This window comes from Halomonas sp. ISL-56, from assembly GCF_018612805.1.
GTDB lineage: Bacteria > Pseudomonadota > Gammaproteobacteria > Pseudomonadales > Halomonadaceae > Vreelandella.
Genome location: NZ_JAGGRO010000008.1, coordinates 1 through 115,106 on the forward strand (window position 1 = coordinate 1; position 115,106 = coordinate 115,106).

Consider the following 115,106-nt stretch of genomic DNA (forward strand, 5'->3'; position numbering starts at 1 on the left):
CTACCAGTTAGACGACTTCCCAGAAGAGCCCATGACGTTAAACTTGGGTGCAGATAATCGCGTGGCATGGCTGACCACAAAAGGAGTAAGTGAGCCCATCCGTTTTAATAATGTTTTACAAGAGGGGCGTTTAAGTTATGTCAGCCTCTACTTCATCCGCCGTGATGGCCAGTGGGAAATCTGCCGATGAAACCCGTTGCCCGTAAAGGCGACCTGCATCGCTGCCCCATCTCCGGCCGCGGCACCACGGAAATCATCTCCGGTTCGCCCTCTCAGGTAGAGGGCCAGCCCGTGGCTCGGGTGGGTGATAAGACTGGCTGCGGCGCCACCATTATCGAAGGCTCCAGCCACTCCAACCATGATGGAAAGCCCACGGCTTACCTGGGCTGCAAAACGGATCATGGAGGCGAGATTATTACTGCGTCGAGCAGTGCCAAGGTTCAGCCGTAGCGCTTATGCGGAATGATAGAGTTACAAGGAGAGATGTCTTGAAAGGAGTCGTTAGTCGATTAGTGGTAGGCACACCATTGGGCAGCTATAGCGCTTTGGTTCTCGCTGGGCTCGCCATTGCGTGCTTGTTATGCCTATCGACCAGTGCCATGGCACAGCCTATTGAACGCGAATACTGGGTTAATATTCACACCGAAGGCGCAGCGTGGGTCTTGCGTATTAATGATTTGAATGTACAGTCGCATAGCTTTATTGAACAGTACTCTATTTCATATCCGATTAGTACTAGTCTGAAAGAAGGTCAAAACACGGTGTCATTTATTTTTGCGCCACTTATTGAAGATGACACAGGGTATCTCGCAAAAGATGAACAAACAGGCGAATACGCTCAGGCACCCAAAGAGGACTTCTGGGTTGATATCTCGATTGAAGCCATTAATAAACGTACTCAAGAAAAGGAGCGTATCAATACTCTGCAATTACGCTATGACATGGAGGAAGGAGAGCTCGTAGCCTCTCCTCAAACCCCTGTCAATATGAGTGGTGAAACGGTGCACCAAACTGAGCATCTGCGTACAAGAGGGGAGTTTGTAGTAAGTTCGCCGAGCCAACTCCTATCTACTAGTGGCCAAAGCGTAGAGGCTGAGCGTGTGGATATGAGTTTTCGCGTTCTGGATTCTATCCCCAATTTCCATTGGGTCGATGATGCCACGCGACTAGAAGATACGCCGCGACTACGGCACGAGCTACGTCAAGCCTATCAGAGTTTATATCGTTTGTTTGAGGAGGGCGATAGCGATCTAATTTTACGAGAAGGCGAGGCGATGTGGGATCGAGCAGGGCTATTGGTGGCCGGTGGGAAGAATGCAAGAGAATATATCTCTTCGCTTCCGGTAGGGTCACAGCTTGTTGGGCTTAGCGATGAACCCAGCGGACTGCAATTACTTCCTCTCATGCTGGCCGATGACCCCGCTGACGACAGCCTGGAATTTATGGGAGATGGGCGTTTAGTACGTATTTTACCTACCCCAATTCGTTGGTCATATTCGGATGATTCTGAGCGAAGCCACAAATTACCTGTCGTGTTTTATCGCACAGCATCAGGTGAGTGGCGTCTCGCAACGGTTGCTTCATGAAACCCGTTGCCCGCAAAGGCGACCTACACCGCTGCCCCATTCCCGGCCACGGCACCACGGAGATTGTCACCGGTTCGCCCTCTCAGGTAGAGGGCCAGCCCGTGGCGCGGGTGAGTGACAAAACCGGCTGCGGCGCCACCATTATTGAAGGTTCCGCCTGATGGTAAACCCACGGCTTACCTGGGCTGCAAGACCGACCACGGTGGCGAGATCATTACCGCGTCGAACAGTGCCAAGGTGGAGCCTTGAAGGATCGTGTCAGTTTATGGAGTTGCAAAAGGCATATCACAGCATGAGAAAATGGATAGCTTACTGTTGGCTTGTTGCGCTGACGCTGATTAGTGCGCCAGCCATGGCACAGGAAACCGAGTATCTGTTTGGCGTTCGCTGGAGCGTTAATGGCTTAGCGTCATCAGTCGACATACAAGATGTTATGCTCGATTTTAAAGGGGTGCCGAGCGAGCAGAACACAATGTTGCCCATTACCCAGTATGTCCGTAATGGACGCAATGCTCTTCAGTTTTACGCCTGGCCAGTTCCCTCTGCTGAACCATTTGAAGAGCAGCATGAACTTCGCCTTTCCGTAGAGTATTGGGAGCCTGGTGAAAATCCTAATATTGATGCTAAAACAGCGTTTGAAGTGGTGATGATGCCCGGCGCAGAAGACGCCAAGCCTGAGATCGTGTCAACAAATCCAGCCGCCCCCATGCAGCCGCGAGAAAGCGATATTAGCTGGGATCAAGACTACTTTAAATTAACCGTCCCCTTCAACAACCGCCAACCGATGCCTACCTGGTGCTGGGAAGAGGGCGATGTACTAAACGACAATGACGCCACCCGTGCTAGCCTAACCCGCGAATATCGTCGGCTACATACGCTGTTTGCCGCAGGCGATAACGATGCCCTATTAGCGGCCGCATCGACCAGGACACAAGAGCTTGCTCTGGCCTCGGGAACCCCGGAAGCCTACGTGCGGGATCGGTTTAGCTACAATCTGTACTTTGATAATCCTGATATCTACCAGTTAGATAGCTTCCCTGAAGAGCCGATGACGCTCAACCTGGGAGCAGATAACCGTGTGGCTTGGTTAACAACACAAGGAGTCAGTGTTCCCATTGTGTTTAGTCACGTTGGAACCGAACACGGCGCTTCGTTTGTCAGACCTTACTTCATCCGCCGCGATGGCCAGTGGGAAATCTGTCGATGAAACCCATCGCACGCAAAAGCGACCTCCACCGCTGCCTGATTCCCGGCCACGGCACCACGGAAATTATCACCGGTTCGCCCTCTCAAGTAGAGGGCCAGCCCGTGGCGCGGGTGGGTGATAAAACCGGCTGTGGCGCCACCATTATTGTAGGCTCCAGCCACTCCAATCACGATGGTAGGCCCACCGCCTACCTGGGCTGCAAAACGGATCATGGTGGTGAGATTATTACTGCGTCTAGCAGTGCCAAGGTGGAGCCTTGAAGGATCGTGTCAGTTTATGGAGTTGCAAAAGGCATATCACAGCATGAGAAAATGGATAGCTTACTGTTGGCTTGTTGCGCTGACGCTGATTAGTGCACCAGCCATGGCACAGGAAACCGAGTATCAGTTTGGCGTTCGCTGGAGCGTTAATGGGTTGGCCTCTTCGATAGATATACAAGATATTATGCTAAATTTTTCCGGTACACCGAGTAACCTTGATACACGGTTGCCTGCCTCCCAATACATAAAGAATGGCAAGAATACCGTCAAGTTATATACATGGCCGCTTGAGTATGAGGCTGATCATGAGCTGCGCGTATCACTGCTGTATTGGGAGCCCGGTCAAAATCCTAACACTGAAGCCAGCACCGCCTTTGAAGTAGTTATGATGCCTGGCGTGGAAGACGCCAAGCCTGAGATAGTGTCAACAGACCCTGATGCTCCTTTGCAGCCACTGCAAAATGACATTCGCTTTAGTCGTGATGAAGACAACGATACGCTCGAAGTTAACTTCAATAACCGCCAGCCGATGCCTACCTGGTGCTGGGAAGAAGGCGATGTACTAAACGACAATGACGCCACCCGGGATAGCCTGACTCGCGAATACCGCCGACTGCATGCGTTGTTTGCCGCAGGCGATAACGATGCCCTATTAGCGGCTGCATCGACCAGGACAAAAGAGCTTGCTCTGGCCTCGGGCACCCCGGAAGCCTACGTGCGGGATCGGTTTAGCTACAATATGTACTTTGATAATCCTGATATCTACCAGTTAGATAGCTTCCCTGAAGAACCGATGACGCTCAACCTGGGAGCAGATAACCGTGTGGCTTGGTTAACAACACAAGGGGTCAGTGTTCCTATTGTGTTTAGTCACGTTGGAACCGAACACGGCGCTTCGTTTGTCAGATCTTACTTCATCCGCCGCGATGGTCAGTGGGAAATCTGCCGATGAAACCCGTTGCCCGTAAAGGCGACCTACACCGTTGCCCCATTCCCGGCCACGGCACCACGGAAATTATCACCGGTTCGCCCTCTCAGGTAGAGGGCCAGCCCGTGGCGCGGGTGGGTGATAAAACCGGCTGCGGCGCCACCATTATTGAAGGCTCCAGCCACGATGGCAAGCCAACCGCCTATTTGGGCTGTAAAACCGATCATGGTGGCGAGATTATTACCGCGTCGAACAGTGCCAAGGTGGAGCCTTGAAGGATCGTGTCAGTTTATGGAGTTGCAAAAGGCATATCACAGCATGAGAAAATGGATAGCTTACTGTTGGCTTGTTGCGCTGACGCTGATCAGTGCACCAGCCATGGCACAGGAAACCGAGTATCAGTTTGGCGTTCGCTGGAGCGTTAATGGTTTGGCCACCGGCACCCATATACAAAACATTTTGTTAGACTTTAAAGGTGTGCCTAGTGCACAGAATACAATGCTGCCAGTAACGGAGTATGTCCGTAATGGTCGCAATGCCCTTCAGTTTTACGCATGGCCTGTGCCTTTCGCGGAGGAACATGAAATTCGTCTCTCCATGGAGTATTGGAAGCCCGGTGAAAATCCCAACACTGATGCCAAAACTGCGTTTGAAGTGGTGGTAATGCCTGGAGTGGAAGGCGCCAAGCCCGAAGTCGTCTCAATAGACCAGGCCGCCCCCGTGCAGCCGCGAGAAAGTGAGATTCGCTGGGTCGACCACGTTGGCCATTTTAGATTGCATGTGCCGTTTAACAACCGTCAACCGATGCCCACCTGGTGCTGGGAAGAGGGTGATGTACTAAACAACAATGATGCCACCCGGGATAGCCTGACTCGCGAATACCGCAGACTGCATGCGCTGTTTGCGGCGGGCGATAACGATGCCTTGCTAGCGGCCGCGTCGACAAGGACACAAGAGCTTGCCCTGGCCTCGGGTACGCCGGAAGAGTACGTGCGCCACCGGTTCAGTTACACCATGTACTTCGATAATCCTGATCTCTACCAGTTAGACGACTTCCCCGAAGAGCCCATGACGTTAAACTTGGGTGCAGATAATCGCGTGGCATGGCTGACCACAAAAGGAGTAAGTGAACCCATCCGTTTTAATAATATTTCACAGGAAGGTCGTGCTAACTACGTAAGTCTCTACTTCATTCGCCGCGATGGTCAGTGGGAAATCTGTCGATGAAACCCGTTGCACGCAAAGGCGACCTGCACCGCTGCCCCATTCCCGGCCACGGCACCACGGAAATCATCTCCGGTTCGCCCTCTCAAGTAGAGGGCCAGCCCGTGGCCCGGGTGGGTGACAAAACCGGCTGCGGCGCCACCATTATCGAAGGCTCCAGCCACTCCAACCATGATGGTAAGCCCACGGCCTACCTGGGCTGCAAAACCGATCATGGTGGTGAGATTATTACCGCGTCTAGCAGTGCCAAGGTGGAGCCTTGAAGGATCGTGTCAGTTTATGGAGTTGCAAAAGGCATATCACAGCATGAGAAAATGGATAGCTTACTGTTGGCTTGTTGCGCTGACGCTGATCAGTGCACCAACCATGGCACAGGAAACCGAGTATCAGTTTGGCGTTCGCTGGAGCGTTAATGGCTTAGCGTCATCAGTCGACATACAAGACGTTATGCTCGATTTTAAAGGGGTGCCGAGCGAGCAGAACACAATGCTGCCCATTACCCAGTATGTCCGTAATGGACGCAATGCCCTTCAGTTTTATGCTTGGCCAGTTCCCTCTGCTGAGCCATTTGATAAGCAGCACGAACTTCGCCTTTCCGTAGAGTCTTGGGAGCCCGGTGAAAATCCTAACATTGATGCTAAAACAGCGTTTGAAGTTGTGATGATGCCCGGCGCAGAAGACGCCAAGCCTGAGATCGTGTCAATAGATCAGGCCGCCCCTGTTCAGCCGCGAGAAAGCGATATTAGCTGGGATCAAGACTACTTTAAGTTAACCGTCCCCTTCAATAACCGCCAATCGATGCCTACCTGGTGCTGGGAAGAAGGTGATGTACTAAACGACAATGACGCCACCCGTGCTAGCCTAACCCGCGAATATCGTCGGCTACATACGCTGTTTGCCGCAGGCGATAACGATGCCCTGTTAGCGGCCGCATCGACCAGGACAAAAGAGCTTGCTCTGGCCTCGGGCACCCCAGAAGACTACGTTCGGGATAGGTTTAGCTACAATCTGTACTTCGATAACCCGGATCTCTACCAGTTAGACGACTTCCCAGAAGAGCCCATGACGTTAAACTTGGGTGCAGATAATCGCGTGGCATGGCTGACCACAAAAGGAGTAAGTGAGCCCATCCGTTTTAATAATGTTTTACAAGAGGGGCGTTTAAGTTATGTCAGCCTCTACTTCATCCGCCGTGATGGCCAGTGGGAAATTTGCCGATGAAGCCTGTTGCCCGCAAAGGCGACCTGCACCGCTGCCCCATTCCCGGCCACGGCACCACGAAAATTGTCACCGGTTCGCCCTCTCATGTAGAGGGCCAGCCCGTGGCGCGGGTGGGTGATAAAACCGGCTGCGGCGCCACCATTATCGAAGGCTCCAGCCACTCCAACCATGATGGTAAGCCCACCGCCTACCTGGGGTGTAAAACGGATCACGGTGGCGAGATTATTACCGCATCAAGCAATGCCAAGGTTCAGCCGTAGCGCTTAGGCGAAATGACAGTTGTGGAAGGAGATAGGGATTGAACGGAGTCGTTGGGCGGTTAGTGATAGGCACCTCATTTGGGAAATATAGTGCTTTGGTTATCGCTTGGCTTGCCATCGTTTGCTTGGTCAGCCTATCGGCCAGCGCCATAGCACAGCCAATTGATCGCCAGTACTGGGTAAATATTCATACCCAAGGTGCCGCGTGGACGTTAAGAATTAATGACTTATATGTACAGTCTCATAGCACGACAGAGCAGTACTCTATCTCGTATCCCATTAGCGTTAATTTGAAAGAAGGGGCCAATACGGTTTCATTTATTTATGCGCCGATACTTGGAGATGAGACCACAGGGGAGTCAAAGCGTGACCCTGAAACAGGCGAGTTAATGCAGGGGCCTAAATCGACGTTTTGGGTCAACGTCACCATTGAGGCTATTAACACCCGCACTCAAGAGAAGGAAGGTGTCCATACACTGCAACTGCGCTACGACATGGAGTCGGGTGAGTTGGTAGATTTCCCCAGAAACCCTGCCAACGTTATTGGTGAAACGATACACCAGAGCGAACACCTGCGTACCCGCGGTGAGTTCCAGGTAAACTCACCAGATCGTCTGGTAGTTAGTAATGGGGAAGGCATAGAGGCTGAACGGGTTGATATGAGCTTCCGCTTGCTGGATACCATTCCCGATTTTCACTGGGTGAATGATGCCACGCCGCTGCGAGACACCCCAAGGCTACGCCACGAGTTACGCCAAGCCTATGAGCGTTTGCATAGCTTGTACGAAGATGGTGATAGCGACGCTATTTTGCGTGCATTTGAGCCTGTTTGGGATCGCGCGGGGCTATTAATGGCAGGGGGGAAAAACGCCAGAGAATACACTGCCTCGCTCCCGATTGCTTCGCAGCTTGCAGGTTTGCGCCAAGAACCTAACGGCCCGCAGTTGCAGCCTTTACGCCTTGCCGAAGATCCTACTGGCGACAGTTTAGAGTTTATGGGCAACGGGCGCTTAGTCCGCATCTTACCCAGCCCGCTCCACTGGTCGTACCCAAATCAGCCTAATAAAGAAGGCCATACCGTACCTGTTGTGTTTTATCGAACGGCATCTGGTGAGTGGCGTATCGCGACGGTGTCTGCATGAAACCCGTTGCCCGCAAAGGCGACCTGCACCGCTGCCCGATTCCCGGCCACGGCACCACGGAAATCGTCTCCGGTTCGCCCTCTCAAGTAGAGGGCCAGCCTGTGGCGCGGGTAGGCGACAAAACCGGCTGCGGCGCCACCATTATCGAAGGTTCCAGCCACTCCAACCATGATGGTAGGCCCACGGCTTATCTAGGGTGTAAAACTGATCACGGCGGCGAGATTATTACCGCGTCGAGCAGTGCCAAGGTTCAGCCGTAGCGCTTATGCGGAGCGATGGAGTTACAAGGAGAGATATCTTGAAAGGAGTCGTTAGTCGGTTAGTGGTAGGCGTACCATTCGGTAGCTATAGCGCTTGGGTTGTCGCAAGGCTCGCCATCGTGTGCCTGCTTAGCCTATCGTCCAGCGCCATGGCGCTGCCAATTGATCGCCAGTACTGGGTAAATATTCATACCCAAGGTGCCGCGTGGACGTTAAGAATTAATGATTTATATGTAAAGTCTCATAGGTCGACTGAGTACTACTCCATCTCATATCCCATTAGCGTTAATTTAAAAGAAGGCGCCAATACGGTTTCCTTTATTTATGCGCCGTTGCTTGAGGACGAAGCAGGCAATTTATTACAGGATGCTGAAACGGGCGAGTTAACGCAGGGGCCTAAAGAAAATTTCTTTGTCAACGTCACCATTGAGGCTATTAACACACAGACCCAAGCGAAGGAGGGGATTCATACGTTGCAGCTACGCTACGATATGGAGACGGGCGAGTTGATAGATTTCCCCAAAAACCCTGCCAACGTTATCGGCGAGACGACACATCAGAGCGAACACTTGCGTACTCGTGGGGAGTTTCAGGTGAGCTCACCGGATCGTCTAGTGGTTGGTAATGGGGAGAGCATAGAGGCTGAACGGGTCGATATGAACTTCCGCTTGCTGGATACCATTCCCGATTTTCACTGGGTGAATGATGCGACGCCACTGCAAGATACCCCACGGCTACGCCATGAGTTACGCCAAGCTTATGAGCGTTTGCATCGCCTATATGAAGAAGGTAATACCGACGCCATCTTACGTGAAGGTGAACCTGTTTGGGATCGCGCTGGGTTACTAATGGCAGGGGGCAAAAGTGCACGTGAATACATTGCTTCTCTTCCTTTCGCTTCCCAAACAATAGGTATGCGCCAAGAGCCTGATGGGCCGCAGCTAGAGCCGTTGCGTCTCGCCGCTAGCCCTGCCGATGATAGTTTGGAGTTTATGGGCGACGGGCGCTTAGTTCGCATTTTACCCAGCCCTCTTCGTTGGTCATACCCAAACCAAGCTAATCAAAAAAGCGATGTCTTGCCAGTGGTTTTCTACCGCACGGCATCTGGCGAGTGGCGTATCGCGACGGTGTCCGCATGAAACCCGTTGCACGCAAAGGCGACCTGCATCGCTGTCCCATCCCTGGCCACGGCACCACGGAAATTGTCTCCGGTTCGCCCTCTCAGGTAGAGGGCCAGCCCGTGGCGCGGGTAAGCGATAAAACCGGCTGCGAAATTATGGATAGGTATAAGTTCATTCAAGACAATACTTTTAATTTTTCTGACTCCTAGTGTCCAGGTATCTTTTCCTAGCAACTATTGCTAATAACGAAAAATGTTATGCTTGGTAATGGTTTTATGGGGGCTTGGGAGTATGTTTTTCTTGGTTTTATTTAAGGTGGATGTGTTAGAGATATGAAAAAATTGATAGCGACTCTTTGTGTAGTATCTATTGGAGCCTTGTTGGTTTATTTTTTTATAAATGAAGAAGATTCACAGGCCAGAATTGATCATATCGTATTAGCGGCGTATTCTCCTGAAGACAATAAAACAAAAGATAGGAATGTCGCCCTTACCCAAAATGTCAGAGAACGTTTCAACTTCGATAAAAACGAAGATGTTATCTGGCAGCGTTCTTTTATTTCAAGAAACGGCAGAAGATATGCTATTCAGACACAGACAGTTTCCAGAGATAAAGATGGAAGGCCAACAGAAATTCTAACTGTCGATGACAGAACCGAAGAGCAAACGGGCCGCTATGTTTTTAACTATCACGGCTCTTCAAAAGATATAGTGATCGAACATTATGATGCACATGATAGATTAAGTGCTACTGAGACCGAGCAATATGATTCCAGAGGAAACCTTATCTTCCGTGAGATAAGGCAGGCAGATTCTGGCCAAACGAAGAAAACTAGCATTGAATATGGCGCTGATGACTTACCTGAAAAAGAGACTCATTACAAACCGGATGGTTCAATCGATTGGGTGTGGATGTTCAAATATGACGAATCTAAGAATGTAATAGAAGAGAGAATGGAAGTTTATAGTACTGAGAATGACCGAGAGATCTATATTTCGGTCTCCGAGTATGACGAATTTAATAATGTTGTCTCTGAGACCCGGTTGAATGAGGACGAAGAGATATTAGAAAAGATTTTTTTTGAATATGTATATGACGAGCATGGCAATTGGATTACAAAAAAACGACATTCCGTAGCAGAGTATTCTATAAACGAAAACCTTATTCCTGGCAATCTTGAGTATGTCTGGGAGCGTCGAATTGAATACTCTGGAAGCCTCGCAGCAGAAATGCATGAGGCTGGCTGTATCTTTCTTGATGATACTTTGAAAATTTGCCCAGATGGAAAATTGGAGTCTCTTCGTCAGTATACTTATAGCCATATTCGCACACGTGTCACTATGCCTGTGGAAGACAATGATTTCATGCGTGAAAGAGCTTATGGTGTTGGTATCGAGATTGTATCTGATGAGCCTTGCTATTTCGGATGTCTGGAGCGTCAAACATCTTCTTTTATTGAAAGTTATCTTGCTGATGTACCCTCTTTTAGCCTGTATGATTCTGAAGAAATTTCACTTGGCAATCATGGAGGTAGCCTTATTCTATTTGGGAATGATGAATCTAAAACCAATTTAAGAGCTGCGGTCGAAGCTGTTTTTTTGACGCAAATAAACGGCCGATTTGTTTCATTTAATGCGCTATATATATTTAATACCCACGAAGTTCGTGAGGAAGAAGTAGTGGGTGAGTTAAAGAGAGCCATTGAATTAAACCTGGAGAGTGTGACTGAAATTTAAAAAGCATTAACATCAACGATATGGTAATGATGAGATATGGTTATAATGGTTAGCTTAGTCTTGAAAGCTGCTTAACCTTTTAAGAGCCAATGTCTGGATGTGAAAGCCTAGGCTTTGTCTGAAAAGTCGGCGAGCGAAGGCCAGACAAGGCAAAAATTGGCGAAAAGGCGGAGTTTACGTGGTGTAAATGAGTACTTTGAGCCGATTTTTAACGCAGTATGGTCGAGCGCAGCTAGTTTTCAGACAGAGCCTAAGGTGGAATAACTTGACTATGGCATGGATATAGTTGGCAGGAATGAATTAACGTTATGATACAGCTCAATAACACTTATGGTGAACTATGAAGCAATGGATTGTTGTCCCTTTTTTATTGGTGATACTGACAGGAAAGGTGCTGGCCGACACTTCGGCAATGCCGCGCTCAGGCGTATATGCCGTGAGCTCTATAGAGCCTTTAGAAGCTAGCCCTGTGGTAGATATGATTCTGCCCGACATCGAAGAGAGTATGGAGCGCGCCTGGATTAGATATGAGCGCCAAACGGGGCATGCAGATATCTATATGGAAGGGCAGGAAGAGCCTCTGCAGTTTAATTTTGATTTCGAGGGGCGGTTGGCGACTAGCCCGGATCAGCCTTCTGCGGAACTCCAGTCGAGTTCGCCCGAGCAGTTTCTGTTAATTAATGGCACGCCGTTTGAAATCGCATTCACCTTTCAGCGGATAGACGAGGATGGGTCGGAATTTGCTGCTCTGCAATCTGCCCGAGAGGAATTTCTGGAGAGTAAACAGTCGTTTGCTGAAGAGCGAGCAACAGGTCTATCTGAGCTTTTCGACGTCGAGCCCCTCTCGATAAATGCGTCTGATCCGGTGGATTGGAGTTTGCCCTATATATTTGATAGGCCAGTTGAATGGAATGTTACAGACATCACGTTTTCCAGTACAGACACAATGGCTTCGGAAGGACTGATTCTCTCTACCAGTTTGGGGGCTCCAGGGCTGGTGATAGGCCAGTTATTAACAGATGCGGACACCTTTCGTGAAAGTGTTATATCACCTGACGATAGTCAGGAAACGATTCATCTAGAGGCACCAAAACGATCACTGACTATCATCATGGATCAGAATGGCAATCTTGGGCTTCTTGGGTTTGTGCCAAGTGGTCAAGATGAAACGAGCTTCTGGGCTGTCGAGCCCGATAGCTTTTGGGATCAGCGAGATATCCAGACGCTCATTGCCATGTTTTATACCATACGGAAGCGAGACTCCCTAGAAGAAAGCCTCTCGTTTACTGATCCTGACACTTGGCCGGACTATCGTCTAACTGAGGAAAGTGAGCAGAGACTAAAGAATCGCATCGAAGACATATTTTCCTTGGAGGGGCTGTTGGGACTTATGGGCGGGCAGGTGAGGGCCACCTTGTTTGATGATGACCGCCGCCGTAGTTATCCAGATTTCCGTCTTACCCTTGTTGACGCAGAGCCCGAACCGTTATCACCAATACCGCCTCTCTTAGCCCTGGGGAACCCGGATGAAGGTCAAATATCGCTGTGGGAGGATGGTCCTAGCACCCAATGTACAGCATCCCTGTCTTTGCCTATCCTCTCACGTGAAAGGGAGACGGTGGCCTATCTACGTATTGCCGAATACGTAAATTATCATAGCTACCAAGGCCCGGATTATTCGCAATATGAGTATTGCATTACTGCCTGGAGTGCCCTTCAGACCTTTAAGAGTACATTGGAAGATGACCTTGTCACGGATCTGCCTACATTGGCCCGCGTACTTGGGAGCTCCGAAGGTGCCTATTTAAGAGATGGCTATTTGGTGGTCGTTCAAAAGGTCGGTGATGATCAGTTGAGGGGGCTACTATCCCCGCAAGGTGAGACTATTCTTCCGCCCCAGTATAAGAAGATAGATATTCACTCCGATCGAATTGTGGCTGAAGACTCGCGTGGAAAATGGGAGTTTTCAAGAGAAGGGGAAATGTTGGTTGAACCGTGAGAGTTAGGCGAATGCTTTTGTAGATGCCTGTGTTACGCGTCATGGTCAACAATATGGCATCGTCTCGGCTGAAGGTGACCTTGTACATAGCCGGTCAGCAGAGAGATAAGCATGGGTGGGGCACCCACTTCACATGGCATCACGGTTGCCCCACCATCAACCTGGGCAGTAAAACGGGTTGTCGTGTTAAACAGTGCCAAGGTGGCGCCTTAATGCATTGCATCAGTTTATCGAGACGCCAAAGGTAGATAGCAGCATGAGAAAATGGATAGCTTACTGTTGGCTTGTTGCGCTGACGCTGATAAGTGCACCAGCCATGGCACAGGAAACCGAGTATCAGTTTGGCGTTCGTTGGAGCGTGAATGGTTTAGCCACCGGCACGCACATCCAAGATATCCTGCTCGACTTCAAAGGTGTGCCTAGTGCGCAGAATACGATGCTGCCAGTCACTCAGTACGTTCGTAATGGACGTAACGAAGTTCAATTTTACGCTTGGCCAGTGCCTTTTGCGGAGGGGCATGAAATACGACTGTCTATGGAGTATTGGGAGCCCGATCAAAATCCTAACACGGAGGCTAAGACTGCCTTTGAAATCATGATTAAACCGGGGGCAGAGGATGCAGAGCCTGAAGTTGTATCAAGAGACCCTAACGCCCCCCTGCAACCAGTAGAGAGTGATATTCTCTGGGTGGATCATGTTGGCCACTTTAGGTTGCATGTGCCCTTCCAAAACCGCCAGCAGATGCCCACATGGTGTTGGGAAGAGGGCGATGTTTTGCAAGACAATGACACGACCCGAGATAGCCTAACCCGCGAATATCGTCGGCTACATACGCTGTTTGCCGCAGGCGATAACGATGCCCTATTAGCGGCCGCGTCGACAAGGACAGCAGAGCTCGCCCTGGCCTCGGATACCCCGGAAGAGTACGTGCGCCACCGATTCAGCTACGACATGTACTTCGATAATCCTGATGTTTACCAATTAGATGACTTCCCCGAAGAGCCTATGACGTTAAACCTAGGGGCAGATAACCGTGTGGCGTGGCTAACAACGAAGGGAGTAAATGTCCCCATTGCATTTAGTCACGTTGGAACCGAACACGGCGCTTCGTTTGTCAGACCTTACTTTATCCGCCGCGACGGCCAGTGGGAAATCTGCCGATGAAACCCGTTGCCCGTAAAGGCGACCTACACCGTTGCCCCATTCCCGGCCACGGCACCACGGAAATCATCTCCGGTTCGCCCTCTCAGGTAGAGGGCCAGCCCGTGGCTCGGGTGGGTGATAAAACCGGCTGCGGCGCCACTATTATCGAAGGCTCCAGCCACTCCAATCATGATGGCAGGCCTACAGCTTACTTGGGCTGCAAAACCGATCATGGTGGCGAGATTATTACCGCGTCGAGTAGTGCCAAGGTGGAGCCTTGAAGGATCGTGTCAGTTTATGGAGTTGCAAAAGGCATATCACAGCATGAAGAAATGGATAACTTACTGTTGGCTTGTTGCGCTGACGCTGATTAGTGCACCAGCCATGGCACAGGAAACCGAGTATCAGTTTGGCATTCGCTGGAGCGTTAATGGATTGGAATCATCCCTCTACATACAGGGCATTATGCTCGATTTTACCGGCGTCCCCAGTAATTTTGATCGTCGCCAACCGATTAGCGAATATATCAAAAACGGTAGCAACGCCATTGATTTACGCACATGGCGATACGAATATGATCCCGAGCATGAGGTGCGTGTCTCATTACTGTATTGGGAACCCGGCCAGAACCCTAACACCGAGGCCAGTACTGCGTTTGAAGTGGTGATGATGCCTGGTGTGGAAGATGCCAAACCTGAGATTGTCTCGACAGACCCGGCCGCCCCTTTGCAGCCTAGGGAAAGCGAGATCCGCTTTAAGAGTAATGAAGACTTTGACACAGTACATATCTCTTTTAACAATCGCCAACCCACACCCACCTGGTGCTGGGAAGAGGGCGATGTACTGCGCGACAATGACGCCACACGGAATAGCCTGACTCGCGAATACCGCCGACTGCATGCGCTGTTTGCGGCAGGCGATAACGATGCCTTGCTAGCGGCCGCGTCGACAAGGACACAAGAACTCGCCCTGGCCTCGGGCACCCCGGAAGAATACGTGCGCCACCGGTTCAGCTACACCATGTACTTCGATAACCCGGATGTTTATCAACTCAGAGACTTCCCCGAAGAACCGTTGACGCTCAAACTAGCGGCAGATAACCGTGTGGCGTGGCTAACAACGAAGGGAGTAAATGTCCCCATTGCATTTAGTCACGTTGGAACCGAACACGGCACTTCGTTTGTCAGACCTTACTTTATCCGCCGCGACGGTCAGTGGGAAATCTGCCGATGAAGCCCGTTGCCCGTAAAGGCGACCTCCACCGTTGCCCCATCCCTGGCCACGGCACCACAGAAATTGTCACCGGCTGGCCCTCTAAAGTAGAGGGCCAGCCGGTGGCGCGGGTGGGTGATAAGACCGGCTGTGGCGCCACCATTATTGAAGGCTCCAGCCATTCCAACCACGATGGCAAGCCCACGGCTTACCTGGGCTGCAAAACCGATCATGGTGGCGAGATTATTACCGCGTCGAACAGTGCCAAGGTGGAGCCTTGAAGGATCGTGTCAGTTTATGGAGTTGCAAAAGGCATATCACAGCATGAAGAAATGGATAACTTACTGTTGGCTTGTTGCGCTGACGCTGATTAGTGCACCAGCCATGGCACAGGAAACCGAGTATCAGTTTGGCGTTCGCTGGAGCGTGAATGGCTTTGCGTCAGCCCTCCATATACAGGGCATTATGTTGGATTTTACCGGGGTTGCCAGCAATTTTGATCGCCGCCAACCGATTACTGAATATACCAAAACCGATAATAATACGATTGAGCTATACACATGGATAGATGAATATCGGGCCGAAGATAAAATAAAGGTGTCGTTACTTTATTGGGAACTCGGCCAGAACCCCAGCACCGAGGCCAGCACTGCGTTTGAAGTGGTGATGATGCCAGGCGTGAAAGACGCACAGCCCGAGATTGTCTCGACAGACCCGGCCGCCCCCTTACAACCTCGGGAAAGTGACATTGGTTTTACCAGTAATGGACGCTATGAAACATTACATATCTCCTTTACCAACCGCCAGCCGATGCCCACATGGTGCTGGGAAAAGGGCGATGTACTGCGCGACAACGATGCCACCCGCGATAGCCTAGCCCGCGAATACCGTCGGCTACATACGCTGTTTGCCGCAGGCGATAACGATGCCCTGTTAGCCGCCGCGTCGACAAGGACAGCAGAGCTCGCCCTGGCCTCGGATACGCCGGAAGACTATGTGCGTCATCGGTTCAGCTACGACATGTACTTTGATAACCCGGATGTTTATCAGTTAGATGACTTACCCGATCAACCAATGACACTGAACCTAGCTGCAGGTAATCGTGTAGCCTGGTTAACTGAGGAAGGCGTCAATCAACCACTGCGTTTTAATAATATTACGCAAGAAGGTCGTTCGGCATTTATTAGTATCTATTTCATCCGCCGCGATGGCCAGTGGGAAATCTGTCGATGAAACCCGTTGCCCGTAAAGGCGACCTACACCGTTGCCCCATTCCCGGCCACGGCACCACGGAAATTGTCACTGGTTCGCCCTCTCAAGTAGAGGGCCAGCCCGTGGCGCGGGTGGGTGATAAAACCGGCTGCGGCGCCACCATTATCGAAGGCTCCAGCCACTCCAACCACGATGGTAAGCCCACGGCCTACCTGGGCTGTAAAACGGATCATGGTGGCGAGATTATTACGGCGTCGAGCAGTGCCAAGGTGGAAACGTAGCATCACTGGGGAAACTATTCGATGCCGAGACCGAGCAGCGTATTGCGTAAACGACTTGGTTCGAACCTGCTGTGAAATAGTAAAGCCCCCTGCTGGTTTCAGCAGGGGGCCTTTTTTACAGTTGTCTAAAGGTTTTAGCTGCAGGTATCACTTGCAGATAAGCCGTAACTCGCCATTGAGCGCCTTGATGATCGAATAGCACATTAGCAACATCACAATCGAGAACGGAATAGCGGTGGCGGTGACCCCTGCCTGAAGCGCGGTCAGGCCACCACCAATAAGCAGCACAATCGCGATGAGACCCTCGACCACTGCCCAGAACATCCGCTGTGGCCGCGGTGCGTCGATTTTACCACCGGCGGTGATGGTATCGATGACCAGGGAGCCGGAATCCGAGGAAGTGACAAAGAAGATCAGCGCCAACACGATGCCCAGGGTCGACATCAGGCCCGTCAGCGGTAGTTCGTTCAGCATGCCGAACAGCGAAAGCTCGGGTCTGTAGTTGTCGATGACATACTCTTTAACCAGGCTGCCCGCTGGGTCAGCGTAGAGCTGTTCAAGAGCGGTCGAGCCAAAGACGCCCATCCAGATAAAGATAAACAGACTGGGCACCAGCAAAACGCAGAGGATAAATTCACGCACCGTGCGGCCCCGGGATACCCGAGCGATAAACATCCCCACGAAAGGTGCCCAGCTAATCCACCAAGCCCAGTAGAAAATCGTCCAGGACTGGCGGTAGGCATCGTCCTCACGACCGAAGGGCGCGGATAGAGGAATAAAGTCCGTGACATAGGTGGTAAGCCCCGACCAGAAACCCGTCATGGCCAATAAGGTAGGGCCAGCGAAGAGCACAAAAAAGAAGAACAGAACGGCCAGGATCATATTGATCTCGGAAAGCTTCTTCAAACCACCTTCAAGACCGCGCCAGACCGAGACTAGCGCCACCGCCGTTACCAGAATGATGACGATGACCTGGGTCAAGGTGCTGACTTCCAGGCCGAAGACAAAGTTCATCCCCGCATTGGCCTGCTGGGCACCGAGCCCAAGGGACGTTGCCAGCCCAAAAAGGGTGGAAAACACCGCCAGGATATCGATTACATGGCCCCACCAGCCCCAGACGCGCTCACCGAGAATGGGAAAGAAGGCCGAGCGAATCGAGAAGGGTAGGCCCTTGTTATAGGTAAACAGGCCCAACGCTAACGCCATGACGATATACACCGCCCAGCCATGGATACCCCAGTGGAGATAGGTACCCGCCAGGCCCATGGCGCTGGCGTCATCAATCGCCGCTGGGTTTAGCTCACCGTCAGCACCAAACGGCGACTCGACGCCCAAGGGCAGCGAAACATTGGCGTGGTAAACCGGTTCGAGTACGCCGAAGAAGAGCAGGCCGATGCCGATGCCTGCGGTGAACAGCATAGCGAACCAGGAGAGATAACTGTGATCCGGACGGGCATCAGCCCCGCCCAGCCTAACTGAGCCATAGGGCAGAACCACCAGCGCTAAGCAGAACAGAATAAAGAAATCGACCAGAATCATGAAATACCAGTCCAACGTGCCCGTAGAGAAAGCGACAATGGACTGAAAAGCGCTCCCCGCACGCTCTGGAAACAGCAGGGTGAGGACGATGAAAATGGCCGAGGCAAGTGCTGATACCACAAAGACGCGATTGTGGATGTCGAAACCGATGGGGCCAAACTGCCCCTTGATATTGTCTTGACCGACGACATAGTCGGTCTGCATATCGCTGGCTATTGGGAGCGAGTCAGAATCATGGGGGGTGCTCATAAACAGTTTCTCCGCACTGGAGGATGTTATGCCAAACTCCCATCATGAGGACAAACAGCGTTGAATCGCAAATTGTGGTCGAAAACAGACTTGGCGCCGTCGCGCCTACTTCATTCGCGGCTCTGTGGGGTCTTATCTTTGTCGAGACGCTTGATTTGCCGCCACAAGTCTTGGCGCAGGTCGGCGATCCTGGGCTGCTCATCGGCAGTGAAGGGCACCGGACGGCAGAGCCGCTGGGCGCGTAACCCAAGACGCGCGCTAAGCAGCCCTGTGGCGAGGCCTTGGCCTGCGCGTGCGGAGAGGCGACTGGCTAAATCCAGCGAGAGCATATCCATACTGGCGTCGGTGGCCAGTTCGCTGGCTCCGGCAAAGGCCATATTATGCAGCACATTGCGAAATAACCGCAGGCGGCTGGCGTAGCCGAGCTCGAGCCCGTAAAGACGGCAGAGCCGATCGACCATTGCCAAGCTACGCCAGGCCACCAGCGCCATATCCACCAGCGTTAGCGGGCTGATCGCGACCATGATGGCGGTTTCACCGGACATGCGGGTAATTAGGCGCTGGGCCTCGCGGTCACGCGGCGCTAGCAAGTGATAACGCAGCAGCGTCTGGATCTCCTCCCCGCTATGGTGGGGTTGGCTGGCGCGTTGAAAGGCCAGCCAGTGCGGGTCATCGTCGGCGAGTTTGAGCTGGCGCCTTAGCTGCTCGGCCATGGCGTGGGCCTGCTTGGGTGAGCGCAGCGGCAGTTCGGCAAGGTCGCCGCGCAGTTTGTCGTGGCGTTTCAGGCGACGCAAACGGCCCAGCTCTTTGAGCAATGAGATTCCTCCTAGACCGATCAAACTGATTCCGAATGCCTGCCAAGCCATAGTCAACCACTGGGATTGGGCCAATGCATCGGGTATGCCTGTTACCAGTTCTGCAGTGCCCAAACCGGCGCCTCCCACCAGGGCGAATATAAGCCCCCAGCGGCGTTTACGCGGCGCACCTAAACTGGCAGCGGGCAGGGCTTTGTCTTCTGGCAGGGGCGCTAGTGGATGGTGCTCGCTGGCGCCCGCAAAGGCTTCGCGCTGGCGAAGAGGTGTTTCTACGTCAGCGACCTCTTCGGGCTTTTCATTCAGATTAAAATTGCGCCGCGGCTGTGGGGTGGTCATGTCAGTTTGTCTCCAATCAGCCAGTCGATGGCGGCGTCCATGCGGATATGATCCAGCGCTTCTGAGGTGGTTGGCATCGGGCGAAATCCGGGGAAGTCAAAGCCCTGCTGTTGCCAGAAATCGGCAGCGGGCAGCCGGGCGGGCACATCGCCGGGATAAACCAGCACCTCTTCGCCCTCTAGTGTGGTGCCACGTAGCGCGGGTGAGCGCTTACCCTCATGGGTCACCTCACGGGCTTCGGTAGCGCGAATCGCTGCCAGCGAGAGGGCTTTAACCGGCACGTTGGCAAAGCGCAGGTCTTTAAGTGGCTCTGCCAGCAGCGCTTCAAGCAACTGCACCAGATGGCCGTGTTGGTCGGGGGTTACATGATCCGCTTTGGTGGCGGCAATCGCCAGCCGGTCAATTTTGGGCGCGAACAGGCGCGTAAGCAGGCTGCGCTTGCCGTAGTCGAAGCTGTGCATTAACTGTCGCAGTGCTCGTGAAAGGTCTTCAAAGCGCTCAGGCCCGGCATTGAGCGCGCCAAGTACATCCACCAGTACAATCTGGCGGTCAAAGCGGCGGAAGTGGTCGCGATAGAAAGGTTTGACCACCTGCTGCTGGTAGTAGCGAAAGCGCGCCGCTAGAGTGGCGTAGAGGCTATTGGCGGGCAGGGCCTCCAGCGCTTCTCGAGAGGTATTGGCTCGAGACGCATTAAGCTGGGGCAGCGGGAAAAACTGCAGTACCGGCGCGCCTTCCAGTTCTCCCGGCAGCAAAAAACGCCCCGGTTGGAGGTCGGAAAACCCCGCCTGCTTGGCGCGGCGCAGGCCTTGAGCGTACTCCTCGGCCAGAGCAGCAAGTTGGGCCTCATCCGCTTCGTCAGCCGGATCGAGCTGCTCCACCGCTGCCAACCACTCGCTAAACAGGCTGCGGCGCTGTTCGCCTGCGTATAGCGCCTGAGCTTGGCTCCAGCTGTAAAAGTCGTGCTGCAATAGCGGCAGGTCGAGCAGCCACTCCCCTGGGTAGTCGAATAGATCCAGGGTTAGGTGAGCAATTTCCGGTGTTAACCAGCCGCTGCGGGCAGGGCGGTAGCGTAGCTGTAAGCGTAACTCGCTGATGCCGCGGGTGGGCTCCGGCCAGCGCGGCGGCGTATCGCGTAGTGCGGCCATGCCAGGATCGTAGGGAAAACGCGGCACGCCTAAGTCGGGCTGGTTAAGCCGCTGGGCACCGAGCAGGCGGCCTTCCCGGGCAGCGGGCAGCAAGTCGAGCCGCGCCTCAACGCCAGCGTGACGCAATTGATTGACCAGCGAGGTCAAAAAAGCGGTTTTGCCTGCTTGGGAGAGGCCCGTTACCGCTAAGCGCAGCTGGCGATCCCTTCCGCGCTCCAACAAATTGCTTAGTTCGCGACTTAACGGCTGGCGCATCCTTTCAATCCCTTTGTGGCTCTTGCCTAGTCTTTATTGGCTAAACATTAATACCAATTGCGAAAGCATCGGCAGGGTGGCAATTAAAAAACCAACCCCCGCCAGGGTGTAGCCGGGCCAGCGCCGAGTCATCTTCTGCGCCAGGGTCAGGCCAGCCAAACACACCACCATACCGATTAAATTAAACGCCAGGGTGGCGGCTTCTAGCCATTGTTGCGGATCCATCGGGTCTCCCTAGCTCATCAAACGTAATGAGTGCATGGTAACAAAGCGTTAATGAACCGAAGATTAACCGCGGCTGAGGGTGGTACCTAACAGGTGCTGTGCTCCGGGTACCAGCCAGACCGGGTCTAGGCGCGTATTGGCCGCTTCAACGCAAATAAACTGACGCGCTACCTCGGCAGGTGTGTCGCTGGGCAGGTCGTTATTGGGGTGCCACACCACCGTGGAGTCGCTCGACTGCTTACCGATGCGCAGGGTACGCTCGCCATCGTTGAGCAGCACCGCTTCATTGGTGTGGTAAATGCGGTCAACGGCGCCTTGAACGGCCAGCGTGCCTTGCTGTTCACTCTCAGCAAAATCGCGCAGTTTGTCGAGGTAGCGTGCACCGGAAAGCCCTTCCAGGCGGCACTGATGGGTATCGGCAACGGCTAGGTAGGTGTGCAGCGCGCCGCTGGTTTTGATCGGCGTTTCGCCGATGTTTTCGCTAATCAGCTCAACGTTTAAGCGCTGTGCGTTGGCTTGTACCACCAAGCGGGCGGTGAGCAGTGTATGCAGAGGCTGCGCTGGAGAGAGGTGCAGTTCAATTCCCTCGGCGTGCTCATCAACGGCATCCAAACGCCAGTCGGCGTGGCGGGCAAGGCCATGGAAAGGGCCGTCGTGATTAGGGCTCTCGTCGGCAAAGCGCTCGTCGGCGAACCACGGCCAGCAGAGTGGTATACCACCCCGGATAGCGCCAGGCAGCGCCTGGGGCGTCGGGGTCAGCCATAGCCAATCGGTATCCCCCGCAGGGCAGAAGTGCAGCACTTGAGCGCCCTGGAGGCTAATCACCAGCTCGCCCCACGGCATATTGAAAAGCACTACGTCGCGGCCTTCCCACTGAGCCGTTTGCTGTCCTTGAGTGCTTTTAATCAGTTGGTTTAGCGAGCTGGGGATCATGAATTTTCCTTTAAGAGTAACTAAGCATCGATACCTAGGGGCACCGAAAAGTAACGCCATGTGCTATGGTAGAACAAGCGTGACTGGTAGGTAAAACGCCTATCAACATACGTAGCTAAAACCCGTCATTGAAATAGTAAGGAGACTATATGGGCTTTATTGCATGGTTAATCATTGGTGGTTTGGCTGGTTGGATTGCTGGCAACATCATGCGTGGCGGCGGTTTCGGCGTCCTGGGTAATATCGGCGTCGGTATTGTGGGGGCGCTTGTCGGTGGGTTTTTGTTCAGCCTTTTAGGCCTCTCTGCGGGTGGTTTCATCGGATCGCTGGTGACCGCGACCGTGGGGGCAGTAGTGCTCCTTTGGGTGATAAGCAAAGTAAAACAATCTTAGCGATTGAGTAGCTAACCGCATGACACCGCCCGGCCTTGTGCCGGGCGGTGTCGTTTTATGCCTGCCTCTGCCCAGGGCTATCGGTGTTAGCGCCACTTTCCGTTACACTAGGCAGCTTTACTCCGGCTTTTTGCTGGTGACATTGTGCTTTTTCGAGGTGCCTCTTGATCGACGCGTTAAATGCCTGGTGGGCCCAACAGCTGGTGCTGTGTGATTGGGCGTTTACTCCTCATCCGTTGGCGGTCGATGCAGGCGCGGCGGAACAGCGGCTGCTGGAACTGGGCATTACCAGCCGGGGCGAGCTGGCCGAGCAGTTGTTCCATGGCCTGGGTGCGCCCGCAGGCAGTGCCGACCGTTTGCTAGGTGCTCTAGAGTGGGCCGCGCTGGCGGGGGCGGCGGGCTGGTTAGAGGCTGATCAAGCCCGCCATTGGGCGCATCATCTAACCCGTCGCATCACCAGCGATTACAGCGATCTACGCGCCTGGCTAGCGGATCTACGCCGTGCGTTAGGCGCACGGGGTTGGGAAGTGGGGGCCAACGACCGTTTTATCGACGCCTGTCAGGCGCTGGCCAAGCTTGAAACCGATGGCGAGGGTATTACCTGGGAGGCTCTCGAAAATGCCCTGGCTAAGCTGCCGGCTCCCGCCCCGCTATGGCCCCAACAGCCTGAAGCGCAGAGCTGGCGACTATGCGCGCTTTTTCGGCCGATTATTGTCTATCCCGCTAGTCAAACCGATTGGCCCGAGGCTACCGAGTGGCTTGCTCATGTGTGGGATGTCCATGACCGTGACGCGCTTATTGGCGTGATGCTATGGCTAGGCGCTCAAGGCGAGCGCCAGCGCTGGGATATCGAAGCCCGTGAGCTATTAAGTATGGACAATGCCCAGCGCATGGAGTGGCAGCGTAGTGTGGTAGAAGAGTCGCCCTATGCGCCGGTGCTGAATAAATTCGTCACCCAAGGCGAGCCCCTGGAGTGGGCGGCCTGGGATTGGCTGCGGATTGTTGAACTCGCCTGGGCCGGCGCCTGCTCTGGCTTGCTTAGCCAGGAAGAGGCTGATGACTTAGCGGGGCATGCCGCCGATTTGATCAGTCGCCGCTATCACGATTGGTACGCGGTGCTGAACGCCTACGGGCGCGGGCAGAGTCTTTTTGACGGCATTGATCGGCGGGGAAAAACACCCAGCGAGCGGCATCGGTTACTGCTGCACAGCGGCCATAGCCCTTGGAAGCGCTCGCCGCGGGAGCTGTTAGACGAGCCCGCGCTCAAAGCGTCTCAAACGCGCATTCGTCAATGGCGCAACACCCCCCATCACTGGCTGTTGGCGCTGGCCAGCGTACGTGAGCCGGATGCCATGCTGCGCCAGATAGACCCCTCCGCGGCGCTACCGGAAGAGCAGCGTGCCGACGCGGCGCTGTATTTGCAGGAGTCACTTGGCCTACATGCCGATGAAGGCGCTCATGCAATGGCGCGCTACTGGCTGCCCGCCCAGGCGCACCACCTTAATCAGCTGGCAGCTGACGCTGTGCACGGTGTTTTGCCCCCTTCGCAAAGCTGGTTTGGTCAGCCGACCCCGGAAGAGCTTAAACAGCGCAATGCGGTTAAAGGGGTCAGTCGCCATGCGGCGACTATCCATATGGCCGAAAAATTCGCCTTTTATCTGCATATGTCCCTCGACAGCGGTTTATTCGATCGCGCGCCGTTAATGGCGCATGCCAGCGCATTGCGAAGCTGCCTGTGCCGTTTTTACCCCAATGCCAAGCGGCTGTTAGACGCTTGGTTCGCTTGGGAGAGCTGTCTGCCCGAACCTGAACACGCCTCGCTGGTGAATGAAATTATTTGGCATATTGAAGATCCGGGCAGCCTCTTTCACTGGCTGGATTGGCGTCACGATGCCTGGTGCGAGCCGGGCAGTCGCCCTACGTTGAGCCACTTTACTGCCATGTCATTGGTGGGACCGTTAAATAGTGCGGTGTGGAGTGAGCCCCAGCCCGAGAGCGCCCGCGAGTGCGCCGAGATTCGCGAGTGGGTGGAGAGCCACTACCACTTGAGCAATGCTGGCGATATGCAGGATTTTTTGAGTTACATGCTCGAATCGGGGGATCGCCAGGAATATCAGATTAACTATGCGCCCTATACGCTCAACACTGAGCGCTTAAGCGCTGAGATCGCCATTCTTGAATCCGGCGACTGTGCTGAAGATGAGCGCCACCATCTGCTTCGCTTACGCCGTGTGCGTGACAACGAAGACGGCTGTAATGAGGTGGATATGGCGGCCTGGGATATTGCCCAACTGGTCGATCTGGCCATTGCCGCCCGGCAGCTTGGCTGGCTGGATAGCGCGGCCTTTGCCAAGGTATTGGATCGTGCTTACCAATTGGCGGCGGATCATTATGCCGGGTGGCAGGAGTATGCTATGGGAATGTACGCTGGCTTTTCTTTTTTTATGGGCGAAACTCCGGAGCGGGAAAGCTTTTTAGCCGGTTTCCGTCAGGCGCTGGTGGCTTGGGTATGCGGTGCGCCGGTCTTGGCTGGCCCATGGGTAAGTTTGGATTTTCCGGGCAATAAACCACGCCATTTTGCGCCACTGCATATTGATACTCTGCCCGGCGATCAGCGCACGTTACATTGATGCTCGCCAAACATATGATAACTAGCTTATAGTCGTGCATAGAAAAATGAGTTTTTTCATACCATCCTCTTATTAATGTCACGAGGTTAATCGCATGGTTGCGTTCCCACGCCCCGCTGTGACCGCTGTCCGTGTTGTAAGTGTTTGTTTTATAGTTACATTGGTTGCTGGCTGTGCAGGTTCTGCGCGACAGAGCAATATGCAGGCCCCTGAGAATTACTTCTCGATGACGTTACCGGGAATGGGGGCGAACCCGCAAATGTCTCCGGTTGATCCTATCGATGCGCATCTGCGCAGTTTGCAAGTACCGCCGCCAACAGTGATTCGCGAGGCGCTGTTGGCTCAACATCAGCGCTGGGCAGGAACGCCTTACCGAATTGGTGGCACCTCAGAGAGAGGCATCGACTGTTCGGCCCTGGTTCGCAATGTTTACCGTGACACCTTTAATTTAGAGCTTCCGCGCTCCACCCGTGGCCAAGTACACGAGGGACGCTCGATCGACCGCCAAGAGCTGCAGGCGGGCGATCTGGTGTTCTTCCGCCCGCCGGGTCGCTATAACCATGTGGGGATCTATGTGGGCGATGGTTATTTTCTCCACGCCTCGACCTCAAAAGGGGTGATTATTTCCAGCCTGGATAATAGTTACTGGCAGCGCTACTACTGGCAGTCACGTCGCGCGCTGGAGCCAACGCATCTGGCCCAGCTGGGCGGCAACGTTTTCCAGTAGCCGGACGTTTCTTACTCTAGGAATGGCATGATTGAAGCCAAAACGCGCGCCTGGTGGCGCGCCACCTTGGCGCTTTGCCTTGGCTCATTTCTTGTTTTTATCAATTTATACGCACCGCAGCCGCTGCTGCCAGGGTTAAAGGAGACCTATCAGGTCTCTACCTTAGGCGTCAGTCTGCTGATGTCAGCGTCGACTCTCTCCTTAGCTATTGCGCTGTTGGTCTTCGGCCCCCTTTCGGATGCTATTGGCCGCGAAGGTATCATGCGTATCACACTGCTGTTAGCAGGCGGCTGTTCGATTGCCTTGGCCTTTGCCCCCACCTTTGAAAGCTTGCTGCTGCTACGCCTGGTGCAGGGCTTTGTGCTGGGCGGTCTGCCAGCAGTGGCGATCGCTTGGATGGGCGATGAGTTTGACAAGCCTGCGCTGTTAAGCGCCGTAGGGCTCTATATTGGCGCCAATTCCCTCGGTGGCATTAGCGGACGTATTGTCGGCGGTAGCGCCGCTGAAATAGGCGGCCCCACCGCGGCATTCCTAGCTGTAGGCCTTATGACGCTTGTCGGCTGTGTGCTATTTTGGCGCCTGTTGCCCAATAGCCGTGCCTTTATTCCCCAGCGCTTCGAGCTGCGCAAAGCAGTAAGCGATTTAGTCACTCATTTACGCAACCCGGTGCTGCTCGCCGCTTACTGCTTAGGGGGTATCAACTTCCTGATTTTTATTAATCAATACAGCTATATCACCTTTCGGTTGGCGGCAGCGCCGTATCAATTAGCCGCCAGCGGTCTGGGGCTGATTTTTTTGACCTATCTCGGCGGTACCTTCGGTTCGATGATTTCTGGGCGGCTGGCTGGGCGGTTTTCTCCCGCAGCATGCATGATGGTGGGGGTAGTGACGTTAATGCTGGGCACGGCGATTACGTTAGCGGACTCGCTGGTGCTGATTATCATCGGCTTAACCGTCAATGCCTTCGGCTTTTTCCTGGCCCATTCGTTGGCCTCCAGCTGGGTAGGCCGTTATGCCCAGGGCGCCCGGGGCAGCGCCTCGGCGCTTTACTTGGTATTTTACTATGTGGGGGCCAGTTTGGGCGGCTTCTGGCTGGAACCTTTCTGGCAATGGGCCGGTTGGTTGGGCGTCACCATAGGCTCGTGGCTGCTGCTAAGTATCACGCTAATGATTGCTTTAGGCCTATGGCGTTTTGAGCGTCGTCAAACTATTAGCTAGATGCTCGTCAATTGACCATCGCTTAAGTGCAAGCGCTGTGGGCAAAGCCGTTCCAGCAGGGCGCTGTCGTGACTAATCACCAGCACGCCAAGCTGGCGCTGTTCCGCCTCTCGTTTTAACGCCTGCCAAAGCTCAAGCTGGGTAATCGGGTCGAGCATGGTGGAGATCTCATCAGCGACCAGAAAGCGCACCTCCGGGGCGAGTGCCCGCAACACGCATACCCGCTGTAACTCTCCCCCCGATAGTGATTGTGGAAAGCGCGATAGCCAGCTTGGCTGCACGCCAAACGCTTGGCACTGGGCGTCGGAAGGTGTCCAGGCTTCCCGCAGTATTTTGCCTACCCGCCAGCGTGGGTTGACCGCCAGCTCCGGCGATTGTGGCAGCCACTGCACGGGCTGCACGCCGCTTTTCGGTAGCGCCGCGCCATCCAGCGTGACAGCGCCCGTTTGAGGCGCTAAATAGCCCGCTAGCAGTTTGCCCAGCGTTGATTTACCTGCCCCAGAGTCGCCGCTTAGCCCTAGCCATTGACCCGCGTTCAGCGTCAGTGAAAGAGCCCGCAGCAATGGCGCGCTGTTAGCAAACTGAAAACGAAGTTGGTGCGCTTTAAGCAACGTCTGCCTCCTGTTGCAGCTGTGGCGTCCGGCTTGTCTCGCTGGTCGAAAAGTGATTATCCGGTAGCGCCTGCCACAATGCCTTTGAATAATCATGGGTTAGCGAGTCGCCGGTGCCTTGAAAAGCATTGACAGGCGCGGTTTCAACCCGCTTGCCGGTACGCATAATGGTGACGCGGTCAGCAATCGGTAGGGCGTGGCGCAGGTCGTGAGTGATTAACATCACCGTTTTGCCTTGGTCGGCCAGCCCGCGCAGAGCTGCTAACACACGCTGGCGCTGGTGTGGGTCAAGACCCACGCTGGGTTCGTCTGCAATCACCAGCTTGGCTTGGCTGACATGGGCCATGGCCGTCAACACACGGCGTGCCATCCCGCCGGAAAGCTCATGGGCATAGGCCTGCTGTGCACGGGCGTCTAGCTGATAGTGGTCGAGGGCTTGTTGGGAAGAGCGCCAAGCGTGGGCTGATGATTGGCCTGCGCGCTGGGCCGCCCAGGCCACCTGGCGTTGCGTACGCACCAGCGGGTCTAAGGCGCTTAGCGATTGGGGAATCAGCGCCAGCTCTCGGCCGCGAAGCTGGCGTTGGCGAATGTCATCGAGTGGTTTTCCTTGGTAGTAAAGCTGCCCATTCAAACGCGCGGGTGTCGGTAGTAAACCCATAATCGCATAGGCCAACAGACTTTTTCCGGCACCGGAGGCGCCCACCACTGCATGTACCTCTCCAGGGGAAAGCGTTAGTGAAAATGCATCCAGGCAGGTGGCCCAGTCGCGCTTCCACCAGGAGGCATACAAAGGCAGCTGTAGCGATAATTGATCAATCGTTAACACGGTAGGCCTCCTATCAATAGTTTTTACAGCTAGCGGTTTTCTGAAAAGTGCTAAAGCGCACTGCGCAAGCGGCTGGAAAGGCGCTCGAAACCCAGCACCATCAGTAACAGCCCCAAGCCGGGAAATACCCCCAGCCACCAGTAGCCGCCGCTTAGGTAACGCATGGCGTCGGCCAGCAGCACGCCAATAGCGGGCTGGCTGGGGCTTAGGCCAAAGCCCAAAAAGGTCAAGGCGGCTTCGTGGAGAATCGCATGGGGAAATAACAGTAGCGCGCCGACCAAACAGTGAGGAAGCAAATGGGGGAGCAGGTGGCCATGGAGCACAAACCAGCGCGATTTACCCAGCGCACGAGAAATGCGCACATAAGGCGCTTGACGCAGTTGCAACAGCTCGGCGCGCAGCACCCGGGCCAAACTCGGCCAGTGGGTGACAGCCACGGCAATAATCACTGCTTGGGTGCCGCCGCCCAGGGCAAAGGCGATTAGCATCAATAAAATCAGGTGGGGCACGTTGAGCAACGTATCAATCAGCAGGCTTACCAACGCATCCAGGCGCGCTGACAGCGTGGCCAGCGTTGCCAGGCTCAATGCAATCAGCGTGCTCAGTAGTGCCGCCAAGCAGCCCACCCAAAAGCTTAACGCCAGCCCTGCCAACGTGCGCGCCCACAGTTCCCGGCCTAGTGCGTCGGTACCCAGCCAGTGGTCAACGCTCGGCGGGGCCAGCCGAGCGTCAAACTGCATCTGCTGGGCTGCATCACCTAATAGCCACTGGCTAGCGACCAGCCCCGCGACCAGCAGAACGGCGACGCCCAGGCTGAAGGCGGCACGCAGGCGCGGTTGAGTATTCCGGTTTGTTAGGGTGAGTCTCATAGGTTCCCCTGCTTAATGCGGGGGTCTATGACACCATAGAGCGTATCGGCGATCATATTGCCGACGCTGACAAACAGTGCGGTAAAGAGGGCAATGCCCAGCAGCAGTGGAACATCACTACGCAGACCGGCCGCCACTGTGGCTTGGCCTAGTCCTGGGTAGGCAAATACCTGCTCGATCAATATGGAGCCGCCAAACAGCTCGCCCAGCGAGGCAAACGCCAGGGTAATCGCCGGTAAGCTGGCGTGGCGAAGACCGTGGCGCCAGGCCACATCGAGGCGGCTGGCGCCCTGGGCGAAGGCGTGGATAGCAACGTCTGAGCGCATTAGCTCAAGCATACGGGCGCGGGTGTGCAAAGTGATATTGGCAATGCCCAGCAGAGCCAGGGTGGCGATCGGCAGCACGAGATGGTGAAGGCGTGTAGCAAGAGTGACATCTTGGCTTAAGGTGCCCGCTGGGCCAGCGCAGCAGGTGGGTGTCCAGCCTAGCGTTACTGAAAAGAGCAGCACAGCAAGTATCGCCAGCCAGAAGGCGGGGGTGGAGGCGGTCAGGTAGGCATAGGTGCTAATAACTTTATCCAGCCTGGAGCCCTCTTTGGCGCCGGCTACAACGCCAAGGCTAAATCCCAGTAGCGCCGAAAGTAGCCAAGCGCTGCTTAATAGTGCAATCGAGCGCTGAAAGCGCTGACCAATCACCTCGCTAACCGGCTGGTTATACACATGGCTCCAGCCTAAATCTCCGGCCGCTAATTGCCGCAGCCAGTGGCCAAACTGGACAGCAGGAGACTCATCAAACCCCCAGCGCTGGGCGATTAATTCGCGCTGCTCAGGGCTAACCTGGGCCATCTGAGGGCCTAGGTAGGCATCGATTGGATCGATAGGCGAGGCCATCATTAGCCCAAACGAGACCAGTGCCACGCACAGCAGCACCAGGCTCAGGCGTGACAGCCGCATGGCGAGAAGCACTATTCCTCGCACGTCCAACGCCACTCAAGCAGGTTAGCAGTGATCGGCCAGCCGTGGCCGTGGGGCGCTACGCCCAGCTCGCCAACGTCCAAGCAGCTATCGGCAAAGTAGACGTGCTCAAGATTGACCAGCCAGGCCCAGCTAGTTTCGCCGCGCAGGCCATAGCCGGTCGTGCCATCCCACTGGGCGGCTTGCCAGTACTGATTGGCTTGCTCGGGGCTGTCAGCCGCCTGGGCGGCGTCAAGGTGGGCATCAACTTCCGGGTTGGCGTAAAAGCCGCTGTTATAGAAGCCATAGCCCGCATGCTGGCTATGGAAAAGGTAGTAAATTTCCTGAGGACTGTGGCTGCCATAGCCGAACATGATGGCGTCCTGGTGCAGCGCTTCACGCTGGATTTCGTCCCAGTGGCGGCCGGTGGGCTGCATCTCAATACCCAGGGGGCGCACCATTTCGGCGCTGACTTCCGCGAGCAGCTGCCGGGTGGTATCGCTGGCGGGGTAGGTAAGTCGAAAGCTAGCGGGCAGGCCCTCTTTATAGCGCAGGCCATCGTCGTGCAACGCCCAGCCTGCGGCATCCAGTATCTCTCCAGCACGGGCCAGGTCGGGCGCGTCGACATGTTCTTCGTCATCGCTCCAGGCTAGGCCATCGGCAGGGCCGAACGCGGGGCGGCCGAATCCATGTAGCGCTACCTCGACCAGCGTATCGCGGTCGACGGCAAGGTTGATGGCTTGGCGGATGGCAAGGTCGGCGGTCACATCGTTGCCAATCGGTGCCCCTGATTCAGCGTGCTCGCCATTGGCAGGCTGCATGGGGAACAGAATGCCACGGTTATCGACGCTTTCCATGATGACCCGCTGCATATGCGCCGGTACATTGGCCGCCAGCGCTGGCGGCACCGTGGCGATATCAACCTGGCCAGCATGGGCGGCACTTAGCGTGGCGTCTTCACCGGTAAATCGAAATACTAGCCGTTCAAAGGCGGGCGTCGGGCCGTAGAAGTAAGGATTACGTTCAACAATCAACTGCTCGCCTTCCTGCCACTCGACCAGTTGATAGGGGCCGGAACCCAGGGGCTGGCGGCCATACTGCTCGCTATAGCCGTTGTCACGTTCGGCGCTCGGCACAATCCCCAGCGTCATTAGCTGATCAACAAAGGTGATATGAGGGGCGCGGAGATGAAGCGTGACGGTATACTCATCCACGGCTTGCGCATGATCCAGAGCACTTAGGTCGGCACGCCCACCTGCCTTGGCCGCTGCGTTGAAGGTATAGGCCACGTCTGCAGCGGTCAGCGGCGTGCCGTCGGCAAAACGGGCATCGCCGCGCAGGGTGAGTGTCCATGTTAGACGATCTTCAGAAAGTGACCACTGGGTAGCCAATTCAGGCTGTGGCGTAAGGTCTCTGCCCCGGGAGAGCAGCGTCGACTGGAACAGCGGATTGCCGTATTGTCCCCAGCCCAGTAGCGGGTCAAAGCCCTGCTCGGGCTCGCCGCCAATGGCGAGCACTAACTGCTCTTTTGCCTGCACGGCGCTCGTGGCCACTGAACAACCGAGGGCTAAGCAACTAAGTGCAATACCCAGTAAGATAGGCCGAGGTAATCCAGGCATCGCTTTATCCTTGCTGTCATTAGTATGATCTTTTATCAATAACATCATACTAGCGGCATGGGCGACACATGAAAAGTGAATCAATTGAGGGGGCGTGAATGCAGCGTGTAACGGTAACGCTTGATGAGGAGCTGCTGGCGGAGGTAGATACGCTGATGCATGAGCGCGGCTATCAGAATCGCTCAGAGGCAATTCGCGATTTGACCCGCAGTGGTTTAAAGCAGGTAAGGGAAGAGGCCGCACCGGATTCGCCCTGCATGGGCGCGCTGGTGTATGTTTATGATCATGCCGCCCGCGAGCTCTCCAAGCGTTTAACGCGCCACTCCCATGACCATCATGACCTGACGCTGTCGACCCTGCATGTGCATATCAATCACGACAGCTGCCTGGAAGTGGCGCTGCTCAAAGGCCAGGGGCGGGCGCTCAAACAGTTTGCCGCCGAAGTAACGTCGTCGCGAAGCGTGCGCCACGGGCAGCTTGTGCTGATACCCGATGAGTAGACAGGTTTGTTGTCAGGCATAAAAAAGGGCGACCCGATTGGGTCACCCTTTTTGCAACGGTTACGCGAGCGTCTTAGTGCTCAACGCCGCCTTCGCCGTGCACGTGGCCGTGCTCAACTTCTTCAGCGCTGGCTTCACGTACTTCAGCGATCTCAACATCAAAGTTGAGCTGCTGACCTGCCAGCGGGTGGTTGCCATCAACCACAACCGTATCGCCTTCGACTTTCTTGACGGTAACCATCAGCGGGCCGCCTTGGGTCTGGGCTTGGAACTGCATGCCCGGCTCAATGCTTTCAACGCCTTGGAACGCATCGCGCGGTACTTCTTGCATCAGCTGCTCTTGCAGCTCGCCATAACCTTCTTCAGGGGATACGGCAACGTTCAGCTTATCGCCTGCTGCACGGCCTTCCAGCTCTTTCTCAAGGCCTGGAATGATATTGCCGGCGCCGTGGAGGTAGGTAAGCGGCTCGCGGCCTTCGGAACTGTCTAGCACTTCACCTGCATCGTTGGTCAGGGTGTAGTGAAACGCGACAACCGAGTTTTGCGCAATTTGCATGGAATAACCTTTCGGTGAGTGCATGTTCCAATATGGTAACGCGTGTGGGCTGGCTTGTCAGGGGGTAGCGGCGCTTTTTCCTACTCACCACTTTCGGCGGTATTGCGCACCAGGGTGTCCAGGGATACCCTACGACCATCACTTTTTCCTTTACCCAATCACTTTTGGAGCATGCAATGACGATCTTGATTATTTGGCTTATCGCTTTCTGCCTGATTGCCTACTTTGCGAATCAGCGCTGGAACAGCGGCTTCAGCCAGGGGTTAGATAAGGTGTTGCCTGGTTTTTTGAAAACGCATGGCGATAACCGTTATCTATGGGTGATTACGTTGGCAGTGTTGGGCGCGACAACGTTAGTGAAGCCGGTTGATATGCTGCTGGTGGTTATTCTGCTGGCGCTTATTGGATGGGCAGTCATGGCGCTGGTGAACTGGGCGGGCAGCAAAGTTCACTGACTTCGCCGATAGTTACAAAACGGTCAAAAATAGCCATTAAAAAAGCCCGGCCATCTAATGTGATGGCCGGGCTTTTTTGATGTGATCAAGCGCTATTCATTAACGCTGCTTAAATCAATAAGGCGCAACGCTTACGCTACCACCACTACCGATCAGGCGAACACGCTGACCGGCTTGGAATTGGCGGTCTGCGCGCTGAACGACAACGATATCAGAGCCGTCGTCACGACGAATTTCCATCTCCAGCGCGTTGACGCGGTTAGTCGCATCTTCAGCGGCCGTACCTGCCACCGCACCACCGAGTGCACCAGCAACCGTTGCCAATTGACGACCAGAGCCACCACCGACTTGGTTGCCCAGAAGGCCACCAATGATCGCGCCACCACCACTGCCTAAAAGGCCGCCTGCACGGCTTTCTGCCTGAATCTGTACCGGACGAACCGCCACGATGGTGCCATAAGTGACGCTTTGGCTCGTTTTAGCCTGGTTACCGCTATAGACATCGCCAGAGTAGCCGGATGTGTTGGCGCAGCCAGCTAGGGTGAGAATGCTTAGTGCGGCAACGGGTAAAAGAAGACGTTTCATTAAAACCTCCAGGGTGTCTATGTTGATAACTGTCGCCCACATAGCTGTCATTCAGAGAACGGTTTGAGGAGCGATTGCAGTTATAGAACAGTGTTCGTTAAAGATAGCCGATGCTAATGGCTTTGACCAGCGATCGTTTAAAAAGATCAAAGCTGAGCAAGCTGTAGCCCAAAAATAGCTTAATCGAGAGTCTAACAGTGTATTAAGAAAACAGTGTGCAAATACCGCTAGACAAGTAAAAACAGGAGGCCTGAAGGCCTCCTGTTGTAGGGTTTGCATGGTGAGTTAAGGGGTTAAAACCTGCTCATTAGCCAAACTGATTCATGGTGTTGTCTTTGCCACCGGCTTTGAGCGCAGCATCGCCGTGGAAGAACTCTTTGTGGTCATCACCAATATTGGAACCCGCCATATCCTGGTGACGAACCGTGGCGATTCCCTGGCGGATTTCCTGGCGTTGTACGCCTTTTACGTAAGCCAGCATGCCTTCGTCGCCGAAGTAGCCTTTCGCCAGATTGTCGGTAGACAGGGCGACGGTATGGTAAGTCGGCAGAGTGATCAAGTGGTGGAAGATGCCCGCTTCGCGTGATGAGTCGCGCTGGAAGTTACGCGTCCACTCGTCAGCTAACTGACCTAGTTCGGTGTTGTCGTACTCGGCGCTCATCAACTTGTCGCGCTGGTAAGCTGACACATTTTTTCCCTCTTCCTGCCAGGCATCGAACACCTGCTGGCGGAAGTTCAGCGTCCAGTTGAACGACGGTGAGTTGTTGTAGACGAGTTTGGCATCCGGCACTACTTCACGAATCCGGTTAACCATGCTGGCGATCTGGCCAACGTGGGGCTTCTCGGTTTCAATCCACAGCAAGTCGGCACCGTTTTGCAGGCTGGTGATACAGTCGAGAATCACGCGGTCTTCGCCAGTGCCGGGTTTGAACTGGTAGAGGCCAGAGGCGAGGCGCTTGGGTTTCATCAGCTTGCCGTTCTGCTTGATGACAACGTCGCCGTTGTTGATATCGGCAGCGTTCTCAATCACATCGCCGTCCAGGAAGCTGTTGTACTGATCGCCTAGATCGCCTGGTTCATTGGTGACGGCAATTTTTTGCGTCAAACCAGCGCCGAGAGAGTCGGTGCGCGCTACGATTACGCCATCTTCAATACCAAGTTCTAAAAAGGCGTAACGTACGGCGTTGATTTTGGCTAAAAAGTCTTCATGAGGTACGGTAACTTTACCGTCCTGGTGACCGCACTGCTTTTCATCAGAGACTTGGTTTTCCAGCTGGATACAGCAGGCGCCCGCTTGAATAAACTTCTTGGCCAGCAGGTAGGTGGCTTCTGCGTTACCAAAGCCCGCATCGATATCGGCAATGATGGGGACGATATGGGTTTCATAGTTATCGATTTTGCTGATCAGTTCCTTCTGTTTGCCGCTGTCGCCCGCCTCTTTGGCTTCATCCAGGGCGCGGAACAGGTGATTGAGTTCCCATGCATCGGCTTGTTTTAGGAAGGTGTAGAGCTCTTCGATCAGATCCGCGACGGACGTTTTTTCGTGCATTGACTGGTCGGGCAGCGGGCCGAACTCGGAGCGCAGCGCGGCCACCATCCAGCCTGACAGGTAGAGGTAGCTACGTTTGGTGGTGCCAAAGTGCTTTTTGATCGAGATAAGCTTCTGCTGACCGATAAAGCCGTGCCAGCAGCCCAGTGACTGGGTGTACTGGGCGGTATCAGCATCGTAAGCGGCCATATCTTCGCGCATGACTTTGGCGGTGTAGCGAGCAATGTCCAGGCCGGTGTGGAAACGGTTTTGAGCGCGCATACGGGCAGCGTACTCAGGTTTGATGGCTTCCCATTTGCCGCCTTGTGCTTCGCGTAGCTGGGCCATGGCTTTGATATCGTCGAGCAGTCCTGTCATGAGCTTACCCTCTTTGGTCTTGATGATGTTTCGCAAATTAGCACTTACTTATGCTGCACCTGCGAAGTTGTATTCAGCATCATTGAATTTCGCGTTACTGTCACTAAGTCAATCGTCTCTAGGTCGATCGTCTCTAAGCCAATCGTCTGGGGTGCTAGCTTAGAGACATCAGTGCTAGAGGCATCTGATACAGCATTGCGGGCTTAAAGCATTCGCCATAACGCTGCAATGCAACAACTATCTACTAGGATCGCTCATTCAACAATTGACACTTGGGGGCACAGTGGGTTGTAACCCGACTACAGAGGGATAATAAAGCGGTAGGTTTGTGTAGTGGTTTTTCGTCAGGAGGGCGTCAAGTGAGCATAAAAAAGCACTGCCGAAGCAGTGCTAGAGATCAAACAAGAGGATCTATTCCGCGAGCGAAAGCGTCATTTCTCGATGGGGGATGCCCGCATCGAGAAACTCTTCGCCGTGGGCGACGAAGCCTAGCCGCTCATAAAACGTCAGGGCATGCACCTGAGCGCTAAGTGCCACCTGGGCGTGACCTGCATGGCGAGCCGCTTCAATAGCGGCCTGCATCAGCAGTACGCCAATGCCGGTGCCACGGGCATCAGCCAGCACCGCAACACGACCAATATGGGCATCGGGCAGCAGGCGTGCGGTGCCTACCGGCTGCCCGTCGAGGAGTGCTAGAAAGTGCTGGCACTCAGGATCCAGGCCATCCCACTCCTCTTCCTGGGGCACGTTTTGTTCGTCAATAAACACTCTACGGCGGATCTCGCTGGCCGCCTGTCCAAGCGTTTCCCAGTCACCCGTGCTTATGTGGGTAATCGCCATCAATACTCCTCGTCGTCACCTTCATCGCCCATAAAGCCCAGGCTCCCGGTATTGACCAACTGTGTGATGAGCGCAGCAGCACCGTCAAGTTCGAGGTCTTCAGCATAAAGCGGGGTAGAGTCGGCAAGGCGTTTAGCCAACTCAGCCGAGCAAGCGTGGCCATCGCCATCGACAAATAGCGTGGTGCCGCTGACGTCGCTGCGCCAAGCAAAGCGTGAGCCAGGCATATGATAGAGCGGATCGCCATCTTGTAGCTGAGCAACAAGCGCCACTTCGGTCATTGGTGCTTCAAGCGGTACCACTTGGTCGACATATTTTGGTTGCGTCATCACCCGGCCAAACCACTGGGCGACTTGGGTCGGGTTATCCAGCGTCGACATAATCAGCTGACGCATCCGCTCTACCGCAGCGTCGTCCAGTTCACCTGGCTGCAGGGCAGGCGCCATGCCCGCATCGCTGTAACGCTGAGAGGCAGGGAGCTGTTCGCCGAGGTAGTCCGCATATGAGGTGATCGCCTCATCGGCGGAGGGCGCACGAAAGCCCACCGAAATGGTCATGCAGTCGTCGCTCTGGCTGACGCCGTGATGCGCCCAGCCAGGGGGAAGATAAAGCATATCGCCGGGGTCAAGCACCCAATCTGAGTCTGACTCTACGGTAAATTCCTTCAGTATACGTAGATCGATACCCTGAATGATTGGCGCATCTTCCGTTAATTTGCCGCCCAACTGCCAGCGACGGTGACCGCTGGCTTGGAGTAGGAAAACGTCGTATTGATCGATGTGCGCGCCCACATTGCCGCCAGGAGGCGCGTAGCTGATCATTACGTCATCGAGCCGCCAGCGGGGAAGGAAGTCAAACTCATCCATCAGTGCTGCCACCGCGGGCACATAGTGGTCAACCGCTTGCACCAGTAGGCTCCAGTTATTTTCTGGCAGCCGTTCGAAGGTGGCTTCATCGAAGGGGCCGTGGGAGACCTGCCAGGGGCCATCCGGGCCTTCTTCTTCGACCAGGCGCGCTTCTACGCCAGGCTCGCAGGCAAGACCCGCCAGCTCATCGGCTTCAATGGGGCTGATGAAGTCGGGTATTGCGCCACGAATCAGCAGCGGCTTTTGCTGCCAATAATTGGCCAGAAAGTCTGCGGCGGTAAGGTCGCCTAGCAGGGTTAACGGCTTATCGTGATGGTTCATGGCATTCCCTGGCGTTAGTAAGTTAGCGTTATATGGCGCGTTATAAAGATGTCGCTATAAACATGTCGTTATAAACAGTTTAATTGTTGCGTCAATGCTTCGGCCTGGGCCTGGGCATTACCAATATAGTTGGCTGGCGAGAGCGCCTTCAACTCGGTTTTGACTTCGCCAGGCAGCTCTAACGTATCAATAAACGCCGCAAAGCCCGCTTGGTCAATACGTTTGCCACGGGTCAACTGTTTAAGTTTTTCGTAGGGCTTTTCGATGCCGTAGCGGCGCATCACCGTTTGGATGGGCTCGGCGAGCACTTCCCAGCTGTTATCCAGGTCAGCGTCTAAACGCTCGGGATTGGCTTCCAGCTTGCTGATGCCTTTTAGGCTGGCATGGTAAGCAATCAGACCATACGCCAAGCCTACGCCCAGATTACGCAGCACAGTGGAGTCAGTGAGGTCACGCTGCCAGCGCGAGATGGGCAGCTTTTGGGCGAGATGGCTAAGAACTGCATTCGCCAGGCCCAGGTTACCCTCGGAGTTTTCAAAGTCGATCGGATTAACTTTGTGTGGCATGGTCGAGGAGCCAATTTCGCCCTCAACTGTGCGCTGTTTGAAGTAACCCAAGGAGATATAGCCCCATACGTCGCGATCGAAGTCGATCAGGATCGTATTGAAGCGGCAAATGGCGTCAAACAGTTCGGCGATATAGTCGTGGGGCTCGATCTGGGTGGTGTAAGGGTTGAACGTTAGCCCTAAGCCTTCTATAAAGGTGCGCGCGTTAGCTTCCCAGTCAATCTGTGGGTAGGTGGTCAGATGGGCGTTGTAATTGCCCACTGCGCCGTTGATTTTGCCCAGCACTTCTACCGCTTCAATCTGCTTGAGCTGGCGCTTTAGGCGGTAGGCCACATTGGCCATCTCTTTGCCCAGCGTGGTAGGTGTCGCCGTTTGGCCATGAGTACGCGATAGCATCGGCTGGGCGGCATGGGCAATCGCCAGTTTGGCTATTTCGTCGGCGACCTCGTGCATGGTGGGCAGCATGGCGTTTAGGCCATCGCTTAGCATCACGCCGTAAGAGAGGTTGTTGATATCTTCGCTGGTGCAGGCGAAGTGAATGAACTCGGTGACCGCATGCAGCTCGGCTTGATCGGCAATTTTCTCTTTGAGGAAATACTCCACCGCTTTGACGTCGTGGTTGGTGGTGCGCTCGATCTCTTTTATGCGCTCGGCATCGCTGATCGAAAATTCACGAATCAACTGCTCTAGAAACGCGGTCGCTTCAGCGGACAGTCTCGGCACTTCGATAATTTGTGCGTGCTCAGCCAGGCGCTGTAGCCAGCGAACTTCCACAATCACACGAGCGCGGATCAAGCCAAATTCACTGAAGTGTTCGCGCAGGGCGGCGGCTTTAGTGGCGTAGCGGCCGTCAACGGGAGAGAGGGCGGTTAAAGCGGAGAGTTGCATGGCATCGTTTCCAGGAGGTTCGAAAGAAAAATTAGTCGAGAGCAGGTTGATCGATTAAATAGTGGCTTAACTGAGGCTGTCCAGCGCCCGGCGTAGTGCTTTGCGCTGGAATACCAGCTTCCAACGCCGCCCGCCTTGCTGGTGCCATAACAGGCCAAAGCGAATGCCGGCCATTAAGCAGGCGCGCACGCGCTCGGGCATCATGCGGCTCTGCAGTAGCGAAGGGTCGCCCTGCACTACAATACGGGTTTTAAACGTGGAGATAGTCTCCTGGTACGCTTCCCCTAGGCTGGCGACCACGTTTTCATGGGTGGCGCCGAAGTGTTCGGCCTGACCCTGAATGCGGGTTAGCTTTTGGCCCAGCGAGTCCATCATGTCGTTATTGGTGCGCAGTTTGTTCATCAGCATTAACAGCGAAAAGCCGTAACGCAGCACCACCGGATTCGCCTGCTTACGTCCCACCAGGGCTTCTAACGTATCCAGACCGCGGCGGAGGTTATTGGGGTGCCCGCCATAAATAGCTTCAAAGCTCTCCGGGTTGGTATCCACGGTGGCTTCAATCAGCGTTTCCCAGGCGCGTGGGTCGACTTGCCCAGTGCGAGCGAGTTCGTCAACCAGACTGGCGGCTTGAAACACGCCCGCCAACGCGAGCGCTTGGCGGGCGGACGGGGAGTCGGGGGCTCGATGAATCGGGGTGGTGGGATTCATGCAGCGGCCTCCGCGGCTTTCTTCCAGGTTGCGCGAATAACACCGCCACCTAAGCAAATGTCGCCATCATAAAGTACCAGCGATTGGCCTGGGGTAACCGCCCACTGCGGGTCGTCGAAGGTGACTTCTACGCCGCCGTCGGGTAGCACGCGCATTTCGCAGCCGCAGTCGCTTTGCCGATAGCGCGTTTTGGCGGTAAAACGGCCCTGCTGAACCGGCGGCTCGCCTGCCACCCAATCCATCGCCTCTGTGGCCAATGTATCGGAGTAAAGCAGTTGATCGTGCTTACCCTGCACCGCGATCAGTACATTACGATCAAGATCTTTCGCCGCCACGTACCAGGGCTCTTCTGAATAGTTGGCCAGCCCGCCAATGCCTAGACCCTGGCGCTGGCCCAGGGTGTAGTACATCAGCCCCATATGCTGGCCAATCACGTCGCCATCCGGCGTTTCAATGCTGCCGGGCTGAGCGGGCAGATACTGCTGAAGGAAGTCGCGAAAGCGCCGCTCGCCGATAAAGCAGATCCCGGTGGAGTCTTTTTTCTTGGCGGTAATCAGCCCGTGCTGCTCGGCCAGTGCGCGCACTGCAGGTTTTTCCAGCTCGCCCACGGGGAACAGGGTGCGTGCAATGGCGGCTTCCGGCACCGCATGCAGAAAGTAGCTTTGGTCTTTGTTGCCATCCAGCCCTTTAAGCAGCCGTGGGCGACTTTCGCTCATGCCTTGGCGGACACGCCCTTGACGAACATAGTGACCGGTCGCAATTTTGTCGGCACCGAGCATTTCGGCGTACTCAAGGAACACCTTAAATTTGATTTCCCGGTTACATAGAATATCTGGGTTGGGTGTACGGCCCGCTTTGTATTCTGCTAAAAAGTGCTCAAAGACGTTGTCCCAGTACTCCGCGGCAAAATTAGCGGTGTGTAGTTTAATGCCGAGCTTTTCGCAGACCGCCTCGGCGTCGGCGAGGTCTTCTTTAGCGGTGCAGTATTCAGTGCCGTCGTCTTCATCCCAGTTTTTCATAAACAAACCTTCCACCTCATAACCTTGCTGCATAAGGAGAAGGGCAGAAACGGACGAGTCGACGCCACCGGACATGCCGACGATCACTTTGCCGTTAGTGGAGGGCTCTACAGTGGTTGAGCCATTGCTGGTTGGCTGGGTATTGGATGACATCAGCATCCTCAGTAGGAAATAGTGTGCAAAAGGTGGTTTGCTAATAAGCGTTGTGCAATTGGGCGAGGATTATACACGATGGGGGGTGACGGCTTCGAGTGCTTCACTCGCGAATCACCGCCAGCGGATAACTCGTTCCGTTGAGCGCATCCTCAATACGTTTGAGCACTAGCGGGCTGCGTAGACGTGACTGGTGATCCAAGGCGCGTATTTGCTCAAGTGTGAGCCAGTGGGTGGCGAAAATATCGGGGTCAAGGGCGAGGTCGAGCTTATTGAGCGGCTCGGCAACAAAGCCGTGGCTATGAAATGTCTGCCCTGCGTCGCTATGAAATACATATAGGCCCAGATAACCGGTGAGCGATACCCGCCAGGCGGTCTCTTCCTGAACCTCGCGCAAAATCGCCGCGATGGGCCCTTCGCCGGGTTCGATATGCCCCGCGGGCTGGTTAAACACGCTCCGCGGGCCGCCGCGCTGCTCTTCTACTATTAAAAAGCGTTCACCCTGCTGGATTACGCAGGCTGCGGTGCTGCGAATATGGCTCATGAGGGTTTCCTACGTTTTGAAGTGGGGCGTGCTCGTTGATCTTTTTGCTGGGCTGTTCGCTGAGTTTTTCGCTGGCGCGGGGGCGTATTGGCGGCGCGGGGCGCATGCAAGGTTTCTTTGCGCCATTCGCCTGGGGCTAAGCCATCCAGCCGCCAGGGGCCAATTGCCACACGAATTAAGCGCAAAGTAGGAAAGCCGACGTGGGCCGTCATCCGGCGTACCTGGCGGTTACGGCCTTCGCTGATGGTGAGCTCCAGCCAGCTAGTCGACGGGTGGCGTTTGGGGTCGATGGCCGGTTGGCGTGGTGCAATCGTCGAGGGATCTATTCGACGCGCCTTGGCTGGCTGTGTTGGGCCATCTTTCAGGGTAACTCCCTGACGCAGCGCTTTAAGCGCTGCGTCATTAATATCGCCTTCCACCTGGGCCCAGTATATTTTTGGCTGCTTATGAGACGGGTGAGAAATGCGGTGAATCAACTCACCGTCATCGCTGAGCAGCAGCAGGCCTTCAGAGTCGTAATCAAGGCGTCCTGCGGCATAGACCCCAGGCACAGCAATGACATCCGCTAAGGTGGCACGCGCCTGTTTATCGGTAAATTGAGAGAGCATGCGGTAGGGTTTATGCAGTAGATATAAAGTGCTCATAATCTCTTTAGGGGGTTGGCCTTGATTTGTCGACAATCTCACATGTGATTAAAATGCAGCGCTGGTATACTTTTAACATCTGTTTCAACAACCAGCTCAACAGCTCGTTCAACCACCAGCTCAACGGCTGTTTTAGCGACTGTTTCAAAAACCGTCTCAACCACCAACGATTGATAATTGAGAAAGCCACACAACTAGAAAGTCAGGAAAAGCCCAATAAAACGGCCCCGCCTGCTTCGCGGCATGGTCTCTCGTTGTATAAGTCGCGTTGCTCAGGGTCTTTATAATCACAGCGATAGAAAAAAGAGGTTAACGCAAAATGTCTAAAACGCCGAAGATCATTTACACGCTCACCGACGAGGCGCCTGCGCTCGCAACATACTCTTTGCTACCGATTATTGATGCCTTCACAGACGCTGCTGGTATCGAAGTTGAAACCCGGGATATTTCCCTGGCGGCTCGCGTTCTGTCTTTATTCCCCGATTACTTGACTGAAGATCAGCGCATTGAGGATCACTTGGCTGAATTGGGTGCACTGGCCAAGGTTCCGGAAGCCAATATCATCAAGTTGCCGAATATCAGCGCTTCCATGCCGCAGCTTCGGGCAGTGATCAAGGAACTGCAAGAGCAGGGCTACCCGCTACCGGAATATCCTGACGAGCCAAGCAACGACGAAGAGAAAGATATCAAAGCGCGCTACGACAAAGTCAAAGGCAGCGCGGTTAACCCCGTATTGCGTGAAGGGAACTCTGACCGTCGTGCGCCGAAGGCCGTCAAAGAGTACGCGCGCAAATACCCTCACTCAATGGGTGAGTGGAGCCAGGCCTCGCGTAGCCACGTTTCCCATATGCATAAAGGCGATTTCTACGACGGTGAGAAGTCGATAACGCTGGATCGTGCACGCAATGTGAAGATGGAACTGACCACCAAGAGTGGCGAGACCAAGGTGCTCAAATCGAATATCCCGCTACTCGAAGGCGAGATCATCGACAGTATGTTCATGAGCAAAAAAGCCTTGTGTGAATTCTACGAGCGGGAAATAGAGGATGCGCGTGAATCTGGCGTCATGTTCTCGTTGCACGTCAAAGCGACAATGATGAAGGTCTCGCACCCGATTGTGTTTGGCCACTGTATCAAGATTTTTTACAAAGATGCCTTTGAGAAACACGGTGAATTGTTCAAAGAACTCGGTGTCGACGTCAATAATGGCATCGCCAATCTTTACGAAAAGATAGAGACGTTGTCAGAATCACAGCGTGATGAAATCATCAGTGATCTGCATGCCTGCCATGAAAAGCGCCCAGAGTTGGCGATGGTCGATTCAGCGCGTGGTATCACCAACTTCCACTCGCCCAGCGATGTGATTGTGGATGCTTCGATGCCGGCGATGATTCGTGCCGGGGGCAAGATGTACGGCGGCGACGGTCGTCTTAAGGACGTCAAGGCCGTTATGCCTGAGTCCACGTTCGCGCGAATTTATCAGGAAATGATCAATTTCTGTAAATGGCACGGTGCTTTTGATCCGGCGACGATGGGCACCGTACCCAACGTTGGCTTGATGGCGCAAAAAGCCGAAGAGTATGGCTCCCACGATAAGACCTTCGAGATTTCGGAAGACGGTGTGGCCGACATCATCGATCTGGATACGGGTGAAGTGCTGTTAACCCAAAACGTGGAGCAGGGCGATATCTGGCGGATGTGCCAAGTTAAAGATGCGCCGATTCGCGACTGGGTGAAGTTGGCGGTAGAGCGTTGCCGTGATTCGGGTATGCCGACGGTATTCTGGCTCGACCCTTACCGTCCCCATGAGAACGAGTTGATCAAAAAGGTCAAAACGTATCTCAAAGATCACGACACTGATGGGCTCGAAATCCATATCATGTCCCAGGTTCGGGCAATGCGTTACACGCTAGAGCGTGTGATTCGCGGTCTCGATACGATTTCGGTGACGGGCAATATCCTGCGCGACTATCTGACGGATTTGTTCCCGATTCTTGAGCTGGGCACCAGTGCCAAGATGCTCTCTATCGTTCCCCTGATGGATGGCGGCGGTCTGTTTGAAACCGGTGCTGGTGGTTCTGCGCCCAAGCACGTTCAGCAACTGCTGGAAGAGAATCACCTGCGCTGGGACAGCCTTGGCGAGTTCCTAGCGCTGGTAGCCTCTTTGGAGCACCTGGCTAAACGCTTTGGTAACGACCGTGCTAAGCTGCTGGCGAAAGCGCTGGATGAGGCAAACGGCAAGTTTCTCGAAAGCAACAAGTCGCCTTCACGCAAAGTGGGTGAGTTGGACAACCGAGGCAGCCATTTCTACCTAGCGCTATACTGGGCAGAAGCGTTGGCGGCTCAAGATCAAGACGCTGAACTAAAAACGCGTTTTGCTCGCCTGGTGGAAACGCTGAAAGCTAATGAAGCGACCATCATTGATGAGCTTAATAGCGTTCAAGGGCAACCCGTCGATCTTAAGGGCTATTACCACCCTAATGGCGAATTGGCTAGCCAAGTCATGCGCCCGAGCAAAACGCTCAACGAAGCGCTTGCTATGGTAGCCAACGGCTAGGGCTTTAAAAACAGGCACTTCATAAGCAGTCTGCGCAGCCACTGGGCGAAGCGCATGAGAATGCTGTGATATCCCTCGCCCACTGTAGTGGGCGAGGGTTTTTTGTCTTAATTAATATGTTAATTTTGTATTTTCCATGAACCCTTGCTGATCGGCAGCGTCTTAAAAGTAGACAACACTATTTATTAGACGCTTCCATCGGTCAGTGGCGAGACAACCAACCGTGCTGCTTATGCCTAACCTAGATAGTCCATGCTTGACCGTGCTACCCCTACATGCGGGGATGACACGGCCAAATATGCCCGATGAAGATGGTGATATAGCGGTTCAGTCAGCAGAACCGGCGCTGGCGCAACCGCCGCTTTATAAGGTGGTGCTTCACAATGACGACTACACGCCGATGGAGTTTGTTATTGAAGTGCTGCAAGATTTTTTCAATATGGACAGCGAGACGGCCGTTCAGGTTATGCTGGCCGTACATACCCAAGGAAAGGGCACCTGTGGCGTGTTTACGCGGGATATCGCGGAAACTAAAAGCTACCAGGTAAACGAATATGCCCGGGAGTGTGAGCACCCGTTGATAAGTGATATTGAGGCTGCCAATTAAAAGCGTTGAGAAATAATTGGTGGTGAGGCTTGCAACCGTGCCATTTGTACCCGATGTTGAGAGTGCCGGTCGATTAAACTGATCCGACGCAAGCCCTAGGTGGCGATACGCCCTAGGTAGTAGCGAAAAGGGGACTGCCATGCTGAGCAAAGAACTTGAAATGACCCTGAACACGGCCTTCACCGTGGCGCGTTCAAAGCGCCATGAGTTTATGACCGTTGAGCACCTGCTGCTAGCGTTGCTAGATAATGCCTCAGCGGTAGACGTACTGAAGGCCTGCGGGGCTAACCTCGATAAGCTGCGGTCCGATCTGCAGGATTTTATTAACTCGACTACGCCACTGATTCCAGAAGGCCAGGGTGATCGTGAGACCCAGCCCACGCTAGGTTTTCAGCGTGTTTTACAGCGGGCGGTCTTCCACGTTCAGTCATCTGGCAAAAGTGAAGTATCCGGCGCGAATGTGCTGGTAGCAATCTTCTCCGAGCAAGAAAGCCAGGCGGTTTACTTCCTTAAACAGCAGAGCGTTGCGCGGGTCGATGCGGTTAACTACATCGCCCACGGTATCTCCAAAGTGGCGGGTCACGGGCCGTCTCCCGCTCCCTCTTCATCCGAGAGTGAAGACGCGGAAGAAGGTGGTAATGAAGGCGCTGCGCATCCGCTCACGGGCTACGCTACTAACCTGAATGAACAGGCGCGGCTGGGCAAAATTGATCCTTTGATTGGCCGTGACCACGAGCTTGAGCGCGTGGTGCAAATTCTGGCTCGGCGGCGCAAGAATAACCCGCTGTTGGTCGGTGAAGCGGGCGTGGGTAAAACCGCGGTGGCCGAAGGCCTGGCAAAGCGTATCGTTGAAGAAGATGTTCCCGACGTTATTGCCGATGCGGTGGTCTATTCGCTGGATATGGGCGCGCTACTGGCCGGTACCAAGTACCGTGGCGACTTTGAAAAACGCCTCAAAAGCCTGCTGAGCGAGCTACGCAAGCAGCCTAACGCGGTGCTATTCATTGATGAGATCCACACGGTGATTGGCGCAGGCGCCGCCTCTGGCGGTGTGATGGATGCGTCTAACCTGCTCAAGCCACTGCTCTCTTCGGGCGAGCTGCGCTGCATTGGTTCGACCACGTTCCAAGAATTCCGCGGTATCTTCGAGAAAGATCGTGCCCTGGCGCGGCGCTTCCAGAAAGTGGATGTCATGGCGCCGTCGGTCGACGACACCATCAAAATCCTCAAAGGGTTGCGTTCACGCTTTGAAGAGCATCATGAGCTGAAGTACACCGATGGTGCGCTTGAGAGCGCCGCACGCTTGGCGGATCGCTATATTAACGACCGCTTCCTGCCCGATAAAGCGATTGATGTAATCGACGAAGCAGGTGCACACCAGCGTCTGTTGCCGCCGGAAGTGCGCGCTAAAATCATCGACGTCGAGCAAGTGGAAGCCGTGGTGGCCTCCATTGCGCGTATTCCGCCGAAGAGTGTTTCAAGCTCCGACCGCAAGCTGCTTGAGAAGCTGGATCGCGACCTGAAAATGCTGGTGTTCGGTCAAGACGAAGCAATTGATAGCCTTTCAGCGGCCATTAAGCTGTCGCGGGCAGGGCTTAAATCCCCCGATAAGCCCGTCGGTAGCTTCCTGTTTGCTGGCCCCACGGGGGTGGGTAAAACCGAAGTAGCCAAGCAGCTTGCACATATTATGGGCATTGAGCTGGTGCGCTTTGATATGTCCGAGTACATGGAGCGTCACACCGTATCGCGCTTGATTGGTGCGCCTCCGGGCTACGTCGGTTACGACCAGGGTGGTCTGCTGACTGAAGCGGTGACCAAACAACCGCACTGCGTGCTGCTGTTGGATGAGATTGAGAAAGCGCACCCGGAAGTCTTTAACTTGCTGCTGCAGGTCATGGATCACGGACGTTTAACGGATAACAATGGCCGCGAAGCGGACTTCCGTCACGTTATCCTGATCATGACCTCCAACGCCGGTGCGGAGCAGGCGTCTCGCCGCTCGATTGGCTTCCAGCATCAAGACCATTCTACCGATGCCATGGAAGTGATCCGTCGCACCTTCTCGCCGGAGTTCCGCAACCGCCTGGATGGCATCATTCAGTTCCATGCGTTGCCGGTGTCGGTGGTACGCAATGTCGTCGACAAATTCTTGATTGAGCTGCAGGCACAACTGGATGAGAAGCGTGTTCAGTTGGATGTGGACGATATGGCGCGGGATTGGCTAGCCGATAAAGGCTACGATCCGGACATGGGCGCACGCCCGATGGCGCGCCTCATTCAAGAGAAGCTGAAGAAGCCACTGGCCGAGATGATTCTGTTTGGCGAATTGGCTGATCAGGGCGGTATTGTTCATGTCAGCCTGGAAGAGGGCGAGTTGCACCTTTCCACTGAGACTGAAATGGCAGATGCGCCCTGAAAAGGGCGCTAAGCCGCATTAAAGCCCATCATTTATGTTGTACCCATAAAAACGCAGCGCCCTGTCTTTGACGGGGCGTTGTCGTTCTTAGTCAGCCGTCATTCAACAAACTGAGGGCTTAGCGCGAACGGTAGACGATACGGCCTTTGGACAGATCGTACGGTGTCAGCTCTACTTTTACCTTGTCACCAGTCAGAATGCGGATATAGTTTTTACGCATTTTGCCAGAGATGTGAGCGGTAACAACGTGACCGTTTTCCAGCTCAACCCGAAACATGGTGTTCGGAAGGGTATCGACGATAACGCCTTCCATTTCAATATGATCTTCGCGTGCCATATAGGCATGTCCTCACTGATGAGTTAGTAATGTAATAATCGGTCAGAATTTGAGTGCCGCTAGGTGGGCGCTCAAGAAACAGCGCTATATTGTGCCGTAAGCCCGCCGTCAAGGCAAAAAAGCTGGCGTGTTTAGCGAATTAATGGCCGCCAATGTCGCCCGTCGAGTATTTCCAAAGGCGCAAAAGCCTGCTTGTAACGCATCTTACGGCACTCTTCGATCCAATACCCTAAATAAAGGTGTGGCAGCGCTTTTTCTCGGCTGAGTTCAATGAGCTGGAGAATAGCAAAGGTGCCTAGCGAGCGCTTGTCCAGGGCTTCGCTCACGGCAAAGAAGGTGTAAATTGCCGAGAGACCGTGCTCTAACTGGTCAAAAGCAGCTACCCCGACCAATTCGTCGTCAAGGTACATCTCCATCAGATGGGCATAGGGCTCATCAAGGGTGAGGAAGGTGCGATACTGCTCGCGGCTGGGCGGATACATATCGCCGTCGGCATGGCGCTGGCGAATATAGTTAGCGTAAAGCGAGTAGTGGCTTGAGGCAAAATGAGCGGGCATGACGCGCACGCTAACATCGGCGTTGCGGCGCCAAATTTTGCGTTGTGTGCGGTTGGCCGCAAACTGTTCAACCGGAATGCGCACCGAGCGGCAGGCGTTGCACCCCTCACAGTGAGGGCGGTATAAATGGCGCCCGCTGCGACGAAACCCTAACAGCGCCAGCGAGTCATAGACACCTGGGACTGGCGACTCCTGAGGGTCGAGAAATAGTGTCGTCGCCTCTCTGCCGGGTAAATAGCTACAGGCATGTGGCACGGTAAGGAAGAAGCGCAAATCCCGCACCGGTCGACGCGGAGTATTACTGCTCACGGCTTGCCTCCTTGTTGCAAAAAAGGGTTGAAACAGAATGAGTTCATCACTATGCACTATCCTCGTTGGCAATCGCATGCAGCCACAGCGATGCGGGAACAGTGGGTGTCTCAGTGGTTGATGAAGTGAGCTTAAACGCCTTATCGGGCAACCAGTTTTTAAGATAGTTGATGAATGCCTCGCGGGCGACTGTAATAGCGCCCAGGCTCGCCAGGTGGGGCGTATGCATTTGGCAGTCGATGAGTTTGCCACCGTGCTCGCGCATGGCCCTGGCAAGGTGGGCCAGCGCCACCTTCGAGGCATCTGGGGCATGGGAGAACATCGACTCGCCGAAAAACACTGGGCCCATGGCGATGCCATATAGCCCGCCCACTAATTGGCCGTTTTGATGGACTTCAATACTATGGGCAATGCCCATGGCATGCAGCAGGCTGTAGGCGTCGCACATGTCGTCGGTGATCCAGGTGCCGGTCTCTTCGCCGCGTGGGGCGGCGCAGGCTTGAATCACCTGGTCGAAGTGTTGATCCAGGCTGACATGGAAGCCACCATGGCGTAATCGTTTGGTTAGGCTACGACGCTGCTTAAATTGCTCCGGTAGGAGTATCATGCGCGGGTCTGGGCTCCACCACAGAATGGGGTCGTCTTCGCTGAACCAGGGGAATATGCCCTGCCGATAGGCTTCTACCAGCCAGGCGGGGGAGAGTTCACCGCCGGCGGCTAGCAGGCCATTGGGCCTGGCTAGTGCGCTATGGGTAGCTGGAAATGTAGGATGTGGCGAGGAAAGCCAAGGTAGCATTACTTGCTCCTGTTGCAGCGTGCTCTGTGACGGCGGAAGGATGCTCGGTATCATGCAAACTCGCAAGTGGATTAAAGACGCCATTGAGGTGTAAAGGGAGAGTCGCTTGAAAGTGAATAAAGCAGTCAACAAGCGAACGCAGCGTAGCGCGCGTCAAACACCATCATCGGCTTCTTCTGCGCGTGTTAACGCTGCAAAGGATAAGGCTCGTCGTTTTGGCCTGCGCTTACAAGGCTCCGTACGCGAAGGCGTAGTAGTGATACTGCTTGCGCTGTGTGTGTTTTTATTATTAGCGCTATTTAGCTACCAGCCGTCTGATCCAGGCTGGTCGTATCAGGGCCCGGAAACCGATGTTCGTAACTGGATGGGGCAAGTTGGCGCCTGGCTAGCCGATGTCCTTTATTCACTGCTTGGCGCCAGTGCGCTGTGGTGGCCGGGTATGTTTGGCTTTGCCGCGTGGTGGCTGATTCGCTCGCGCCAAGTCCGTTTTGAGCTCGACCCGGTGGCGATTGCCGTGCACGCGGGTGGTTTGGTGCTGCTTATTTTTGGTACCACCATGCTGGGTGCGCTACACTTTTATCACCCTGAAAGCATGTTGCCCTACGCCTCTGGCGGTATTTTGGGCGAAGGCTTGGTCGGCGCACTTCGACCGCTGGTAAGCAGTGGTGGCGTGGGACTAATCGCCGCGGCGTTAATTTTAAGCGGCTTTCCGCTGTTTAGCGGTATGTCATGGCTGCAGGTGGCCGATGAGCTCGGCAAGCGGATATGTCGCTTGGGCGGATGGTTGTCGGCACGTCGGCAAGCGCGGCGTATGCGCGCTGCGCAGCGTGCAGCTGCGAAAGCCACCAAGCCAGCGCCGAAGCCTGAAGTTAAGCCCCAAGTAGCGCCTGAAGTTAAGCCCCAAGTAGCACCTGAAGTTGAGTCCCAAATAGCACCTCCAGTTAAGCCTGAAACGGTGCCCGCAGAGATGAAGCCCGCGGCGGAGCCGGTAGGCAAGAGCTCTGGTGGTCGCGAGCGGCGAGAGCCGGGCTTCTCCATACCGCTTTCTAGCAGTACTTCAGAGAGCAGCGAGACCACGGATACCTCGATTCCCTGGGAAGCTGCGGCGTTTTCAAGCAATAAGCACGTGCCTGCTAAAGCCCCGGCGCCTACCCCATCTATATCTACTGCGGAGCCCCCGGTCACAGCGCCTGAGACAGTGCGGACAGTGTCTCCAGCGGATAAAGCGGTGGAAGCAACAGAGAGAGAGCCGCTTTCAGCGCCGCGAGAAAACGCCTTTGTGCGGCCTGAGACGCCGGCAACAGCGCCCCAGCCAGTTGATGAGCCCAAGGAAGCCGACGCCTCCTTCCCGCTGCGTGCGACTCGTCAAGAAGAGCCATCAGCGCCTGCTGCAAGTAACTTCTTCGTCAACGACGAAGCACCCGCTGATAAAGAGCGTGTTCCGGCAGCGCCTGTTGAACGCCGCAGCGAGCCGTCACTGAACGCTGAGCCGCCACCTCGTATCAGCGAACCTGAACCATCTGAATCCGTGCCTGAACCTGAGCCCGAACCCGCACGTAAACCTGAACGTGTCGCTGAGGTTGTTCCAGAGCCTGTCTGGGATGACGAAGAATTGGACGCTGAGGAAATAGACAGCGCGCCGCCCACGCCAGCCCCAGCGGCGCGTCAGGAACCCACTTTCTCGCCTGATGAGAGCATGCCGCAAGCGGATGAAGGCCCTGCACTGTGGACTGTGGAGCATTTGCAGAGTCAGCGGCCCGCCTTTGAAACGCTGGATGAACCCGAAGGCGATGTGCCGAGCCTACAGCTGCTGACGCCAGCAGAGCCGTATCAGCCTAATTATACTGATGAGCAGTTGGCTGATATGGCCGAATTACTTGAAGTACGGCTGCGCGAGTATGGCGTAAAGGCAGAAGTAGTGGATACCTGGCCTGGCCCGGTGATCACGCGCTTTGAGATCAAGCCCGCCGCGGGCGTCAAAGTGTCTAAAATCAGTAACCTTTCAAAAGACTTGGCGCGCTCACTGATGGTGAAAAGTGTGCGCGTGGTCGAGGTTATTCCAGGGCGCCCCACGGTGGGGATTGAAATTCCTAACCCCAACCGCGCCATGATCCGCCTGCGCGAAGTTATCGACTCCGACCGTTACCAGCAGGAGACGTCACCGCTGACCATGGCGCTTGGTCAGGATATTGGCGGCAGCCCTGTAGTCGCCAACCTGGGTAAGATGCCGCACTTGTTAGTAGCTGGTACTACCGGGTCGGGTAAATCGGTGGGCGTTAACGCCATGTTGATCTCGATGCTGCTCAAAGCCAAGCCGAGTGAGCTAAAGCTCATCATGGTCGACCCGAAAATGCTCGAGCTGTCAGTGTATGACGGCATTCCCCACCTGCTGGCACCCGTGGTTACCGATATGAAAGAGGCGGCCAACAGCCTGCGCTGGTGTGTTGCCGAAATGGAGCGTCGCTACAAGCTGATGGCAGCCATGGGAGTGCGCAACATCGCGGGCTTCAATGGCCGTTTGGATGAAGCGGAGCGCGCCGGTGCTCAAGTGGCCGACCCGCTCTGGGAACCGCAGCCCTGGGAAGTGCATCAACCTCATCCAGTGTTGGAAAAACTGCCCTATATCGTCGTGGTCATCGACGAGTTTGCCGATATGTTTATGATCGTCGGCAAAAAGGTCGAAGAGCTGATTGCCCGCCTAGCGCAAAAGGCGCGTGCCGCGGGTATTCATTTGATTTTGGCGACCCAGCGCCCTTCGGTGGACGTGGTTACGGGCTTGATTAAAGCCAACATTCCTTCGCGGATGGCATTTCAGGTCTCATCGCGGATCGATTCGCGCACTATTCTTGACCAGGGTGGTGCTGAAAGCCTGCTGGGCCATGGTGACATGCTCTATCTGCCCGCAGGTTCTGGGCCACCTAACCGCATCCACGGTGCCTTTGTGGATGATGACGAAGTACACCGGGTGGTCGATGACTGGAAGCGCCGCGGCGCGCCTGAATATATCGAAGAGATTCTTTCTGGTGGTGTATCCGCCGATGCTTTAACCGGCCTTGAGGCCGAAGGAAGCGATGGTGACGATGCGGAACAAGACGCGCTCTACGATGAAGCTGTGCAGTTTGTCACCGAAACGCGCAAAGCCTCGATTTCTGCGGTGCAGCGGCGCTTTAAAATTGGTTACAACCGGGCCGCTCGCTTGGTTGAGGCCATGGAGGGCGCTGGCGTGGTGACGTCCATGGGTTCCAACGGGGCGCGGGAAGTTCTGGCGCCGCCGCCGGTGGGCCACTAACCGTTTGCTATCAGGCGCAATTATGCAATAAGCGTGAAAGTAACGTCGTAGGTGAAACCCCACGGCGTTTTTCACGTCTGATTGTTACGTTTCCGAGTGAGGCATGAGCGGTTACACCGGCCTCAGTTATTTTTAAAAAGCTTCGTTATTTAGCAACGGTTATTTGGCAACGGTTGCCTAGGGAGATCATATGCGCGATACGCAAACAAAACGTCAGTCATCAATAGGTGCGCCACAACTGGCATTTGCGGCCAGCGCGTTGGGGTTAACATTTGGTGCTCCCGCTTGGGCGGATGATGCTGCCGAACGTTTGACCGAGCGGCTGGATCCGCTTGAGCGCTATCAAGCGGCCTTTGAACAGCAGATTCTTGATGGCAGCGGCGAAAGAATGCAAAGCGCGCGCGGTGAGATGTGGTTATCGCGCCCTGGCATGCTGCGTTGGGAAGTGGAGGCGCCGTACTCTCAAACCGTAGTGTCCGACGGTGAAGATGTGTATATGTACGACCCGGATCTTGAACAGGTCACCGTTCAAGAGATGGATGATCGAGTAACCCACACCCCCGCGTTATTGCTGTCGGGAAGTTCAAACGATTTAACCGAGAGCTATGAGGTGTTCTACGAGCAGGACGGGGGAGAAGATGTCTTTACCCTGGTGCCCATCTCTGCCGATACGCTGTTTGAAGAGTTGAGCATGGTGTTTGAAGGTGAAACGTTAACCGAGCTGTGGATGATGGACAGCACCGGTCAGCGCACTTCGATTACATTTAGCAACATTACTCTCAATGGCGATATCGCCCCGGACATGTTTGATTTTGAGATTCCCGAAGGCACCGATGTTATTCGTGAAGAACTTTAGGAGTGAGTAGTGAGTAGTGAGTAGTGCGTTGTGAGGGGGTGAAGTGCCCCCGATTTAGCAGACTGCTGCTGGTTTAACCATCAGGCGCCTTAGGGCGCCTGATCTGCTTCCTGGTCAAGGTTTTCCCGCCACGCCATGATTTCCCCAAAGCGCTTCTCCTGGCCGATGGCGCTCGGCTTAAAAAAGTCGGCTTTAGGCAGCTCTTCAGGCCAGCAGTCGTGGGCGCTGCCCGCCGGGTAGCCGTTTGGCTCATTGTGGGCATAGCGGTAGCCCTCACCGTGGCCTAGCTGTTCCATCAACTTGGTCGGCGCGTTGCGCAGGTAGGTGGGTACTTCCACCTTGGGTTGTTGACGCACGTACTGTTTAGCTTCACTCCAGGCGCGGTCGATGCGGTTGCTTTTGGGCGCCACTGCCAAATGAATCGCCGCATGGGCAATCGCCCGCTGGCCTTCGTAATCCCCCAAGCGTAAGTAAGCATCCCAGGCCGCAATCACCAGCGGTAGCGCGCGGGGGTCGGCGTTGCCGACATCTTCTGAGGCAATGGCGGTTAGCCTGCGCACCACGTCCAGGGGGTCGCCGCCGCCCTGCATAAAGCGCGCCATATATAGCAGAGCGGCATTGGGGCGCGAAGAACGTATCGACTTATGAATCGCCGAAAGCAGGTCGTAATAGGCATCGCCCTGTTTATCGAAGGCGCTGGCCTGATGGCCGATGACATCGGCGAGTACCTCTTTATGCAGCACTTCGCGGCCCGATTCCTGAGTAGCGAAATCGCAAGCGGTCTCCAAAAGCCCTAACGCTCGCCGGGCGTCGCCTGCGCTGGCGTGGGCCAAGGCGGCTAACACCTCTTCATCAACTTGGATATCTCGCTTGCCCAGCCCCCGCTCAACGTCGTTGAGGGCTTGGCGCATCACCGTGATCAGTTCCTCCTGAGTGAGGGATTTCAGCACGTAAACCCGCGCGCGGGAAAGTAGCGCCGAATTGACTTCGAAGGAGGGGTTTTCGGTGGTGGCACCAATCAGCGTCAGCAGGCCCGACTCGACATGAGGCAGTAGGGCGTCCTGCTGGCTCTTGTTGAGGCGATGAATCTCATCTAGAAAGAGAATAACCGTGGATGACATTTGCTGGGCGCGCTCCACCACGGCGCGAATCTCTTTCACCCCAGCCATTACCGCGCTGAGCTGCTCCAGATGCGCTTGGGAAGCCCTGGCCAATAGTTCTGCCAGCGTGGTTTTGCCAACGCCTGGTGGCCCCCATAGAATCATTGAGCGCACGACGCCGGATTCCGCCATGCGGCGCAGGGGTTTATCTGGCCCCACCAGCGCCTGCTGACCCACGTAATCATTTAACTGGCGTGGGCGCATACGAAAGGCTAACGGGGCGTCGTCGGCAGGTGTTGCCTGGGCGCTATCAAAAAGATCCATGTAAGCTTCCGTTATAAATCAGTACGTTGAGCAACAAATCACCAACAAGTGTGAGTGGTAAACTGCGTCTTGGCGAACTACCTTTGGCGTAACCTATCAGAAAGATACACTTGCTAGGATAGCGCTAGAGGGGCATTGTTTATGATAACCCCCTACAGTTACGACACGTTCAGGTTACGATATGTTTTAGCGACAAAACATGCTTGTTACCACGCGCTTATGATCGCATACCGTCAATCACCAAGGCTTCGACGGTAGGCATGACACAATAAAAGGAGACGGTTCGATGTTAAACCAACTGCGTCTAGATCATGCCAATATGGCGAGATTACTCCATGTGCTGCAGCTCAAGCATAAGACCCTTGCCCAGGGGGAAAGGCCCAACTTCCAGCTTATGCGCGAGGTGGTCGACTACATTTTGTCCTATATGGATGGATTTGCAGCCCCCCTAGAGCGCGTTTGCGTAGAGCGATTACAAACCCAAGCTCCAGAGCACATTGCCCTTACCGAGCAGATGGCCAATGACTACCGTGAGTTAAAGCCGCGTTTGCAGCGCCTCTCCAACGATATTGACATGGTGTTAATGGATAACATCATGCCGATGGATCGTTTTGCCGACGACTTGAAAAATTATTTGGAAGCGCATCGTGCCTATCTGCGTCACGAACGCGAGGGACTGTTTCCGCTGATTGACGAGCATTTTAGCCAGGAAGATATGGAAGAACTTCGTCAGGCGCTCCCTGAAGGTGCAGAGAAAGAGCTAGAACGCCTACAGGAAGCTTATCCTGAACTTTACGCTGAACTGCGTGGGGCCGACGTGCCCGCGGTATAGCACTAACGAACAACTGGCCCTAACGATCATCGATATAATGACGGAGCATGCTAAAATAGCTGCTCCGTTTTTTTTCAGGCAGCGTCATGAAAAGCAGAGCCATGAAAGGCCCCGTGTTAATTTTTGATTCCGGTGTCGGCGGCCTGTCGGTGGCGCAGTCGCTGCGCCAACACTACCCTGATGCTGCCCTGTGCTATGCCTGCGACAACGCTTGGTTGCCCTATGGACTGCGCGAAGACGCAGCCCTGACTGACCGCATTGTGGCGGTGTGTCGTGCCGCGGTGGAAGCATGTCAGCCGAGTGTTTTGGTCGTCGCCTGCAATACCGCGAGTACCCTGGCATTGGAAAATTTGCGTGAGCAGTTAGCAATTCCTGTCGTGGGCACCGTGCCCGCTATCAAACCTGCCGCAGCGATTAGCCAGACACGCCATATTGGACTGCTTGCCACCAAAGCCACGGTAGGGCGGCCTTATACCCAGCACTTAATTGATAGCTTTGCCAGCGATTGTGTCATTACTCGCGTTGCCGCCGATGCCTTGGTCGTCGAAGCGGAAGCATACCTGGCAGGTATTACGCCCGATACTGACCGAATACAGGCGGCGCTGGTGCCTTTATGGAACGCCGCTGCACCTCCATCGTCTGCGCATTTTTTATCTTCTGGTCATCAGGCGCTGGATGCCCCAGAGCTAGATACCGTCGTACTGGGCTGCACGCATTTTCCGCTGCTAATGCCTTGGCTGTCACAGCTTGCCCCCGTGCCGCTTCATTGGGTCGATTCCGGCGACGCGATTGCCCGCCGGGTTGCGCAAGTGATTGATCAGCTCTACAGCGAGCAACAGGATGGTCGCTGCTTTACGACAGCGCCCGCTGCTGACCTGACTGCAGGTTTAGCTCGCTATGGGTTTAAGGCCTCCCAATTGCTTAACGTGGGCTACTGAAGACTATTTACCACTCTTAATGCTGATCGAATTATTCAAAGGAGCAGCTTTGGCTATCCCCGTTGTAGAACCTGAACGCTACGCTGAGCAGCTAGCCGCCAAACGCGACTACCTGGAAAGTACTTTTGCCGCTTTTCAGCCACCGGCGCTTGAGGTGTTTGAATCGCCGCCGGACTACTATCGTCAGCGCTGCGAGTTTCGCATATGGCACGAAAAGGGCGACCTTTTCTACGCTATGTTTGAAGTAGATCCTGAGAATCCGAAGAACAAGCGGGTGATTCGGTTAGATCAGTACGCAGTCGCCAGTGAACGAATCAATCAGCTAATGCCGCAGCTACGTGAAGCTTGCCTTAAATCTAATGAACTGCGCCGAAAGCTGTTTCAAGTCGAGTTTTTAACCACCCTTTCAGGTGAGGCGCTGGTCACGCTGATTTACCACCGCCCGTTAGGGGAGGAGTGGGAGCATGAGGCCCGCGCGCTGGAGGTTGAATTAGGCATCATGATTATTGGCCGCTCCCGCAAGCAGCGTCTTGTGTTGACCCAAGATCATGTCTGGGAACGACTGGAGGTGGATGGCCGAACGCTGCTCTACCAGCAGGTAGAAAACAGCTTCACCCAGCCCAATGCGCATATTTGCCAAAAAATGCTTAGCTGGGCGCGAGAGGTTACGAGTGACCAGCAAGAGAAGGATGTAAAGAAAGACCTGGTCGAGCTTTACTGCGGTAACGGCAATTTTACCATTGCCCTGGCGGATAACTTCCGCCGCGTGCTGGCCACAGAAATTTCCCGCACGTCGGTGGCCAGTGCTAACGTCAACCTGGAAGCCAATGGGGTAACCAACGCACAGATTGGTCGCATGTCAGCCGAAGAATTTTCGCTGGCGTTGAAGGGAGAAAAAGCCGGACGTCGCGTGGCGGAAATGGCGCTGGAAGAGTACGATTTTTCCACCGTGCTGGTCGATCCACCGCGTGCTGGTTTAGACGTGCAGAGCTGCGAACAACTTAGCGAGTACGCCCAGATCGTCTATATTTCATGCAACCCAGCCACGTTAGCTGAAAACATGGCGATACTGACCCACTCCCATCGGATAGAGCGCTTTGCGCTGTTTGACCAGTTTCCGTTTACCGACCACTGTGAGTGTGGGGTACTGTTAAAGCGGCGCATGGATTAATAAGTATCCGACCTAATGCGTAAACGGTATGCGTCATGAACAACACGTCAGATGATTAGGGAGGCGACGATAGGTAGCGTAAGCTAGCCGGTATGTTGGCCTAAAGGCCTATTGTCCTTCGTTTTTTGGCCGTTTAATGGCCTAGGCAGTCGAGGTGATGGATGCACTACGTTGCGATTGAAGAGAGTCGGCAAGATCTTTTGAAGCAGCTCCAGGAGCGGCTACACGCGCGGTTAGACCCCGCTCGAGCAGCCACTGTGAGCGCCTTTGCTCGGCACTTTTATGCCACCGTGCCGGTGGAAGACCTAGTGGATCGTCGCCTGGACGATCTGTATGGCGCAACGCTGTCGATCTGGCAGTTTTTGCAGCACCACGATCCACAAAGCCCCAAGGTACGGGTATTTAACCCTGATTTTGAAGAGCATGGCTGGCAGTCGACGCATACCTTTGTCGCCGTTCTGCATGAAGATATGCCATTTTTGGTCGATTCGGTTCGCATTGAGCTCAACCGCCGCGGCTTGACGGTGCATGCGATACAAAACGCCGTGCTGGCGGTTGCCCGTGATGAGCGCCACCACTTACAAGCGCTGGCCTCGCCCCGGGCAGAAAACGCGCCTGAAGCGCGCGAGTCTCTCATTGTGATTGAGGTAGACCGGCACACTGACGTGGCATTGCTTGAGAAGATCGAAAGCAATCTCAATGACGTGCTTCGCGATGTTCGCACTGCTGTTGGCGACTTCGATGCCATGTGCACGCAAATTACTGCGTCGATTCAAGAGCTTGAGAAAAACTGCCCACCCCAGATCGACCCTGACGACCACGAAGAGGCGATTGCCTTTTTAGAGTGGATGCTCAAAGATAACTTCACTTTCCTGGGCTACGACGAGTACCTGCTGGAAGGCAGCGAGCTACAGCGTGACGCGGATAGCGTGCTGGGCGTATTCCGCCTGGATCAGCCGCGCTACTGCGAGCGCATTCGCACCGAAGAGGGTGTGGATGAGCACAATGATTATGTGCTGGTGCCTCAGCTACTGTCGTTTGCCAAAAGCGCCCATCACTCTCGAGTGCATCGGCCGACATATCCCGATTACATCACCGTTGACCGTTATGACGACGACGGCAATGTAATTGGCGAGCGGCGCTTCTTTGGTCTGTTCACCTCTACGGTGTATAACGAGTCGCCGCGCAATATTCCGCTGCTGCGCCGCAAGCTGAAAGCCGTCATGGATATCGCTGGGTTTAATCCCCAGGGCCATAATGGTAAGCAGCTACTCCAGGTATTGGAAGTTTATCCCCGCGATGACCTGTTCCAGATCGATACCGAGTCACTGGCGAGTACGGCGCTGGGTATTCTCAATATTCGCGAGCGCCGCCAAGTGCGGCTGTTTATCCGCGCTGATATCAGCGGCAAGTTCTACTCCTGTCTGGTCTTTGTACCCCGCGACGTGTTCTCCACAGATCTGCGTCAGCGGATTCAAAACGTGCTGTGCGATGAGTTAGATGCCCACTTTGGTGACTTCAACACCTATTTATCCGAATCGGTGTTGGCGCGTATTCAGTTAATTCTGCGCTTTAACGGCGACGCCCCCAGCGACTACGACCTTAAACGGTTGGAGAGCAAAGTGTCACGGCTGGCGCGCAGTTGGCGCGACGAGCTGCAGAACGCGATGATCGAAGGTTTCGGTGAAGAGCGCGCTAATCTGCTGATGGATCAGTTCCGTGAGGCCTTTTCAGCCAGCTATCGGGAAGATTTTTCCGCGCGTACTGCGGTGTTTGATGTTCAGCACCTGCTAACGTTGGACAACGGCGACGATTTATCGCTGTCGCTCTACCGTCCGCTGGAAGAGCAAGGCGGCGGCGTTAACCTGAAGCTGTTCCACCGTGGCACGCAAATTCCGCTATCTGACGTGCTGCCGATGATGGAAAATCTCGGCCTGCGCGTGATCGGCGAGCGCCCCTACGATATTAACGCGCCTGAACAGCGCTACTGGATTCACGACTTTGAGCTAGAGCATAGCGGTGCGGATGTCAGTCTGGGCGATATGCGCGATGTCTTTACTGAAGCCTTTAAGCGCATCTGGACTGGCGAAGCCGACAACGATGCCTTTAACCGCCTGATTATCGGCGCGGGGCTGGATTGGCGCGAAGTGGCGATGCTGCGTGGCTACGCTCGGTATCTAAAACAGATCCGCTTCGGTATGTCTCAGGATTATATTGCGGCCACGCTAGCCAACTATCCGGCCATCACCCGTGAGCTGGTTGAGCTATTCAGGCTGCGTTTTGATCCTGAGCAGCAGAGCCACGCTACTGACGAGTGCATTGCGAGCTTGAATGAGCGCTTGGAAGGAGTGGCCAGCCTTAACGACGACCAGCTGCTGCGCCGCTTTATGGAGCTGATCCTCGCCACCCTGCGTACCAACTACTACCAGCTTGCCGAAGGTGGGCGCTTTAAAGACTACATCGCCTATAAGCTTGAGCCTTCCAAAGTCACCGGTATGCCCAAGCCGCGACCGATGTTTGAAATTTTTGTCTGCTCGCCGCGGGTGGAAGGTGTTCACCTGCGTGGTGGCAAAGTGGCCCGCGGCGGTCTGCGCTGGTCGGATCGCTTTGAAGATTACCGCACCGAAGTGCTAGGGCTGGTAAAAGCGCAGCAGGTCAAGAACGCCGTTATCGTGCCGGTTGGCGCGAAAGGCGGTTTTGTGTGCAAACGCATGCCGGAAAATGCCAGCCGCGATGTCGTTCAGAAAGAGGGCATTGCCTGCTACCAAATCTTTATCCGTGCGCTGCTGGATGTTACTGACAATCTGGTGGGGGGCGATGTTGTGCCGCCGGAAAACGTTGTCCGCCACGATGAGGACGACGCTTATCTGGTAGTAGCCGCCGACAAAGGCACCGCTACGTTCTCGGATATCGCCAACGAAATTTCCATCGAGTATGGCCACTGGCTAGGGGATGCCTTTGCCTCTGGCGGTGCCAACGGCTACGACCACAAGAAAATGGGTATCACCGCTCGCGGTGCCTGGGAGTCGGTTAAGCGCCACTTCAAAAATCTTGATCTCGACACCCAGCGCGACCTGTTTAGTGTGGTGGGGATCGGCGATATGGCCGGGGATGTGTTTGGTAACGGCATGCTGCTCTCCGACAAGATTCAACTGGTGGGTGCTTTCAACCATCTGCATATCTTTGTTGACCCCAACCCGGACGCCGAGGCGTCGTTTGCTGAGCGCAAACGGCTGTTCGAACTGCCGCGTTCCAGTTGGGAAGACTACAGTCAGGAGCTGATCTCCGCCGGTGGCGGCATCTTTAACCGTAGCGCCAAATCGATAAACATCACGCCGGAGATGCAGCAGGTATTTGGTATTGAGGAAGAGCGCCTGTCGCCCAATGAGCTGATCCGCGCCATGCTCAAATCCAAGGTGGATTTGATCTGGAACGGCGGTATCGGTACCTACGTGAAGGGCTCTGATGAAACTGACGCTGATGTAGGCGATAAAGCTAACGACACGCTGCGCATTAACGGTAATGACTTAAACTGTCGTGTGGTGGGTGAAGGCGGTAACCTCGGTTTGACCCAGCGCGGGCGTATGGAAGCCGCTGCCAAGGGCGTGCGCGTTTATACCGACTTTATTGATAACGCGGGAGGGGTGAACTGCTCCGACCACGAGGTCAATATCAAAATCCTGATCGATGAAGTGGTCAAACGTGGCGATATGACCGACAAGCAGCGCAATGAACTGCTGGCGGACATGACTGATGAGGTGGGTGATCTGGTGATCCTGGATAACTACCGCCAGAGTCAGGCACTCGATCTTTCGGCGATTCTCTCCGATTATTCGATGGGCCCTTACCGCCGTTTTATCAGCGAACTGGAAGCTGCAGGACAAATTGATCGCGAGCTGGAGTTCCTGCCCACTGATGAGGTGCTAAAAGAGCGCACCAGTAACGGCCAGGGGATGCGCCTGCCCGAGCTTTCGGTGCTGATCTCCTACGCCAAGAGCACCTTGAAGGGCGACTTGATCACCTCTGAAGTGCCGGATGATCATTACATTCATCGTCATTTAGAGCGGCTGTTCCCATCAGTGCTGGTTGAGCGCTTTAAAGACGAGATGTACGAGCACCGTCTTAAGCGTGAAATCGTCGCCACCCAGGTTGCCAACGATCTGGTTGATCACATGGGTATCGTCTTTGTCCGTCGCCTGATGGACTCCACCGGCGCAGGACGTGCGGATATAGCGCGAGCCTACATTGTGGCCCGTGATAGCTTCAACTTGCCTGGCCTGTGGGCGCAAATTGAAGCCCTCGATAATCAGGTACCCAACCGCATTCAGTACTCGATGATGCTCGATTTGATGCGCTTGATCCGCCGTGCTACGCGCTGGTTTGTGCGCCAGCACTTGGGGCTCTCGACCCAGGACACCATTGAGTACTTTGCGCCCCGCCTAGCGCAGTTGCAGGAAGGTATTGGTGAGCTGCTCAGCGGTGAAGAGCTTAGCGCTTGGAATAACCGCCGTGACGAGCTGTTGGAAGCAGGTGTGCCCGAGGCTTTGGCATCTACCGTGGCGGCGTCATCAAGCCTGTACGCTGGGCTAGGCATTATCCAGGCGGCGCGCCTGACCAATGAAAAACCGCAGCGGGTGGCGGAAGTGTTGTATGAAATTGGCAGTCGCCTGGAGCTACCGTGGATGATTCAGCAGGTAACCCAGCTGGAAGTACGCGACGCCTGGCAGGCCCAAGCGCGGGAAACCTTCCGCGACGACATCGAGCGTCAGCAGCTTGCGCTGACCACCAGCGTACTGAAGCTCGACGCGGGAAGTCGCGATACCCCGGAGCGGGTGGCGCAGTGGCTGGATCAGCACGCTGACCTGCACCGCCGCTGGTGCCGTCTTATCGAAGAGGTACGTGGTGGCAGTGAAGTTGGCTTTGCGCTCTTCGCCGTTGCGGTACGTGAGCTGGTAGATCTTGCCGAGAGCGATAGCGAAGCGTAAGCGCTTTTCTAGCAGTAGTGTCACCAACACCGCGCCTCGAGTTTCTCGGGGCGCGGTGTTTTTGTTTGTGATTAGCTTTTCTGCACATCGCCTTTCTGCGAATAGCGGGGGCTTTGCGCTATACTGTGCGCCGCTCGCTAAGCCATCCGTTAAGTTGCCCTGGAGAGACGCCCATAATGTACAACCTCGCTCGCTCGCTGTTCTTCTGCGTTGATCCAGAAACGTCCCACGGTATGGCGCTGGGCGCGCTAGATACACTCCATCGCGTGGGAGGTGTCTCGAGGCTATTTGGCCAGCCGGTCAATGATCCTGTCGAGCTGATGGGGCTGCGGTTTGCCAATCGCATTGGACTCGCCGCCGGGTTGGATAAGAACGCCGACCACCTGGATGCGCTTGGCTCGCTGGGTTTTGGCTTTGTTGAAGTGGGCACCGTCACGCCTAAGCCGCAGCCAGGCAACCCTAAACCCCGGCTGTTTCGCTTAGCGCAGCATGAGGCGATCATCAATCGCTTTGGTTTTAACAACAAAGGGGTGGCGCATCTGATTCAGCAGGTTAAACAGCGCCACTACAGCGGCATAGTGGGCATCAATATCGGTAAGAATCTGACGACTTCGGTAGAGCATGCACTGGATGATTACCTGGTGTGTTTAGACGCGGTGCACCCTTGCGCGGACTACATTACCGTTAATGTCTCGTCTCCGAATACCCCTGGGCTGCGCAGCCTACAGTTTGGTGAGCAACTGGATGCGCTATTGGGGCCGATTCGAGCGCGAGCCATGGAGCTCAATGCCCTGGCGGGCCGCAACGTGCCGCTGCTGATTAAAATCGCCCCGGATATGAGCGCTGAAGAGGTAGCGCTGATGGCAGGAAGTATTGAGCGCAATGCCCTTGATGGTGTGATTGCCACCAATACAACGGTTTCCCGTGAAGCCGTGCAGGGCGATCGATATGCGGATGAGGCCGGAGGGCTCTCTGGGAAACCGGTTTTTGAGGCATCCAATCGCGTTATTCGCCAGCTGCGTGAGCATCTCCCCCGGCTTCCGATTATTGGCGTAGGCGGTATTGATAGCGCCGCTGCCGCCCAGGCCAAGATCGCCGCTGGCGCGGATTTAGTCCAGCTCTACTCAGGGTTGATCTACCAAGGGCCTAAACTAGTCGGAGAATGTGCGAGGGCATTGAAGGCAACTAAAAAGCCCACTTGAAAAAGTGGGCTCACTGAAAACCTCGCGTTTAAAATATTTCTTTAAACATTGAAAAATAAAACGTTAGGCCATGACTAGGGGGTTTTTATGGATGCCTGAGATGCCGGTCATCCCATCCCACTGGTCGCCGCGACCTTCACGCCAACCGCTCATCCAATATTCGCGTAAATTGATATCTTGACTGGGACAGTCATCACGAGAACGACCTGATACACCTGCTTTATAACCGTGGACATAAGCCCGCTGGAAGCGATCACGTTTTTGCCGTTTCATTGGCTAACCTCTTTTCTCGAAAGTCTTTGTTTCACGAAAGCCTTTGATAAGAAATAGAATGTTGTCTAAGCGATAGCACAAAGTATGCTCGAAAACACTGCTATTCCGAGAGCTTGCTTCAAGAGCGAGACGCCACATCAACTCATCTGTCTAGCACTCACGAGCTGAACGGGCCGAGCGGCGATCTCATTCAAATCATTTCATCCAAATCATAGGCCGAGTTTTGAATCGACCCTGACAGGCAACGCATGCGTTTTTCAGTAGCTACTCTCTTATTGTTAGACCATGATAGTGTCATCTGTCGACTACCAATTTGTCATAAAACGTAAACTCATTTGCTATATATAGGAATTCCGCGCCTTTACGCGCCGCTATTATCATGACCGAGTCGAATCAACACGCCCCATTGAGTCTGCTAGCCACTTGTCCGAAAGGTATTGAAGGCTTGCTCCACGATGAACTAGTGGCACTGGGCGCCACGCCGGGCAAAACCACGGTGGCCGGTGTCTATTTCACCGCCAGCCAAGCCATCGCCTACCGCGTATGCCTGTGGTCGCGATTGGCCAACCGGGTTATTTTAATCCTGGTGCGCGAGTCGATGATCGACACCGCGGAGCAGGTGCGCGATGTGGTCGCCCGCATCGCCTGGCCGCAACACCTGGCAGCGGGTAACACGCTGGCGGTGGATTTTCACGGCCGCAGCGAGCATATTCGCCACACCCGCTTTGGTGCACAAACCGTTAAAGATGGCGTTGTGGACGCACTACAGCTGGCGGGTCAGGAACGCCCTAACGTTGATACCAAAACCCCGAATTTGCGCATCTACGCCCACCTGCACCGGATGAATTTAACCATTGGCCTGGATCTCTCTGGTGAGAGTCTGCACCGCCGCGGTTATCGCCGGGATGTGGGCCATGCGCCGCTAAAAGAGAACTTGGCCGCAGCGCTATTGGTACGCGCGGGCTGGCCCGAGCGTTTAAAAGCGGGAGAGCCGTTGATTGATCCGCTGTGCGGCGCAGGCACGCTACTCATTGAAGCCGCGATGATGGCCGCCGACCAGGCGCCCAACCTTAACCGTGAGCGCTTCGGCTTTCACGGCTGGGCAGGGCACAATGACGAAGCGTGGCGGGAGCAGAAGCGCGAAGCCGAAGCGCGCGCTTCGATTGGCCGCAAGCGCTGCAAAGCGCAGCTCTTAGGCTTCGACCAGAGCCCAGCGGCGCTCAATGCGGCCAAAGCCAATGCCATGCGAGCAGGTATTCCAGCGCTGATTTCCCTGCATGGGCAGAGCCTTGCTCAGCTTACCCGACCAGAAACGCTCAACGCAGAAAGCGGTCTACTGATTACCAACCCACCTTACGGTGAGCGCCTGGGCGAGCTGCCTGAGCTGGTACGCCTCTACGCACAGTTGGGTGAGAAAGCCAAAGCGCTGTTCCCCGGCTGGACACTGGCGGTGTTTACCGGCAACCCAGATCTAGGCCACCGGCTAGCTATGCGTGCGCACAAACAGTACGCGCTCAAAAACGGTGCCTTGGAGGCCAAGCTGCTGCTGATGGAGATTGGTGGTGCCGAGCGTTCGCCTGCGGCTAGCGACATGCACCAGGTTAGCGCTGAAAATGGCGCTGAGCCGACAACGGAAGAGCGCCAAGAAACGCCTCAAGCTTCAGCCCCGAAAGGCTCAGACAACGCCCAGATGTTTGCCAACAGACTGATTAAAAATCAGAAGCGGCTGAAAAAATGGCTCAAACAGAGCGGCGAAACCAGCTACCGCGTCTATGACGCCGATATGCCCGAGTACGCTCTGGCGGTAGACCGCTACGGAGATCGTGTACACGTCCAAGAGTATGCGGCACCCAGCTCAATCAACCCGTCTCAGGCGCAGAAGCGCTTGTACGATGCCTTGGAAGTCATGCCTGAAGCGCTTAACGTTGACGCCAGCAAAATCTATATCAAGCGCCGCGAGCGTCAAGCCGGCAGCGCCCAGTACCAGAAACGCGCGGCCAGCGGTGAGCGTTTTGAGGTGCAGGAGGGCGAAGCACGGCTATGGGTCAACCTGCGTGACTATCTCGATACCGGGCTGTTTCTTGACCACCGCCCGGTACGACGCATGCTGGGCGAAATGGCCAGCGGCAAGCGCTTTTTAAACCTATTCTGTTACACCGCCACGGCGACGGTACAGGCGGCATTAGGTGGTGCCAGCGACAGCGTCAGCGTAGACATGTCCAACACCTACCTGGAGTGGGCCAAAGACAACTTTGCGCTCAATAAGCTCGATACACGACTACACCGGGTAGTGCGCGACGACTGCTTCCGTTGGCTGGAAACCGCCAACGCCGAGTTCGACCTGATCTTTATGGATCCACCGACGTTCTCTAACTCGAAGAAAATGCGCGATACGCTCGACGTGCAGCGTGATCACCCGCGGCTTGTGGAGCTCGCCATGGCGCGTTTAGCGCCCGGAGGTACCTTGGTGTTTTCTAATAACCAGCGCCGTTTTAAACTAGATGAAGCACTCAGTGAGCGCTACGCGGTAGAAGATATCACCGGGCGCAGTTTCGACCCCGATTTCCAGCGGCGCACAAACCTGCACCATGTGTTTCTACTGCGTCATACTGGGCTATAACTTACGCCATATATCAGCGCAGCAAGGGCGTTTTAAGAGAGTTCAAACATGATTCAGCTATCGCTCTATACAACGATGGGCTGCCACCTGTGCAGCCAGCTAGAAGCTCTGGTGGCCGCACTCGCTAATCAAAAAGTGTGGCTGCACCACATCGAGATTAGTGACGACACCGCCCTGGTTGAGCGCTACGGCGTGCGGATACCAGTGATAGTGGATAGTGAAGGCAATGAGCTGGACTGTGGCTTTGAGCTGGAGCGCTTAAGCGACTGGTTGCGCGAGCGTGGCTGGCTGGATGAGGCGGCGCTGGCAGCGTTCACCGAACTGCCAGACAGCGCAGCGCCCAAAGGCGCCCATGAGCGTGACGGTCGGCGTTTCTTGGGCTAGCAGTTCTTGAGCTAGCTGTGCTTGGTTGAAAACAGTGCTTGGCTGAACACGAGCGGCTTACATCACGTCCAGTAGCGATAATTGACGCATCGCTTCTTGGCCTTCAGGGGTGTGGTCGGCCACTTCCAGCACTTTGCGAAAACCCCGCGAAGACTGGATGGTGGCCTCGTCCTCCAGCCACATATGGGCTTGATCCAGCGTATCGGCTAGCTGATGCTTTAGGCCGCCAAACTGGGTGCCGATTTGGCCCCAGGCGCGACTGAAAATCCAGTCACCAAACATATCCTGGTGAATATGAACCAACACATAGTCATGGTTGGTTTCCCAGCGTACGATCACAACATTCTCCTTAGATAGCCTTTAAAAGATAGTCCTTAAAAAATAGCCTTTAAACACGCCTGCCCATCAGCCGTCGCGGGCGTATTGTAAAGCCCGGATACCCAAACGCCTATGAAACTTGTCATCGACGCCAATATCCCCGCTGCCGAACGCTGCTTTGGTCATTTCGGTACGCTTACCCGTGTGGCGGGGCGGGAGATAAACGCTGCCCACCTAGAGGATACGGATGCGCTGATTGTGCGCTCTATTACCCAAGTCAATGAGCAACTGCTCATCAATAGCCCCGTACGCTTTATTGGCAGTTGCACCATCGGTACGGATCATGTCGATCAGGCAGCGCTCGCTAAACGCGATATCACCTTTGCTAGCGCCCCCGGGTGCAATGCCGAAGCGGTAGTCGATTATGTATTAAGCAGCCTGCTGACGCTGGCAGAGCGCGATGGCTGGAAGCTTGGCGAGCGCACTGTGGGGATTGTAGGAGCAGGCAATGTGGGCGGTCGACTGCAGTCACGGCTAACCGCCATGGGCGTAGCTACGCTTGCCTGTGACCTGCCTCGGGCTGAAGAGGAGGGGCAGGGAGGGTTTCACCCTCTAGACGTCCTGATCGAGCGCTGTGACGTACTCTGTCTGCATACACCGCTGACCCGCGAAGGCCCGCACGCGACTTATCAGCTACTCAATGCCCAGCGTATTGAAGAGCTGGCGCCGGGCAGCGTGTTACTGAATGCCGGACGGGGCGACTGCGTGGATGGCATGGCGCTGCGCAGTCGCCTGGCGAGTAAAGGTGATATCAGTGCCATATTGGATGTGTGGGAAGAGGAGCCCGATATCGACGCAGGCCTGCGCGATCTGGTCTCGTTGGCAACGCCGCATATTGCCGGGCATAGCCTGGACGGCAAGCTGCGCGGCACCTGGATGATTCAGCAGGCGCTGGCCCGCCACTGCGACCAGCCTAGCGAGCTAACCTTTGCCGATATTTGCCCACCGCCCGCGTTAGCGTCGCTACATTTGCAGCACGCACTCCCCCCGGAAGACGCCCTGCGGCTCTGCATGAGAGCGGTGTATGACGTACGCCGCGACCACGATGCGCTACAACGCCAAACACTGCATCACGGCATGCGCAAAGGCTTTGATGACTGCCGCGTCAACTACCCGCTGCGGCGTGAATTTGCCACGCTCACCGTGCACCTGTCAGGGGAAGCGCTAGAGCTGGAGGCTTTATTGCGTGGGGCAGGATTTAATGTGAAGGGAGGGTAATCAGTGATCCATTGCGGCTTCGTCTCCATTCCAGAGCAGCATGTGCTGAGCAGCGTTAGGATTGGTCGTAATGGCCTCCAATGGCGAAGATGTAAATAGACTTGTCGTCGAACCGATATATCAAGCGGTCTTTCTGCGATATGCGCCTTGACCATAAGCCTGTCAGGTTATGATTAAGGGGCTCAGGTTTGCCGATGCCAACTGAGGGATCTTCTGATCGGAGCATCTCTTTCAGCAGTCTGCAAAGCGCCTTGTGCAGCTTCTTATCCGTCTCGCGCATCTTTTCATACGCTTTCCAAGTACGCCCTTCAAATACCAGTGATCTCATTCATCTGCTCATCAGTAGGGGTGTACCCTTGACCTTGGTTGTGAGTATTGAGGGAAGCGGCAATTTGTTGCATCAGATCCTGGCTCTGAAGAACATGTAGCGTTTCTTGCTCTCTTTCCCAGTCTTCAGCACTCATCACCACAAATGCTTCCCCGGCCCTGCGAGTGACCTTGAGTGTCTCGTGTCGGCTAACGACTTCTTCAACAACGCTCTTTAGATTATCTCTAAACTTATTGACACTAATGGTGTCCATGACGCCACCTTTATGTACGGCATTTCCGTACGATTATAAAGTGTGTGCTCTCATAAAGCCAAGCACGGCAACGTTTTTCTGCGTTCCAGGTTCTTTCTACCAAGCAAGCCGCCCCGTGATAGAGGGGGCGGCTTATGAGGTGGCACTTACTGCCGGTAAGCGGCTTCTTTCAGCGCGCGAATGCGCTCATCCAGTGGCGGGTGGCTGGCAAACATTTTCTCTACCAGCGAGCGCGTTTGGCCTTTGGTGATGGCCATGGCGCGTAGCGTATCGGGCATTTGGTCGGGCATTTCTGTTTCAGTTTTCAAGCGAGCCAACGCACTAACCATCGCATTGGTGCCTGCTAACCGCGCACCCGCCTCATCGGCTCGGTATTCGCGGTAGCGCGAGAACCAGGCAACGATCGCTGATGCCAGAATGCCGAACACAACCTCGGCCACAATCACGACGGCGAAGTAGCCCATAAAGCCTAAACCACCTTCGCCACCGCTGCGGCTTTTCAGGAAATTATCGACTAAGTGCGCCACCACGCGAGCAAAGAACATCACGAAAGTGTTCACCACGCCTTGAATCAGCGCCAGGGTGACCATATCGCCGTTAGCTACGTGGCCAATCTCGTGGGCCAGCACCGCACGGACTTCTTCCGGGCGCATACGGTTGAGTAGGCCCGCCGAAACGGCCACCAGTGCATCATCCTTGTTCCAACCGGTGGCAAAAGCATTGGACTGCTGGGCCGGGAAGATACCCACTTCCGGCGTTTTGATACCCGCCTCCCGAGAGAGCTCGGCGACCGTGTCCAGCAACCACTGTTCTGTTGAGTTGGAGGGCGTCTCAATAATCACCGTGCCGGTGCTGCGCTTGGCCATCCATTTGGAAATGAACAGCGAGATAATCGAGCCCGCCATGCCGAAGATAAAGCAGAAAATCAGCAGGCTGGTGAAGTTGATGCCCTGGCCGCGCAGATAGCCCTCTACGCCCAGCAGGCGCAGAGTAATACTGGCGACCAACAAAACCGCTATATTGGTGCCTAAAAACAGCAGAATTCGCATCATGGTGCAGGTTCTCCCCTAAGGTTCATCGAAGCATTGCTAGATTAATGGCTTAGATACGTGCTGTTCATGGCAGTTTCAAGGCATGGCGGTGTCAATGAGCTGGTTTAATGTAAGTGCTACTGCCGATAGCGAGACAGGAAATTGGCAAAGCGGTCAAGTGCATCGCCAAGCTGGTCGGCCCAGGGCAGCGTCACAATGCGCACATGATCCGGCTCTGGCCAGTTAAAGGCCGTACCCTGCACCAGCAGTATTTTTTCCTGCAGCAGCAGATCCAGCACCATTTGCTGATCATCTTTGATATTGAACACTTTAGGGTCGAGGCGCGGAAACGCGTAGAGGGCGCCTTTGGGCTTCACGCAGGAAACCCCGGGGATCGCGTTCAGTTTCTCCACCGTGATATCGCGCTGGGCCAGCAGCCGCCCACCGGGCAGGATCAAATCATTGATCGATTGATAGCCCCCCAGCGCTGTTTGAATCGCGTGCTGGGCGGGTACGTTGGCGCACAGCCGCATAGAGGCCAGCATATTCAGCCCCTGGATATAGTCCTGAGCGTTTAGCTTGGCCAGCGTGCCGGAAATGATCATCCAGCCCGAGCGGAAGCCGGCGCAGCGGTAGCTCTTGGAGAGGCCATTCATGGTAATCACTAACTGGTCATCGTCCGCCAGCGCGCCGGTGGCGGTGTGCTCAACGCCGTCATATAGAATCTTGTCGTAGATCTCGTCTGAGAACACCACCAGGTTGTGCTGCTTGGCGATCGCCAACACCTCTTTCACCACGGCAGGCGGATACACCGCGCCGGTGGGATTATTGGGGTTGATCAGCACAATGGCGCGGGTATGGCTGGTGATCTTGGCACGGATGTCCGCCATGTCGGGCGTCCAGTCGGCCTGCTCGTCGCACAGGTAATGCACCGCGTGACCGCCGGAAAGATGGGCAGCCGCCGTCCACAGTGGGTAGTCCGGCGCGGGAATCAGCACTTCATCGCCGTCGTTGAGCAGCGCCTGCATGGCCATCACAATCAGCTCTGAGACGCCGTTACCGATGAAAATATCTTCAATACCCACGCCGGGAATCTGCTTGCGCTGGCACTCCTGCATAATCGCTTTGCGGGCGGAGTAGAGGCCTTTGGAGTCGCAGTAGCCCTGGGCGGTGGGCAGGTTACGCATCACATCCTGGAGAATCTCTTCCGGTGCCTCAAAACCAAACGGCGCGGGGTTGCCGATATTCAGCTTGAGTATGCGCTGGCCTTCCTCTTCCAGGCGCTTGGCGTGGTCGAGTACCGGGCCGCGAATGTCGTAGCAGACATTGTGCAGCTTATGAGATTTCTTCAGCGGTTGTGATTCGTGCGACTGCGGGGTATCCATGAGGTGTCTATCCAAAAGTGGCGAGGGGCCCAAAAGTGTCCAAAAGCATGCGTTTAAAAACCAGAGTTTAAAAACCAGTGCCCACAGGCCATCATCGGCGATAGGGCTATTAGGCCATTATGCGTCGGGAAGTACCTGATTGTCTTCGTCGTTTTGCACGGGCGGCGGGGGAATGTCAGCGGGGGTTTCCAATGTTAGCCTGCCCAGTTTGCCATCGCGTAGTTCGTGAAGCAGTACTTCCGCGCCGCGATGTAAGTCAACGGCGCCGCCAGGGCGAAGGCCGCCACGGCGCGCGGCAATATCTTTCAAAATGGCGTTGCCATCAAAGCCCGCAATAGCGAGAAAGTCAGGCTTTTTGGGGCCATCCGCATCAATGTCGTGGGGAATATCTGGTGCGGCGTAGGGCGGTAGCTCTTTTAGCTTGTAGCGCGCACTAAGTGCGTCTGGATAGCGTTTGGCCAACTCTGCACTGGTGACGATCGCTACATCGGTGTATTCGATAGCGGTATCGCGAATAGCGCCGGTGGCCGCAAGACGATAGGCGCTGGCCTGGTCTTCAATCTTGGGCCACAGTACCCCAGGGGTGTCGGTCAGCGCGACGCGCCCATCAATCCGCACCTTTTGCTGGCGCTTGGTCACCGCTGGCTCGTTGCCGGTTTTGGCGATTTTTCGCCCCGCCAGGCCGTTAATCAGCGTGGACTTACCAACATTGGGTATGCCCATCACCATCACGCGGACATCGCGATCAGCGCGCACGGCGCCGGCCAGCTCATGGCATAGCTTGGGGATTTTTTTAAGCTCGCGAGTATTGGTGGTGGTGACCGCCAGGGCGCGCATATTTTCCTGGGCATCGAAATAAGCCACCCACTCGGCTGTCCGCTCGGGGTCGGCGAGATCGGCGCGGGAGAGGATTTTCAGCACTGGCTTATGGCGCGTTAGCTCGGCCAGCATCGGGTTGGCGCTGGAGTAGGGCAGACGCGCGTCGAGTACCTCGATTACGACGTCTATCTCTGGCAGCACCTCCGCAATCTGGCGGCGGGCCTTGTTCATATGTCCTGGAAACCAGCCGAGCATGGGTCTCTCCTGCAAGTACAAAAATAGCGGCACAAAAAAAGCGGGCGATCATTCTAGCAGATGACGCCCGCCTTGCCGGGTTTCCTTGCGAGGATTTAGCGGCGATTACTCGTCAGGATGAAATTCCAGTGACACAGAGTTAATGCAGTAGCGTAAGCCGGTGGTCTCTGGTGGCCCATCGGGGAAGACATGGCCCAAGTGGGCATCGCAGTGAGAGCAAACGACTTCGGTGCGCTGCATACCGTGCGTGGTATCAGTATGCTCCTCCACACAGCGGGTGCCCAGCGGCCGGTCGAAGCTTGGCCAACCGCAGCCAGCGTCAAACTTATGCTCGTTTTCAAACAGCGGCGCATGGCAGCAGACACAGTGGTAGATACCCTGCGCATCGCGCACCTGGTAGTCACCGGTGAATGGGCGCTCGGTGCCCTTCTCACGCGCTACCCGGTACTGCTCTGGGGTTAGCTGCTGTTGCCATTCGTCGGGGGATTTTTCTATTTTCGCCATGGGGTTCTCCTTTCCCTCTGGTTTCAATCATTCAGAGGCTTATTGGACAGACTAGCTTATCACTTGTTTAAGAGACAGCTAGCTATCTGTCCAAGTTCAGCATATGGGAAAGCCCAATTTTCACGCAGTGCAAACAGTTGCGGTCTTATTAAATGCTTGCCGCTCCACCGTTGCTGCGCGGGTCGTGGGCGCTCTCTATTAAGCCATCCGGGTGGTGCACGATGCCGCCCGCATGGCCCATAGTGTCGCTGAACGCCTCAGGAAGTACTTCCACGTCGTGGCCCGCTGACCCCAATGCGGCGACCAGCGCGTCGTCAAAGCGTGCTTCGAGTTTCAAGTTGGTGCTGGTTTCTCCCCAGGTGCGTCCCAGCAGCCAACGCGGCGCAGTGATTGCTTGTTGCAACGGCATGCCGTGCAGTGCGTAGCGCGAAAAAATCGCCGCCTGGGTTTGCGGCTGGCCTTCACCACCCATGGTGCCGTAGACCATGGTGCGACCATCATTAAATTTGGCCAGCGCCGGATTCAAAGTGTGGAAGGGTTTACGGCCTGGGGCTAAGCCGCGCAGGTCATTGGGATTAAGCGAGAAGCTGATGCCGCGGTTTTGCCACAGCACGCCGCTTTCCGATAGCACCACGCCGCTGCCGAATTCCCAGTAGATGCTCTGTATAAAGCTCACCGAACGGCCTTCGCTGTCCACGGTGCCCATCCAAATCGTGTCGCCAGGGGCGGGTTCGTGAGGCCAGGGCAGGGCGTGCTGCGGGTCAACTTTTGCCGCCTCAGCACTGATACTTTCTTCGCTGAGCAATTCTTGAAGCGGGGTAGGCACGCGTCTGGGGTCAGTGACGTTTTGATCGCGCAGGATAAAGGCGCGCTTGGTGGCTTCGATTAGCCCATGAAGGTGATCAAAACCGTTCGGCTCGGCGGCTTTTAAACGCTCATAGATGCCCAGAATCATTAATGAGGCCATGCCTTGGGTTGGAGCGGGCAGGTTATACAGCGTGGCATCTTGTAGCGTTACTTCCAGCGGCGTAACTCGCTGGGCGCGGTAATCATGAAAGTCAACTAAACGCAGTGGGCTGCCGACTGCTTCCAAGTCTTTCGCCATGCTAGCGGCCAGTTCGCCGCGATAGAAATCGTCTAATCCGGCTTCCGCCAAGCGCTTGAGGGTAGCCGCTAAACGTGGCTGGCGCAGCCGCTCACCTTCTCGAGGCACCTGGCCGTTAAGCAGCAGGGAATCACTAAAACCAGGGCTTTGAGACAGGCGCTCAACGTGTTTGGCGGTGAGTGCTTCCTGGCTTTGCGTGACTGAAATACCCGCTTCGGCATGATGAATCGCGTCGGCCAGCAGCGTGGTGAGAGGCAACTGCTTACCCCATGCTGATGCCACGTTCAGCGCTTCATGCCAGCCGCCAATGGTACCGGCCATGGTCAGAGCAGCTTTAGGGCCGCGCTCGGGGATCTGCGTTTCACCGGCGTAGAAATCCGCGCTGGCTAAGCCCGCCGCTGGGCCGCATGCATCGATAGCGACCGGCGTTTTACCCGGCTCATGAATTAACCAGAAACCGTCGCCACCCAGGGCGTTCATATGCGGATAAACCACCGCAATGGCCGCGGCAGCGGCAACCATGGCTTCCACCGCGTTACCGCCCTGTTTAAGCACATCGCGACCGGCGCTGGCGGCCAGGTGATGAGGGGCGACACAGCTGCCACCGTAACTACGTTGAGTGTGAAGCATATCCAGAAACCTTTTTTAATTGTGATTACCAGCCAATGGCGTTCGGCAGCCAAGTGGCAATACTGGGAAAGATAAACACCAGCGCCACGGCCAGAAACTGTAAGCCGATAAACGGCAGTGCGCCTTTGTAAATATCCAGCGTCGAGACTTCTTTCGGTGCCACGCCCTTGAGGAAAAACAGCGACCAGCCAAAGGGAGGGGTGAGAAACGAGGTTTGCAGCACCAGCCCGACTAAAATCCCCAGCCACACCATATCAACGCCCATCTGCACGAAGAACGGCAGAAACAGTGGTAGGGCAATATAGCTGATCTCGATCCACTCCAAAAAGAAGCCCAAGACAAACATTAGTAGCAGCATAAACAACAGCGCGCCTAGCTCACCACCGGGCACCCAGTCGAACATGCGGGCCACCAAGTGCTCTCCACCCAAGCCACGAAATGCCAGGCCAAACACTTGGGCGCTGATCAAAATAAAAAACACCATCGCCGAGATCACCAGCGTGGCTTTGGCAACCTCTTTGAGTAGTGCAAAGGTTAATCGCCCGGAGCAAGCCACAATGACTAACGCCCCCAGTGCGCCCATGGAGGCCGCCTCGGTAGGCGCCGCAATACCACCAATAATCGAGCCCAACACCGCAAACACCAAGCCCACTGGTGGGCCCACTACAGTAATGACTTTGTGAACCAGCTGGCGCCGTCCCATATCCGCGCGCTCTTCAGCTGGAATGGGTGGCATCAGGTGGGGGTAGAGTTTGGCGATAATCAGAATGGCAATAATATACACCGCCGCTAGCGTCAGCCCCGGCACCATGGCCGCAGCGAACATCGTGCCGACCGATTCACCCAGAATTTCAGCGAGTAGGATTAGCACCAGGCTGGGTGGGATAATTTGTCCCAAGGTGCCGGAGGCGCAGATCATGCCGGTGGCCAAGGTTTTGGGGTAGCCGCGGCGGAGTAGCGTGGGTAGGGTGAGCAGGCCCAGGGTGACGATCGTAGCGCCAACAATGCCCGTAGCGGCGCCTAACAGCACGCCAACTAAAATAATCGCCACACCCATGCCGCCTGAAATGCCGCCAAACAAGTGGCCGATCACATCAATCAGCTCTTCGGCCAGCTTCGACTTCTCCAGCATTACCCCCATAAAAACAAACAGCGGTATGGCCATAAAGGTGTAGTTGGTCACTACGCCGTAAATACGCGATGGCAGCAGGTTAAACAGCATCGGGCCGAAGCCAATATAGCCAAAGAAAAAAGCGGTAGCCGCGATGCTGATACCCACAGGGATACCAATCAGCAGAAACACGAAAAAAGCCACGATCATACCGATCGCTAGCCATTCATTGGGAGACATGCGTTATTCACCTCGTGAGGGTAGGGCGAACGCCTGACGCAGCGCGTGGGCCAACCCTTGCAGCGCAAGAAGGACGAAACCAAACGGAATCAGCGATTTGAGCAGCCAGCGCAGCGGCAGGCCGCCGGGGTTGGGTGACGCCTCACCACGAGCGAACGACTGGGCGATCCAGGGCAGCGTCAGCCAGGCGATATATAGCCCCATGACCAGCAGTAAGAGCCCGCCGATTACCTCAATCACTCGCTGCAGGCCCGCGGGGAATCGCTCATAGAAAACGTCCACACGTACCTGCTCGCCCGCCAATAACAGATACGACATACCAAACAACGCGATAGGCGAGATTAAGTGCCATTGCAACTCCTGCAGCCATACCGCGCCAATGCTAAACGCATAGCGCATCAATACGTCGCTAGCGACTAATCCGACTAATACCACGCAAGTCCAGGCGGCGATCCAGCCAAATAGCCGAACCACCGCCTCAACGCCGTGGACAAAACATGCCACGGTGCGCATATCAGACTCCGATAATGTCGTTTAACCAAGCGCGTTCACTGGCACCTGCCCAGCGGTCATGATTGGCTTTAAACGCCATATAGCTATCGTGCACTTTGCGCACCAGCGGGTCGGCGTTGGCTTCGCTGGAAAGCGTGTCCATGGTGGCTTCGCGCAGCGCATCAATCACAGGTTGTGGCAGCATGCTGGCGGTTACGCCTTCGTTCTCGACCAGGTCGGTCATGGCTTCACCGTTAACCGCTTCAGACCAGGTCACGCTTTCTAAACAGGCGGCCATGCAGGCACTTTTCACAATCATCTGCAGGTCTTCGGGCAGGCTGTCCCAGTGGGATTTAGAGATCAGTAGTTCGCCAGTGGTGGCAGGCTCATGCCAACCGGTGGTGTGGTAGAACTTGGCGGCGTTGTGTAGCCCCATTCGGCGATCTTGGAAGGGGCCCACAAATTCGGCGGCATCAATAACACCTCGCTCCAGTGCGGGGAAGATTTCGCCACCGGGCAATACCCGGGCATCTACGCCAAGCGAAGAGTAAACCTGACCGGCCAAGCCAGGAACGCGCATACGCAGGCCGTTGAGTTGGCTAATATCTTCAATCGGTTCGCGGAACCAGCCAGTCATTTGCACGCCGGTATTATTTAGCGGGAAGGCCACCATGCCGTAGGGTTCATACACTTCTTGCCAAAGCTCCAAGCCGCCGCCGTGATAAAGCCACGCCATATGGCCCATAAAGCTCATGCCAAACGGCACGGTAGTGAAGTATTGGGCAGCAAAGGTAGTGCCTGACCAGAAGTAGCTATTGGCGGCGTTCATTTCGATTGTGCCGCTTTGAACGGCTTCGAAGCCTTCAAAAGCCGGAATCAGTTCGCCGGATGAGAAGTGCTGGATATTGAGCCGTCCGCCTGACATGGCGTTAATTTTGGCGATCACATCAGTAGGGCTGCCAGGGCCTTCCACATAAAACGGTGATCCAGGTGGATAAGCATTGGTCATACGCCAGTTAAAGCTCTCGGCGGACTGCGCACGGGTAATAGAGGGGGCTCCCAATACAAGGCCCGCGGTGGAGGAAACAGCAGCTGTAGTGAGAAACTTGCGGCGGGATAAGGACATAACACACCTCATTCATGGGGAATTGGTCAGCAAGGGAACACAATGAGGTAGCAAGGGGTGTGCCATAAAAATCGATTTTATTTTAAATAAAAGATTTTTAAGGGTTTTGTCGGTCTTTAAGGTAAGGGCTAAGTATAAGAAAAATAACTGTTTGCACCGTTATGGCGCCTAATGAGTGCGCTAGGCACTCTCAGTGTGCATGCTGACATCGTAGAAGTTGGACTGTTAGGTAGGTGATTGAAAGCGGGTCAGTTAGCTTGGCGATGGCAGGGTGCTTGACAGCTCAATAAGGTCTGAGTAACATACGCGCCACCTCGACGAGGCAATGCAACGTCCCATTCGTCTAGTGGTCTAGGACACCGCCCTTTCACGGCGGTAACAGGGGTTCGAACCCCCTATGGGACGCCACTTATTCTTTTTCTTTATAGAGCTAGAGTAAGAGGTCGTCAGGGGTATCGGAATGCGGGAATAGCTCAGTGGTAGAGCATCGCCTTGCCAAGGCGAGGGTCGGGAGTTCGAATCTCCTTTCCCGCTCCAAGTGCTTGAAGTACTTACAGTGTCCCATTCGTCTAGTGGTCTAGGACACCGCCCTTTCACGGCGGTAACAGGGGTTCGAACCCCCTATGGGACGCCACTTCCGATAGTTTAGGTAAGATCAAAGCAAGAGTTCTACAAGCGGGAATAGCTCAGTGGTAGAGCATCGCCTTGCCAAGGCGAGGGTCGGGAGTTCGAATCTCCTTTCCCGCTCCAGTTTTAGGTGCCGGATTACTTTTCTGCTCCAATTAGTCCCATTCGTCTAGTGGCCTAGGACACCGCCCTTTCACGGCGGTAACAGGGGTTCGAACCCCCTATGGGACGCCATCTAGCGTTATATGTCGTTTTGTTTTCGTTGCGGGAATAGCTCAGTGGTAGAGCATCGCCTTGCCAAGGCGAGGGTCGGGAGTTCGAATCTCCTTTCCCGCTCCAGATTTAGCAATGCAGTATAGAAACGGTAGGCGAGGGTCGGGAGCTGGAACGCCAGCCCGGTCGAATCTCCTTTCCCGCTCCATGTTTGATGTGTGGTTAAGAGCATCGCCTTGCCAAGGCGAGTGTCGTGATCTGGTGCGCCAGCCCGGCCGAATCTCCTTTCCCGCTCCAAATATTTTTATATTCACTCTTTATATTTCTCTGATGCATCAGCTATTTGCTGGGCGTCATTTTTTGCGTGTCTGACGGTTGGTGTACTTGCTCACCTTGAAAAAAGTCGTTTGCGCCCTAATGTTTCACCTTCTCTTCTTATTTTGCTGACAGGACATGTTCATGGCCGAACCGGCATTGTCGATCCGTGGCCTTACCAAAGTGTATGGCAACGGCTTTCAGGCGCTCAAAGGTATTGATCTCGACGTCCAGCAGGGCGATTTTTTTGCTTTGTTGGGCCCCAACGGCGCCGGTAAATCCACCACCTTGGGGGTGGTGTGCTCACTGGTGCAAAAAACGGCGGGCAAGGTCACCATATTTGGCATTGATGTGGATAAAGACTTCGCCAAGGCCAAGTACCAGTTGGGCGTGGTGCCGCAAGAGTTCAACTTCAACCAGTTTGAAAAAGTACTCGACATCGTGCTGGCGCAGGCGGGCTATTACGGTATGACTAGTCGCGAGGCCTTGCCTCGGGCTAAACAGCTGCTGACTGATCTGGGCCTATGGGAAAAACGCAACGGCAGCGCGCGCATGCTCTCTGGTGGCATGAAGCGCCGCCTGATGATCGCTCGGGCGTTGATGCATCGACCCAAACTGCTGATTCTCGATGAGCCAACTGCCGGGGTGGATATCGAACTGCGGCGCAGTATGTGGGAATACATGCGGCGGATTAACCAAGACGAAGGCACCACCATCATCCTCACCACTCACTACCTGGAAGAGGCCGAGAGCCTGTGCCGCAATGTGGCGATTATCAATAATGGCGACATTGTGCGTAACACCAGCGTGCGGGAACTTCTGGCCGAGCTTGATACCGAGACCTTCCTGATTGATTTGGCTGAGCCAGTTGCAGAAGTGCCCCAGATCGAAGGGTTTGAGCTGCATCAGTTGGAACCTACCCAACTTTCGCTGCTGGTTCATCGCGGCCAGCGCTTAAACGATGTCTTCAATGCGTTGAGCGAGCAGGGCATTCAGGTAGTTTCCATGCGTAACCGTGCCAACCGCTTAGAGGAGATGTTTGTGTCGATGGTGGAGGGTAGTGGCCAAGGGGCGATAGACCAGCGCGTTGAGAAGAAGGAGGAAAGCGTATGAATGCCATGCAGACGCTGATCGCCCTATGGACGCTGGTGCTCAAAGAGATCAAGCGCTTTACCCGAATCTGGCCACAAACGCTGCTGCCACCTTCGATCACCATGGCGATGTACTTCATCATCTTCGGCAATCTCATTGGTTCACGGATTGGTGACATGGACGGCTTCAGCTACATGGACTTTATCGTCCCTGGGCTGATCATGATGTCGGTGATTACCAACAGCTACTCCAACGTGGCGTCGAGTTTCTTCTCAAACAAGTTCCAGCGTTCGATCGAAGAGATGATGGTGTCGCCCATGCCCAATTGGGTGATTCTATCCGGCTTTATTTTAGGCGGCATGGCCCGTGGTTTGGGGGTGGGGCTGATTGTGACCGTCGTTTCGCTATTTTTTACCCGCCTAACCATGGAGCATCCGCTGCTCACGGTATTGGTCGTAGTGCTGACGTCTGCGCTTTTCTCCATTGGCGGCTTTATCAATGCCTTGCTGGCCAACAAGTTCGACGATATTTCTATCGTACCGACGTTTATTCTCACGCCGCTGACCTATTTGGGTGGGGTGTTTTACTCTATCTCGATGCTACCCGATTTCTGGCAGGGCGTTTCCATGCTCAATCCGATCTTGTACATGGTGAACGTCTTCCGCTACGGCTTTCTGGGAGTCTCGGATATCCCCGTAATTTGGGCGCTTGCCGCCATTTTTGCTTTCATCATCGTGCTGTTTGTGGCGGCGCTAATGATGCTGGAGCGCGGTAAAGGCATTCGTAGCTAACCCATAACGGTATTAAGCAGAGAGCAGCAAGCAATGACACATCGCCCCGACACCTTAGAACACGCGCCATTAGGGCGCGAATCCGCCTACCCTGAGCAGTATGACGCGGAGCTTCTCTATCCGATTCCCCGTGCGGCCAACCGAGCGCCGCTGGGGATTGAAGAGGGCGCCTTGCCGTTCGTGGGAGAAGACGAATGGCACGCCTTTGAAGTCTCATGGCTGAACAGCCGCGGTAAGCCTATTGTGGCCGTAGCACGCTTTCGCTTGCCGGCAACCTCACCCAACCTGATTGAGTCCAAATCCTGGAAGCTCTATCTCAATAGCTTCAACCAAACCCGTTTCTATACTCGTCAGGAAGTGATGGAAACGCTTGCCAATGACCTCGCGGTTGCGGCAGGGGCGGAGGTGAGCGTGGAGTTGTTTGATGTGGATGCCCCAGAGCTTTCAGCGCAGCACTTGCCTGGCGAATGCTTGGACGATTTAGATATCGCAGTAAGCGATTACACCCCTAGCAGCGCCCATCTCACGGTGGGTGAACAGGTAGTTGAGGAAACGCTTTACTCCCACCTGCTGAAATCTAACTGCCCCGTTACCGGCCAGCCGGACTGGGGCAGCGTGCTGATTCGTTATAAAGGGCCCAAAATCGACCGCGAAGGGCTGCTGCGCTACCTGATTGGGTTTCGTCAGCACCAGGATTTTCACGAACACTGCGTTGAACATATCTTTACCGACATAATGGCCCAGGCAAAGCCCACGCAACTGCTGGTGCTGGCGCGCTACGTGCGCCGCGGCGGGTTGGATATCAGCCCCTGGCGTGCAACGCCCGGGCTAACGCCGCCCACTCCGCTGCGCCTGGCAAGGCAGTAAACGGTAATGTTGTGAATGACGGTGCTACAGTAGCCTCACACGATTGGATTTGGAGTCATTAATGGACGCACTCACGCTGCTTCACGAACGTAGCTCAATGGGCAAGCTGATGGAGCCAGCGCCCAGCGGCGAACAACTCAGCGCCATTTATCAGGCCGCGCTACGAGCGCCCGACCATAAAGAGCTACGTCCCTGGCGCTTTATCGAGTTCAGCGGGGAAGGGCGTGAGCGGCTAGGCGAGCTATTTGCCGAGGCGGAGTTTCAGGAGGATCCCAGCGCCGACGACGAAACGCTCAACTCAGCGCGCAAAAAACCGCTTCGGGCGCCGATGATTATCGCTGTGATCGCCAAGGTGACACCCGAACTCGAAAAAGTACCCAAAATAGAGCAGGTGATCTCCGCTGGGTGCGCCGCCCACGGCATTCTACTGGCTGCTCACGCGCTAGGCCTAGGCGCTATGTGGCGCAGCGGGAAGTATGCTTTCGACCCCGTGGTTCGCAAAGGGCTGAGCCTGGATGAGGATGACGAAGTCGTCGCGTTTATCTACCTGGGCACCTTAGGGGGCCGCCACAAACCCGTACCTCAGCATAACGTTGCTGACTTTGTTGAGCGTTGGGACTAGGTATGAATCTTCCCCGCCAGCCAGGCATACCCCACCCCCGTTTACCGCTGCCAGAAGGCCAGCCGGAAGACCTGGCCGCCTTTCAACAGTGGTTGAGTGAAGCCATACCCATGGTGGGCGCGCTAGGCATTAACGGGGTGACGCGCCAGGACGATTCGCTAACCTGGCAGTTAGCTTTATCGCCTAACCTTAACGACAAGGGTACGGGCTTTGGCGGTGCGCTCACGGCGCAGACTACGCTGCAAGGCTGGTGCTGGCTTACGCTCTGGCTGCGCGAGCGGGGCATTGTGCGGGATGTCGTGGTTGCCGAGGCTAGCCAGCGTTTTCTAGCGCCGGTAACGAGTGACTACCGCTTGGTGTGCACGCCAGCTCTACCAGAAGGCCCCGCGCAGCTTGCCAACAAGCTCGCAGAGCGCGGTAAAGGGCGTATAGCGCTAACCCAACGGCTCTACTGTGGTGAGACACTCTGCCTGGAAGCCAACGGCAGTTACGCGGTGTTGCCGTCACGCTAACCGAATGGGTAATCGGCCTGAAAAGGCTTGCTATTTCGAGGCTTAGCCAATAGTATATGCGCCGTTCTGTCACGAAAGGTTCAGCCTTTCAACAGCGACAAAACGCGGAGGGGTGTCCGAGTGGTCGAAGGAGCACGCCTGGAAAGTGTGTAAGCCGCAAGGCTTCGAGGGTTCGAATCCCTCCCCCTCCGCCACAGAATTTAAAAAAGCCCGCTGATTAATCAGCGGGCTTTTTTGTGCCCTAAAAATATGCTGTACCCAGGTACCTGGGGTTATTGGCGCTATTCTAAAAAGGCAGCACGCCGCCAAAGCCGATACCCAGTACGGCAACGATAACAACAACGATAACGACGATAGTAGTAGTAGACATTTTCTCTTCCTTTGAGTAGTGAGCTTTGCTAAAGCTTAGTCGCGATTACGCCATTTCACACGTTAGCGAAAAAACTGAGCATTCTTTCCATGATGGCAGGAAAATACCTGCCGAAGCGCCCGGCAGTGAGGTTTGAAATCCATAGCTGGCGGGCGTTGATAAAATAGCAGAAAACGTTCAGTAGCGGGCTTATTTCCCACACTGGCAGTCGTGGCCGCAGTCGCTAGAACCATCGGCATGACCGTTGGCGCAAGACTCGCAGCAATAGAGTTTGCCATCTTTCTCAACGGCTTTGCTGTCGACCGTGCATTTACACTTGGGGCACGCACACTTTTGCTGAGCCATGTTGAATCTCCTGTGTTGGAGTTAAAAGTGTAGACCCGCCCCCAAGTGTTATGTCATTGCATTTCTATCAATTCCAGCTGTTAATTTTCACGCCCCAGCGCCTCACCTAGCCCACCAAAATAGTCGCCAAACGCTGCATTAACCCGCTCTCGTTGCTTCCCTTGCGGGTAAAGACCCATCTCCGCTTCGGGGGAGGCTTTGGTGCCTTTGACTAAGAAGTGGTTGGTGATAGCGGCGTCTTGTACAAAGGCCTCAAAGGCGCGGGCGCAGAGCTCTTCGGGTTTGCTGTAGTAGAGTTGACCGAGCTTTTTATCCATTTGCACCGAGTGCTGAAACAGTTCACTAGGCTGATTGCCTGTTGGCTGCAGCAAAATAGCTTTGAAGCAGTCCATCAATAATTGATTAAGCGGGTGGGCGATGGGCGCCGCATCGGCTAGCCACGCGGTGGAGGCGAACATACCGTTGGGCGTACCGCGAAAACATTTTGTGGCGATGTAATGGTCGAAAGCGTGAAACCACTCATGGGCGATGCTGCCAGGGCCTGCGTTTTTGGCCAACGCAAAGCTGCGTTGGCTGGGGTCGTAGTGGGCAGAAACGCCCGGTCGGCCACCGCTGCCGTACTGAAGCGCTATTGAGCCGCGCAGCGAAATCAACGCTTCTGGCCCCTGGAGAATCAACATAAGATCGCACAGCGCATCGTGGAAAAGCTCAGCGGCCCGGTCACGCTCGGCACTGGTGACCCAGCGGCCAATTTCAATCGAGCGAAAATCAAACTGGCGTCGAATCAATGCAAAACTGCTTGCCTGCCCTTGTCGATGGTCAGGCCCACTGCGGTAAAAATCCCGCGCTTCAATGCTCACTTATCGTTTCTCCTTGTATTCCGCCATCCAGGCCCCCACTAACTAACCGTAACGCATTTTAAGTGCCTCATTTTTCACCGTATGGAGAGAGTTATGAGCAAGCGTATTTTAGTGGTACTGACGTCACACGATCAGTTGGGTGATACCGGCAATAAGACCGGTTTTTGGCTCGAAGAGCTGGCCGCCCCTTATTATGTCTTTAAAGACGCGGGTGCTGAAGTAACGTTGGCATCGCCCAAGGGAGGGCAGCCGCCGCTGGATCCCAAAAGCGATGCAGAGGATAGCCAAACTGATGAAACGCGCCGCTTCAAGCAGGATGAGCATGCCAATGCTGAGCTTGCTGCTACCCATCGCTTGAGCGACATGAAGGCTGATGACTTCGATGCGGTGTTTTACCCAGGTGGCCATGGCCCACTGTGGGATCTCGTCGATGACGCGGACTCTATTCGCCTGATCGAAACCTTTATCGCCCAAGGCAAGCCGGTTGCCACGGTTTGTCACGCGCCGATTGTGTTAGTAAATGCGAAAGACAGCGCTGGCGAGCCGCTTGTTAAAGGCCGCCAGGTAACGGGCTTTACCAATGGCGAAGAAGAAGCCGTTGGCTTGACCAATATCGTGCCGCATCTCGTTGAAGATGCCTTACAAAAGTGCGGCGGGATTTATAGCAAAGCGGATGATTTCACCCCTTACGTTCGCGAAGACGGCCAGCTGATCACCGGGCAAAACCCGCCTTCCTCAGCGCTTACGGCCGAAACGCTGATGGCGTGGCTGAAGAAATAACGCTGAAAGCGTATTAGCCCAGTGGGATGGTCATGATGGCGACCTAGTAGCAGCCGTTCATTGGTTGCCATCGTGATGCCAAGCACCTTGTATTAGAAACCACGGCTTAAAATCCAAAAAGTCTTTAAAAAACAGTTTATTTGCTGCTACATATCACAGGTTAGATAAACCCCCTGGCATAAAGCGCACTGTATAGGCATAGCGAAGGGAGCTCGCGACAAGGAAGAACAAGCAAGGATTGCTTGTGTAGCACAAGGATGCACAAACAGGATGTTTGTGGTGCAAGATCAGGGAAGACCCAATGAAAACCCGGCCAAGGAATGGCCGGGTTTTTTTTGCCCCGGAATAAATGACATATTAATTAAGCTCTTGTTACGTTTTTATTAACTGTTTGTTGCTAACTGATTTTATTAACTATGCGTTGCTTGTTTTGATAAAAGGGCAGCTGCACTACTAGATTACCCATAGGTTTATAACAAGCCGCCCTTAAACAAGCTGTTTCTTTAACAGGCATAGTGATAGTAAAGCGAGCTTAACTCATTCAGGGGTACTTCAACCGCTGTTTGGCAGTTTAGGCAGCGTACGGTGGTACTGTTTTTACCGGTGCCTTCTAAACGGAAGCGGTTCAAAAATTGATCTCTGGGTGACTCTGAGTTACCGCAATGACGACAGATGACATCCAGGCCGTTGACTTTGTTGGTAATTATAATATCGCGCACGCTGACCTCCTACCACTAGGTTAGATGATGGTTCAGGCGTGGTAACGTCCATGTAGAGCAGTATCGTTGCCGACACTTTTAAAAGTATAGCGCTGCTGGGTATACGCGCCATTTAAAAAAGATAAAAAGCGTGCTTTAAATGGCTATCCTTGAAGCTGTGAAAAAAGATAAATTTTTTTCCGTTTTGATAACACAGGTTAAATAAATAGACCATTTTAAGGTTCACAGTGAGCATACACCACACGGAAGTGGAAACAGGGAAGATTAAGCTAGGATGGCTTACGCTCATGGAAGCACAAACAGGATGTTTGTGAAGATGAATCAAGGAAGGTTTGATAAAGCCCCAGCCAGGGAATGGCCGGGGCTTCTTTTTTATACGCTTGTTTTATTTCTTAGCTTTCTTCTTGTTTTTCTTGCTGTGGTTACTTTCTCCACTTTGGGTACTCGCAGCGCTTTGCTCGCTTTCGGTATTCTCATCTTTACTGTCATCACCCTCACTCTCCGGCTTATCGCTGCCTTGATGAGTGAGCGGGCTAGCTTGGTCTAAGCGCGGGTGGTTATCCAGGAATTCACGCTGTAGGTCTGGTATGGCATCCAAGGCTTGCAGGGTATGGGTGAGGGCGTGAATAGCCGCCAGCACATCCTGGGTATGGCCGGTTTCTGAAATGGTGTGCATATTGCGGATGGGGAAGCCAATCGAGGTAGCGGCGCTATCGATAGACGCTAATACGCCTGCCATGCCATCGGTACCCGTATCCACACCAACAATATCGCGCTGCAGCGGGATGTCCTGCTCTTTAGCGGCGGTAGAGATAATCCGGTTGAGCTGTTCGCTGGCAATCGAACCCACCGCCATGGTGAAGCCTTTGCCCATCTCTAGCGGTTGCATGCGCTTGTCGCCAATACCGGGCGCAGCCACATAGTCGTGGTTTACGTCCACGCCAATCAGCGCATCCGGCTTCATTTCACCCGCCATCACGCGGCTGCCGAAACGGCCAATCTCTTCATAGCTGGCAATCGCAAACAGTACGCGCACGTTTTTGGTGCCGCCCGCTTCAGCGATTAGGCGCGCCACTTCGGCGGCCACAAAACAGCCCAACCCGTTATCCAGGTAAGCACCGTAAAAGGTGTTAGGGCTAAAGCCTGGGCGGATAGGGCGGTCAAAAATAATCGAGTCGCCGGGGCGTACGCCAAGGTTCAGCACTTGCTGCTTTTTATTTTCGCCGTGGATCTGAAGATCCAAATAGATCTGCTCTTTCTTCAGGCCTTTGCTGCCATCGCGTTGGGCAGGGTCAGAAAAGTGAATCGCGCCCAGCGCTTCCACCGTGCCGCCTTCAATGCAGCGATAGCTGCCAGGGGCATCGGGGTCTTCGCTAAACAGCTTCACTTCATGGCCAATCAGTACGGTAGGCAGGAACGAATCGGTGTTGATCCAAATCTTGCCGTCTTCACCAATTGAGCGCACCTGCATACGGATTTTATCCGCATGGCCGATGATCATGACCTTGAACATATCGTCGCGGTCTGGGTGAGTGTCCAGCACAACGCCCGCGTTGCCCTTGAACTGGTGAAGGTGCCAGCCTTTAGGGGCAAAAGATTCAAAATGTGGCTTCAGCACGCCGTAGGTCATTGCCGCTTCCAGGCCGACGGGGCTGGGGGCCGCAAGGATCTCACGCATCAGTTTGAACTGTGCGTCGGGCATCGGCTGTGTCCAGGGTTTTGCACTATCGCTCATCGTTGTCGCTCACTCATTTTTAGGTGGATGTTAATCACCTCTAGTCTGCCAGATTCCCGCTGGTTGTGTAGAGAAAGCCGCTTATTCGTGGCAATGAATTAGCTCGCGCAGGGCGCTGGTGGCGGCGGACGGAGGATGACGTCGGCTTAATACAATGCCCAGTTCACGGCGAATCGTTGGCTCGACCAGCGGGCGGTGTTCGATGCCATCAGTAGCAATTTGGCGAAAACTGAGCGAGGGCAGCACGCTAATGCCCAATCCCGCAGCCACCATGCGCCCTACCGTGGCGATCTGGCGCGCGTCGCATAAGATATCCAGCCGCTCGCCCACGCTCTGCATAATGCGGTCAATATCCTGGCGCGAGCTGGAAAGGCGATTGATACCGATAAATGGATAAGCCGCGAGTTGGCTCCAGGCGACGGCTGATTGCGCCAGCAACGAGTGCCCACAGGGGCAAACGACCACATAGCTGTCTTCGAGTACGGGCTCAAACGTTAGATCGTCTGCGTCGCTTGGCGGCACTGAAAGCCCGAGGTCGGCGCGGCCTTCGCGCACCATTTGATTGATCTGCTCAGCCAACACATCGTGCAGGCTAAGGTTAATACGTGGGTAGGCCTCATGAAAGAGCTTAATAACGCGGGGGAATAATCCTGCCGCCAGAGTAGGCAGGGCGGCCACGGTTACTTTTCCGCGCTGTTTGGAAAATTGGTCGTTAAGATCTTCAAAGGCTTCATTCCAATCATTTAAAAGCCGCACGGCGACCGGCAAAAAAGCTTCGCCTTCCGGCGTTAAAGCAAGTTGCCGAGTCGTTCGCGCAAACAGCGCACCACCGACGTTCTCCTCGAGTTTACGCAGGGCAATCGAGATCGCCGGTTGGGAAAGGTGCACGCGCTCGCTGGCCTCCGCAAGGCTACGCGAATGGGCGACGGCAACAAAAACACGCAACTGCTGGATGCTTGGATTCATTTAGAAAGTAAAACATAAATTAAAAACTATTCAATATACAAAATTAACCCGGCAGACCATGCTTGTTTTATCGCATGCAATCAGCGTCGCGATCACCGTTTTAGATAAAAAAACGCTCTACAATAACAATAGCTCGCTTAGCGAGCTTCGGAGACACAATGAAAACGCTACTTACCGCCATGGTGGCAAGCGCCGCGGTGCTGGCTGCTGCCACTTCCCATGCCGATGAGCGCCTGCTGATTGGTTCCACCTCCAGCTCCTCCAGCCACTACAGTTACTTTGTTGCGGTTAATCAAATCATTAATAACCAAGTCGAAGGAGTGAGCTCTTCCGTTGCAGAAACCGGTGCTACGGTGGATAACCTGCGCCGGTTAGGCCGCAATCAAATCGATATGGGCTTGGTTACCACTAACACCGGTTATCACGCCTACGCTGGCGAGGAAGATTTTGAAGGCCGCCCCGTCGATAACCGCCTGCTATGGGTCTACACCGTGGCACCGCAGAATGCCGTGATGCGCCAGGATGCGGAGGTGGAAACCTTCACTGACTTAGACGGTGTGCGCTTCAATCCAGGGATTACCGGGTCAGCCACCGAGAAAACCACCGAAGCGGTAATGCGCGCGTTAGGTATCGAACCTGATTACGTGCGCGGTTCAACGACCGATATGGTCGACGCCATGAAGGATGGCCGGGTGATGGGGTCGGTAAAATCGGGGGTCGGAGAACGCCTGGATGGCTCCTCCATGGACATCGCCACTTTCACACCGATAAGCGTGCTGTCGCTCGACCAAGAGCAGGCCGACACACTGCGCAGCGAAATGCCCGACGTAGCGATTGTCGATGTGCCCGAAGGGGCCGCAGAGGGTATTCCTGCTTACACCACTTGGGCCTTTGGTGTGGCCGTGCACGCCCATCCAGACATGGATGATGAGACAGCCTATCAAATAGTCAAAGCCGTGATGGAAAACCCAGAGCCGCAGGTTAACGCCTTCGCAGCCATGCAGGATGCGGATATGGCGAAGATGACCCTGGAGGTTGGCACCGTGCCACTTCATGCCGGCGCTGCGCGCTATTTCGAAGAGCAAGGGTATGACATCCCCGATGCCTTGCAGCCCGTCCAGTAAGGCCCATTGGAGACGATGATCATGCGCGAGACAGTGACCAAAGGCTTGGCGCTCCTGCTGGGTGGGCTAATCCTTTATACCTCCGCCACTGGGCCATTCGAAAGCTTGATTCAGCGGAGTATCTTTCTCGCGCTGGTCATCCTGCTAGGGCTTGCCGTTTATCCATTAGGCGCAGGCAAGCGCTGGCGGCCGCTGGGCATTGCTATTGATGCAGTGCTGGCAGTGGGTGTGGTAGTTGCCTGTGGCTATGTGGCGCTGAACTACGAACAAATTCTGGTCGAACTCCCCTGGGCGACACCTCGGGATATGCTGCTGACCGGCGTACTGCTGGTGGCGATTCTAGAGCTGTCACGCCGCGCCATCGGCGTGATCTTTCCACTGTTAGTGTTAGTGGGTTTGGCTTATGCGCTGTTTGGGGCGGCAATCCCTGGGCCGCTTGGTCACCGTGGGTTTGATCTTTACTACATGACTGAAACCATCTACCTCGGCGATTTAGGCGTGTGGGGCATGCTGGTGGGTGTCGCCGCGACGACCATTGCCGCCTTCGTACTGTTCGGCTGTTTGCTGCTACATACCGGAGGCGGTAATACCTTTATGGATTTGGCGTTGCGTATTAGCGGCCGCTCGCCGGGCGGTGCTGCCAAAGTGGCCACGGTGGCCTCCGGGCTGTTTGGCATGGTCAGCGGTAGCGCGGTGGCCAATGTGGCCACCACGGGCAATTTCACCATTCCCATGATGAAGCGCTTGAACTACCCGCGCCCGTTCGCGGCTGGAGTTGAGGCCGTGGCCTCGACCGGTGGCCAAATTGCACCGCCAATTCTGGGTGCTGCGGCGTTTATCATGGCGGAGATTCTGGGCGAAAGTTACCTGCGTATCGCCTTAGCGGCTTTGCTGCCCGCGATCCTTTTCTACCTGGGGGTGTTTGTCACCATTCACTTGGTCGCCAAGCGCCGTCAACTGCAGGTAGTACCCGATGATGAGCTACCCAGCTGGTCAGATGTGATACGCCCTGAACGAATCATTCCCATTCTGGCCGCATTAGGCGGGCTGTTTTACGGCGTACTTAGCGGCCGTTCGATTCAAATGTCGGCGTTCTACGGCATCTTAATGACCGTGCTAACGTTCGTGCCTTTTGCGCTGATGGCCAAAATGTCGCTGCGCGAGATCCTCGGCAAACTGGTGGCAGGCCTAGTCGATGCAGGCAAAGGCATGGTGATTATCGGCGTGCTATTGGCCGGGGCACAGATTCTGGTGGCGATGATCGGTATGACCGGCATCGGTGTGACGTTAGCGAGTTTGATTGTCACGGTGGGCGGAGAATCGCTGTTCCTGGTCGCCTTTATCGTTGGCGGCGTGTGCCTGATTTTAGGCATGGGCATTCCCACTACGGCAGCGTATGTGCTGGTGGCGTCGGTACTGGCTCCAGCGCTCACGGCCATTGGCGTTGAACCACTGATTGCCCACCTGTTTGTTTTCTACTTCGCTACCCTGTCGGTGATTACGCCGACCGTCTGCATTGCGGTCTTTGTAGCCTCAGGTATTGCCGACACCAACTGGCTGCCTGCCGCGATTGAATCAGTGCGCTTGGCGGCGGCTATTTATGTGATCCCCTTCCTGTTGCTGATCTACCCGGCCTTAGCGGGGTTTGGTTCTGCCCTGGATATCGTCTTGGCCAGCTGCCAAGGGGTCGTGTTCGTAATGGCGTTTGCCGCGCTGATGTCGCGGGTAGCCATGACGGGTAAGCGCTTGATCGATGTCGCAGCGCTGATCGCGGTGATTGGGCTGGCGTTGACGCCCGGCTGGCTGACCACGCTGGCAGCGCTAGCCCTGATCATTGGGTTATTTATACGCCGCCGCTCGCTGCTAAGAGACGAGCTGGAGTCTGTCGCAGGCGACCACCACTCTCTTCAGGCCAAGGAGACACAGCTATGAGCTTTTTATTAGGCAGCGGGGCGGGCTTTTCCGGCGACCGTACCGATGCGGCCGTGGCGGTGGTGGCAGAGTTGATCAAGCGGCAGCTACCCTCCGCGCTAGTATTTGAAACCCTGGGAGAACGGACATTAGCGGCAGCCCACCGGGCGATGCGTGACGACCCCGAAAGCGGGTTTGAACCGCTGTTGGACGAGCTGTTGGCCCCAGTGCTGCGCGACTGCCTGGACCACGGAATCAAAATTCTAGGCAACTTCGGTGCAGCGAACCCTGGCGGCGCGTGCCAGGTAATTGCTGACTTGGCTACGCAGCTTGGGCGAGGGGATGTATGCATTGCCCAGGTGCACGGTGACGATATCCGCCAGCAGTTGCATAGCTTGGACTTGCAGCGCTGGGAGGCCGAGCGGCTGGATATGCCGAGCGATGACGCCTTGATTTCAGCCAATGTCTACCTGGGTGCCAAGGCGCTGGCAGAGGCGTTGACGATGCAGGCGGATGTAGTGGTCACCGGGCGCGTTGCCGACCCGGCGCTGTTTTTAGCGCCGCTGATGCACTACTTCGACTGGCGTTGGGACGATTGGGATCGCCTGGCCTGCGGCATGATGGCGGGTCATTTGGCAGAGTGCGGCGCCCAGGTGAGCGGCGGCTACTTTGCTGACCCAGGTTTTAAAGACGTACCGGGGCTTGCCACAGTGGGCTATCCGATTATTGAAGTAGAGCAGGATGGCAGCCTTATTATTACCAAACCCGCCAACACCGGCGGCTGTGTAACCGAGCAAACGGTGAAAGAACAGCTGCTTTATGAAGTGCATGACCCGGCTAATTACCTGACCCCGGATGTCACGGTGGACCTTTCCCATGCCGTGGTGCGTCAGTTATCACCCAACCGCGTGGCGGTGACGGGAATTCGCGGCAAGCCAGCGCCTGAGCGGCTAAAAACCACCGTGTGCTATGAAGGTGGCTGGCAGGGCGAGGCGGAAATTTCCTATGCAGGGCCCAACGCCCTGGCAAGGGCACAGCTTGCAGCGCAGGTGCTGCGTGAACGATTGGTGTTTCGTGCTCCCGCTGAGCTGCGTACCCGCTTGGATATCATTGGCCTAAGCAGCGTATTTGATAGCGATAGCGGTGAGTTGCAGCGTAGCGCTTCAGCTCCTGCCAACGGCGATTATCGGCTGCGGCTGGCGGCCGAGCACAGCGAGCGGCGCTGGGTCGCTCGTGCCACCCAAGAGCTTCTGGCGCTTTACTGTGCCGGGCCTGCGGGAGGCGGTGGCGTGCGGCGCCAATTTCAACGGCGAGTGTTTACGGCTTCATATTTGGTCAAGCGTAGCGACGTTCATGCCCATGCCAGCCTGTTTGAATCGTCGCCCCTCGGCGAACGTAGGAGTGAACGTTATGTTGCAAGCTGAACACACGCAAACGCCGGTGCACCCGCATTCTCCTGTCACCCTTCATCAACTCGCCCATGCCCGTGCAGGCGATAAGGGCGAGCGGCTTAATGTGGCGTTATTTGCCTATGACCCAAACCACTACACCACCTTACTGGAGCAGGTAACCGAGGAGCGTGTGTTGGCGCTGTTTGCCCACCGCGGTGCCAGCCGAGTGCGGCGCTACCCTTTGCCTAATTTGGCGGGCATGAACTTCGTGATCGATGACGTGCTTCAGGGCGGCGTTAATGGCGCGCTCAACTTGGATGGGCATGGCAAAACGCTGTCGTTTTTGCTGTTAAGTCTGGAGGTCAATGTCTAGCCATACCCCCGACCTAGGTCGTCATTACGCACTGCTCAAAACACCTTACTATGTTGGCTAATGTATGCTTGCTAACAAATATAACAAGCTGTAACGGTGTTTAAGGAGCCGCTTAATGACCGCAGCAACATTAAGTTCTCAGCGCTTTAAAGTGCTACTGGCGGGCGTTTTCAGCCAAATACTGTGCGTCGGGGTCGCTCGTTTTGCCTATACGCCGTTACTGCCGGTGATGCAGCAGCAGACCTGGATGGGCGACGCCGATGGCGGCTGGCTGGCGGCACTTAACTACGCGGGCTATATGCTGGGGGCGGTGCTGGCTGCTTCTATTCACAGTATTTATATCAAAGACACACTATTTCGCTGCGGGTTAATTCTAGCTGTATTCACCACGGCGGGTATGGCGCTCACCGAGCATTTCTGGGTCTGGGCAGGGCTGCGTTTTCTGGCCGGGCTTTCCAGCAGTGCTTCAATGCTATTAGCGTCAGGGCTGATTCTTCATTGGTTAATCCAGCACCGCCAGCGTGGCGAGCTGGGTATTCATTTTGCCGGTGTGGGCTTAGGCATGATTGTCGCGGCGGTGGCGGTGGAAATGATGCTGCAGCTCTCGTTTAGCTGGCAGACCCAGTGGTGGGGCTTTAGCCTGCTGGGTGCCGCACTGCTTGTGCCGGCCTGGCGCTGGCTGCCGCGCCCGGTAAAACCAGTGCTAGGTGCCCACTCAGCGAATAGCCAACCCACAATGCCGCCTACGCGCACCTTTATGCGCTGGATGCTCGCCGCCTACTTTTGTGCCGGTTACGGCTATGTGATCAGTGCGACCTTTTTAGTCGCTATCGTCGAGCGGGAACCGCTGCTGGCGGGAATGGGTAACTGGACGTTCGCCCTGGCCGGTTTGGCCGCCGCCCCTGCGGTCATGCTATGGGATTTAGTTGCCCGACGGGTGGGCTACCTGGGGGCACTGATTATCGCTATGGGGATTCAAGTGGTGGGCATAGTGCTGCCGGCTATTACCGCCAATGCCGCTGTGGTGCTGTTAAGCGCTGTGCTCTACGGTGGCACCTTTCTGGGCTGCGTCAGCCTGGTACTGACCATGGCGGGCAGGCTCTATCCGGCAAGCCCGGCACGGTTAATGGGCCAGATGACGCTGGCATACGGTGTCGCTCAAATATGCGCCCCGGCGTTAACCGGTATGTTAGCGGAAGCCTCTGGCCATTATGGCGTTGGGCTTTGGCTGGCGGGCGGCTTTGTGACCCTCGGTGCGGTGTTGTTGGCCTGCTTGCGCAAGGTAGACCAAACCGCCCAGCGCTTGGATGCCGCTGCCAAAGCTAGTGTCTATGTCTAGGAGCTGAGGCCTAGGAACTGAGGCCTAGAAGCTGAGGCCTAGTGGGCATTACCCACGAAATCCTTTAGGATAATCGCCTTTTTCTGACGGGATAAATGGGCAAATGACCTCTTCTAGGCAACCTCGCACCCAATGGCTAGGCCGCTGGGGTTTTATGCTGGCGGCAACCGGCTCTGCCGTTGGGCTGGGCAATATCTGGAAATTCCCCTACATGACTGGGGAGTTTGGCGGCGGCGCCTTTGTATTGGTTTATCTAGCCTGTATCTTTGCCGTGGGTGTGCCGGTAATGATGGCAGAGATCGCTTTTGGGCGGCGTGGTCGCGGCAGCCCGGTAGACGCCATTCGCCGTGTGGTCAACGAATCTGGCCGTTCATCGGCGTGGTCGTTGATTGGTTGGATGGCCATGCTGTGCGGTTTTATGATCTTGTCGTTCTACGTGGTGGTGGCGGGCTGGTCGTTCTCCTATCTGTGGAAAATGCTCACCGGCGGACTTGCGGGCAGCAGCGTCGATGATATGGCCGCTGTGTTTGGTGCCAATAACGACAACCCGCTCAACCTTGGTTTTTGGAGCACCTTGGTAACGCTACTGACGATGCTGATCGTGGGCAAAGGCGTGCAACAGGGGATCGAGAAGAGCGTTAGCTGGATGATGCCGGGGCTGGTGGTCATGCTGGTGGTGCTGATTGGTTTTGGCATGTTTTCCGGCGGTTTTGGCGCCGCGGTCAATTTCCTGTTCTCGTTTAACGCGGGGAGCCTTTCCAGCGAGGGTATGCTGGCAGCCCTTGGGCATGCATTTTTTACCCTATCGCTGGGCTCCGGGGCGATTCTCACCTACGGCAGCTACCTGCCTAAAGGCGCCTCAATTGGTGGCACTACGATTAGTGTGGCGGTGGCGGATACCGTGGTGGCGCTAATGGCGGGGCTGGCGATCTTCCCGGTGATTTTTGCCAACGGCATGAACCCCGGCGAAGGCCCTGGGCTGATTTTTATGAGCCTGCCGCTGGCCTTTCAGGCAATGCCGCTTGGCACGCTGTTTGGCATCTTGTTCTTCCTTATGCTCTCCATGGCGGCGTTAACCTCCTCAATCTCTATGGTCGAGGCCACGGTTTCCTGGCTGTGCGATAACAAAGGCATCTCGCGTTCGAAAGCCTCCTGGGGCACAGGCATTGTGCTGTGGGTGATCAGCACCTTAGCGATGCTGTCGTTTAACCTGGGGGCTGACTGGACACTGGCGGGTAAGAACGTCTTTGACTGGCTGGATTACCTAACATCGCGTTGGATGATGCCACTGGGTGGCCTGGGCATGGTCGTACTGGCGGGGTTTGTACTAAAAAGTGACACCTTCCGCGACGAGCTTGGGCTTGCTCCGCTGCCTTATGCGCTGTGGCTGACCATGGTGCGCTATGTTAGCCCACTGGGTATTGTGGTGATTTTTGTCGACGCGCTGGGTGTCTATCAGGTTTCGTTTACCGCCCACTGGCCGTGGCTGCTAGCGATTCTGGCCGCCATGGCGGTGCTTGGCGAAAGCCTAAGCCCGCGCTTGCGTCACGCGCTGAAAACAGCGTAATACGCTACGGCATCTGCCCCGATAACAAACGCTGCTGCTGAGCTTTCACTTCATCGCTGCGCAGCGGCGTTTGGCAGGTCGCATACACTTCTGTTAGGAATCGCTTGCGTGACCCTCGGTAGGTACCGCTAAGTAGCGCCGCCTGGGTAAGGGTATTAAGCAGTGTTTTACGTGACTCCCCCGTCAGTTGCGCATAGCCCTGTAGGGCAGTTGGCCAATCAACGTCAATTGCCAGTGGTTTATCAGGCAGGCTGTTCAGCAGGCGAGCCAATAGCAGCACTAGATTTGGGTGCGGGTGCTGATTGCGCATAATTAGCTCACCCACCCCCTGGGCTACCAGGCGTCGGGTGTGTTCATCGCTATCAGTCAGCGTTTCCATCAAGTGCTTAACCAGGGCGGGGCCACGCGCCTGCAAGTAAGCTTCTTGAATAATGCGTGCGGCTATCCAGGCGTTCCATACGGCGTACAGCGGCCCGGTTAATATGGGTAGAAAGCCGCGCAACGTCAGTCGTCCCAATAGCCGACGCAGCAGTAAACGCAGCAGAAAGCTGCTTAAGCTGATTTTTAAACGGTAAAGCAGCGCTCGAAGCGTTAGCTTCCAGCCATGCAGGTAAGCGTGGGGGTCTACGCCATAAATAAGACTACCAGGACTGGGGTATTCCAGTGCCGACCGGGAAATGCCGTGAACGGTCAACTGAATATCGGGTTCAAGAGCTTCTGTTTGGCCGTAACGTAGTCCCGCCAAACGGGTAATGCGCGCCACGCCGCGCAGTGCATTCCAGTATAAAAAGCCGATTTCCAGCGCGGTAACCAAGCCTGCGACGGCCAGATAGCCACTCCAGTAGGGGAGTTGCTCCCTAAGGCTCATGGCTTCCCAGTGGCTAGTGGCAAACTCACGCATCCACCATTCGGCGCTGCCAATCAGCGTGCCGGAAATCAACCCAGCGAGCGCTGCCCAGGCGATGATCCAGCGCCGTGCCCGCTTAAGGGCATGTGGGGCGGGGGAATTAAGTGCTGGGTGGCGGCGTAAATAGCCCTGTACATAGCGGCTAGCCCAGCGCTGCGCTAGCCCGGGGGCTGGGGCGTATTCTTTATCTGGCCGAGTGAGGGACATAAAAACAGCGGTTCCTACGCATTGGTTCTTCCAGGTTAGCGGTTAGGTTCGTGAAGTACACGCATGAATAGCGCCGGGGTGAGTGCCTACTTTCATAAGTTCATCCCAGCGCGTGGTATAGCGGTCTGAGCGATGAGCGCAGCGTAACTGCCAGGCGGCAGGTGCGTTCGTCATGCCAAAGCTGATCGTGCCTTGCCCCATACGCTGGTTAATTTGATCCACCGTTGCCATCAAAAACGGGTGACGATTCCGGGTGGGCGGATGTAGCAACGAAAGCTGATGCTGCTCAGCGTCCACCAAATCCAACAGCATTACGCCAGCCTTCATAAACCGGTAGCTGGGACGATGCATTTGCTCAAGCCCTTGGCGAACGGCGTCGAGGATAATACGAGTGTCGTCGCTGGGTGAGGGCAGCGCTATTAAGGCATGGGGATTATATTGTAACTGGTCTCGGCGGTGGCGGTTGGTATTCAGAAATACCATTACCGCACGGGCCAGGCTCTGCTGTTCGCGCAGTTTTTCAGCACTACGCTGGGCGTGGCGTCGCAGGGCGTTATGTACTTCGGCAAAAACGCCGGTGGGTTGGCCGAAAGAGCGCGAGGTCATAATGCGCTCTCGGGGCTTATCTATTGCGTTCATCTCCAAACAGGGGACGCCGCGCAGCTCAAGCGCGGTGCGTGCTAGCACCACCGAGAAACGCTTGCGGAGCTGTTTTTCATTGCTTTCACGCAAGTCCCAGGCGGTGTTAACGCCGCCAATGGCCAAACGCTCGGCGAGTCGATGGCCGACGCCCCAAACACTGCCTACCGGCGTACGTTTGAGCAACGCCTGCGTGGTGTGATCCTGTCCATCAAGCAAGCAAACGCCTTGGTAGTGAGGGTATTGCTTGGCAAGGTGATTGGCCAGTTTGGCGAGCGTATGCGTGGCTGCCAGCCCAATACACACCGGCAAGCCCAAGTGGCGGCGTATACGCTGGCGCAGGCGTCGCCCTAGCGCCGCACATTGTTCTGTAGTGAGACCTTCTAAATAGACAAACATCTCATCGATTGAGTAGGGCGCAACCGCAGGGCAGGCATCACGCAGTAGTTGGGCCAGTCGCCCCGACATATCACCGTACAGCTCGTAGTTAGACGACAGAAGATGGATCTCGCCGCGCTGGCGCAGTCCTTCAAGCTTGAAGGCGGGCGTCCCCATGGGAATATCCAGTGCTTTCAATTCGGCTGAACGGGCGATCACACAGCCATCGTTGTTTGACATCACTCCCACGGGCCTGCCTTCAAGCTTGGGCTGAAACACCCGCTCGCAGCTTACGTAGAAGTTGTTGGCATCGACTAGACCAATCATCGCAAGTCCTCATCTCGAATATGCGTGTTTGCGCAAACAAGCATGTCAACGCACATACTCGTGCACCACGGTGCGCACCACACCCCATAGCTGGCAGTCGCTGCCTTCAAGGGGCAGCGGCGGGTAGTTTGGGTGGCTTGAACATAGATGCGGTCTGCCCCGGTAAAGCGCATAGCGTTTTATCAACGCCTCGCCCTCCAGCATAGCGACCAAAATATGCCCCAGACGCGGCTCAATACTGCGGTCAACAATCAGCAGGTCGCCTTCAAAAATACCCCAACCTTCCATACTGTCGCCGGTGGCGGTGACATAAAACGTCGCGGTGGGGTTTTTAACCAGCCGTGTATTGAGATCCAGCGTGCATGGCTCGTAATCCTGAGCAGGTGAAGGAAAGCCGCTAAAACCAGCGCGGCCCAGAAAAGTTAAATAAGGCAGCGGCTGAGAGGTTAACGGCAAGGCTGGCGTAAGGTGATCTGACTGGCCCGGCATCGTCGGCATCCTGATTTTAAAATATTGTATAAATATACAGTATTTTTTGAGGCGAGAGAAAATGAAAAATAAGTCAGGGTCTTTAACGAAATCTCCAAACGGTGCGCTTGGCATCTCACTTTTATTAGCTTAATGATATGCTTAAGGCATCTTAAAGGGAGATCACCGCATGCATGTCTTCGGTTATTACCGGCGCTTTACCACAGGGCTTTCGGCTCTTTTGATTTCGGGCATGGTGAATGCATCGCCCGAGCAACTTGAGGCGGATTTTCGTGAACGCATGATAGGCGAAGACGATAGGCTCACTTTTAGCCGTATCTACGAAGACAGTGAGCAGCAACGCTATATTGCTGAGGATATAGCGATTACTCACGCCAACGGCGATGTGATCACCCTTGAACGCTATAGCGTCGAGGGAGCCTATGAGCACCCCGACCAAGTAGTGATGGAGAGCATAGTCTTTAGAGAAGTTGGGCAAGCTGATCCACTCCTCAGTATCGCAACGTTAGTGCTGCCCCAGCCATCACGGGCGGTGTTCTCCGCTGAAGATTTTGATCAGGCGGTGGAGAGTGTCTCCTTCAACGCCGTGACGGCTAGCGATATCATGCTACGGATGGACGACGGTGCGGCAGAGAGTGCTTTAACAGAGATGAGTCATACTCCCGTGAAAGGCTATATTCATATTGATGACTTCACGCTGGAGGGGTTGAATCGTAGCGCCTTAGAGCTATTGAACATCGAGGGAATCAGTGCAGAGTTCAAGTACCTAGAGAGCGGTATTACCTCAGAGCTCGCGCTGACGAATCTGCGCATTGAACAACTGGTCGGGCTAGATAACCCCGGGGCAGAGAGCGTTGAGCACGCTGAGCTTAACGGCTTTAGCCTGACGGGTGACGACTGGCGCGTACTCCTTGATAAGCTGTGGGTTAACGGTAGCAACCATACCGGCGATGCGGGCTTTGAAGGGGCTTATTTCGATGTGGCTGAACTGATTCGCCTCGCTCCCCCTGACGATCGCGAAGCGATCCAGAGTTTGAGTAATGTACTCACCGGCGGTACTGGGCAGTTAAGGGCAGAAGGGCGCAACCATTCCCGGTGGGAGGAGGCTGATGAGGGCAATCGGCTAATATCCGAAGGATTCTTAACGCTAAGCGGTGCCGCTGGGTTTGAATTCACCATGGATCTTCCTATCACGCTCCCGAAAGGGGTGACTATAGAGCAGGCAACGCAGAACCCCGCGTTGTTAGAGTTGGCAACGCTGCATGGCGGCGACGTAGTTGTCGCTTACTCCGATGAGGGGTTGTTGCCGCGTATAGCGACTGAAATGGCCAGCCAACAAGGTATTCCCGAAGAGCGGGTGATCTCCCAGATCGCGGCACAAGCCCAGCAGTTTGGCCAGCTGTTAGGCCCGCAAGTCAGCAAATTAATGACCGGTATGGTCGATATCATGGCGGGATATTCCCAACAACTAACCGTCAATGTGGCGTTCCCCAATCCGTTTATGCTTAATCAATTTATTATGAACCCTATGGGCAACGTTGATCAGTTGAGATTCTCCTACCAATTAGAGTAGCTCCCTCTATCAGCCCGGCTGTCCAGTTGGTCAGCATTGAGCGGCCAGGGCAACATGAAACACACTCATGCACGACCTGACGCGGATGCGATGAAAGTCGCGTCAGGCTGCGTTATGATAGCGCCCTCGCTTCTTCCATGATGATGCTTTCTCGTTACGAGGTTCCCGCCGATGTTCAGCCGCGATATGACAATTGCCGGATTCGATGATGTGCTGTTTGATGCCATGCAGAAAGAAGTGGAGCGCCAAGAAGCCCACATCGAACTGATCGCTTCCGAAAACTACGCCAGCCCCCGAGTACTCGAAGCCCAGGGCAGCCAGCTGACCAATAAATACGCCGAGGGCTACCCCGGCAAGCGCTACTACGGCGGCTGTGAGTTCGTCGATATTGCTGAAAATCTGGCCATTGATTACGCCAAAGAGCTGTTCGGCGCTACCTACGTGAACGTCCAGCCCCACTCGGGCTCGCAAGCCAATAGCGCAGTGTTCCAAGCGCTGGTTAAGCCTGGCGATACTATTTTAGGTATGAGTCTGGATGCGGGCGGCCATTTGACCCACGGTGCCAAGCCTAATTTTTCTGGCAAGCACTACAACGCCATTCAGTACGGTTTGAACGATCAAGAACTGATCGACTACGAGCAGGTGGCGCAGCTTGCCCGTGAGCACAAACCCAAAATGATCATCGCCGGCTTCTCAGCCTATTCACAAATCGTTGACTGGGCCAAGTTCCGCGAAATCGCCGATGAAGTGGGTGCTTACTTATTAGTTGATATGGCCCACGTCTCCGGCCTGGTCGCAGCGGGCGTTTACCCCAGCCCCTTGCCCCACGCCCACGTAGTTACCTCCACTACGCATAAAACACTGCGCGGCCCCCGCAGCGGCGTGATTCTCTCAGCGGAAAACGACGCGGATATTGAGAAAAAGCTGCAGTCAGCGGTTTTCCCCGGTGGTCAAGGTGGCCCCTTGATGCACGTCATTGCCGCTAAGGCGATCTGCTTTAAAGAAGCCATGGCACCGGAGTTCAAAACCTATCAGCAGCAGGTAGTTAAAAACGCCAAAGCCATGGCCAAGGTGTTTATCGACCGCGGTTACGACATCGTTTCTGGTGGCACCGAAGACCATCTCTTCCTACTTTCGCTGATCAAGCAGGGCGTAACCGGTAAAGATGCCGATGCCGCTTTGGGTCGTGCCCACATCACCGTGAACAAGAACGCCGTGCCTAACGACCCGCAAAGCCCGTTTGTGACCTCTGGCCTGCGTATTGGCACCCCCGCGGTGACCACGCGCGGTTTCAGCGAGCAGGAGTGTACTACGCTGGCTGGCTGGATCTGCGATATTCTGGATGTGTTGGCTAAAGGCGAAGACACCAGCGCCATTGAAGCCCAGGTGTTGGATAAAGTAGCCGAGGTCTGCGCGAAGCTGCCGGTTTATAAGTAAGCAGCTGTAGCAAGACTCCTTGACTAAGGAAGGCCCAAAAAACGGGTGGCCCATTGGGGTCATCCGTTTTTTGTTGGCCTCGTGATGGCTAGCTCAGTTGGGCGAGAGCGGTCAAGCTCTGCTTGACCAGTGTCGATGCGACTGCTTGTGAAGCTGATTCACTATAGCAGCGCAGCTCCGGGGCGTTTCCCGAAGGGCGAAGGTGGACAATATCGCCATTGACAAGGGTGGCTCTTAGCCCGTCGGTGCTGTCCACGTGCTCAATAGCAGCTTCCAGCCCTAAGGTTTGCTGCATAAGCGTCGGCGTTGTTTGCCATTCGGCCAGCAGTGCATGGCTTTTCTCGGTAGCGAAATCTTTGAGTCTGTCGCTTGCCGTATAGCGAGCGGGTAAGTCAGCGATTAATTGCGAAAGGTTAACCCCGTTCTGGGCAGCCGAAACCATGAGTGTAAGGGCGGGCAGTAGCGCATCGCGGGTGGGCAGTGCCGCTAGCTTACGCCCCTCAGTTTCTAGACTGCTCCCCAATAAAAAGCCACCGTTGGCTTCAAACCCAGCTACTCGCGCAAACTGTTCGCTGAGCTTAGCCATACTGTCTAATACATAAGGCGAGCCAATACGTGTGCGCTCAACCAGCTGAAAGGCACCGCACGCTTCAATCGCCGTATTGCAGCTTACGGGTACCGCCAGCGCTTCAATTCCCAGCGCACGGGCGCAGAGTAAACCGACAATATCACCACGCTGCCAAGTACCTGTTTCATCCCCCAGCAAAGGGCGGTCGCCATCGCCATCGGTGGAAAACAGAGCCTGTAACTGATGCTGGTTTGCCCAGGCACGACCTTGGGCCTGATCCTCGTCGCTAACGGCTTCGGTATCTACGGGAACGAAGGCCTCGCTGCGGCCCAACACCACCACATCTGCACCTAACTCACTCAAAATATGCGCGCTTAAATCACGCCCTGCAGCAGAGTGTTGATATAAACCGACCCGCCAACCTTTCAAGGGCTCGCCTGGAAACCATGCAGTGAAGCGCTGAGTGTATGCCTGATTAGCGGCTTCAGAGACTTCGCTGCGTGCTGGCGCAGGTAGGGTGGGCATTGCCGCCTCTGCATTAAGAATGGCGACTTCATCAGCTTTGGTGATCTCGCCATTGGGGCGATAAAACTTGATGCCGTTACGGTCAAATGGAATATGGCTGCCGGTAATCATGATGCAGGGAACGCCATCCGCCATTGCCTTTAAGGCTAAAGCGGGCGTGGGCAATACGCCGTAGTCATCTACATCCACTCCTAGCGCATGCGCCGCACTGGTACAAGCGGCTGCCATTGCTGGGCTGCTGGGGCGGCGATCCATACCAAGTGCAATACGCTCCACTGAAAAAGATGCCTGCATGGCCGTTATAAACGCCACGGTAAACGCCGCGCATACTTCGTCTGAAAATTGCTCGACCAAGCCGCGTGCACCGCTGGTGCCAAAGGCAATGCCGCTATCATTAATAATTGCAGTAGTGGAACGTGCTGAGCTCAACGTATTTCTCCTGAAAAAAATGCCTGCCGCGAGTTTAACACCCCAGGCGGGAAGCGCTATGGGTTGCTTTAGCGTTGATCAGGAGGAACGTTTGAGTGCTCGTGAGCTAAGCCTAGCTCCCTCTCGCCTCCCGCAGGGGAGCTAAACTGAGCGATAGTATTCATAAAAATGGCCTCCGCAAGCGGAGGCCATGCTGTCTTTCACTCAGGTTGCTTAAACGTCAATCGCCCCGTTTAAGCTTCAACGCCCAAGTTCAGGCCCACCAGAATAGGATCGTGGTCTGAACTACGGAACGCATCATCGGCGTATAAGTTGTCGTCTTGACGGTCATTGGTGAAGTCGGTGTTGTAGTCCAATGCGGATGCTTCGTCCGCATTAATGTGCCAGGTTGTAGTGCCGGTCACTTTCCCGGCTAGCGTTTCACTGGCTAATGCATGATCCAACGAACCCCAGAAGCCATCAAAAACGTAGCTGTAATCATCATCCAACAGTTCAAAACCAGCATCCGTCAGCGTTGTGATCGGATCTTCCATGGCATAAGCATTCAAATCACCCAGAATCAGCAAGTCACTGTCATCGTTACCGGTGGGCTGGGTCGCTAACCAATCACGTAGTTCCTCAGCCGCTTCGACGCGGGTGGGGTTGTTATTGGCCTGGCCATCGCCAATGGCTTCTTCGCCGTTAACCACGCTTCCCTTGGATTTAAAGTGGTTAACCACTACCGAGAAGGTTTCGCCGCTGCTAGTGTCCTCAAAGGTTTGTAACAGTGGCGCGCGGTTTGCTGTGGCGAAGGCCCCATCGGTTTTAGTGGCCGCTGCGCCAACAGGCGACACTGCTTGGCTGTTGTAGATCATGCCGACTGCAATAGCATCATCCCCAGGGCTAATGGTGTTGCCATTCTCATCTTCGGGGATGCTGTAAGCCCAGGTGACCCCCTGAATGTTGTTATTTTGCACGTCTGCATTCAGTGCTTCTACCAGCGCGGCAATGGCGCTATCGTCATCGTAGCCGTTGTTCTCTATTTCCATGAGGCCCACGACATCGGCGCCACTGGTATTAATCGCCTCCACGATTTTGGCTTCCTGACGGGCAAACTCCTCGGCATTGTTGGCCCCACGCGGGTCATGCTCGGTGCCGTTCAAGGTGACCGTTTTGTTGCCGTTCTGATCCAGCGTGTTGAAGTAGTTCAGAACGTTGAACGAGGCGACCGTAATATCGGCGTTACCCAGCGCATCTGTGTCGGGTGTTTCGGGGCGTGCTGGGCCGGTAAAATCAAGGCCATCGACGTTCTGCACTTTCCACTCTTCAAAGTTGTAATCCAGCACACCTTTTAGGGTTTGGAGCTCGTCGCCGCCACGCAGAGGGTTCGTCGCCGAAAGCTCATCACCGTTGCGGCCATAAATAATCGGGTCAGTGTTTTGCGCTGAATTCGCGTCATCGACTTTAATAGTGCGCGCTTCGGCGTCTTCAAGCCAAGCGCTATAACCTGCTACGTCAGGCGCGTTGACTTCCGTGAATTGCTCTAAGCGGCCTCCTGATGAAAGCGTCACTTCCCCATAGCGGCCCAGCTCATAAAGTTCGGTGACCACCAAAGGCTCACCATCCAACGCTTCGATAGCAACGCGCATACCTTCAAAAGCTTCCAAGCCCTGCTGGTCGGTAAACGGCATGGTGACACGTTGGCTTTCAGGCAAGGCCACATCGTTAGCCAGTACATCCAAGCTATCGCGTTCGGCAGTTAACTGCGTTTTCTCGAAATACTCTGAGACCTCGCCGCTGATGCGAATTTGATCACCGGCGGTGAGCTGCTCCAACCACTCACCGCTGTTACTGCCCGCATGCACAAAGATACCTTCTGACGTCGCTGCATTATCGTCGTTATCGCTATCTTCCTCTTGCAGGAAAAAGCCATCCAAACCAGGGGTGACCATGGTGACAATGGCTTCAAGCGTAACGTTTTCGCCCTCCAGAGCACTGCTGTTTGAGTCGCCCTGTACCGTAGAAATCAGCGTAATATCCACCTGAGGCTCATTAGCCAGACCCGGCGATGCCTCGGCGGGTACATCGTCATTATCGCCGCCCAGCGCGCCAGAGCTGACTGCCCCGTTACTTTGAGTGGTGGTAAATGCCTGTAAATCCACATCCCATGAGGCCGCGTCAAACCCATCGGTATCGGGGTAGGCTTCCATCGCTACCTGGTTGCCGTCTACGCGCGGGTCACCCTGCCATAGCGTCACAGCGTCGCCACCACCGCCCAGACCGGAAGCGTCCTCGGCATAGCCAATTTTTAAGCTATCGATATTTTGTAAATTGCTCCACGCTGAACGGAATTCCGCGACCGACTCGGTGTTGCCATCCACCATGACAATTGCCGATTCCCCCGGGGAAAGTGATGTTAATCCTTGAATTTCAACAGCATCCTCGGGGTCGGCGCTGTCATCATCGTAACAAAGTGGTTGGGTGGTAAAGTCCAGTGTTTCATTGGAGCGGTTAGTAATCTCGAACCAGTCTTCCGTGACATCGGCACCGCTTTGGCCCGACCAAATCTCAGTGATGGCCAAACCAATATCGCGCTGACCGGGCACATAAGGAGCTTCCATGGTGCCCAGTTGGAACTCGGTCGTTGCATTAGCGGGTAATTCACCGTCCTCAAACGACCAGTTTTGCGGGTCGCCAATGGCGCTTAATAGCTCATCCGCCGTGCCAAACCCATCGCCGCTAAAGGCTGCATTGCGGGCACTGCCAACGGCAACCGCTGTTACACCCTCTTCGAGGCCAGGCGGAAGTGCGGAGCTGTTGGAGGAGTCGGCGGTGTCCTGCCACTCATCGCTATTAGTTTGCACGGCATAGATAAACGAGGGGTTGCTAGCCTCGCCAACGAAAGCAAGTACCTGGTCACCGCTGACCGAAAGATTGAAGCCATTGTTGCCAACATCGCTACCGTTGGCCGTGGTGAATTGCTCAGAGTCTGCCGTGTAAGTAAAGACAGTGCCTGCAGCGACACCGCCTTCCGGTGCTGTCCATTTCACAGCACCTTCGCTGGCGCGGAAACCATCGCCAGTCCAGCCTGAATCAGTAAAGGTAATTTCAGCGCCTTCACTGATTCCCTTTAACGCCACAAACTGAAAGATCTTTTCGCTACCACTGACCGACGTAATTGCAATGTCGCCAGCCTGAGGTACCCAGTCAGGCAAGCTGAACTCAATATCCGTAATCACAAAGCGCTGCTGCTCGGCAGGTAAATCCTTAGACTCTTGGCCCTCCTCTAACCAATCCACCGTGCCACTATCAAACAGCACGCTTGCGGAAACGCCCTCATCGGTAATGGAGACATCGAAAAGTGATTCAGGCTTCGCTGTCAGTGCGTCCGGTAACGTATTAAGATCCACACCCTCAATTTCACGAACGGCATAAGCGCCATCCCACAGGTAAAGCCCAAAGCCAACGTCATCCGAGTCATCAACGGGGCCTGCCAATATCAGATAGCCGTTATCGCCGGCAGGCTCAATAGAGCGCACAGCGCGTCCATCCAAGTCTAAACGCAGCGGGTCACCAAAGGTTGCCTCGATAGCCTCTCCGGCGACCAGAGCGATGGCATTTTCGACCGGTATTAATTGTGCAAAGCCATTATCCAGCGGCGAGCGTAGGCCCAGATATAGGGAATCACCGATAAAGGTAGCGCCCTCAATATTGACGCCTAGCGAAAGACCCAGCGCATTTTCGCCTAAACCATGGCCATTATTGGCATCCCAGCCGTTAAGCTGGTTGGCTAAATCAGTAAATTGTCCTGTTACCTGGATATCCAAATTCTCAGCGTTATCGCCAGTTACTTGAGTGGCAAAAACCATCGAGCGTTGACTGCTCTCGTGGGAGCCCAGCCAGTAGTGGGTACCTTGGTACGTCGCCACTGCTTCTAGATCCACCTCTTGGGTGTCATTTAGACCCAGAGCATCATTCAGGTTGACTTCTGTCAGAGGGGCGCCGTCACTGTCGCGCTCATAGAGGCGTAATACCTGATCTTCGTCATCCGCTACCAGCATTAAAGCCTCGCCCACTGCAATGGCTGCTGATGCATCAGAAGTGCCTGTGTGGTAGCGCTCACCCAGATTAAAGCTTGGGGTGTTTGGCTCAGGCTCACTAGGATTGGTTGGTTCTGTTGGTTCTGTTGGTTCTGTTGGCACTTCTAGCTCGCTCTCAAGTTGCTCAATATAACGATTCAGCAGCGACTCAACATAATCCATGCTGGAGCCATTGTTGAGTAAAGAAGCTAATGCCCGTGCTGGCTGTTGTCCGGTGCTTTCGCTGTCGTTAAAAAAAGCTGCGACAAGCTCTTCTCGAGACAGCCCATCCACCAGCAGCGCTGACCAGTAAACTAAACCTTCTGGGTCAGGCTCGCGGTTCAGAGCACTGTTATAGAGCTGGTTTAGCCAAGCGGTATCGTCTAAGTTGGAAATGCTGTTTTTATACTCATTAGATGCTTGAAAACTCTTGACAATCTCTTCTAATGCTAAGCCGTTGCGGTGCTCGTTGACCCAGTACGAAAGACCTGAAGTATCAGCTGTGCGTAATAAATAGGCACTGTAGAGCGTAATGATAGGCTGAATTTGTTGCTGAAACTCGGTACTTTCCATTATGGAGTTAATAATAGTTCTTACATCGGAAATCCCGCTATCCAGGGTGGTAGTCCAATAATTAACGCCAGCCTCTTCCGGCTCACGCAACAAAAAATCGCGGTATAACGTAGAAACAAGCTCAAAATTGGTCATTTAACCAGCCCTCACAGGATGAATAGAAATAACTAACTTATTGCTAAGTCATAGCAATAAAATGACTCTAATGTTGTATTTTTATGATATTTGGAAGGCAGAGTGATTTCCGCCAATGCTTAAATGCTTTTTCTTTAAAGCGTCATGCGTTTGCAATGGTTGGGTGCGTACTCTCACGTTTGCCTGTTTTTTCCACTGATTAACAAGGGAACCGCCATGAGTAATTTTCAGCTTCAACTCCTGCATGCAGCCGATATGGAAGGGGGCGGTGGAGACCTGCTAAACGCACCCAACTTCATTTCTATCGTGGATCATTTGGAAGATCAGTATGCCAATTCTCTATTTGTGAGCTCTGGCGATCTAGTATTGCCAGGGCCCTATTTGAACGCTGCTGCTGATTCAAGCCTGCAAGCGGCCTTTCAAACAGCGGTTGAAGAGATTTATGGGCTGGAAGCCGGTTCCATGAATGGCATCACGGCGGCCTCTGGGCGCGTTGAGACTCTATTGATGGATCTTGTCGACGTAGCGGCCGTAACATTGGGCAATCATGAGTTTGATTTAGGCACTGGGCTTATCGAAGCAATGATTGCTTCAGTCGTGAGCGGCGACTCCGCGACCGATATTGAATGGCTAGGCTCGCAATTTCCTTATATCTCAGCCAACTTGGATTTTTCAGGTGACGCCGCGTTAAGTGAGTTGGCGACCAATGAGTTGTTAAACCAAGACGCTTTTCAAGCTACCTTGCAGGAGCTGCTGGCGGGCGCCAACAAACCTAAGCTAGCTCCAGCAGTGATTGCCGAGCGTGGCGGCGAGAAAATCGGCATTATCGGTGTCACGACACAAATCCTGGAAAGTATTTCTTCACCAGGGGATGTTGACGTGCTGACTGGTGGCAGCAACGATATGCAGGCCCTGGCCGATCTTATTCAGCCGGTCATTGATGACCTAGAGGCGCAAGGTGTCAATAAAATCATCCTGAGTTCGCACCTTCAGCAAATTCAGTTTGAAGAAGAGCTTGCCACGCTGTTGGATGGGGTCGATATCGTCATTGCGGGCGGTTCCAATAGTTTACTGGCAGACCAAGAAGATCAAGACCGCGGTTTGTTCCCTGGTGCGGGCGAGCCCTACGACACTTACCCCATTGTTACCCAGGACGCTTCAGGTAACGATGTAGTCATAGTAAATACCGACGGCGGCTGGCGCTATGTTGCCGAGCTAGTGGTGGAGTTTGACGAACAGGGGCGGGTTATTGTCGATTCAATTGACGAGAATACCTCTGGCGTTTACGCCTCTACTGACGAGCAAGTGGAAGCGCTATGGGGCGACCTGGCAAATGCCTTTGCCGAAGGCACTAAAGGCAATATTGCTAATGATTTAGTCAGCGCAGTGGGTGAGTTTGTTGCTGAACAAGACGGCAATATTCTGGGTTTGACCGATGTTTATTTGGTCGGTGAGCGGGAAGCTGTGCGCACCGAAGAAACTAATCTGGGTAACCTAACGGCCGATGCCAACCTCTGGTACGCCCGGCAACTTGACGAAGACGTCATGGTGTCGTTTAAAAACGGTGGTGGTATCCGCGAACCCATTGGAAATGTCGTAGTGGAGGGGAGCGACAGCGAGCCTAATTATCACGCACCAAGTGCTAACCCCGCTATCGGTAAGCCCGAAGGTGGCGTATCCCAGCTAGATGCAGCCTCAGCGTTGCGTTTCAATAATGATCTGACCATCCTTAGCGTCACACGTGGCACGCTGCTGAATATTCTAGAGCATGCAGTAGCGGCATCAGCGCCGGGTGTTACTGCCGGTCAGTTTGCCCAGGTGGGCGGTATTCAATACAGCTTTGATGTAAGCCAGCCTGCCGGCGAGCGCATCCAAAATGCGGTGATTGTGAATGAAGATGGGAGCGCAAACGATGTGCTGGTCGCCAATGGCCGTTTGGTAGGTGATGGAGAAGAGAGTGTTAAGGTCGTTACATTAGGCTTTTTAGCTGATGGTGGTGATGGCTACCCGCTGGAAGAAGGCAGCTATCAAGACCGCGTAGATCTTATGGACGCGTTCTTAGATGATGGCCAGTTTACCTTCGCTGACAATGGCACAGAGCAAGATGCCTTCGCTGAATACATGGCCAGCATGTTCAGCGAAACCCCGTTCAGCGAAGCAGAAACCCCTGCCAGCGAAGATCTCCGCATTCAAAATCTTGACGAGCGCAGCGATGCTGTCTTCAGTGCGCCTGTCGACCCACTATTGCGCCTTTACGATGCGGCCTTTGATCGCACAGCGGATGGAAAAGGGTTGGGGTATTGGGTGGAAATTAGCGAGGCGGTTAGTTTAGGTGATATTGCCAATAGCTTTATTGCGTCTACTGAGTTTTCTGGTCAATACGGGAATCTAGAAAACGATGCTTTTGTTGAACTAATGTACTCAAATGTGCTCGAAAGAACGTCTGATTCGGCAGGCAAAGAATATTGGCTGAACGAGTTGGATAATGGTGTCGAGCGAGGCACAGTAATGATTGGTTTTACAGAGTCAGATGAGAGTATGATGCTGTTTGGTTAACAATTTATTTGCCTACCTTGGGTTGGGGGTTAGATAAGCTCGATCCCCAGCTTGGCAGTTTTTACTCTCATAACGCCCCTACCCTAGGCAGGGGCGTTTCTGTTATGCTGCCGCGATAATCTTCGCGTGACTTCTTTGATTCAACGGTGATCCCTCCATGGCAAAGCAACAGGAAGCAACGGATCTGCAGCGAGCATTAAGCGCTTGTAAGGGTTCGTTTGTATCGGTGGGCTTTTTTAGCATGTTCGTCAATTTGCTGATGCTAGTTCCCCCCATGTATATGCTCCAGGTGTACGACCGCGTACTCACCACGCAAAGTCTTGATACCCTCATAATGTTGACGCTCGTCGTCGTATTTCTATTTATGGTGATGGGAGGGCTTGAACTGGTACGTTCGAGAATGTTGGTGAGGATTGGCAACCGCCTAGATACCACTATTAACCAGCGTCTCTATAGCGCCATGTTCCGTCGAAGCATAATGTCTCCCGGCAGCCAAAGTGCCCAACCACTTAATGATCTGACCAGCTTGCGGCAATTCCTTACAGGAAATGGCCTGTTTGCCTTTTTTGACGCCCCCTGGGTGCCGGTTTACCTAGGTATTCTGTTTGTTTTCCATCCTTGGCTCGGGGTGTTTGCTACCTGTGCGGGTATTATTTTATTTGCGCTAGCAGTTGCTAATGAGAAGTCTACTAAGTCATTGCTTGCTGAAGCGAATAATGAGCAGATACAAGCGCAAAACCTAGCCAACTCTAATTTACGTAACGCCGAAGTACTGCATGCCATGGGTATGCTGCCTGGCATTATGGGGCGCTGGTCGAAGCGTCATCACGAATTCCTAGCTAAGCAGTCGCAAGCGAGCGACCGAGCAGGTGCGTTAACGAATACATCTAAAGTGATGCGCTTGTTGTTCCAGTCATTAATTCTTGGTCTAGGTGCGCTCTTAGTACTCAGGGGCGAAATGACTCCCGGCATGATGATCGCCGGCTCTATCCTTATGGGGCGTGCGCTGGCGCCTATTGATCAAATGATAGGTGGCTGGAAAGGCTTTGTATCGGCGCGTGGTGCCTATGGCCGATTAAACGAGCTGCTAACACAAATTCCAGACGAACAACCCCACATGTCGCTGCCTGCGCCTCAAGGTATTGTTGATATCGAAAACGTAGCTGCTGCTCCTCCAGGTACGCGTATGGCCACCATCCGAGGCATTAATTTTAGTGTCGCTAAAGGTGAGCATGTTGGCATTATCGGTCCTAGTGCGGCAGGTAAATCAACGCTTGCCCGTGTGCTGTTAGGAATATGGCCCACACAGGTAGGCGATGTGAGGCTTGATGGCGGGGCAATTAATCAATATAACCGTGACGAACTAGGCCCCTATCTTGGTTATTTACCTCAAGATATCGAATTGTTTGATGGCAGCATCAGCGAAAACATTGCCCGGTTTGGGAGTGTCAATCCAGAGAAAGTCGTAACAGCCGCCAAAAAGGCAGGCGTACATGAAATGGTATTGGAACTGTCAGACGGGTACGACACAATCATTGCATCAAATAGCGGTGCGCTCTCTGGTGGGCAGCGTCAGCGCTTAGGATTAGCACGAGCCTTATACGGTAACCCAGTGTTAGTAGTGTTGGACGAACCAAATGCTAATCTTGATGACGCTGGTGAACGAGCACTAAGCCAAGCCATTGCTCAATTAAAAGCAGAAGGTACAACGCTATTTGTAATAAGCCATCGCACTAGCGTATTAAAAACAATGGACAAGCTTTTGGTGATGAAAGAAGGCCAAGTAAGCATGTTTGGTCCTCGTGACCAAGTGCTTGCCCAGTTTGCTAAAAAGCCACGCCCTCAAGTAGGCCAACAGAGTTCAGCTCGCCTCTCCGCCATTTCAGGTGGTCGTGGTAGTGAGGAATCGTAATATGAGCAACCGCAATGATCATCTCCCAGCCAAACAAGAAATCGATGTAACACCAAAAGGTTCCGCCACTATTGATGGCGAGGCGCAAGAAAAGCTCCCAACCAGTGATAAAGGCTATCGTAAGCTCGGTTACGCTATTTTGATCATAGCACTGGGTGGATTTGTATTATGGTCTGTAACCGCGTCATTGGCGGTGGCTGTGGTAGCCCCCGGCAACGTGTCTATGGAGTCTTTTAAACGCACGGTTCAGCATCTGGAAGGCGGTATTGTTAAAGAGCTATTAGTGCAGGATGGCGATAAAGTAGAAGCAGGACAGCCGCTGGTTATACTGAGCGACACTCAAGTGCGCTCGCAGTTGGAAATTGCCCAATCCCAATACTATATCAATCGTGCTATGGAAGTGCGGCTACTCGCTGAACAGCAAGGAGCCGAGTCGCTCGATATGCCAGAAGAGCTAATGTCGGTAGATGATGAAAGAATTCAGCAGGTAACAGCCGTTCAACAAAGCTTGTTCCACGCGCGTCGCCAGTCGTTGCAAGGTACCTTGAACGCGATGGATCAGCAGATCATCCAAATGCAGGAGCAGATTGAAGGTCTAGAGGCGCGAGAACGAGTCAATAACCAGCGTATTAGTTCATTGCGGTCAGAAGCAGAAGACTTTCGTTCGCTGTACCGCGAAGGGCTAGGCGACAACCAACGGCTGCGTGAACTAGAACGACAAATGCTGCAATACCAAGGCGATAATGCGGAGTTCCAATCT

General features: G+C 54.7%; 105 protein-coding genes, 7 tRNA genes and 1 pseudogene (1 of these 113 running past the window's edge). 67 read left to right on the top strand and 46 right to left on the bottom strand.

Features of this window, described 5'->3' with window-relative positions; translation table 11 throughout:
• The 24 genes and pseudogenes from J7J49_RS06075 to J7J49_RS06190 all read left to right on the top strand — a co-directional run.
• Positions 1-190: pseudogene (locus J7J49_RS06075) on the top strand (hypothetical protein); the annotation flags it as partial.
• Positions 187-450, top strand: a complete 264-nt coding sequence (locus J7J49_RS06080; RefSeq protein WP_215091043.1) for a PAAR domain-containing protein — start codon at positions 187-189, stop codon at positions 448-450. The pseudogene J7J49_RS06075 and the gene J7J49_RS06080, both read left to right, overlap by 4 nt.
• A 38-nt stretch (positions 451-488) precedes the next feature.
• Positions 489-1,586 (top strand): hypothetical protein, encoded by a 1,098-nt coding sequence (locus tag J7J49_RS06085; RefSeq protein ID WP_215091045.1) that lies wholly within the window; start codon positions 489-491, stop codon positions 1,584-1,586.
• Positions 1,583-1,747, top strand: a complete 165-nt coding sequence (locus tag J7J49_RS06090; RefSeq protein ID WP_215091047.1) for a PAAR domain-containing protein — start codon at positions 1,583-1,585, stop codon at positions 1,745-1,747. Before J7J49_RS06085 ends, J7J49_RS06090 begins: the two co-directional genes overlap by 4 nt.
• Positions 1,748-1,878: 131 nt before the next feature.
• Entirely contained in the window at positions 1,879-2,793 is a 915-nt protein-coding gene (locus tag J7J49_RS06095) for a hypothetical protein (RefSeq protein ID WP_215091049.1), read from the top strand.
• Positions 2,790-3,053 carry a PAAR domain-containing protein gene (locus J7J49_RS06100; RefSeq protein WP_215091050.1) on the top strand — a complete coding sequence of 88 codons (264 nt, stop codon included), beginning with the start codon at positions 2,790-2,792 and terminating at the stop codon, positions 3,051-3,053. The genes J7J49_RS06095 and J7J49_RS06100 overlap by 4 nt, the downstream gene beginning before the upstream one ends.
• Positions 3,054-3,096: 43 nt before the next feature.
• Positions 3,097-4,005 (top strand): hypothetical protein, encoded by a 909-nt coding sequence (locus J7J49_RS06105; protein ID WP_215091052.1) that lies wholly within the window; start codon positions 3,097-3,099, stop codon positions 4,003-4,005.
• Entirely contained in the window at positions 4,002-4,256 is a 255-nt protein-coding gene (locus J7J49_RS06110) for a PAAR domain-containing protein (protein ID WP_215091054.1), read from the top strand. Before J7J49_RS06105 ends, J7J49_RS06110 begins: the two co-directional genes overlap by 4 nt.
• A 43-nt stretch (positions 4,257-4,299) precedes the next feature.
• The gene (locus tag J7J49_RS06115; protein WP_215091056.1) at positions 4,300-5,208 is read left to right on the top strand and encodes a hypothetical protein; all 909 of its coding nucleotides are present in this window, start codon (positions 4,300-4,302) and stop codon (positions 5,206-5,208) included.
• Complete coding sequence (locus J7J49_RS06120; protein ID WP_215091058.1) at positions 5,205-5,468, top strand: PAAR domain-containing protein; 264 nt, start codon at positions 5,205-5,207, stop codon at positions 5,466-5,468. The genes J7J49_RS06115 and J7J49_RS06120 overlap by 4 nt, the downstream gene beginning before the upstream one ends.
• 43 nt (positions 5,469-5,511) lie before the next feature.
• Positions 5,512-6,426: a hypothetical protein gene (locus J7J49_RS06125; RefSeq protein WP_215091060.1), complete on the top strand. Its 915-nt coding sequence runs from the start codon at positions 5,512-5,514 to the stop codon at positions 6,424-6,426.
• Entirely contained in the window at positions 6,423-6,686 is a 264-nt protein-coding gene (locus J7J49_RS06130; RefSeq protein ID WP_215091061.1) for a PAAR domain-containing protein, read from the top strand. The genes J7J49_RS06125 and J7J49_RS06130 overlap by 4 nt, the downstream gene beginning before the upstream one ends.
• 38 nt (positions 6,687-6,724) lie before the next feature.
• Entirely contained in the window at positions 6,725-7,828 is a 1,104-nt protein-coding gene (locus tag J7J49_RS06135; protein WP_215091064.1) for a hypothetical protein, read from the top strand.
• Positions 7,825-8,088, top strand: coding sequence for a PAAR domain-containing protein (locus J7J49_RS06140; RefSeq protein ID WP_215091066.1), 264 nt, complete (start codon positions 7,825-7,827; stop codon positions 8,086-8,088). The genes J7J49_RS06135 and J7J49_RS06140 overlap by 4 nt, the downstream gene beginning before the upstream one ends.
• A 38-nt stretch (positions 8,089-8,126) precedes the next feature.
• The gene (locus tag J7J49_RS06145) at positions 8,127-9,227 is read left to right on the top strand and encodes a hypothetical protein (protein WP_215091067.1); all 1,101 of its coding nucleotides are present in this window, start codon (positions 8,127-8,129) and stop codon (positions 9,225-9,227) included.
• A complete protein-coding gene (locus J7J49_RS06150) occupies positions 9,224-9,418 on the top strand; it encodes a PAAR domain-containing protein (RefSeq protein WP_251048173.1) in 195 nt (64 codons plus the stop codon). The genes J7J49_RS06145 and J7J49_RS06150 overlap by 4 nt, the downstream gene beginning before the upstream one ends.
• A 123-nt stretch (positions 9,419-9,541) precedes the next feature.
• The gene (locus tag J7J49_RS06155) at positions 9,542-10,945 is read left to right on the top strand and encodes a hypothetical protein (protein ID WP_215091068.1); all 1,404 of its coding nucleotides are present in this window, start codon (positions 9,542-9,544) and stop codon (positions 10,943-10,945) included.
• Positions 10,946-11,285: 340 nt separating this feature from the next.
• Positions 11,286-12,944, top strand: a complete 1,659-nt coding sequence (locus J7J49_RS06160) for a hypothetical protein (protein WP_215091070.1) — start codon at positions 11,286-11,288, stop codon at positions 12,942-12,944.
• A 256-nt stretch (positions 12,945-13,200) separates the two neighbouring features.
• Complete coding sequence (locus J7J49_RS06165) at positions 13,201-14,109, top strand: hypothetical protein (RefSeq protein ID WP_215091072.1); 909 nt, start codon at positions 13,201-13,203, stop codon at positions 14,107-14,109.
• The gene (locus J7J49_RS06170) at positions 14,106-14,369 is read left to right on the top strand and encodes a PAAR domain-containing protein (protein WP_215091074.1); all 264 of its coding nucleotides are present in this window, start codon (positions 14,106-14,108) and stop codon (positions 14,367-14,369) included. The genes J7J49_RS06165 and J7J49_RS06170 overlap by 4 nt, the downstream gene beginning before the upstream one ends.
• A gap of 43 nt (positions 14,370-14,412) precedes the next feature.
• Positions 14,413-15,321: a hypothetical protein gene (locus tag J7J49_RS06175; protein WP_215091076.1), complete on the top strand. Its 909-nt coding sequence runs from the start codon at positions 14,413-14,415 to the stop codon at positions 15,319-15,321.
• Positions 15,318-15,581, top strand: a complete 264-nt coding sequence (locus J7J49_RS06180; protein WP_215091078.1) for a PAAR domain-containing protein — start codon at positions 15,318-15,320, stop codon at positions 15,579-15,581. Before J7J49_RS06175 ends, J7J49_RS06180 begins: the two co-directional genes overlap by 4 nt.
• 43 nt (positions 15,582-15,624) lie before the next feature.
• Complete coding sequence (locus tag J7J49_RS06185; protein ID WP_215091080.1) at positions 15,625-16,533, top strand: hypothetical protein; 909 nt, start codon at positions 15,625-15,627, stop codon at positions 16,531-16,533.
• A complete protein-coding gene (locus tag J7J49_RS06190) occupies positions 16,530-16,793 on the top strand; it encodes a PAAR domain-containing protein (protein ID WP_215091082.1) in 264 nt (87 codons plus the stop codon). Before J7J49_RS06185 ends, J7J49_RS06190 begins: the two co-directional genes overlap by 4 nt.
• Positions 16,794-16,940: 147 nt before the next feature.
• Here J7J49_RS06190 and J7J49_RS06195 read toward each other — a convergent pair whose 3' ends face one another.
• The 5 genes from J7J49_RS06195 to J7J49_RS06215 all read right to left on the bottom strand — a co-directional run bounded on the left by J7J49_RS06195 (position 16,941) and on the right by J7J49_RS06215 (position 22,290).
• Positions 16,941-18,581 carry a BCCT family transporter gene (locus J7J49_RS06195; protein WP_251048174.1) on the bottom strand — a complete coding sequence of 547 codons (1,641 nt, stop codon included), beginning with the start codon at positions 18,579-18,581 and terminating at the stop codon, positions 16,941-16,943.
• A gap of 110 nt (positions 18,582-18,691) precedes the next feature.
• Entirely contained in the window at positions 18,692-19,732 is a 1,041-nt protein-coding gene (locus J7J49_RS06200; protein WP_215091084.1) for a YcjF family protein, read from the bottom strand.
• Positions 19,729-21,132 carry a YcjX family GTP-binding protein gene (locus tag J7J49_RS06205; protein WP_215091086.1) on the bottom strand — a complete coding sequence of 468 codons (1,404 nt, stop codon included), beginning with the start codon at positions 21,130-21,132 and terminating at the stop codon, positions 19,729-19,731. Before J7J49_RS06205 ends, J7J49_RS06200 begins: the two co-directional genes overlap by 4 nt.
• Positions 21,133-21,165: 33 nt before the next feature.
• Positions 21,166-21,357 (bottom strand): hypothetical protein, encoded by a 192-nt coding sequence (locus J7J49_RS06210; protein WP_064233900.1) that lies wholly within the window; start codon positions 21,355-21,357, stop codon positions 21,166-21,168.
• Between the two features lie 63 nt (positions 21,358-21,420).
• The gene (locus J7J49_RS06215; protein ID WP_215091088.1) at positions 21,421-22,290 is read right to left on the bottom strand and encodes a D-hexose-6-phosphate mutarotase; all 870 of its coding nucleotides are present in this window, start codon (positions 22,288-22,290) and stop codon (positions 21,421-21,423) included.
• Positions 22,291-22,439: 149 nt separating this feature from the next.
• Here J7J49_RS06215 and J7J49_RS06220 point away from each other — a divergent pair, with 149 nt between their 5' ends.
• The 4 genes from J7J49_RS06220 (at position 22,440) to J7J49_RS06235 (ending at position 27,257) form a co-directional block, all read left to right on the top strand.
• On the top strand, positions 22,440-22,682 hold the full coding sequence (locus tag J7J49_RS06220) for a GlsB/YeaQ/YmgE family stress response membrane protein (protein WP_064233903.1): 243 nt from the start codon (positions 22,440-22,442) through the stop codon (positions 22,680-22,682).
• Between the two features lie 164 nt (positions 22,683-22,846).
• Positions 22,847-25,312 (top strand): DUF1266 domain-containing protein, encoded by a 2,466-nt coding sequence (locus J7J49_RS06225; RefSeq protein WP_064233905.1) that lies wholly within the window; start codon positions 22,847-22,849, stop codon positions 25,310-25,312.
• 199 nt (positions 25,313-25,511) lie between these two features.
• Entirely contained in the window at positions 25,512-26,039 is a 528-nt protein-coding gene (locus J7J49_RS06230) for a C40 family peptidase (RefSeq protein WP_064233907.1), read from the top strand.
• Between the two features lie 27 nt (positions 26,040-26,066).
• Positions 26,067-27,257 (top strand): MFS transporter, encoded by a 1,191-nt coding sequence (locus J7J49_RS06235; protein WP_064233909.1) that lies wholly within the window; start codon positions 26,067-26,069, stop codon positions 27,255-27,257.
• On the opposite strand, the gene J7J49_RS06240 is transcribed toward J7J49_RS06235, so the two are convergent.
• From J7J49_RS06240 to J7J49_RS06260, 5 genes are read right to left on the bottom strand one after another with little or no spacing between them, the layout of a single operon-like run.
• A complete protein-coding gene (locus tag J7J49_RS06240; RefSeq protein ID WP_064233911.1) occupies positions 27,254-27,868 on the bottom strand; it encodes an ABC transporter ATP-binding protein in 615 nt (204 codons plus the stop codon). The genes J7J49_RS06235 and J7J49_RS06240 overlap by 4 nt on opposite strands.
• Positions 27,861-28,694, bottom strand: coding sequence for an ATP-binding cassette domain-containing protein (locus J7J49_RS06245; protein ID WP_215091089.1), 834 nt, complete (start codon positions 28,692-28,694; stop codon positions 27,861-27,863). The genes J7J49_RS06240 and J7J49_RS06245 overlap by 8 nt, the downstream gene beginning before the upstream one ends.
• A gap of 50 nt (positions 28,695-28,744) precedes the next feature.
• Positions 28,745-29,563: an ABC transporter permease gene (locus tag J7J49_RS06250; RefSeq protein ID WP_215091091.1), complete on the bottom strand. Its 819-nt coding sequence runs from the start codon at positions 29,561-29,563 to the stop codon at positions 28,745-28,747.
• Positions 29,560-30,516, bottom strand: a complete 957-nt coding sequence (locus J7J49_RS06255; RefSeq protein WP_251048175.1) for an ABC transporter permease — start codon at positions 30,514-30,516, stop codon at positions 29,560-29,562. Before J7J49_RS06255 ends, J7J49_RS06250 begins: the two co-directional genes overlap by 4 nt.
• 11 nt (positions 30,517-30,527) lie before the next feature.
• Positions 30,528-32,135 (bottom strand): ABC transporter substrate-binding protein, encoded by a 1,608-nt coding sequence (locus tag J7J49_RS06260; RefSeq protein WP_215091095.1) that lies wholly within the window; start codon positions 32,133-32,135, stop codon positions 30,528-30,530.
• 98 nt (positions 32,136-32,233) lie between these two features.
• Here J7J49_RS06260 and nikR point away from each other — a divergent pair, with 98 nt between their 5' ends.
• Positions 32,234-32,635 (top strand): nickel-responsive transcriptional regulator NikR, encoded by a 402-nt coding sequence (nikR, locus tag J7J49_RS06265; protein ID WP_215091097.1) that lies wholly within the window; start codon positions 32,234-32,236, stop codon positions 32,633-32,635.
• Between the two features lie 73 nt (positions 32,636-32,708).
• Here nikR and J7J49_RS06270 read toward each other — a convergent pair whose 3' ends face one another.
• A complete protein-coding gene (locus J7J49_RS06270; RefSeq protein WP_007111084.1) occupies positions 32,709-33,191 on the bottom strand; it encodes an FKBP-type peptidyl-prolyl cis-trans isomerase in 483 nt (160 codons plus the stop codon).
• 176 nt (positions 33,192-33,367) lie between these two features.
• Here J7J49_RS06270 and J7J49_RS06275 point away from each other — a divergent pair, with 176 nt between their 5' ends.
• Positions 33,368-33,646 carry a hypothetical protein gene (locus J7J49_RS06275; RefSeq protein ID WP_215091099.1) on the top strand — a complete coding sequence of 93 codons (279 nt, stop codon included), beginning with the start codon at positions 33,368-33,370 and terminating at the stop codon, positions 33,644-33,646.
• Positions 33,647-33,760: 114 nt separating this feature from the next.
• Here the strand turns inward: J7J49_RS06275 and J7J49_RS06280 are convergent, their stop codons facing one another.
• The 9 genes from J7J49_RS06280 to J7J49_RS06320 form a co-directional block, all read right to left on the bottom strand.
• Positions 33,761-34,231, bottom strand: a complete 471-nt coding sequence (locus J7J49_RS06280; RefSeq protein ID WP_064233918.1) for an outer membrane lipoprotein — start codon at positions 34,229-34,231, stop codon at positions 33,761-33,763.
• A gap of 307 nt (positions 34,232-34,538) precedes the next feature.
• Positions 34,539-36,137: an isocitrate lyase gene (locus tag J7J49_RS06285; protein WP_215091101.1), complete on the bottom strand. Its 1,599-nt coding sequence runs from the start codon at positions 36,135-36,137 to the stop codon at positions 34,539-34,541.
• A 411-nt stretch (positions 36,138-36,548) separates the two neighbouring features.
• Positions 36,549-36,977 (bottom strand): GNAT family N-acetyltransferase, encoded by a 429-nt coding sequence (locus J7J49_RS06290; RefSeq protein ID WP_215091103.1) that lies wholly within the window; start codon positions 36,975-36,977, stop codon positions 36,549-36,551.
• Complete coding sequence (locus J7J49_RS06295) at positions 36,977-38,164, bottom strand: cupin domain-containing protein (RefSeq protein WP_215091104.1); 1,188 nt, start codon at positions 38,162-38,164, stop codon at positions 36,977-36,979. The genes J7J49_RS06290 and J7J49_RS06295 overlap by 1 nt, the downstream gene beginning before the upstream one ends.
• A gap of 68 nt (positions 38,165-38,232) precedes the next feature.
• The gene (purB, locus tag J7J49_RS06300) at positions 38,233-39,618 is read right to left on the bottom strand and encodes an adenylosuccinate lyase (RefSeq protein WP_215091106.1); all 1,386 of its coding nucleotides are present in this window, start codon (positions 39,616-39,618) and stop codon (positions 38,233-38,235) included.
• Between the two features lie 66 nt (positions 39,619-39,684).
• Complete coding sequence (hflD, locus tag J7J49_RS06305) at positions 39,685-40,326, bottom strand: high frequency lysogenization protein HflD (protein ID WP_215091108.1); 642 nt, start codon at positions 40,324-40,326, stop codon at positions 39,685-39,687.
• Entirely contained in the window at positions 40,323-41,498 is a 1,176-nt protein-coding gene (gene mnmA, locus J7J49_RS06310; protein WP_285222409.1) for a tRNA 2-thiouridine(34) synthase MnmA, read from the bottom strand. The genes hflD and mnmA overlap by 4 nt, the downstream gene beginning before the upstream one ends.
• A gap of 103 nt (positions 41,499-41,601) precedes the next feature.
• Positions 41,602-42,042 carry an NUDIX hydrolase gene (locus J7J49_RS06315; RefSeq protein ID WP_215091112.1) on the bottom strand — a complete coding sequence of 147 codons (441 nt, stop codon included), beginning with the start codon at positions 42,040-42,042 and terminating at the stop codon, positions 41,602-41,604.
• Positions 42,039-42,686, bottom strand: coding sequence for a pseudouridine synthase (locus tag J7J49_RS06320; protein ID WP_215091114.1), 648 nt, complete (start codon positions 42,684-42,686; stop codon positions 42,039-42,041). Before J7J49_RS06320 ends, J7J49_RS06315 begins: the two co-directional genes overlap by 4 nt.
• Positions 42,687-43,005: 319 nt before the next feature.
• Between J7J49_RS06320 and J7J49_RS06325 the strand changes: the two genes are divergently transcribed.
• The 3 genes from J7J49_RS06325 to clpA all read left to right on the top strand — a co-directional run bounded on the left by J7J49_RS06325 (position 43,006) and on the right by clpA (position 48,266).
• A complete protein-coding gene (locus J7J49_RS06325; RefSeq protein WP_215091116.1) occupies positions 43,006-45,243 on the top strand; it encodes an NADP-dependent isocitrate dehydrogenase in 2,238 nt (745 codons plus the stop codon).
• Positions 45,244-45,541: 298 nt separating this feature from the next.
• Positions 45,542-45,850 (top strand): ATP-dependent Clp protease adapter ClpS, encoded by a 309-nt coding sequence (gene clpS / locus J7J49_RS06330; RefSeq protein ID WP_035538640.1) that lies wholly within the window; start codon positions 45,542-45,544, stop codon positions 45,848-45,850.
• Between the two features lie 139 nt (positions 45,851-45,989).
• Positions 45,990-48,266, top strand: a complete 2,277-nt coding sequence (clpA, locus tag J7J49_RS06335; protein ID WP_215091118.1) for an ATP-dependent Clp protease ATP-binding subunit ClpA — start codon at positions 45,990-45,992, stop codon at positions 48,264-48,266.
• A 118-nt stretch (positions 48,267-48,384) separates the two neighbouring features.
• Here the strand turns inward: clpA and infA are convergent, their stop codons facing one another.
• The 3 genes from infA to aat form a co-directional block, all read right to left on the bottom strand.
• On the bottom strand, positions 48,385-48,603 hold the full coding sequence (gene infA / locus J7J49_RS06340) for a translation initiation factor IF-1 (RefSeq protein ID WP_007111068.1): 219 nt from the start codon (positions 48,601-48,603) through the stop codon (positions 48,385-48,387).
• A 131-nt stretch (positions 48,604-48,734) separates the two neighbouring features.
• Positions 48,735-49,469, bottom strand: a complete 735-nt coding sequence (locus J7J49_RS06345) for an arginyltransferase (RefSeq protein WP_215091120.1) — start codon at positions 49,467-49,469, stop codon at positions 48,735-48,737.
• Between the two features lie 49 nt (positions 49,470-49,518).
• Positions 49,519-50,265, bottom strand: a complete 747-nt coding sequence (gene aat / locus J7J49_RS06350) for a leucyl/phenylalanyl-tRNA--protein transferase (protein WP_215091122.1) — start codon at positions 50,263-50,265, stop codon at positions 49,519-49,521.
• Positions 50,266-50,371: 106 nt separating this feature from the next.
• On the opposite strand from aat, the gene J7J49_RS06355 reads away from it, so the two are divergent.
• Complete coding sequence (locus tag J7J49_RS06355) at positions 50,372-53,554, top strand: DNA translocase FtsK (protein ID WP_215091124.1); 3,183 nt, start codon at positions 50,372-50,374, stop codon at positions 53,552-53,554.
• Positions 53,555-53,744: 190 nt separating this feature from the next.
• The gene (lolA, locus tag J7J49_RS06360) at positions 53,745-54,410 is read left to right on the top strand and encodes an outer membrane lipoprotein periplasmic chaperone LolA (RefSeq protein ID WP_215091126.1); all 666 of its coding nucleotides are present in this window, start codon (positions 53,745-53,747) and stop codon (positions 54,408-54,410) included.
• An 89-nt stretch (positions 54,411-54,499) separates the two neighbouring features.
• On the opposite strand, the gene J7J49_RS06365 is transcribed toward lolA, so the two are convergent.
• On the bottom strand, positions 54,500-55,834 hold the full coding sequence (locus J7J49_RS06365; RefSeq protein WP_215091128.1) for a replication-associated recombination protein A: 1,335 nt from the start codon (positions 55,832-55,834) through the stop codon (positions 54,500-54,502).
• Between the two features lie 286 nt (positions 55,835-56,120).
• On the opposite strand from J7J49_RS06365, the gene J7J49_RS06370 reads away from it, so the two are divergent.
• The 5 genes from J7J49_RS06370 to J7J49_RS06390 all read left to right on the top strand — a co-directional run bounded on the left by J7J49_RS06370 (position 56,121) and on the right by J7J49_RS06390 (position 64,962).
• Positions 56,121-56,666, top strand: coding sequence for a hemerythrin domain-containing protein (locus J7J49_RS06370; RefSeq protein ID WP_064233935.1), 546 nt, complete (start codon positions 56,121-56,123; stop codon positions 56,664-56,666).
• Positions 56,667-56,767: 101 nt separating this feature from the next.
• Entirely contained in the window at positions 56,768-57,604 is an 837-nt protein-coding gene (locus tag J7J49_RS06375; protein ID WP_215091459.1) for a glutamate racemase, read from the top strand.
• 49 nt (positions 57,605-57,653) lie between these two features.
• A complete protein-coding gene (gene trmA, locus J7J49_RS06380) occupies positions 57,654-58,775 on the top strand; it encodes a tRNA (uridine(54)-C5)-methyltransferase TrmA (protein ID WP_215091130.1) in 1,122 nt (373 codons plus the stop codon).
• A 161-nt stretch (positions 58,776-58,936) separates the two neighbouring features.
• Entirely contained in the window at positions 58,937-63,760 is a 4,824-nt protein-coding gene (locus tag J7J49_RS06385; protein WP_215091132.1) for an NAD-glutamate dehydrogenase, read from the top strand.
• A 176-nt stretch (positions 63,761-63,936) separates the two neighbouring features.
• Complete coding sequence (locus J7J49_RS06390; RefSeq protein WP_215091134.1) at positions 63,937-64,962, top strand: quinone-dependent dihydroorotate dehydrogenase; 1,026 nt, start codon at positions 63,937-63,939, stop codon at positions 64,960-64,962.
• Between the two features lie 63 nt (positions 64,963-65,025).
• On the opposite strand, the gene rmf is transcribed toward J7J49_RS06390, so the two are convergent.
• Positions 65,026-65,235: a ribosome modulation factor gene (rmf, locus tag J7J49_RS06395; protein ID WP_007111057.1), complete on the bottom strand. Its 210-nt coding sequence runs from the start codon at positions 65,233-65,235 to the stop codon at positions 65,026-65,028.
• A 379-nt stretch (positions 65,236-65,614) separates the two neighbouring features.
• On the opposite strand from rmf, the gene rlmKL reads away from it, so the two are divergent.
• On the top strand, positions 65,615-67,855 hold the full coding sequence (gene rlmKL / locus J7J49_RS06400) for a bifunctional 23S rRNA (guanine(2069)-N(7))-methyltransferase RlmK/23S rRNA (guanine(2445)-N(2))-methyltransferase RlmL (protein ID WP_215091136.1): 2,241 nt from the start codon (positions 65,615-65,617) through the stop codon (positions 67,853-67,855).
• Between the two features lie 48 nt (positions 67,856-67,903).
• On the top strand, positions 67,904-68,239 hold the full coding sequence (locus tag J7J49_RS06405) for a glutaredoxin family protein (RefSeq protein ID WP_064233940.1): 336 nt from the start codon (positions 67,904-67,906) through the stop codon (positions 68,237-68,239).
• Positions 68,240-68,296: 57 nt separating this feature from the next.
• On the opposite strand, the gene J7J49_RS06410 is transcribed toward J7J49_RS06405, so the two are convergent.
• The gene (locus J7J49_RS06410; protein WP_064233941.1) at positions 68,297-68,578 is read right to left on the bottom strand and encodes a hypothetical protein; all 282 of its coding nucleotides are present in this window, start codon (positions 68,576-68,578) and stop codon (positions 68,297-68,299) included.
• 111 nt (positions 68,579-68,689) lie between these two features.
• On the opposite strand from J7J49_RS06410, the gene pdxB reads away from it, so the two are divergent.
• A complete protein-coding gene (gene pdxB, locus J7J49_RS06415) occupies positions 68,690-69,835 on the top strand; it encodes a 4-phosphoerythronate dehydrogenase PdxB (RefSeq protein WP_215091138.1) in 1,146 nt (381 codons plus the stop codon).
• A gap of 55 nt (positions 69,836-69,890) precedes the next feature.
• On the opposite strand, the gene J7J49_RS06420 is transcribed toward pdxB, so the two are convergent.
• From J7J49_RS06420 to J7J49_RS06465, 10 genes are all read right to left on the bottom strand, one after another.
• On the bottom strand, positions 69,891-70,163 hold the full coding sequence (locus J7J49_RS06420; protein WP_064233943.1) for a Txe/YoeB family addiction module toxin: 273 nt from the start codon (positions 70,161-70,163) through the stop codon (positions 69,891-69,893).
• Complete coding sequence (locus J7J49_RS06425) at positions 70,144-70,416, bottom strand: type II toxin-antitoxin system Phd/YefM family antitoxin (protein ID WP_064233944.1); 273 nt, start codon at positions 70,414-70,416, stop codon at positions 70,144-70,146. Before J7J49_RS06425 ends, J7J49_RS06420 begins: the two co-directional genes overlap by 20 nt.
• Positions 70,417-70,562: 146 nt before the next feature.
• Positions 70,563-71,468, bottom strand: coding sequence for a protease HtpX (gene htpX, locus J7J49_RS06430; RefSeq protein WP_215091141.1), 906 nt, complete (start codon positions 71,466-71,468; stop codon positions 70,563-70,565).
• A gap of 116 nt (positions 71,469-71,584) precedes the next feature.
• Positions 71,585-72,832 (bottom strand): pyridoxal phosphate-dependent aminotransferase, encoded by a 1,248-nt coding sequence (locus J7J49_RS06435; protein ID WP_008958415.1) that lies wholly within the window; start codon positions 72,830-72,832, stop codon positions 71,585-71,587.
• Between the two features lie 117 nt (positions 72,833-72,949).
• On the bottom strand, positions 72,950-73,906 hold the full coding sequence (ylqF, locus tag J7J49_RS06440; protein WP_215091143.1) for a ribosome biogenesis GTPase YlqF: 957 nt from the start codon (positions 73,904-73,906) through the stop codon (positions 72,950-72,952).
• Between the two features lie 105 nt (positions 73,907-74,011).
• Positions 74,012-74,410 carry a peptide-methionine (R)-S-oxide reductase MsrB gene (msrB, locus tag J7J49_RS06445; RefSeq protein WP_064233948.1) on the bottom strand — a complete coding sequence of 133 codons (399 nt, stop codon included), beginning with the start codon at positions 74,408-74,410 and terminating at the stop codon, positions 74,012-74,014.
• A gap of 148 nt (positions 74,411-74,558) precedes the next feature.
• Positions 74,559-76,145, bottom strand: a complete 1,587-nt coding sequence (locus tag J7J49_RS06450) for a gamma-glutamyltransferase family protein (protein WP_215091144.1) — start codon at positions 76,143-76,145, stop codon at positions 74,559-74,561.
• A gap of 25 nt (positions 76,146-76,170) precedes the next feature.
• Positions 76,171-77,496, bottom strand: a complete 1,326-nt coding sequence (locus J7J49_RS06455) for a TRAP transporter large permease (protein WP_064233950.1) — start codon at positions 77,494-77,496, stop codon at positions 76,171-76,173.
• 3 nt (positions 77,497-77,499) lie between these two features.
• Complete coding sequence (locus J7J49_RS06460; RefSeq protein WP_064233951.1) at positions 77,500-78,009, bottom strand: TRAP transporter small permease subunit; 510 nt, start codon at positions 78,007-78,009, stop codon at positions 77,500-77,502.
• A gap of 1 nt (position 78,010) precedes the next feature.
• Complete coding sequence (locus tag J7J49_RS06465; protein ID WP_215091146.1) at positions 78,011-79,114, bottom strand: TRAP transporter substrate-binding protein; 1,104 nt, start codon at positions 79,112-79,114, stop codon at positions 78,011-78,013.
• Between the two features lie 332 nt (positions 79,115-79,446).
• Between J7J49_RS06465 and J7J49_RS06470 the strand changes: the two genes are divergently transcribed.
• From J7J49_RS06470 to J7J49_RS06525, 12 genes are all read left to right on the top strand, one after another.
• Positions 79,447-79,522 (top strand) — tRNA-Glu (locus J7J49_RS06470).
• A 54-nt stretch (positions 79,523-79,576) separates the two neighbouring features.
• Positions 79,577-79,651: transfer RNA gene (locus J7J49_RS06475), tRNA-Gly, on the top strand.
• Positions 79,652-79,672: 21 nt separating this feature from the next.
• Positions 79,673-79,748: transfer RNA gene (locus tag J7J49_RS06480), tRNA-Glu, on the top strand.
• 41 nt (positions 79,749-79,789) lie between these two features.
• Positions 79,790-79,864 (top strand) — tRNA-Gly (locus tag J7J49_RS06485).
• 35 nt (positions 79,865-79,899) lie between these two features.
• Positions 79,900-79,975, top strand: a tRNA-Glu gene (locus tag J7J49_RS06490).
• Between the two features lie 30 nt (positions 79,976-80,005).
• A tRNA-Gly gene (locus J7J49_RS06495) sits at positions 80,006-80,080 on the top strand.
• A gap of 333 nt (positions 80,081-80,413) precedes the next feature.
• Complete coding sequence (locus J7J49_RS06500) at positions 80,414-81,382, top strand: ABC transporter ATP-binding protein (RefSeq protein ID WP_215091148.1); 969 nt, start codon at positions 80,414-80,416, stop codon at positions 81,380-81,382.
• On the top strand, positions 81,379-82,152 hold the full coding sequence (locus J7J49_RS06505) for an ABC transporter permease (RefSeq protein ID WP_064233954.1): 774 nt from the start codon (positions 81,379-81,381) through the stop codon (positions 82,150-82,152). Before J7J49_RS06500 ends, J7J49_RS06505 begins: the two co-directional genes overlap by 4 nt.
• Before the next feature lie 33 nt (positions 82,153-82,185).
• Positions 82,186-83,019: an NADPH-dependent 7-cyano-7-deazaguanine reductase QueF gene (queF, locus tag J7J49_RS06510; protein WP_215091150.1), complete on the top strand. Its 834-nt coding sequence runs from the start codon at positions 82,186-82,188 to the stop codon at positions 83,017-83,019.
• A gap of 61 nt (positions 83,020-83,080) precedes the next feature.
• Entirely contained in the window at positions 83,081-83,641 is a 561-nt protein-coding gene (locus J7J49_RS06515; protein ID WP_133733388.1) for a nitroreductase family protein, read from the top strand.
• Positions 83,642-83,643: 2 nt separating this feature from the next.
• Positions 83,644-84,153, top strand: coding sequence for a YiiD C-terminal domain-containing protein (locus tag J7J49_RS06520; RefSeq protein ID WP_215091152.1), 510 nt, complete (start codon positions 83,644-83,646; stop codon positions 84,151-84,153).
• A gap of 106 nt (positions 84,154-84,259) precedes the next feature.
• Positions 84,260-84,347: transfer RNA gene (locus tag J7J49_RS06525), tRNA-Ser, on the top strand.
• Between the two features lie 365 nt (positions 84,348-84,712).
• Here J7J49_RS06525 and J7J49_RS06530 read toward each other — a convergent pair.
• Together J7J49_RS06530 and J7J49_RS06535 are read right to left on the bottom strand one after the other, a co-directional pair.
• Complete coding sequence (locus J7J49_RS06530) at positions 84,713-84,868, bottom strand: metallothionein (RefSeq protein WP_215091153.1); 156 nt, start codon at positions 84,866-84,868, stop codon at positions 84,713-84,715.
• Positions 84,869-84,948: 80 nt separating this feature from the next.
• The gene (locus J7J49_RS06535) at positions 84,949-85,728 is read right to left on the bottom strand and encodes a CLCA_X family protein (RefSeq protein WP_215091155.1); all 780 of its coding nucleotides are present in this window, start codon (positions 85,726-85,728) and stop codon (positions 84,949-84,951) included.
• Between the two features lie 93 nt (positions 85,729-85,821).
• Here J7J49_RS06535 and J7J49_RS06540 point away from each other — a divergent pair, with 93 nt between their 5' ends.
• Positions 85,822-86,508: a type 1 glutamine amidotransferase domain-containing protein gene (locus tag J7J49_RS06540; RefSeq protein ID WP_064236250.1), complete on the top strand. Its 687-nt coding sequence runs from the start codon at positions 85,822-85,824 to the stop codon at positions 86,506-86,508.
• A 503-nt stretch (positions 86,509-87,011) separates the two neighbouring features.
• On the opposite strand, the gene J7J49_RS06545 is transcribed toward J7J49_RS06540, so the two are convergent.
• The 3 genes from J7J49_RS06545 to J7J49_RS06555 all read right to left on the bottom strand — a co-directional run bounded on the left by J7J49_RS06545 (position 87,012) and on the right by J7J49_RS06555 (position 89,928).
• A complete protein-coding gene (locus tag J7J49_RS06545; protein WP_215091157.1) occupies positions 87,012-87,227 on the bottom strand; it encodes a hypothetical protein in 216 nt (71 codons plus the stop codon).
• 385 nt (positions 87,228-87,612) lie between these two features.
• The gene (locus tag J7J49_RS06550; protein ID WP_215091159.1) at positions 87,613-88,962 is read right to left on the bottom strand and encodes a M20/M25/M40 family metallo-hydrolase; all 1,350 of its coding nucleotides are present in this window, start codon (positions 88,960-88,962) and stop codon (positions 87,613-87,615) included.
• An 81-nt stretch (positions 88,963-89,043) separates the two neighbouring features.
• The gene (locus J7J49_RS06555) at positions 89,044-89,928 is read right to left on the bottom strand and encodes a LysR family transcriptional regulator (RefSeq protein ID WP_064236253.1); all 885 of its coding nucleotides are present in this window, start codon (positions 89,926-89,928) and stop codon (positions 89,044-89,046) included.
• Positions 89,929-90,086: 158 nt separating this feature from the next.
• On the opposite strand from J7J49_RS06555, the gene J7J49_RS06560 reads away from it, so the two are divergent.
• The 6 genes from J7J49_RS06560 to J7J49_RS06585 all read left to right on the top strand — a co-directional run bounded on the left by J7J49_RS06560 (position 90,087) and on the right by J7J49_RS06585 (position 97,633).
• Positions 90,087-91,052 carry a TAXI family TRAP transporter solute-binding subunit gene (locus J7J49_RS06560; protein ID WP_215091161.1) on the top strand — a complete coding sequence of 322 codons (966 nt, stop codon included), beginning with the start codon at positions 90,087-90,089 and terminating at the stop codon, positions 91,050-91,052.
• Between the two features lie 21 nt (positions 91,053-91,073).
• Positions 91,074-92,984, top strand: a complete 1,911-nt coding sequence (locus J7J49_RS06565) for a TRAP transporter permease (RefSeq protein WP_251048176.1) — start codon at positions 91,074-91,076, stop codon at positions 92,982-92,984.
• The gene (locus J7J49_RS06570; RefSeq protein ID WP_215091165.1) at positions 92,981-94,387 is read left to right on the top strand and encodes an acyclic terpene utilization AtuA family protein; all 1,407 of its coding nucleotides are present in this window, start codon (positions 92,981-92,983) and stop codon (positions 94,385-94,387) included. Before J7J49_RS06565 ends, J7J49_RS06570 begins: the two co-directional genes overlap by 4 nt.
• Positions 94,374-94,727 carry an AtuA-related protein gene (locus tag J7J49_RS06575; protein ID WP_064236257.1) on the top strand — a complete coding sequence of 118 codons (354 nt, stop codon included), beginning with the start codon at positions 94,374-94,376 and terminating at the stop codon, positions 94,725-94,727. Before J7J49_RS06570 ends, J7J49_RS06575 begins: the two co-directional genes overlap by 14 nt.
• A gap of 115 nt (positions 94,728-94,842) precedes the next feature.
• Positions 94,843-96,066: a YbfB/YjiJ family MFS transporter gene (locus J7J49_RS06580; protein WP_215091167.1), complete on the top strand. Its 1,224-nt coding sequence runs from the start codon at positions 94,843-94,845 to the stop codon at positions 96,064-96,066.
• A 103-nt stretch (positions 96,067-96,169) separates the two neighbouring features.
• Complete coding sequence (locus tag J7J49_RS06585; protein ID WP_215091169.1) at positions 96,170-97,633, top strand: sodium-dependent transporter; 1,464 nt, start codon at positions 96,170-96,172, stop codon at positions 97,631-97,633.
• A gap of 4 nt (positions 97,634-97,637) precedes the next feature.
• Here J7J49_RS06585 and J7J49_RS06590 read toward each other — a convergent pair whose 3' ends face one another.
• The 3 genes from J7J49_RS06590 to J7J49_RS06600 are packed head-to-tail and all read right to left on the bottom strand — an operon-like array spanning position 97,638 to position 100,580.
• Positions 97,638-98,747: an LBF_2804 family protein gene (locus J7J49_RS06590; protein ID WP_215091171.1), complete on the bottom strand. Its 1,110-nt coding sequence runs from the start codon at positions 98,745-98,747 to the stop codon at positions 97,638-97,640.
• Positions 98,748-98,789: 42 nt separating this feature from the next.
• A complete protein-coding gene (locus J7J49_RS06595; RefSeq protein ID WP_215091174.1) occupies positions 98,790-100,091 on the bottom strand; it encodes a Y-family DNA polymerase in 1,302 nt (433 codons plus the stop codon).
• A gap of 45 nt (positions 100,092-100,136) precedes the next feature.
• Complete coding sequence (locus J7J49_RS06600) at positions 100,137-100,580, bottom strand: LexA family protein (protein ID WP_215091176.1); 444 nt, start codon at positions 100,578-100,580, stop codon at positions 100,137-100,139.
• 169 nt (positions 100,581-100,749) lie between these two features.
• Here J7J49_RS06600 and J7J49_RS06605 point away from each other — a divergent pair, with 169 nt between their 5' ends.
• Positions 100,750-102,153: an aq_1923 C-terminal domain gene (locus tag J7J49_RS06605; RefSeq protein WP_215091178.1), complete on the top strand. Its 1,404-nt coding sequence runs from the start codon at positions 100,750-100,752 to the stop codon at positions 102,151-102,153.
• A 171-nt stretch (positions 102,154-102,324) separates the two neighbouring features.
• Positions 102,325-103,590, top strand: coding sequence for a serine hydroxymethyltransferase (gene glyA, locus J7J49_RS06610; protein ID WP_064236264.1), 1,266 nt, complete (start codon positions 102,325-102,327; stop codon positions 103,588-103,590).
• Between the two features lie 88 nt (positions 103,591-103,678).
• Here glyA and J7J49_RS06615 read toward each other — a convergent pair whose 3' ends face one another.
• Together J7J49_RS06615 and J7J49_RS06620 are read right to left on the bottom strand one after the other, a co-directional pair.
• Entirely contained in the window at positions 103,679-105,112 is a 1,434-nt protein-coding gene (locus J7J49_RS06615) for a phosphomannomutase (RefSeq protein ID WP_215091180.1), read from the bottom strand.
• 233 nt (positions 105,113-105,345) lie between these two features.
• Positions 105,346-109,878, bottom strand: a complete 4,533-nt coding sequence (locus J7J49_RS06620) for an ExeM/NucH family extracellular endonuclease (protein ID WP_215091182.1) — start codon at positions 109,876-109,878, stop codon at positions 105,346-105,348.
• 216 nt (positions 109,879-110,094) lie between these two features.
• Here J7J49_RS06620 and J7J49_RS06625 point away from each other — a divergent pair, with 216 nt between their 5' ends.
• From J7J49_RS06625 to J7J49_RS06635, 3 genes are all read left to right on the top strand, one after another.
• Complete coding sequence (locus tag J7J49_RS06625; protein ID WP_215091184.1) at positions 110,095-112,434, top strand: DUF4214 domain-containing protein; 2,340 nt, start codon at positions 110,095-110,097, stop codon at positions 112,432-112,434.
• 157 nt (positions 112,435-112,591) lie between these two features.
• Positions 112,592-114,346 carry a type I secretion system permease/ATPase gene (locus J7J49_RS06630; RefSeq protein WP_215091186.1) on the top strand — a complete coding sequence of 585 codons (1,755 nt, stop codon included), beginning with the start codon at positions 112,592-112,594 and terminating at the stop codon, positions 114,344-114,346.
• 1 nt (position 114,347) lies between these two features.
• A protein-coding gene (locus J7J49_RS06635; protein ID WP_215091188.1) for an HlyD family type I secretion periplasmic adaptor subunit crosses the window boundary here: on the top strand, positions 114,348-115,106 show its 5' portion. Its footprint extends 621 nt past the window's final position; the window shows 759 of its 1,380 coding nt (coding positions 1-759); its start codon is at positions 114,348-114,350; its stop codon lies off the right edge, out of view.

Coding starts and splice junctions, on each gene's coding strand:
- J7J49_RS06080 (WP_215091043.1), top strand. CDS start 187: ATGAAACCCGTTGCCCGTAAAGGCGACCTGCATCGCTGCCCCATCTCC.
- J7J49_RS06090 (WP_215091047.1), top strand. CDS start 1,583: ATGAAACCCGTTGCCCGCAAAGGCGACCTACACCGCTGCCCCATTCCC.
- J7J49_RS06095 (WP_215091049.1), top strand. CDS start 1,879: ATGAGAAAATGGATAGCTTACTGTTGGCTTGTTGCGCTGACGCTGATT.
- J7J49_RS06100 (WP_215091050.1), top strand. CDS start 2,790: ATGAAACCCATCGCACGCAAAAGCGACCTCCACCGCTGCCTGATTCCC.
- J7J49_RS06105 (WP_215091052.1), top strand. CDS start 3,097: ATGAGAAAATGGATAGCTTACTGTTGGCTTGTTGCGCTGACGCTGATT.
- J7J49_RS06110 (WP_215091054.1), top strand. CDS start 4,002: ATGAAACCCGTTGCCCGTAAAGGCGACCTACACCGTTGCCCCATTCCC.
- J7J49_RS06115 (WP_215091056.1), top strand. CDS start 4,300: ATGAGAAAATGGATAGCTTACTGTTGGCTTGTTGCGCTGACGCTGATC.
- J7J49_RS06120 (WP_215091058.1), top strand. CDS start 5,205: ATGAAACCCGTTGCACGCAAAGGCGACCTGCACCGCTGCCCCATTCCC.
- J7J49_RS06125 (WP_215091060.1), top strand. CDS start 5,512: ATGAGAAAATGGATAGCTTACTGTTGGCTTGTTGCGCTGACGCTGATC.
- J7J49_RS06130 (WP_215091061.1), top strand. CDS start 6,423: ATGAAGCCTGTTGCCCGCAAAGGCGACCTGCACCGCTGCCCCATTCCC.
- J7J49_RS06140 (WP_215091066.1), top strand. CDS start 7,825: ATGAAACCCGTTGCCCGCAAAGGCGACCTGCACCGCTGCCCGATTCCC.
- J7J49_RS06150 (WP_251048173.1), top strand. CDS start 9,224: ATGAAACCCGTTGCACGCAAAGGCGACCTGCATCGCTGTCCCATCCCT.
- J7J49_RS06155 (WP_215091068.1), top strand. CDS start 9,542: ATGAAAAAATTGATAGCGACTCTTTGTGTAGTATCTATTGGAGCCTTG.
- J7J49_RS06160 (WP_215091070.1), top strand. CDS start 11,286: ATGAAGCAATGGATTGTTGTCCCTTTTTTATTGGTGATACTGACAGGA.
- J7J49_RS06165 (WP_215091072.1), top strand. CDS start 13,201: ATGAGAAAATGGATAGCTTACTGTTGGCTTGTTGCGCTGACGCTGATA.
- J7J49_RS06170 (WP_215091074.1), top strand. CDS start 14,106: ATGAAACCCGTTGCCCGTAAAGGCGACCTACACCGTTGCCCCATTCCC.
- J7J49_RS06175 (WP_215091076.1), top strand. CDS start 14,413: ATGAAGAAATGGATAACTTACTGTTGGCTTGTTGCGCTGACGCTGATT.
- J7J49_RS06180 (WP_215091078.1), top strand. CDS start 15,318: ATGAAGCCCGTTGCCCGTAAAGGCGACCTCCACCGTTGCCCCATCCCT.
- J7J49_RS06185 (WP_215091080.1), top strand. CDS start 15,625: ATGAAGAAATGGATAACTTACTGTTGGCTTGTTGCGCTGACGCTGATT.
- J7J49_RS06190 (WP_215091082.1), top strand. CDS start 16,530: ATGAAACCCGTTGCCCGTAAAGGCGACCTACACCGTTGCCCCATTCCC.
- J7J49_RS06195 (WP_251048174.1), bottom strand. CDS start 18,581: ATGAGCACCCCCCATGATTCTGACTCGCTCCCAATAGCCAGCGATATG.
- J7J49_RS06200 (WP_215091084.1), bottom strand. CDS start 19,732: ATGACCACCCCACAGCCGCGGCGCAATTTTAATCTGAATGAAAAGCCC.
- J7J49_RS06205 (WP_215091086.1), bottom strand. CDS start 21,132: ATGCGCCAGCCGTTAAGTCGCGAACTAAGCAATTTGTTGGAGCGCGGA.
- J7J49_RS06210 (WP_064233900.1), bottom strand. CDS start 21,357: ATGGATCCGCAACAATGGCTAGAAGCCGCCACCCTGGCGTTTAATTTA.
- J7J49_RS06215 (WP_215091088.1), bottom strand. CDS start 22,290: ATGATCCCCAGCTCGCTAAACCAACTGATTAAAAGCACTCAAGGACAG.
- J7J49_RS06220 (WP_064233903.1), top strand. CDS start 22,440: ATGGGCTTTATTGCATGGTTAATCATTGGTGGTTTGGCTGGTTGGATT.
- J7J49_RS06230 (WP_064233907.1), top strand. CDS start 25,512: ATGCAGGCCCCTGAGAATTACTTCTCGATGACGTTACCGGGAATGGGG.
- J7J49_RS06235 (WP_064233909.1), top strand. CDS start 26,067: ATGATTGAAGCCAAAACGCGCGCCTGGTGGCGCGCCACCTTGGCGCTT.
- J7J49_RS06250 (WP_215091091.1), bottom strand. CDS start 29,563: ATGAGACTCACCCTAACAAACCGGAATACTCAACCGCGCCTGCGTGCC.
- J7J49_RS06255 (WP_251048175.1), bottom strand. CDS start 30,516: ATGCGGCTGTCACGCCTGAGCCTGGTGCTGCTGTGCGTGGCACTGGTC.
- J7J49_RS06260 (WP_215091095.1), bottom strand. CDS start 32,135: ATGCCTGGATTACCTCGGCCTATCTTACTGGGTATTGCACTTAGTTGC.
- nikR (WP_215091097.1), top strand. CDS start 32,234: ATGCAGCGTGTAACGGTAACGCTTGATGAGGAGCTGCTGGCGGAGGTA.
- J7J49_RS06270 (WP_007111084.1), bottom strand. CDS start 33,191: ATGCAAATTGCGCAAAACTCGGTTGTCGCGTTTCACTACACCCTGACC.
- J7J49_RS06275 (WP_215091099.1), top strand. CDS start 33,368: ATGACGATCTTGATTATTTGGCTTATCGCTTTCTGCCTGATTGCCTAC.
- J7J49_RS06280 (WP_064233918.1), bottom strand. CDS start 34,231: ATGAAACGTCTTCTTTTACCCGTTGCCGCACTAAGCATTCTCACCCTA.
- J7J49_RS06285 (WP_215091101.1), bottom strand. CDS start 36,137: ATGACAGGACTGCTCGACGATATCAAAGCCATGGCCCAGCTACGCGAA.
- J7J49_RS06290 (WP_215091103.1), bottom strand. CDS start 36,977: ATGGCGATTACCCACATAAGCACGGGTGACTGGGAAACGCTTGGACAG.
- J7J49_RS06295 (WP_215091104.1), bottom strand. CDS start 38,164: ATGAACCATCACGATAAGCCGTTAACCCTGCTAGGCGACCTTACCGCC.
- purB (WP_215091106.1), bottom strand. CDS start 39,618: ATGCAACTCTCCGCTTTAACCGCCCTCTCTCCCGTTGACGGCCGCTAC.
- hflD (WP_215091108.1), bottom strand. CDS start 40,326: ATGAATCCCACCACCCCGATTCATCGAGCCCCCGACTCCCCGTCCGCC.
- mnmA (WP_285222409.1), bottom strand. CDS start 41,498: ATGTCATCCAATACCCAGCCAACCAGCAATGGCTCAACCACTGTAGAG.
- J7J49_RS06315 (WP_215091112.1), bottom strand. CDS start 42,042: ATGAGCCATATTCGCAGCACCGCAGCCTGCGTAATCCAGCAGGGTGAA.
- J7J49_RS06320 (WP_215091114.1), bottom strand. CDS start 42,686: ATGAGCACTTTATATCTACTGCATAAACCCTACCGCATGCTCTCTCAA.
- J7J49_RS06325 (WP_215091116.1), top strand. CDS start 43,006: ATGTCTAAAACGCCGAAGATCATTTACACGCTCACCGACGAGGCGCCT.
- clpS (WP_035538640.1), top strand. CDS start 45,542: ATGCCCGATGAAGATGGTGATATAGCGGTTCAGTCAGCAGAACCGGCG.
- clpA (WP_215091118.1), top strand. CDS start 45,990: ATGCTGAGCAAAGAACTTGAAATGACCCTGAACACGGCCTTCACCGTG.
- infA (WP_007111068.1), bottom strand. CDS start 48,603: ATGGCACGCGAAGATCATATTGAAATGGAAGGCGTTATCGTCGATACC.
- aat (WP_215091122.1), bottom strand. CDS start 50,265: ATGCTACCTTGGCTTTCCTCGCCACATCCTACATTTCCAGCTACCCAT.
- lolA (WP_215091126.1), top strand. CDS start 53,745: ATGCGCGATACGCAAACAAAACGTCAGTCATCAATAGGTGCGCCACAA.
- J7J49_RS06365 (WP_215091128.1), bottom strand. CDS start 55,834: ATGGATCTTTTTGATAGCGCCCAGGCAACACCTGCCGACGACGCCCCG.
- J7J49_RS06370 (WP_064233935.1), top strand. CDS start 56,121: ATGTTAAACCAACTGCGTCTAGATCATGCCAATATGGCGAGATTACTC.
- J7J49_RS06375 (WP_215091459.1), top strand. CDS start 56,768: ATGAAAGGCCCCGTGTTAATTTTTGATTCCGGTGTCGGCGGCCTGTCG.
- J7J49_RS06385 (WP_215091132.1), top strand. CDS start 58,937: ATGCACTACGTTGCGATTGAAGAGAGTCGGCAAGATCTTTTGAAGCAG.
- J7J49_RS06390 (WP_215091134.1), top strand. CDS start 63,937: ATGTACAACCTCGCTCGCTCGCTGTTCTTCTGCGTTGATCCAGAAACG.
- rmf (WP_007111057.1), bottom strand. CDS start 65,235: ATGAAACGGCAAAAACGTGATCGCTTCCAGCGGGCTTATGTCCACGGT.
- rlmKL (WP_215091136.1), top strand. CDS start 65,615: ATGACCGAGTCGAATCAACACGCCCCATTGAGTCTGCTAGCCACTTGT.
- J7J49_RS06405 (WP_064233940.1), top strand. CDS start 67,904: ATGATTCAGCTATCGCTCTATACAACGATGGGCTGCCACCTGTGCAGC.
- pdxB (WP_215091138.1), top strand. CDS start 68,690: ATGAAACTTGTCATCGACGCCAATATCCCCGCTGCCGAACGCTGCTTT.
- J7J49_RS06420 (WP_064233943.1), bottom strand. CDS start 70,163: ATGAGATCACTGGTATTTGAAGGGCGTACTTGGAAAGCGTATGAAAAG.
- J7J49_RS06425 (WP_064233944.1), bottom strand. CDS start 70,416: ATGGACACCATTAGTGTCAATAAGTTTAGAGATAATCTAAAGAGCGTT.
- htpX (WP_215091141.1), bottom strand. CDS start 71,468: ATGATGCGAATTCTGCTGTTTTTAGGCACCAATATAGCGGTTTTGTTG.
- J7J49_RS06435 (WP_008958415.1), bottom strand. CDS start 72,832: ATGGATACCCCGCAGTCGCACGAATCACAACCGCTGAAGAAATCTCAT.
- ylqF (WP_215091143.1), bottom strand. CDS start 73,906: ATGCTCGGCTGGTTTCCAGGACATATGAACAAGGCCCGCCGCCAGATT.
- msrB (WP_064233948.1), bottom strand. CDS start 74,410: ATGGCGAAAATAGAAAAATCCCCCGACGAATGGCAACAGCAGCTAACC.
- J7J49_RS06450 (WP_215091144.1), bottom strand. CDS start 76,145: ATGCTTCACACTCAACGTAGTTACGGTGGCAGCTGTGTCGCCCCTCAT.
- J7J49_RS06455 (WP_064233950.1), bottom strand. CDS start 77,496: ATGTCTCCCAATGAATGGCTAGCGATCGGTATGATCGTGGCTTTTTTC.
- J7J49_RS06460 (WP_064233951.1), bottom strand. CDS start 78,009: ATGCGCACCGTGGCATGTTTTGTCCACGGCGTTGAGGCGGTGGTTCGG.
- J7J49_RS06465 (WP_215091146.1), bottom strand. CDS start 79,114: ATGTCCTTATCCCGCCGCAAGTTTCTCACTACAGCTGCTGTTTCCTCC.
- J7J49_RS06500 (WP_215091148.1), top strand. CDS start 80,414: ATGGCCGAACCGGCATTGTCGATCCGTGGCCTTACCAAAGTGTATGGC.
- J7J49_RS06505 (WP_064233954.1), top strand. CDS start 81,379: ATGAATGCCATGCAGACGCTGATCGCCCTATGGACGCTGGTGCTCAAA.
- queF (WP_215091150.1), top strand. CDS start 82,186: ATGACACATCGCCCCGACACCTTAGAACACGCGCCATTAGGGCGCGAA.
- J7J49_RS06515 (WP_133733388.1), top strand. CDS start 83,081: ATGGACGCACTCACGCTGCTTCACGAACGTAGCTCAATGGGCAAGCTG.
- J7J49_RS06520 (WP_215091152.1), top strand. CDS start 83,644: ATGAATCTTCCCCGCCAGCCAGGCATACCCCACCCCCGTTTACCGCTG.
- J7J49_RS06530 (WP_215091153.1), bottom strand. CDS start 84,868: ATGGCTCAGCAAAAGTGTGCGTGCCCCAAGTGTAAATGCACGGTCGAC.
- J7J49_RS06540 (WP_064236250.1), top strand. CDS start 85,822: ATGAGCAAGCGTATTTTAGTGGTACTGACGTCACACGATCAGTTGGGT.
- J7J49_RS06550 (WP_215091159.1), bottom strand. CDS start 88,962: ATGAGCGATAGTGCAAAACCCTGGACACAGCCGATGCCCGACGCACAG.
- J7J49_RS06555 (WP_064236253.1), bottom strand. CDS start 89,928: ATGAATCCAAGCATCCAGCAGTTGCGTGTTTTTGTTGCCGTCGCCCAT.
- J7J49_RS06560 (WP_215091161.1), top strand. CDS start 90,087: ATGAAAACGCTACTTACCGCCATGGTGGCAAGCGCCGCGGTGCTGGCT.
- J7J49_RS06565 (WP_251048176.1), top strand. CDS start 91,074: ATGCGCGAGACAGTGACCAAAGGCTTGGCGCTCCTGCTGGGTGGGCTA.
- J7J49_RS06570 (WP_215091165.1), top strand. CDS start 92,981: ATGAGCTTTTTATTAGGCAGCGGGGCGGGCTTTTCCGGCGACCGTACC.
- J7J49_RS06575 (WP_064236257.1), top strand. CDS start 94,374: ATGTTGCAAGCTGAACACACGCAAACGCCGGTGCACCCGCATTCTCCT.
- J7J49_RS06580 (WP_215091167.1), top strand. CDS start 94,843: ATGACCGCAGCAACATTAAGTTCTCAGCGCTTTAAAGTGCTACTGGCG.
- J7J49_RS06585 (WP_215091169.1), top strand. CDS start 96,170: ATGACCTCTTCTAGGCAACCTCGCACCCAATGGCTAGGCCGCTGGGGT.
- J7J49_RS06590 (WP_215091171.1), bottom strand. CDS start 98,747: ATGTCCCTCACTCGGCCAGATAAAGAATACGCCCCAGCCCCCGGGCTA.
- J7J49_RS06595 (WP_215091174.1), bottom strand. CDS start 100,091: ATGATTGGTCTAGTCGATGCCAACAACTTCTACGTAAGCTGCGAGCGG.
- J7J49_RS06600 (WP_215091176.1), bottom strand. CDS start 100,580: ATGCCGGGCCAGTCAGATCACCTTACGCCAGCCTTGCCGTTAACCTCT.
- J7J49_RS06605 (WP_215091178.1), top strand. CDS start 100,750: ATGCATGTCTTCGGTTATTACCGGCGCTTTACCACAGGGCTTTCGGCT.
- glyA (WP_064236264.1), top strand. CDS start 102,325: ATGTTCAGCCGCGATATGACAATTGCCGGATTCGATGATGTGCTGTTT.
- J7J49_RS06620 (WP_215091182.1), bottom strand. CDS start 109,878: ATGACCAATTTTGAGCTTGTTTCTACGTTATACCGCGATTTTTTGTTG.
- J7J49_RS06625 (WP_215091184.1), top strand. CDS start 110,095: ATGAGTAATTTTCAGCTTCAACTCCTGCATGCAGCCGATATGGAAGGG.
- J7J49_RS06630 (WP_215091186.1), top strand. CDS start 112,592: ATGGCAAAGCAACAGGAAGCAACGGATCTGCAGCGAGCATTAAGCGCT.